Source organism: Marinobacterium sp. xm-m-383, from assembly GCF_013283255.1.
Classification (GTDB): Bacteria; Pseudomonadota; Gammaproteobacteria; order Pseudomonadales; family Balneatricaceae; genus Marinobacterium_E.
In genome coordinates this window covers 1-83,883 of the sequence record NZ_WBYT01000007.1, presented here as the reverse complement: position 1 = coordinate 83,883, position 83,883 = coordinate 1, and the positions used below count along the sequence as shown (strand labels likewise).

The following is an 83,883-nucleotide window of genomic DNA, read 5'->3' as shown; positions in this document are numbered from 1 at the left end:
TTCCGTGACCTGTTTAGTCGCTTCGATTTTGAACTCTTCGGTGTAACGTTTTGCACTCATTGGTGATCACCTCTTGTTAGGCGTTATTGTAACGCTAACAGGTGTCTACAATACTAGGGCCTTGCCACCCCCTTGTTGTTTAGGGTTGATAATAAATAAGCGATTCTTGGGATACCTGTACCTTTGCTCTTCACCATCTCAATCAGTTGGCTTTGATTACCCCTCGGTTGAAACAGCATGAATGATGAGGTCGCCACTCGTTGCAGGTCGTCAACACCGGCATTAATCAGTGCATCCACCACGTCGCGTGTAAGTCCAAAGCGCAAGACCGCCTCTTGCGGATCAATTCGCGCTAATTCTCGTGCTGCGTGTAGGTACGCCAAATTTAATTGATAGAAGTCTTGTTGATTAGTTGTCATTGACGGACCTCCAGTTCATGTAAAATATTGCGATAAATAGAAAGCACTCTTTGCCCATACCAGCGTGCACGCTCTTCGTTCCAACTGTGATAGCGGCCTATGCCAAGCTCTAAATCGTTTGGTGAAGACTTGATTGCTTCGGCCAAAATACTTGAGCCGACGGTAAGGTTGGTGATGGGGTCTAGCAGTTCCGCCGCTGAGCTCACCCGATGTCCGTGCCAATGCAAATTGATTTGCATTAGGCCAATATCGAGCTGGTATTTTTCACTCTCTTGCAGTGCTTGGTTTAACAGTTGCTCCGCTTCTGTCTGAGATTTGGCGTAAGTTGCATTTGAACCATTTCGAATTGCGTATGGCCATGGACTGGTCATGTTGAGACCGCGATGTGAGGCGGACTCAGCCAAGGCAACGGCGTAGAGCATGACTGGATCAATACCAACGCTTTGTGCTGCTTTTTCCCACTGATGGCCCGGAAACGCATAGACTGAAGTGCTTGCGGACATGGCTATCACTAGGGCAATGGTTTTTGCTTTAATCGTTTTCATTTTTGTCCTCTAGTTGATTATCGTTAAGCATTTTTATGACTTTCGGGCATACTGTTTTTAAAGAAACTGCGCTGAAGTCGACGATGCCTCTCGCGTAAACTTGTGCCGCTTTTGACCAGTCACCCACGGCAACTGGAGCTTGTATATCAAATCCTTTTTGCTGGTTCTGATGATCTGCAATACCCTGTAATAGCCTTGGGTATTCACCCACTTCATCACGCAGCAAGTAAGCCTGGTAGCGTGTTAAAAACTCTTTTTGCTTAAAGGGGTATTCCCTGTCATAAACCTTACAGAGTTCAATCCATCCACCCATATCTGAAATCACGCAGTGGATAAGTGCATCGTCAAACATCACGGATATCCAAGCGCCAACCTGACGAACAGCCTTATCAACTTTGCTCCAAGCTACCATGGCTCTTGAACCCGAGTTGCCGTCGATATGCTTGATGACGTCAGCGGGCTTTGGAAAAAATTGCCCAGTATCCGGTGATTGAATATGCCGAGTCAGACCGATTCGCACTTCTTCAATGCTATAAGCACGAAGGGCTTCAAATGCGATGGATAGCAATTGTGGTGATACGCTTTTGCCATACATGGCCCAAGCAGCTCCCCAAACTTCAGCAAACTCGCGTTTATCAACCTCCTGCACTTGAACGAACCTCCCGAATACCTGGTCCGGCCCAGCTTTCAGCAATGCGGCGATTGCTTTCTTCAATGTTCAATTGGTGATTGCTGCCCTTTAGGCTCGTCGATGATTGCTGTACTTCATCAATGCGAACGTACTCGTCTTCCCATTGCCGGTTTAAAAGCCAGTTATGTGGCATAGGGGTCTTAGTCCGATCTTGATACTGCAATCGGTTGTCTCGTTGCTCTTTCCAGCGTGTTAGCACTTCCAAGGCGAGTTCATGGTCTTCATTGAGGCCCATGCGTAGCCATTCTTCTTTGGCTTTCGCTTTTTTTTCTTTGCGTATTTGTACATCCCAGAAGTCTTCAAACTGTATGTGGTCAACAGTTTTAACTGTTGGTTTATTGCTTCTCTCAGAGTCATCCGACCGTTGAGAGTCCCTTACCGGGTTGCCATCAGGCATAAATAATGATGAAAATTCTTCTGGTAGCCGAGCTTGAAAAGCGGCAAGAGATTTCAAAAGCGATGCCATACCAATGAAGTCGGCAGGTACATCTTTAAGCAACCGAAAGGCTGCTTTACCTTGGTTTGGGTTTTCGATTGGGTTGTGCTTCAGAAAGCTCCGAATCAAAGTCCAACCGGATTCCTCGCAACGAATGAGGAACTGATCTTGTTCTAACTCATTTAGAGCCATGGCAACCTGTTGCTCATCCCAGTTCAAGTCAGAAGCAACGTAACCAATCGGCAATCGAAAGCAGCCAAGCAAATTACAATGTGGGCATGTAAGCAAATACAGTCCTAGCAACTTCGCTGAGTCACTCCAGGACAAAACGTTTTGCTTTAGCCAAAAGCGGGTATAGACCTTGCCATAATCACGCATGGAGGAACTCGCTTTTGTGTTTACGTAAAATGCTGACCATTATTTGCCCTTAATCCTACTGGTTACTAGCTTTCAGCTCGCTTGGGCATTCGGGATAGATGTCCGGTCTTAACTGGGATCGGGTTACCTGTCCTTGCGTAGCTTGCTCGATGGATAAAACGAATTCAGCGGGAACACGCCCTGATTTATTCAACCAAAACCAGACGTTTTGCTGTTTTGAGTTGATGGCTCGTGCTAATGCTGATTGCCCGCCTACCAAGTCAATGGCACGGCGGAGATGTTTTTGTGTCGTGTTGAACACTTCCATACCGTCTCCTGTTACAATAATAACTGTTACAAGATTGAATGTTACAGTTTAAACTGTAGATTAGTCAACAGTTAAAATTGTTGAAAGGCTACAGTTTTATTTGTAGAATACGGGCTTATGAAAACTTTATCCGAACGACTAAACCATGCCTTGCAGCTTACTGGGGTGACTCAGTCTGAGTTGGCTCGTCGCATTGGTATCAAACAGCAGTCGATCAGCCAGATTTGCTCTGGTAAATCGGCTAGGTCTCGTTACACCATGCAGATCGCGGAGGCGCTTCGCGTGAATGCTCATTGGCTCGCCACGGGTGATGGCGAGATTGGCTTGGGGGTCGGTAATGTAGAAGTCGGGCCTAATATTAAGGGAAGAATTCCTCTCATTAACTGGGTTCAGGCCGGTGATTGGACTGAAATAGCGGAGGGATTTGCCCATGAGGATGCTGAGGAGTGGCGTGAAGTCACTGGGAAAGCACATGAGGGTTGTTTCGCACTTCGCGTAAAAGGCGACAGTATGGAAAATCCAAGCGGAAAAAAATCCATACCTGAGGGGGCAGTGATAGTTGTTGATCCTGAGTTACCTTACTCTTCAGGCTCATTGGTTGTTGCGCGTTTGGATGATTCGAAAGAAGCAACCTTTAAGCAGTTGGTCATTGATGGTGAACAGAAGTACCTAAAACCTTTGAACCCCCAATACCCTGCAATACCGATCAACGGCAACTGCACCATCATTGGTGTAGTACGACAAGCTATCATCGATTTTTGGTAGCGAAGGAATTTGTGGTTTAGCCACAGTTGTTCATGAGCTGAAGAAGCAACGATTGCAAACAGCTACAACTGAGCATTGGCGCACGCTGAGAGTAAATGGTAACCGATCAGATAACCATTGATTGTTTATAAAGTCAAGATCAGCGAAAATAGCGGCCAATTACGATTAACACGACGGATTTGACAAGCGAAGAACTGAAAAGAGAGTACTTCCAAAAGTGTGTACAAATCCGTGTACAAACTAAAAGAATTTATACATGGCAAACCAAGATTTTCTTAATGAAATCAATAAGCGAAGGACCTTTGCTATCATCTCCCACCCTGATGCGGGTAAAACCACTATGACCGAAAAGCTATTGCTATTAGGTCAGTTGATTCAGGTTGCTGGTACCGTAAAAGGCCGAGGCAGTGATCGTCACGCGACCTCTGACTGGATGTCGATGGAGCAGGAGCGTGGCATCTCGATCACCTCGTCTGTGATGCAATTCCCATTCCGTGACCGTATCGTTAACCTACTGGATACACCGGGGCACGAGGACTTCTCGGAAGATACCTATCGCACATTGACCGCGGTGGATTCTGCTTTGATGGTGGTTGACGGCGCAAAGGGTGTCGAGGACCGTACCATTAAACTGATGGATGTCTGTCGTCTTCGCGATACTCCTATTTTCTCATTTGTGAATAAGTTAGACCGTGAGATACGTGACCCTATTGAGCTCTTGGATGAGATTGAATCGGTACTAAAAATTGAAGCCGCACCGATTAACTGGCCTATCGGTGCCGGTCAGCGTTTTAAAGGGGTCTACAATCTTTACACGGATCAAATTCACCTGTTCACCAAGGGGCAGGGGCATCTGCTTGCTGAACAGAATATCATTCAAGGCTTGGATAGCGACGAAGCTCGTGAGCTGTTGGGTGCCGATTATGAAGAGTTCTGTGACGAGATCGAACTGGTACAAGGGGCTACCCACCAGTGGGACAAGGAGTCCTACCTAGCGGGTACCATGACTCCGGTATTCTTTGGTACGGCATTAGGTAACTTTGGTGTTCGAGAGATGATGCATGATTTTGTTGATTGGGCTCCTGCCCCTTCTAATCGTGCAACAGAGACACGTGAGGTTCAGGCGGATGAAGATAAATTCACAGGCTTTGTCTTTAAGATCCAAGCGAATATGGATCCAAAGCACCGTGACCGGATTGCCTTCATGCGTATCTGTTCTGGCAAATACACTAAAGGGCTCAAGATGAAACATACGCGCATCGGCAAAGATGTTCGTATCGCAGACGCGGTTACCTTTGTTGCGGGTGATCGCGAGGCGGTGGAAGAGGCTTGGTCTGGTGACATCATCGGATTGCACAACCACGGTACTATTCAAATCGGCGACACCTTTACAGAAGGTGAAGAGCTTAAATTTACCGGCATTCCACACTTTGCTCCTGAACTGTTTAAGCGTGTGCGTCCTACTGATCCACTGAAGATGAAGCAGCTTCAGAAAGGGTTGCAGCAGCTGTCCGAAGAGGGTGCGGTGCAGTTGTTTATGCCACTTCGCAACAACGATCTGATTCTCGGCGCGGTCGGTCAGCTTCAGTTTGACGTGGTCATGTATCGCCTTAAAGATGAGTATAAAGTGGACTGTGTCTATGAGGCGATCAGTGTTGCGACGGCTCGTTGGGTTGAGTGTGCTGACGATAAGATGCTCAATGACTTCCGCAAAAAAGGGTATGACAACCTGGCCGAAGATGGTGCAGGTCTAATGACCTACTTGGCACCGACACGAGTGAACTTAAACCTCACCGAAGAGCGTTGGCCGGATATTCAGTTCCGCGCTACTCGCGAGCACTAACATGCTTTTTGATTCCCATTGCCATCTCGACTTTCCCGAGTTTGCAGTGGGAATCAGCTCTCATCTCGATCAAGCACAGGCAAAGGGTGTAACGGATATTCTGGTACCCGGAGTCACGGCTAGCGATTGGCCTAGAGTGATCCATACCTGTCAGCTTAACCATCCCATTCGGCGTCATCTGGCGCTTGGCTTGCACCCCTGTTTTCTAAAACAGCACGATATTGATCAAGATCTTTTGACCCTAGAGACGCTCCTTAAGCAGAGAGATGACGTTGTTGCGATTGGTGAGTGTGGATTAGACCTTTTTATTGAAGATCCACAATTAGATAGGCAGCAGAAACTCTTTGATGCTCAGTTAGAGTTAGCGGCTGCATTTGAATTGCCGGTTGTGCTTCATGTTCGCCGCTCCGTCGATCTGATTACGCAGCGCTTAAAACGCCACCGTTTACGTAGAGGTGGCGTTGCCCATGCATTCTCGGGTAGCCAGCAGCAAGCGGATAATCTTGTTGCCTTGGGATTTTTGATTGGTGTTGGTGGGGCAGTGACCTATGATCGAGCTAATCGACTCAGAAGGGTCGTCTGTTCACTGCCAGTGACAAGCTTGGCGCTTGAGACGGATGCGCCCGATATGCCGTTAAGCGGTCATCAGGGTAAGCCAAATCACCCGTTTAGGGTTGCAGAAGTGGCTGAAGCAGTCGCCGAGTTACGTGGTGAGTCTACTGAATCTATTGCTCAGCAAACTCATCACAATGTGGCTGCTCTTTTGGGGCTTTAGGTTAGATCTTCGTAAGCGTTTGAAACGTCGAAGCTGACTGGCAAAGAGCGACCTGGAACCTTAATTCCAGAATGAGTGATCTCTAAATCTTCACCAGCAAGCACCGCATAGTCATAACGGTAAGTCGGCCGAGTCGTGCCTTTGAGTGCGGCTTGGTTATACTCATGAGCCTGAGCGACTGTCGCTTCTGAGCGTTTCTGCCACTCAAGCATCTCTGCAGCGCCATAACGTTTTTGAAGCAGGTTAATCGTCTCGGTCGGCGAGATGAGTACCGCAGTCGCGTTGTTGCCACCAAAGCCTTTAGAGTTGATCAACGCGTTAGAAATGAATTGATTACCCACTTCTTTATGCTGAAGAGGTAGCTCAAGATGGCTCTGATGAACGTCGCTAGCTACTGCCTGAGTAGTAACTATGCCGGGGATGACTCCCTGTTCCCAAACACCCAGTGTTGAAACCAGTTGGTCACCACCCGCAGTGCCCTGAGAGTGTCCGAGGTAAGTCTTAACCGCAGTGACCGTCCAATCATTGATGTTGAACGCTTTGCCGACCTCGTTTAATACATGTGATTCAGTCACTCGGTTCTGTGGTGTGCTGGTGCCATGCGCTTGAATCATTGAGTGCTGCTGTAGCGCTTCAGAACCGAGTAGCTTCTCAACCAAAGAGGCCGCTTTGCCCAGGGTTAAGTAGTTACCGACACCGGGTGCTGAGATCGATTTTTTATAACCGTCGGCATGAACATAGACATCAGGCACCGAAGCATAGATCTGAGCGCCGGTCTCGATCGCTAGGCGATCACTCATCAGAACAATAAATTGACTCGATTCACCAATGGTGAAACCGCAGTTGTCCCCAAATGGACGGCAGGCTGAACGGTGGTCTACATCAGCAAGTGAAGCGAGCTTATCCAGTGCCTGAAGCTGTTTGTCTTCAGCCAATGCGCCCATGGCGCGGAACCCTTCAATAACCTCTGGAGTGACCGGGGCGTCAGACCCGCCAACCAGAACAAACTCAGCCTTATTGGTGCGAATCGCTTCAACGGCATTACGCAGGTTGTACAGGAAAGTCGCACAGGCACCGAGCGCGCCGCCGGTCGTGCCAAGGTTGCCAAGCATGTAGGCGTTAACGAAATCAGCCGGCATTTGCGCATAACCCAACGGCATCTGCTTAGAGGTTGTGCGCTTACCAATCGCAGGGTATTTATTGAGACCGCCAAAGCCTAAGTCGTCGAGTTGGCCAATTGAGTTAGAGGCAAATACCGCAATTTGATCAGGAGCCAGAGTATCGAGCAGTTTATCGATATCCAGACCTGTGGAGGCCAGTGCATCAGAGGCTGCATAGATCGCCATTTGCAGTGCGCGCGGATGGTTGCGTGATTGGTATAGAGAACCCGGTTCAAATCCTTCAGGCAACATACCGGCGCTCTGAACAGGCAGTACGCGTGTATCGTTGAAGATTAGGTCGAGCGCACCGGTTAGGGTGACTTCGACCTGGCCTGCCTCGGTATCTGCCAATGTCCAGTTGTCGGGGATGTTGGTCGGAAGATCACGTTTGCGCATAGTGAATTTAATGGATTCACCTGCCGGATGGATCTTTGATGCCTTGTTCATCAGGACACGATTTGCGTCAAAGAATGAACTTGGAATTTTACGGATCAGGGTGGCATCAAGCAGTGCCTGCCGCTCATCTGCATTACTGTTGGTGAGAACGGCGAGATCCTGTAACACATCCTGCTGATCTTTATCAGACAAGGTTTCAAAGATGAGGCGTTTGTAGCCTTGGTTGAATGAGGAGCGACCGGCGGGGCTGATGCCACCAAAACCAACGATGACCGGTAAATGAGACACTGCCTTGCTCCCCATAAATGACACAAAAAATATCAGGAAATTGTAACTTGCAGGTCAGGTTCTGGCTAGACGCTGAGGCGGCAAATGTAAAAAAATGTTAACCCACATGCTCGGTTCGACTTTTGAGGCTACACTGAGCATAGAAAAGGATGAATTTAAGAGATGTAAGAGGAATTTGATGAAAGGTTCAATACTCTCGATAGCGGTATGTTGTGCTCTGGTTGGGTGTCAAACAATTGATCCCTATACACAGCAAACTAAAACAGCCAATGCGACTAGCGGTGCCGGTATTGGCGCAGCAGCGGGTGCTGTACTGGGTGCCATTGTATCTAAAGGTAATCGTGCCGAAGGTGCACTGATTGGTGCAGCCCTAGGTGGTGCTGTTGGTTCAGGTGTCGGTTACTACATGGATCAGCAAGAGATGCTACTGCGTCAAGAGCTTGAAGGGACGGGTGTGCGCGTCGAGCGAGTGGGTGATGAGATTCGCCTGGTTATGCCAAGTAATATCACCTTTGCTGTGGACAATGAGCGTTTTGATAACGCCTTTTATCCGGTTTTGGATTCAGTCGCTAAAGTGTTGGCGAAGTTTGAAAAGACCAGCATTAATGTGGATGGTTACACCGACTCGACTGGGTCATTTGAATACAACCAGATGCTCTCTGAAAGACGTGCGGCTGCTGTTTTTAACTATTTAAGACAGGTAGGTGTGGATGCTCTTCGTATCGCGGCTCGCGGTTTTGGTGAGCGCTATCCGCTGGCTTCTAATGAGACAGAAGAGGGGCGTGCACAGAATCGCCGAGTAGAGATCTGGATTCGTGGTACGGAAATGTAAAAAAGAAGATGGTGCTCGGTTGAGCACCTGGATATAAAAAGATTACTTAGCGCCGGTGACTTCGTTGAACTTGCTCAACTGGTCTGCGCTGGCCTCTTTTTGGTACTTCACTTTCCAATCAGCATAAGGTTCGCCGTAGACAAGCTCTCGCGCTTGCTCATAATCAACGCTCTTGCCGCGCTCTTCAGCCGCTGCAACATACCACTTAGAGAGACAGTTTCGGCAGAAAGAGGCTAGGTTCATCAGGTCGATGTTCTGAACCTCTTTGTGGTTGTCTAAATGCTCCACTAGACGGCGAAATACCGCCGCTTCGATTTCTGTTTTAGTCTGTTGTTCCATCTCGGTTCCTTACTGCATATGCTGATCAAGCTCTTTACAGATCTCACTGGTGAGTTGCTCACAGATTTCTGGATCAGTAATCGGCTGATTGTTGGCATTGGTTAAATAGAAAAAATCCTCAACGCGCTCGGCGATGTTGGCGATCTTGGCGTTGTGAACATTGATCTCAAACTGCGCAAAGATACGTCCGATTCGAGAGAGTAGACCAGGGCGGTCCGCTGTGAATACCTCAAGTACGGTCTGTTTCAGATTGGGATCGGTGTGTACTGAAGCACTGGTTTTGATCGGAAACAGTTTAAGCTGCCTCGGTACTCTTCGATGAATGATGTCAGGGAAGTCTGCGGGATCATCCAGTTCATCGACCAACTGCTGTTGAATCTCTTTTTGGTAGTCTGGATTGTCATTCAATGGCTGATTGTTCTCATCCAGCACCATGTAGATGCTGAGCGTGTAGCCGTTATTGGTTGCCATGATGCGGGCATCTTGAACACTGAGATTTTGCTGGTCTAATGAGGCAACCGTTGCGGCGAAGAGGTTGGTCGTATCTTCAGTAAAGATGAAAATCTCCGTCGCACCCTCATGAGAGCGATAGCTGTGTTGGTGCAGCGTCACAACCGGCAATGGCTGGTTGCCATGTTCAAGTATGGCCTGTGTGTGCCGGGCAACGGCTTGACTGTCGATGCGTAAAAAGTAGTCATCCCCAAAGTGTTGCCACAGATTTTTAACGCGCTCCTCTTTGGCTCCCAATCGCTTAAGGGATTGCAGTGCTTCAAACTGAGTCTGTTCAATCAACTCCTCTTTACCCAGAGGGTTCTCTAGTCCGCGTCGAAGAGCACGCCTGGTTTCGGCATAGAGTTGACGAAGCAGGGTTGCCCGCCAGCTGTTCCAAAGTTCATTATTGGTCGCATTGATGTCAGCGACGGTCATCACATAGAGATAGTCCAGGTGTGTCACATCGCCCACGATGCTAGCAAATTCATGAATGACTTCAGGGTCTGAAAGGTCGCGTCGTTGTGCCGTCATCGACATGATCAGGTGTTTATCCACTAGCCAGGCGACCAGTGCGCTGTCCCATTTTCCTAGGTGGTGTCGTTTACAGAACTCCAGTGCATCGACTGCGCCGAGTTCTGAGTGATCACCTCCGCGACCTTTGGCGATGTCGTGGTACAGGCCGGCCGCGTAAAGCAGCTCAATTTTAGGTAGATTGTTCACTACGCGATGAGCGACAGGGAAGGTTTCACGAAACTCTGTGTGCCGGAACTGACGCATCATCTGAATCACTTTGAGCGTGTGTGCATCAACCGTGTAGATATGGAAAAGATCGTGTTGCATCTGGCCAACAATATTACCGAACTCAGGTAGATAGAGGCCTAAAATGCCGTAACGATTCATTCGCTTCAGCTCTGTCGAGACACGTTCAGGTGAACGCAGTAGCTCCATAAAGAGGCTGGTATTTCGGAGGTCAGACCTGAAATCATCATCGATCAGGTGTTTGTGATCTCGAAGTAATCGAATCGTCGAGGCACGAACACCTTTAATTTCAGGATTCTGTGCCATCAGAACAAACAACTCCATGATGGCAAAAGGGTTCTGCTCAAATACCTTGTTGTGTGCGACGGCCAGAAAATTGTCGCGAACGATAAAGCGTGAGTTTAGCTTCTGTATCTGTTGCTCTACATCGGCTCTAAGAATAACTTCGTCAAAGTATTGCAGTAGCATGCCGTTGAATTCTGACATCGCTTTAACAACACGGTAGTAGCGGCTCATGAACTGTTCAACCGCTAACGAACCTTTGTCATCCGAGTATCCAAAGTACTCAGCCAGAGTGCGCTGGTGATCAAACAGCAGTCTATCTTCACGGCGCTTTGAGTGCATATGCAGGGCATAACGAACTGTCCAGAGGTAGAGTTCACCTTTGTTGAGTGTTTCAAGCTCTGACTCCGTTAAAAAGCCGTGATTGACTAAGTCTCTAATATAGGTGGCACCAAAGTGTCTCTTGGCAACCCAGCCGATGGTTTGAAGATCGCGCAGTCCACCTGGGGAGTTTTTGATGTTAGGTTCAAGATTGTATTCGGTGTTGTTGGTGCCTAGATGCCGTGCTGTCTGCTCCTTCATTTTCGCTTTGAAAAATTCAGAGTCTGTCCAGGCGTCATCCTGAGTGACGCGCTCAAACATTTTTAGTTGCAGGGATGGGTCCCCTGTCAGCGGGCGTGACTCGATCAAGTTGGTGGCGATGGTAATGTCATTACGGCACTCTTGATAGCACTCTTCAATGGTGCGCACACTAGAGCCAATATCCAGGTTGATATCCCAAAGAAGTGTCAAAAAGCCGCTAATGGTCTCCTCGAAACTTTCAGCCTCAACACCATCGATCAAAATCAGAATGTCGACATCGGAGTGGGGGTGTAGCTCCCCTCGGCCATAGCCCCCGACTGCGATCAGCGAGACTTTGGATTCGTCTGGCCAATCGAAATGTTGCCAGGCAACTCGTAAGATTTGGTCAATCACCCAGGCACGACCGTAGATCAACTTGCGAATATCCTCTTTCGCTTTGAAGCTCTCATGCATCGTTTCCGTAGCATGTCTAACTGCGCTTTTCAGGGCAGTGGTCAAGTTGCCATCATTGATCTCTTGTTCGAGCCGTTTGATATCTAAAAACTTCTCGATGCCATTGATGGGGACGGGTGTCAGCTTGATAGCTTGGCTCATCAAATTTAGCCTTTCTCTTCACTACGCAGGGTGAGAATTTCATGGCCATCAGCCGTCACTAAAATCGTGTGTTCATACTGAGCAGAGAGACGACGGTCTGCTGTCTCTACAGTCCAGCCGTCACGCTTGTTTAACTTAACCTGGCGTTTGCCGGCGTTAATCATCGGTTCGATGGTTAGGCACATACCCTCTTCAAGGGTTTCACCAGTTCCTGCTTTGCCGTAGTGGAGGACTTGAGGCTCTTCGTGGAACTCTGCACCGATGCCGTGGCCGCAATACTCGCGAACCACCGAGTAGTGGTTTGCTTCGGCATGTTTCTGAATCACAGCGCCGATATCACCGAGTTTCACACCCGGTTTGACCAGCTCAATACCCATGTTCATACACTCTTGAGTGATCTCGCAGAGGCGTTTTGCATGTGGTGCAACATCACCTACAAAGAACATTTTGCTGGTGTCGCCATGGTACCCATCTTTGATCACGGTAATGTCGATGTTGACAATGTCGCCGTTCTTTAAGGCTTTGTCATTGGGGATGCCGTGACAAACGATTGAATTGACTGATGTACAGATGGATTTAGGAAAACCGTGGTAGTTCAAAGGTGCTGGAATCGCTTGCTGCACATCAATAATGTAGTTGTGACAAATTTGGTCAATCTCATTGGTTGTGATGCCAGGCTTTACATGCTCTTCGATCATCTCAAGAACCTCGGCGGCTAAGCGTCCAGCCACTCGCATCTTTTCGATTTCGTCAGCGGTTTTGATCTTGATGGTCATCGGTGAATCCTTTTTAAATCGGTGATTTGCGCTTCGGAAAATTGAAGGCGTTTTTGATACTGCTTATTGTACAGGAGGTAGTGTTTTGGTCTACCGGAGTTTGCTATGTAATTTTGAAAGCGGATGTCAGGCTGAAAGCCAGACGCCCTAGATCTTTAAGTGGTTTTTAATTGGGTGTCTGGCCTTCAGCCTGACATCCGCTTTAAAAGGTAGGTAGGGAGTAAAATTACTTCTCAAACGTTAGTCTTTATGGTATAAACTGCGCTCCCAAAAATCGTGCTTCGGCACTAAAACTAAAACACACACACTTCGTCACGTTTGTCTGGGTGCCCTAAGGGGTTGATAAATGGGGGGTGTGGAGGTTTAAACCCATAGAGGAAATACCAAATGGCACAAGTAAATATGCGCGATCTGCTTAAAGCAGGTGTTCACTTCGGTCACCAGACTCGTTACTGGAACCCAAAAATGTCGAAGTTCATCTTCGGTGCGCGTAACAAAATTCATATCATCAACCTTGAGCACACTCTGCCAGCTATGAACAACGCACTAGACGTTGTTAAAAACATGGCTTCTAACAAAAACAAAATTCTTTTTGTTGGTACTAAACGTGCAGCAGCTAAGGTTGTTAAAGAAGAAGCATCACGTGCGGGCATGCCTTACGTAAACCACCGTTGGTTGGGTGGCATGCTAACTAACTACAAGACAATCCGTCAGTCGATCCGTCGTCTACGTGATCTTGAAGCTCAAGCACAAGATGGTACTTTCGAGAAATTGACTAAGAAAGAAGCGCTAATGCGTAGCCGAGAAATGGCTAAGCTTGAGCTATCTATCGGCGGTATCAAGGATATGGGCGGTCTTCCAGATGCTCTATTCGTTATCGACGTAGATCACGAGCGCATCGCAATCAACGAAGCTAACAAGCTTGGTATCCCTGTCATCGGTGTTGTTGATACTAACAGCAACCCAGACGGTGTTGACTACGTTATCCCAGGTAACGATGACGCACTACGTGCCATTCAGATCTACGCTCAGTCTGTTGCAGACGCGTGCCTAGAAGGTTCTGATGCAACGGGTGGCGCTGCAAGCGAATTCGTTGAAGTTGAAGAGCAAGCGGCTGAGTAATTCAGTCTTAGGTTTGTAACCTTTAACTTACATACTTTCAAAAGGGGGAGCCAGGCTCCCCTTTTTTAGATTTACCTAACTAATTTCTTAAATGAGGATTGCAAAATGGCAAATATCTCTGCGGCAATGGTAAAAGAGCTGCGTGATCGTACTGGCCTAGGCATGATGGAGTGTAAAAAAGCACTTGCTGAGTCTGGTGGTGATGTTGATAAGGCGATTGAAGATCTACGTAAGTCTTCAGGTCTAAAAGCTGCTAAAAAAGCTGGCCGTACTGCTGCTGACGGTGTTGTTGTGGTTCGTGTTGCTGACGACAACAGCTACGGTGTAATCGTTGAAGTTAACTCTGAAACAGACTTTGTTGCTCGTGACGAAGGTTTCCTTGGTTTTGTTAGCCAGGTAGCTGACAAAGCGTTTGCTGATAAGCAGACAGATGTTGCAGCTCTAATGGCTGGTGACCTTGAGTCGGCTCGTGAAGCGCTAGTTCAAAAGATTGGCGAGAACATTACTGTTCGTCGTATCGCTCTTGTTGAAGGTGCAGTCGTTGCTGGATACGTACACAGCAACAACCGTATCGCTTGTCTTGTCTCTCTTGCAGGTGGTGACACTGAAGTGGCTCGTGACGTTGCTATGCACGTTTCTGCAGCTAACCCTCGTGTGTGTAAGCCTGAAGATATGCCACAGGAAGAGCTTGATCGCGAGAAAGAGATCATCATGGCTCAGCCTGACATGGAAGGTAAGCCACAAGAGATCAAAGAGAAAATGGCAATCGGCCGTGTTAAGAAGTTCCTTTCTGAAAACAGCCTTGTTGAACAGGCGTTCGTTAAGAACCCAGAGACAACTGTCGGCAAACTTATCAAAGATGCTGGTACTGACATCAACGGTTTCACCCGCCTAGAAGTTGGTGAAGGCATTGAAGTTGAGAAGAAAGACTTCGCTCAAGAGGTAGCAGAGCAGCTGCAAGGCTAATTCTGTACTAAACTAGCCCTGCCGACTTGCGGGGCTAGTTGTTTTCGATATACCTTTATCACACTTCTTTTAATCGCCTGCCGGGGGTGCCCATGCCTGTAAACAAGCCTAACTCCAAATATAAGCGAATTCTTCTGAAATTAAGCGGTGAAGCTTTAATGGGAGAAGAGAACTTTGGTATCGATCCAAAAGTTCTTCATCGAATGGCTCTGGAGATCGGTCAGTTAGTGGGTATCGGCGTTCAGGTCGGTCTAGTGATTGGTGGTGGTAACCTGTTTCGCGGCGCTGCGCTAAGTGAAGCAGGATTGGATCGAGTGACTGGCGACCATATGGGTATGCTAGCCACTGTGATGAACGCACTTGCAATGCGTGATGCACTCGAACGCTGTAATATTGCGACGCGAGTGATGTCGGCAATTCCGATGAGCGGCGTTGTGGATCACTATGATCGTCGAAATGCGATGCGTTACCTGTCACAAGGTGATGTGGTGATCTTCTCTGCTGGTACCGGTAACCCTTTCTTTACAACCGACTCTGCTGCCTGTCTGCGCGGCATTGAGATCGAAGCCGATGTGGTACTTAAGGCAACTAAGGTTGACGGCGTCTACACTGCGGATCCTATGAAAGATCCAACGGCTGAGCGCTACGACCGTCTAAGTTTTGATGAGGTGCTTGAGCGTCAGCTGGGTGTGATGGATATGACAGCAATCTGTCTGACCCGTGACCACGATATGCCCGTGCGCGTTTTCAATATGAACAAGCATGGTGCTCTTGTTAACCTAGTTGTAGGTGGCGACGAGGGTACATTGATCGATAGCGGCAGCGCTAACGGAGATAAATAATGATTACTGAGATTGTTCAAGACGCTGATCAGCGTATGTCAAAAAGCGTTGATTCTCTTGTAGAGCAGTTTAAAAAAATTCGAACAGGTCGTGCGACCCCTGCCATTCTTGATTCTGTGATGGTCCACTACTACGGTTCTGATATGCCGATTCAGCAGGTTGCTAACGTGACGGTTGAAGATGCGCGTACACTGTCGATCATCCCATGGGAAAAGAACATGGTTCCTGAGATCGAAAAAGCGATCATGAAATCAGATCTTGGTCTTAACCCAGCGACAGCCGGTGATGTTATTCGCGTGCCAATGCCAGCGCTGACCGAGGAGACTCGTAAGGGCTATATTCGTCAGGCACGTGGCGAAGCTGAGAATGCTCGAGTGGCTGTGCGCAATGTGCGTCGTGATGCTAACGGTGATATTAAAGATCTTTTGAAAGAGAAAGAGATAACAGAGGACGATGCGCGTCGTGGCGAAGATCAGGTTCAAAAAGAGACTGATAAGCACGTTGCTGAGATCGACAAGCTGTTGGCTCAAAAAGAGAAGGATTTGATGGAGATTTAATCCATCAAATTCGCGCACAGCGCATTAGGATACGACCTTTAATGGCCGATAATAACGATAACACCGTCAATACACGTCCTGCTCCACGCCATATTGCCGTCATTATGGATGGCAATAACCGTTGGGCCAAAGAGCGTCGCTTGCCGTCTCTCGCCGGTCATAAAGCGGGCGTCGATAGTGTCCGTGATGTCATTCAAGGCTGTATGGAGTCAGGGGTTGAATCTCTGACTCTTTTTGCCTTCAGTTCTGAGAACTGGCGCCGTCCTGAAAAAGAGGTCCGTGGTCTGATGGATCTCTTCAAGTTTGCCCTCGATCGTGAGGTTAAAAAACTCGTCAAAAATAATATTCGTCTTCGTGTCATTGGTGATAAGTCTGGTTTTTCCGAATCACTACAGCAGCGCATCGAAAAAGGCGAACAAGCGACTGCCCACTGTACTGCGCTTAATCTGAATATTGCAGCTAACTACGGTGGTCAGTGGGATATTGCTCATGCGGTTCAGCAGATTGCTGAGCAGGTCAAGCAGGGCGAGCTAGAACCTACCGATATCAATGCAGATCTTATTTCAAAGCATGTCTCACTGGCCGATCAGCCTCTGCCAGATCTCTGCATCAGAACGGCCGGTGAACAGCGAATCTCTAACTTTTTAATCTGGCAATTCGCTTACACAGAGTTCTACTACAGCGATCTCTACTGGCCAGACTTTAACCGCGAAGAGCTTCTCAAAGCGGTTGATAACTTCCAAACGCGTGAGCGTCGATTTGGCCGAACCAGTGAGCAACTGGAGGCCGAAAGTCATGTTTAAACAGCGCGTCATTACCGCTTCAATTTTGGCGCCATTGGCGCTAGGTTCGGTTTTCCTTCTACCTTTGTCTGGGTTTGCTATCGTTATGGCGCTTGTGATGATGATTGGGGCCTGGGAGTGGGGTAATTTCGCGCTCTATTCACGTCGCATGCGAGCGCTCTTTGTGGCGTTAGTGGGAGTGGTAATCGCAGCGATCTACCCATTTGTTACTGCTTTGACGCTCCCTATATTAGTTGTCGCAGCGCTATTTTGGGTGTTTGCGATTACTCGGGTGGTTCGCTACCCAAAGACCCTAGGTATCGATGGGGCTGTGACTAAGTTGATTACCGGTCTGTTGGTGCTAGTCCCTGCTTGGGTGGCGATGGTGGGTCTGAAAACCCATGAGAGCGCGCATCTATTACTACTGCTGCTGTTTTTGTTGGTTTGGGGTGCTGATATAGGCGCCTACTTTGCCGGTAAGCGCTTTGGTCGAGTTAAGCTTTTACCTAAAGTTAGTCCTGGCAAAACGCGTGAAGGGGTTTATGGTGGTTTGTTAGCAGCCATGATGATCGCTCTTGGATTCTCGATTGTCTTAGGTCTCTCTTCTACTTCTATTATTCTGCTGATGGCGCTCTCTGCTTTGGTGGTGGTTGTCTCTGTATTTGGCGATCTGTTTGAGAGCATGTTTAAGCGTGAACGTGGTATCAAAGACAGTGGTGTGATCCTGCCAGGTCATGGTGGCGTACTGGATCGTGTCGACAGTCTTACGGCTGCTGCACCGCTGTTTTTGTTAGGAATTCAACTGCTTCCGATTCTTTAAGGGTAAGTGATGGATTTTATCCAAACGGTTCTCTCTCTTCTTATAACACTTGGCATACTGGTCACAATTCACGAGTGGGGTCACTACTGGGTAGCTCGTCGTTGTGGCGTTAAGGTACTGCGCTTCTCTGTCGGCTTTGGTAAACCTATCTGGATGCGTAAGGGCAAAGATGGCACTGAGTATGCTGTCGCCTCCATCCCTTTAGGTGGCTATGTTCGAATGCTCGATGAGCGTGAAGGACCGGTTCCAGATGAGCTCAAATCTCAAGCGTTCAACAACAAAAGCGTCTATCAGCGAATCGCGATCGTTGCAGCAGGCCCGTTTGTTAATTTGATCTTTGCCCTCTTTGCGTATTGGTTCCTATTCATATGGGGGGTGACGGTTGTAAAACCTGTCGTTGGCGCCGTTGCACCTGACTCGCTTGCAGAGCAAGCTGGTCTTCAGCCCAATTATGAGATCGCTGAGATTGACGGGCGAGAAGTGCTCTCATGGGAGGAGATCAATTTAGCGTTGGCAGCACGAGTGGGTGAGACAGGTGTATTAACTCTTCGTGCAGGTGAACCTAATTCTGGTTGGTTAAGAAACTACTCGGCTGATCTGCAAACTTGGGATGTTGATCTAGAGACCACTTCGCCACTTCGAGCCTTTGGCTTGTCACCCTGGCAGCCAGAAGTGCCTGCCGTTATAGGTCAAATCTCTCCTGATGGCCCAGCTTATAAAGCAGGTCTGCAAGAGGGCGATAGGGTCGTCAGCATTGACGATACGCCTATCGATAACTGGATGGCTTTGGTTGGCAAAGTGCAAGCTTCTTACGATACCGATCTTCGATTTGAAATTGTTCGTGATGAACAGTCCGAAGAGGTGATTGTAAGACCCGGCCTAAGACCCGGCAGTGATGCCTTAGTTGGCTATATCGGTGCCGGCGTTGTCGTCCCTCAGTGGCCAGAGGATATGTTAAGGGATCTCTCTCAGGGGCCGGTGGATGCTCTAGTGAGTGCCTACGAAAAGACCGTTCAGATGATTGGACTGACGCTGGACTCGATCAAGAAGATGATCGTTGGTGTCATTTCAGTGAAAAATCTGAGTGGCCCAATTACGATCGCTAAGGTGGCCGGCGCTTCGGCATCATCAGGGTTGGAATCCTTTATCAGTTTTTTGGCCTATCTCAGCATCAGTTTGGGTGTGCTAAATCTTTTACCAATTCCGATGCTAGATGGCGGTCATTTAGTGTACTATTTTGTAGAACTGATTCGAGGTCGTCCTGTCAGCGAGCGTACCCAAGCTTTCGGAATGAGGTTGGGTATGGCGCTGTTGTTTAGTTTGATGGCCATTGCATTTTTTAACGATTTAGCGCGTCTTTAAGCGTACTAGAGGAATCACTGGATGAAACGCTTCACACTCTTATCACTGTTAGGACTTATCTTCTCGGTCCATGCTATTGCCAGTGATTTTGCCGTCGATGACATTCGTATCGAAGGTTTGCAGCAGGTTGATCCAGCCATTGTATTCCGAAATTTTCCGATTAATCGTGGTGATCTTGTCGATCAACGAGCTCTCAATGATGCGACAAAAGATCTGTTCGAATCCGGTTATTTTGATGATGTAGAGCTACTCAAAGATCAAGGTGTGTTGATTGTTCGAGTTAAAGAGCGCCCGTCCGTTGCGCTGATTCGTCTTGAAGGTAACGATCTGATCAAAGACGAGCAGTTAATGGCTGCCCTCAAACGATCAGGCCTTGAAGAGGGAGACGTGTTTCGTCGTTCAGCTCTTGATCAAATTCGTCTCGATCTGCTTCAAGTATACAACCAGGCAGGTCGCTATACCGCTGAAATCAACACGGATGTTGAGCAGCTAGATGGTAATCGTGTAGCCCTCAATATAAAAGTCACTGAGGGTGAAACTGCGGTAGTACAAAAAATTAATATCATTGGTAATTCGGCTTTCTCTGATGAAGAGCTGTTGGGTCTGTTTGATTTGGGAACAACCAATCTCTTCTCATGGTGGACTGATAATGATAAATACGCTCGAGAGAAGTTAAGTGCTGATATCGAAAGACTTCGTTCCTACTACTTGGATCGCGGTTTCGTTAAGTTTGATATCAACTCATCTGATGTCTCTATTAGCCCTGATCAGAAGCAGGTCTTTGTTACCATCAGTCTGACAGAGGGTCAGCAGTATAAGTACACTGATATCGATGTTGTTGGTGAGTTCGGTGTTGATAAGTCTGAGCTTACTAAACACCTTCAGATGAAAACAGGCGATCTGTTTTCTAGAAAGTTGGTGGTTGAGACAAATAACCTCATTCAAAAAGAGTTGGGTGATTCCGGCTATCTTTTTGCTAAGTCAAACGCCATACCTGAAGTTGATGACCAAGGTGGTGTGGCGCTCAAATTCTATGTTGAGCCGGGTAAGTTGGTAACGGTTCGTCGTATCGAGATTCGTGGTAACGCGATGACGGCTGACGAGGTAATCCGTCGTGAGTTACCGCAGATGGAGGGCAGTGTTGCTAGTGCAGATGCGATTGAACGATCCAAAACCCGCCTTGATCGTTTGGGCTTTTTTAGCAAAGTTGATATTAAAACATTGAGAGTTGCTAGTGCAGATGATCAGGTTGACCTTCAGTTTTCTGTTGAAGAGCAATCACTAGGGCAAATCAACGCTGGCGTTGGCTACTCCAGCGCTGAAGGTATTTTGTTTGATGTCGGCCTTCAACAAGATAACTTCTTGGGAACCGGTACAGAGTTTGGCTTTGCTTTTAATAACTCTCAAATTCTAACTCAGTACACATTCAGCTTTAATGATCCCTACTACACTCTTGATGGGGTAGGGCGTGGCTATGATGTCTATTACCGTACAAGAGATTTCGGTAATGATGATCTCTCTGATTACAATACCAATGAGGTTGGTGCCTCAGTGAATTTTGGTTACCCGATCGATGAAAACCAACGTGTCACCCTTGGTGTCGGTTTGGATTCAACGGATGTAAACATTAATGAGTCTGTTTCAACGCGACCTGACATTATTGACGAGTTTGTTACCTCAGCAGGTTCTTCGTACTTAACTTATAACCTGAACGGCCGTTGGCGCAATAACCACCTGAAAAATGCCTTTTTCCCAACGGATGGTTACCTTCACGATGTTCGATTGGATGTTGCTGTGCCAGGTGGTGACCTTGCTTACTACAAAGCCAGTTACACAGGTCGTTACTATCAACCGCTTAACCGAGATCAAACCTGGGTGTTTGGACTTAAGACTCGTAATGGTTTCGCAGGCTCATTGGACAGTAACCCTTACCCCTTCTTTCAACGCTATTTTGCCGGTGGGTTAAGAACCGTTCGCGGTTTTGCTAATAACTCTTTAGGCCCTAAAGATGGTGATGACCCAATAGGAGGAAACATTCTCCTGTCAGGCTCTGCAGAGCTAATTTTCCCTGCGCCATTTTTAGATGAAGATTCATCGATTCGTACCATTGCCTTCTTGGATGGCGGTAACGTATTTACTACGGATAGCTGCTCTGGCTTGACAGACTGTTCTGACAATATTGATATTGGTGAGGTTCGATTTGCTGCCGGTGTCGGTTTGAGCTGGATTACGGCAATTGGCCCGTTGTCTATCTCTTTTGGTCAGGCACTGAACGCTAGCTCAAATGATACGAAAGAGTCTGTGCAATTCTCATTAGGACAAACCTTCTGATGATTGCTCGTTCTCTGCTTTTTTGGGTGTTTGCCTCTATCTCGCACTCAGCTATTGCTGGTTCAATGGTTGTTCTTGATGTCCAAGCGGCGCTTCAGTCGAGTAATGCTGCAGAAGCCTTTCGCGCAGATTTAGTTAAAAGCACTTCCCAGCAAGAGTCTCAGGTTCGTGATTTAGAAAATCAGGCTAAAAAGATGCAGTCTGATTTTGAGTTTAATAAGGGGCTGCTGACTCAAGAACAGATTCAGCAAAAAGATCTCCAATTCAAGAAAGTGTATGGCGAGTATCAGCGACAGCTGCAAGCGCTTCAGCAGCAGCGAGCGGCTATGGAGAAAGAGTTTTTAGAGGGTATGCGTCCCAAGTTGGATCAGGTCATCAAAGCGCTTATTGATGAAGGCGATATTTCGCTGATTATCAATCGTCAGTCGGCTATCTATGTTGAGCCTAGAATCGACATTACAGGTGAGATTATTAAACGCCTGAATGCCCAGGAGTGACTGGGGTTTGACTGATTTTTCCGAAAAAGCGTCCGATTTAGCTCTTCGCGTTAGTGGAGAGCTTGTTGGTAGTGATTGTCTAATCTCTGGGATGTCTACCCTTGATAAAGCGGGTATCGGTCAGCTCTCTTTTCTATCCAACGCCAAATACCAAAAACAGCTTCCAGACACTCAGGCTGAAGTCGTTCTAGTCAGTGCAGAGTTCGTTGATCTGGTCCCCAATAGCGCTATTGTCGTTGCTAATCCCTACCTAGCCTTTGCAAAGTTATCGCAGCTGTTTGATTGGCGTGGTCCTTTAGTCGCTGGAATTGCGCCGACTGCAACAGTAGACCCTTCTGCCGAGATCGACCCCTCTGCTCAGATTGCGGAGGGTGCAATTGTTGGCGCTCAAGTTAAGGTGGCTGCCCATGCCTATGTGGGTCCCAACGTGGTCATAGGTGAGGGTGTATTGCTCGGTGAGTCAACACGGCTTGAAGCGAATGTAACCCTCTATCCTGGAGTTTCCATCGGTAAGCGATGCATTATTCATTCTGGTGCTGTGATTGGAGCCGATGGGTTCGGTTTTGCTCATGACGGTCAAGGCTGGGTAAAAATCGCCCAAGCCGGTGGTGTGATTTTAGGTGATGATGTTGAGGTCGGTGCAAACACAACGATCGATCGCGGTGCTCTGTCGGATACTTTGATTGCTAATGGTGTGAAATTGGATAATCAAATTCAGATTGCACACAATGTTGAGATCGGAGAGTCAACGGCCATAGCTGGTTGTACTGCAATTGCGGGTAGCACTCGTATCGGCTCTCATTGTACTATTGCAGGTATGAGCGGTGTCACGGGGCATTTAGAGATTGCCGACCGAACCCACATCACGGCGATGACTTTGGTCAGTAAATCAATCAAAGAGTCGGGTGCTTACTCATCGGGTACTGGGGTTGAACCTCACGCTCAATGGAAGCGAAATGTGGTCCGGTTTAAGCAACTTGATGAGTTGTCCCAACGCGTTAAAAATCTAGAAAAGCTTGTAAAAAAGCTTGCTGAATAAGGCTAAAAACTGAATATGATGGATGTAAATGAGATCCGTAAATACCTTCCGCACCGCTACCCTTTTCTATTGGTTGACCGCGTTGTAGAACTAACACCCGGTGAATCCATTGTCGCTTACAAGAATGTGACCGTTAACGAACCTTTCTTTAACGGCCACTTCCCTGATCATCCCGTCATGCCGGGTGTCTTGATTGTTGAAGCGATGGCTCAAGCGGCCGGTATTCTTGGTTTTAAAACCATGGATAAAACACCTCAGGATGGTTCGATCTACTACTTTGTGGGTGCCGATAATCTGCGTTTTAAACGCCCAGTAGTGCCTGGCGACCGCCTTCAGCTTGAAGCGTTGGTATTGTCTGAAAAACGCGGTATCTGGAAGTTCCAAGTTAAAGCGACGGTTGAAGGTGAAACGGTTAGCTCGGCAACCATTCTGTGTGCTGATAGGAAGGTCTGATTTTGATTCACCCGCAAGCTATTATCGATCCCTCTGCTAAGTTGGCAGAGGGTGTTGAGGTTGGACCTTGGAGTTACATCGGACCTGATGTCGAGATCGGTGCAAATACTCGTATCGAATCACATGTTGTCGTCAAAGGCCCGACCAAAATCGGTAGCGGAAATCATATATTTCAATTCGCATCTGTGGGCGAAGATTGCCAAGATAAAAAGTATGCCGGTGAACCCACTGAATTGATCATCGGTGATAACAACGTTATTCGAGAAGGCGTAACGATTCACCGCGGAACAGTTCAGGATAAAAGCCTGACGCAGATTGGCAGTCATAACCTTCTGATGGCCTATGTCCATGTGGCCCATGACTGTGTTGTCGGTGATCATACGATTTTGGCCAATAATGCAGCCTTAGCTGGGCATGTTCATGTTGGTGATCATACGATATTGGGCGGTTTTACAGCTGTTCATCAGTTCTGTCACATTGGTGCACATGTTATGTGTGGTGCCGGTACTGTTGTGCTCCAGGATATCCCCTCTTACACCCTTGCAACCGGTAATCCCGCATCACCACACGGCATTAATGCTGAAGGTCTAAAACGTCGAGGCTTCTCATCTGAGTCGATCCGTGCGCTTAAGAATGCCTATAAAACGATCTACCGTAAAAACCTTACTCTTGCGGATGCGATCGCTCAACTAGAGTCGCTTGAAGCTGGCGAGTCAGCATTGACCCCATTGATTGAGTCGCTACGTAACTCCTCTCGTGGAATCATCCGTTAATTCAACTAGACCCATTAAGATTGCTATTGTTGCTGGAGAAGAGTCCGGTGACATTCTTGGCGCTGGGTTGATCAGTTCGTTAAAGAAGCGCTATCCCAATGCCACATTTGAGGGGGTAGGAGGCCGTCGAATGATTGCTCAGGGCCTTAATTCAGAGTTTCCTATGGAGCGTCTGTCGGTTATGGGTCTGGTGGAGGTCTTAAAACGGCTTCGCGAACTTTTAAAACGGCGCAAGAAGTTAATAGAAAAGTGGTTGCAAACACCCCCCGATCTTTTTATTGGCATTGATGCTCCCGACTTTAATTTAGGTCTTGAGAGAGTCCTAAAAGAGCGTGCCATCCCAACGGTTCACTATGTCAGCCCCTCGGTTTGGGCCTGGCGAGAGAAACGTCTAAAAAAGATTGAACAGTCGGTTGATTTGATGCTCTGCTTTCTCCCTTTTGAAGCGAAGTATTACAAAGATACTCAGGTTAAGGCTCAGTTTATTGGCCATCCATTAGCCACTCAGCTGCCACTCTCTATTAGTCAAAGCCAAGCCAAAACGGCTCTTGGTCTGAGTGATGCGAGTCCCGTATTGGCTCTGATGCCAGGAAGTCGCAGTTCTGAAGTGGGTAAGTTGGCACCCCCGTTCATTGAAACGGCACTCGCGCTTTGCAGTAAGATTCCCAATCTTCAGGTCATCCTTCCAGCCGCTAACGAAGCCCGTTATCAGCAGATAGCCCTGTTAATTCGAGAGGCTCAGGCAGAGAGTAAGATTAAACTTGTTCAAGGCTCCTCGCAGGAGTGTTTGATGGCGGCAGACTCAGTTTTGATTTCGTCCGGTACGGCAACACTGGAAGCGATGCTCTGTTCAACGCCTATGGTGGTGGCCTACAAAATGGCCCCGCTGAGTTATGCGATTATTTCTCGAATGCTAAAAACTCCCTATGTATCCCTGCCTAACCTATTGGCAGGCAGAGCATTGGTTCCCGAGATTTTTCAGTCTGATGTGAGGGTCGAGGTATTAGAGCCTCTGGTTTTACAAAGTCTGACGGATAGCCATTACATTCAATCGCTGCAGCAGGAATTTTCTGATCTGTCTGGGCTAATTCGCCAAGATGCCGATGAGCAAGCGGCAGAAGCTGTATCCACACTATTGGAGTTTAGAAGCTGATGCAGCCTCAAGAATTTAACTTTGCTGAGCACTCTCTCTTTGCCGGTGTGGACGAAGTAGGGCGAGGACCGCTTGTTGGCGATGTGGTTGCAGCAGCAGTGATTCTCGATCCTAACAATCCTATTGAGGGGTTGATGGATTCGAAAAAGCTGTCTGAAAAGCGTCGTGAAGCTTTGTCCATTGAAATTAAAGAGCGAGCGTTGTGCTGGTCAATCGCGGTTGCAACGCCGCAAGAGATTGATGAATTGAATATTTTGCACGCGACAATGCTGGCGATGAAGCGAGCGGTGTTGGGTTTATCCCAAGTGCCTGATCATGTCTATGTGGACGGTAATCGATGCCCCGAGATTCCTTACTCTGTTGAAGCGGTAGTGAAAGGTGACTCAAAAGTCGCAGAGATCAGTGCGGCTTCTATCATTGCTAAGGTACATCGTGATCATCAAATGCTAGAATTGGACGCACAATTTCCGCAGTATCAATTTGCCAAACATAAAGGCTACCCGACGCCGGCTCATCTTCAACTGATACAAGAGCACGGGGTATTACCGGAATATCGTCGTTCATTTGCGCCAGTAAGGCGCCTAATGGAGGGGAATCAGTAGAATGACTGACGCATCGTTCGTCCATCTTCGTGCGCACTCTGAGTTCTCACTCTATGATGGTCTGGTTCGTGTTAAAGAGCTAGTTAAGCATGCTGCACAGGCGCAGATGCCCGCTGTTGCGTTAACCGATCAGACCAACTTCTATGCGTTGGTTAAGTTCTTCAAAGCGGCCACTGCGGCGGGGATTAAACCAATCTGCGGGGTCGATTTTTGGGTGGTAGATGATGCCGATCCGGAGTCGCCACCGACCCAGTTGACGCTGCTCGTTAAAAACGGCTTGGGTTATCGTAATCTCACCGAACTGGTCTCTAGAGCCTATGCCGAAGGTCAGTCACTCGACCCTGAGCGTGCGCTTATCTATAAAAGCTGGATTGCTGAAAAATCTGAGGGTGTGATCGCGCTCTCGGGCGGTCGCCGTGGGGAGATAGGTCAGGCGATCCTATCTGGTCAGGCGGATTTAGAGGCTCGTCTGCAATATTGGATGGATCTTTTTCCAGATGCCTTCTATCTGGAATTGGTTAGAACAGGGCGCTCTGATGAAGAGACGGTCATCCATAAAAGTATCGAGCTTGCCCAGTCGCTGGGTTGTCCTGTCGTTGCAACCAATGAAGTGATGTTTGTCCGCGAGGATGACTTTGATGCTCATGAAGCGCGAGTCTGTATTAACCAGGGGCGCACTTTGGATGATCCTACGCGCCCAAGAGATTACTCTGATCAGCAATATTTCAAATCCTCTGAGGAGATGATTGAGCTCTTCTCTGATATTCCCTCAGCGATCGAAAACAGCGTTGAAATCGCCAAACGATGCAACATCGAGATTGAACTCGGAACTTACTACCTGCCAAGATTCCCAATACCTGAAGGGGTGTTGATGGATGACTACTTCAGGAGAGTGTCTGAAGTCGGTTTAGAAGAGCGCCTCGATTTTCTCTTTGATCGAAACTCAGAAGAGTTTTCTGAGATTCGTAAGGCCTATGATGAGCGGTTGAAGTTTGAGCTGGATATCATCATCCAGATGGGTTTCCCAGGTTACTTCCTGATCGTCATGGACTTCATCAAATGGGCTAAAGAGAATGGTATTCCTGTAGGGCCAGGGCGTGGTTCCGGTGCCGGCTCATTGGTCGCTTATGTCCTTAAAATTACCGACCTTGACCCACTTGAGTACGATCTTCTGTTCGAACGTTTCCTTAACCCGGAGCGTGTTTCGATGCCGGACTTTGATATCGATTTCTGTATGGATAATCGAGATCAGGTCATTGACTACGTCGCTCAAACCTATGGGCGAGATGCCGTTTCGCAAATCATTACCTTCGGTACCATGGCGGCTAAAGCGGTGGTTCGAGATGTGGCGCGTGTTCAAGGTAAACCCTTCGGTCTGGCTGATCGCCTCTCTAAATTGATCCCATTTGAAGTGGGAATGACACTCAATAAAGCTTGGGAGCAGGAAGAAGCGCTTCGCGAGTTCGTTGAAGGCAGTGAAGAGGCTCAAGAGATTATGGAGATGGCCTACAAACTCGAGGGGGTTACTCGAAATGTAGGTAAGCACGCCGGTGGTGTGGTGATCTCTCCAACCAAACTGACCGATTTCTCGGCAACTTACTGTGATGCTGAAGGTCAGGGCTTGGTGACCCAGTTTGATAAGAATGATGTTGAAGAAGCGGGTCTCGTTAAGTTCGACTTCTTGGGTCTTAGAACCCTGACTATCATTGACTGGGCACTTGAGACCATCAATAAACAGAAAGAGATTGAAGGCGAAGAGCCGCTGCGAATTGAAGCGATCGATTTAGAGGATCCTGAGGTCTACGCTCTACTCAAGCGTGCTGAGACAACGGCGGTTTTCCAGCTTGAATCCAGTGGTATGAAAGATTTGATTCGTCGTCTCTTGCCGTCACGTTTCGAAGATATCGTCGCACTGGTGGCGCTGTTCCGTCCAGGTCCTTTGCAATCGGGCATGGTTGATGACTTTATCAACCGTAAGCATGGCCGCGCTGAGATGGCTTGGCCTCACCCTGATTACCAGCTGGATTCTCTTCAACCGGTTTTGGAGCCGACTTACGGCATCATTCTCTACCAAGAGCAGGTCATGCAGATCGCTCAGGTGATGGCGGGTTATACGCTGGGCGGAGCGGATATGCTGCGTCGAGCGATGGGTAAGAAAAAACCAGAGGAGATGGCGAAGCAGCGACATCTTTTCATTGAGGGCTCAAACGCTCAGGGCATTGATGAAAAACTGGCAGGTAATATCTTTGACCTGGTTGAAAAATTCGCGGGTTACGGATTTAACAAATCCCACTCGGCTGCCTATGCATTGGTCTCTTACCAAACAGCTTGGCTAAAAACCTACTATCCAGCGCCATTCATGGCGGCTGTTATGTCCTCTGATATGCAGAACACCGACAAGGTGGTGATCTTCATTGAAGAGTGTCGTCAGATGAAGCTCAAAGTATTGCTTCCCGACGTTAATTTGAGTGAGTTCAAATTTACGGTGGGTCCAAATCAGGAGGTTGTCTACGGGCTTGGAGCGGTTAAAGGCGTAGGTGAGGGTCCTGTTGAAGCGATCATGGAGGCTCGGAAATCGGGAGCGTTTAAAGATCTGTTCGATTTCTGTAAACGAGTAGGGTCTAAAAAACTCAACAAGCGAGTGCTTGAATCCTTAGTACGCTCTGGTGCTGTTGATGCCTTAGGTCCCAATCGAGCGGTGTTGTGGGCCGCTATACCTGCAGCTTTGCAGTCGGCCGATCAAGATGCGCGCAATCAAGATGCGGGAATGTTCGACCTGTTTGGTGAGTCTGAAGAGGTTGTCGATGCCGATCCTTTCGAGCAGTTCATGAATGCTCGCGAGTGGAGCGACAAAGAGCGTCTGAATGGCGAGAAGGATACCCTCGGTCTTTACGTGACGGGTCACCCTATTGATGAGTATGAGTCTGAATTAAAACACTTTGTTTCTCGCAAACTACAAGAGCTTCAACCGGCTAGAGGGCGAGCTCAAAAAATGGCCGGCTTGGTTGTCGACCTGCGTGTTAAAAAGACCAAGCGAGGCGAAAATCTCTGCTTTGTAACCTTGGATGATCGATCTGCTCGTATCGATGTGAGTCTGTTTGGTGAAACCTATGATGAAGCGCGTCGTCTGATTCAAAAAGATCAGGTGATTGTGGTGGAAGGAGAGGTGGCTCAAGACGACTATAACGGTGGCCTCAAGGTGCGTGGGCAGCAGGTATTAAGTGTCGCGGATGCCCGTATTCGTTATGCGAAGTCGTTAACGATTAAGGCCGACGCAAAGGGATTAACTCAACAAAGCTTGAGAATGTTGCAGGACTCTTTGAAAAAAGCACGCGCTTATCAGCAGGGTATGCCTGTTGTGATTGACTATAGCTGTGCTGAGGCGAAGGGTCGGATTGAGCTTGGCTCAGAGTGGATTGTCTCTCCTGATGACGACCTGATGCAATCACTTCGCGAGCAGTTTGGTAATCATAGCGTCTCGCTGATCTACTAGTTTTCCTGACAGTATTTAGCCACCTAGGGTGGCTACTTTTTTGCGTGCGCGGTAGAATTCCACAATCAGTTTTATCTTTTAGAAGCGAATTGTATGAACCCCAACTACCTTGATTTTGAACAGCCAATTGCTGATCTGGAAGCAAAGATCAACGAACTTAAACACGTTGGCGAAGATAATGAGAGTATCAACCTCTCTGACGAGGTATCACGCCTTCGTGAAAAAAGTCACTCTCTGACTCGTTCAATCTTCTCTGACCTGAGTGCTTGGCAGGTTTCGCAATTAGCTCGCCATCCGCAACGCCCATACACTCTGGACTACATCAAATACATCATCGATGAGTTTGAAGAGATTCATGGGGATCGTCATTTTGCTGATGATCAGGCAATTGTGTGTGGTATTGGTCGTTTAGATGGTCAGCCTGTTGCCGTGATTGGTCATCAAAAAGGTCGTGAAGTCAAAGAGAAGGTTCGTCGCAACTTTGGTATGCCTCGTCCAGAAGGTTACCGTAAAGCACTCCGTGTGATGGAGATGGCAGAGCGATTCAATATGCCAATTCTGACCTTTATCGATACTCCAGGGGCTTACCCAGGCATCGATGCTGAAGAGCGTGGTCAATCCGAAGCGATTGCATTTAACCTTGCGAAAATGTCTAAGTTGAAGACGCCTATTATCGCGACAGTGATTGGTGAAGGGGGTTCTGGTGGTGCATTGGCTATCGGTATCTGTGATGAGCTACTAATGCTTCAGTACTCAACTTACTCAGTCATCTCTCCAGAGGGGTGTGCTTCAATTCTATGGAAGAGCGCAGAGCGTGCTTCAGATGCCGCTAAAGCGATGGGTATCACGTCTGAGCGTCTTCACGAACTGGGTCTGGTTGATCAGATTGTTGCTGAGCCGCTAGGTGGTGCGCACCGTGATCCCGCGTTGATGGCCGCTAGTCTTAAGCAGCAGTTGCAAGCCTCACTGCAAAAACTGACTGGCCTAGCTGATCAAGAGTTGCTGGATCAACGTTATCAGCGAATTCTCTCTTACGGCGCAATTGGTCGTTAATGAGCAATAAAACAGCCGCAGATATTCGAGAGAGTCTGCGGCTTTTTTTTCTACAACATCCCCATATTGAGCATTGGGTCGTTGCCTACAGCGGCGGTCTAGACTCAAGCCTGCTTCTTAAGCTCTGCTCTGACATACTCCCTCCTGATCGCTTGTCAGCAATGCATGTTAATCATCAGCTGCAAAGCGGCTCTGATAGCTGGGAGCGATTTTGTGCTGAATCATCATCCGAATGGGGTGTCACTTTTGAATCAGTAAAAGTGACCTGTGACTCCTCGTCTGAAGAGAGCGCAAGGCAGGCGCGTTACTCTGCATTTAACAAGCATTTAAAGCCCAAAGAGGCTTTGCTGCTAGCCCACCACCAAGATGACCAAGCCGAAACGGTCCTCTTTAACCTCTTTAGAGGCTCAGGTGTTAATGGGCTTTCGGGAATTGCTTCAAATAGGACAGTTGGGGGAGGAGAACTTTTCAGACCGCTTCTGAATACGACAAGAGCTGATATCGAGTCAGCGGCTAAAGAGTTGCACATTGCTTGGGTGGATGATCCCAGCAATCTCGATACAAGCTTTACCAGAAACTGGATTCGTAGAGAGTTGTCGGGTGTTTTGAGCGCTCAATGGCCTGACTGGAAATCTAAGCTGGCTAAAACAGCGTCACGCTTGAGCGAAGCGAGTGAATTGCATGAAGCGCTGGCGCAGATGGATCTTGAACGTTGTCAGCTAGAGGAGGGGGTTCTCTCCTTAGCACTCCTGTTGCAGCTCTCACTGGCACGTAAGAAAAATCTTCTCTATCACTGGTTAAGTTCTGCTGGTCAGAAGGTAGGCTCGGAGAAACAGCTGGAATCGATTGCAAAGCTGGATGTTAAGGCAAAGGGTGAGTGGCAATTTTCCACAGTGATTTTGCGCGCCTATGATGAGAAGTTATTTTTATCACCTGATATTGAACGTCAACCCTGTGAGTCCATTGAGTGGGTGGTCTCTGATGAGACAGTGACATTTGGTCCTGGTCAGTTGAGCGCCATTAGATCTGAGGCTGGTCTGCCGGTAGATATGAAACTAACTCTTCGAGCTCGAGAGCCAGGTGAGTCTGTTTACATTGAGTCTCGCGGGGGGCATGTCAGTATTAAAAAGCTGATGAATGAGCATCGAATCCCACCTTGGTTAAGAGAGTGTTGGCCAATTGTCTGTTCGTCGGGTCAGGTGGTGGCGATTCCTGAAATATGGCTGGATGAAAAAGTCTGCGTTAAAGACGGATTTTTACTAAATTGGGTCGTTTGATGTTTGTTACCAAAGCGCTCTTTTGGTAGACTGATTTCCCATCTTGAGTTCGCTAGAACTCCCTACAAACTCTATCTGACAGGTTCTGCATGACGCGCTATATTTTCGTCACCGGTGGTGTTGTTTCCTCATTGGGCAAAGGCATTGCTTCGGCCTCTCTCGCGGCAATTTTGGAAGCGCGTGGTCTTAAAGTCACCATGCTTAAGCTCGATCCATACATTAACGTGGATCCTGGTACTATGAGTCCGTTTCAGCATGGTGAGGTATTTGTCACCGAAGATGGTGCTGAAACCGATTTGGACCTTGGCCACTACGAGCGTTTTATTCGTACGACCATGGGCAAGCGAAACAACTTTACGACAGGCCGTATTTATCAACACGTTCTTCGTAAAGAGCGCCGTGGTGATTACCTAGGCGGAACTGTTCAGGTTATTCCTCACATCACTGATGAGATTAAGCGCCGCGTTATCGAAGGTGCAGGTGATGCTGATATCGCTCTCTGTGAGATTGGCGGTACCGTTGGTGATATTGAGTCCTTGCCGTTCTTGGAGGCTGTTCGTCAGCTGAAAGTGGAGCTGGGCTCAAACCGCGCTATGTTCATGCACCTTACACTTGTGCCTTACATTGCTACGGCCGGTGAGATTAAAACTAAGCCGTCACAGCACTCTGTGAAAGAGCTGCGCTCTATCGGTATTCAGCCTGATATTTTGGTATGCCGCTCTGATTTTGCGCTGCCTGAATCACAAGCTAAAAAACTCTCTATGTTTACCAACGTAGAAGAGCGCGCTGTTATTTCATTGCCTGATGCAAATACCATCTACAAAATCCCTGCGATGTTAGAAGCACAAGGTTTGGATCAGATCGTTGTTGAACGATTTAACCTGGATTGCCCTAAGGCTGATCTAGGTGAGTGGAATGCGGTAGCTGATGCGTTTTTGAATCCAGAGGGTGAAGTGACCATCGCGATGGTCGGTAAATACATGGAACTTCTGGATGCCTACAAGTCTCTTATCGAGGCGATATCACACGCAGGCATCTCACATCGTAAGAAAGTAAAAATCGAATACATCGATTCTGAACGTGTTGAGCGGGAAGGGGTTGAGATCCTTAAGGACTTCAGTGCGATCCTAGTACCTGGTGGATTTGGTGAGCGTGGTGTTGAGGGTAAGATCGAGGCGGTACGTTACGCTCGTGAAAATAAAGTCCCTTACCTTGGTATCTGCCTTGGCATGCAGGTTGCTGTAATTGAGTACGCACGTAATGTTGCTGGCTTGGCGGGTGCGACCTCGTCGGAGTTCAATACAGAAGCTGAGCACCCTGTTATCGGTTTGATTACTGAGTGGACGGATCACACCGGTGAAGTTGAACAGCGTACTGACGATTCAGATCTAGGTGGCACTATGCGTCTAGGTGCTCAGCTATGTCATCTTAAAGCGGGCACGCATGTTGCTGAAGCCTATGGCTCAACTGAGGTCGTTGAGCGTCACCGCCATCGTTATGAAGTGAATAATAATTACGTTGCACAGCTAGAAGCTGCCGGGCTTGTTATCTCAGGTCGTTCAACGGATGGAGAATTAGTCGAGGTTGTGGAGGCACCAGATCATCCGTGGTTTGTGGCTTGTCAGTTCCACCCAGAGTTTACCTCTACGCCACGTGATGGACACGGTCTATTTAAAGGATTTATTGGCGCTGCGCTTGAGTACCAAGCGAACAGCTAATTAGGAGTTAGGGAAATGACTACAATTGCAAACATCAAAGCACGTGAAGTATTGGATTCACGTGGTAACCCAACGGTTGAAGCGGACGTTGTTCTTGAGAACGGCATCATGGGATCTGCTTGTGCGCCATCGGGTGCATCAACCGGTTCACGTGAAGCACTAGAGCTACGTGATGGTGATAAATCTCGCTACCTAGGCAAAGGCGTGCTTAAAGCGGTTGCTGCTGTGAACGGCGAAATCAAAAATGCCCTAGTTGGCATGGATGTGACTGATCAACGCGCTCTGGATAACAAGATGCTTGAGCTTGACGGTACAGAGAATAAGAGCAAATTTGGTGCGAACGCCATTCTTGCTGTTTCACTTGCTGCTGCAAAAGCGGCTGCGCAAGCTAAAAACATTCCACTTTATCAACACATCGCAGAGATCAATGGTACTCCAGGTCGCTACTCTATGCCTGTGCCAATGATGAATATCTTGAACGGTGGTGAGCACGCGGATAACAACGTTGATATCCAAGAGTTCATGGTGCAGCCGGTTGGCGTATCAAGTTTTGCCGAAGCGCTTCGTTGCGGTGCTGAAATTTTCCACGCGTTAAAAGCGGTGCTTAAAGCTAAAGGCCTTAATACAGCGGTTGGTGACGAAGGTGGCTTTGCGCCAAACCTTGCGTCTAATGAAGAGGCACTGGTTGTCATTAAAGAGGCGATCGCTAACGCAGGTTACGAGTTGGGTAAAGATGTCACTCTGGCACTAGACTGTGCCTCCTCTGAGTTCTACAAAGAGGGTATGTACGATCTTGCGGGTGAAGGTAAGAAGTTTGATTCAGAAGGATTCGGTGACTACCTTAAAGCATTGACTGAAAACTACCCAATTGTCTCTATTGAAGATGGCATGGATGAGTCTGATTGGGATGGTTGGGCGAGCCTGACAAGCAAGATCGGCGATAAGGTTCAGCTAGTTGGTGACGATCTATTCGTAACCAACACTAAGATTCTATCTCGTGGTATCGAACAGAGCATCGGTAACTCGATCTTGATTAAGTTCAACCAGATCGGTTCACTGTCTGAAACCTTGGATGCGATTAAAATGGCTCAGGATGCTGGCTTCACGGCAGTTATCTCACACCGTTCTGGCGAAACTGAAGATACAACCATTGCTGACCTTGCAGTGGGAACAGCCGCTGGGCAAATTAAGACCGGTTCACTTTGTCGCTCGGACCGTGTTGCTAAGTACAACCGCCTCATTCGTATCGAAGAGGAGTTGGGTGCTGCAGCAGCATACCGAGGCCTAGTTGAGATTAAAGGCCAGGGTTAATAGAAACATGATATAAAAGGGCCTTAGGCCCTTTTTTTGTGGAGAGAAACAGCTTGCGTTGGTTTTGGTTAATTCTGCTCCTAATGGCAGTGGCGCTTCAGTATCGACTCTGGTTCGGAGAGCCAAGCTTGCCTCAAATTTGGCAGGTACAGAGCGATATTGAAGAGCAGCGCAAGATTAACCAGAGGCTGTTGGAGCGAAACTCAGAGCTGGAAGCTGAAGTGCAAGATCTAAAACGCGGCTTGTCAGCACTCGAAGAGAGAGCCCGATCTGAAATGGGAATGATTGGTAAAGAGGAGACTTTTTATCAGGTGGTTAAGCCTTTGACACCATCGGAGATGGATAGTGACTGAATTTGTTGTAGAGCCTTTCAGCTATGTGAACGGCCAACCCGATGTGAAGGCACAGCTTCGTTCTGCACCAGAGGATTTTCGTGTTGTTGAAGATTTGGGGTATGAACCAGAGGGGGAAGGCGAACATCACTACCTATACATTCAGAAACGCGGTGAAAACACCGATTGGGTGGCGCGTCAGCTAGCTAACTTCTGCCAGGTCAGCCCCAGAGATGTGGCCTACGCAGGTAAAAAAGATCGCCATGCCGTAACTGAGCAGTGGTTCAGTGTCCATCTGCCCGGATCTCGACGTGTGCTTAACTGGGCGTTATTCGGTGGTGATACGATCAATGTTCTCAAGTCGAGTAAACATCGTCGCAAGATTAAACTCGGTCATCTTAAGGGTAACCGATTTGAGATTACCCTCAGAGAGGTCTCTGATGTAAATCGACTTCTGCATAAAGCGACTTCTCTTGAATCAGGGGTTCCTAACTACTTTGGTGAGCAGCGATTTGGTCAGTCGTTCGGTAATCTTCACTCAGGATTGGCTATCCTGTCGGGTGAGTTGGTTGAACGTCAGCGCAACAAACGCAGCATGTACATTTCGGCACTGCGTTCCTATCTATTCAATCGAGTGATCTCCACTCGTATAGATCAAGGCACCTGGGATAGCCCTCTCGATGGGGATGTCTTGATCGAAGACTTCACGCAAAAAGTTCATCGTTACGACGCTAATGATCCTGATCAAAAAGCCCGTTTCGATCAGTGCGATCTGCATTTGACTGCGCCGATGTGGGGTAAAGGCGAATTATACTCCCTGGATAAGGCTCAGATGATAGAAAAGTCGGTCGTCGCGGGGTATCCTCAAATATCTGAGGGGTTGGAAACGCTTGGGCTTAGACAAGAGCGTCGCAGTATGCGATTGGTCCCAAGAGATTTGCATGTGGAAGTGCTAGAAGAGCAGGTCGTAAAACTCAGTTTCTCTCTTCCATCAGGCTCGTTTGCCACGAGTGTTTTGCGTGAGCTGTGTGTCTGGTAACCCTTTCCACTTAGGATTGAGCCAATAATAGATAAGAGATAACTAGATGCATATTTTGGTTTCCAATGATGATGGTGTTTACGCACCGGGGTTGCGGGTTCTTGCTGAACGTCTAAAAGAGGCAGGTCACCGCTGTACGGTTGTAGCACCTGATCGTAATAGAAGCGGTGCTAGTAACTCGTTAACCTTGGATCGTCCTCTTGATGCAATTGTGCATAGTAGTGGTTATTTTGGAGTCGATGGAACGCCAACCGATTGTGTGCATTTAGGGGTTTCTGGGATTTTCTCAGATGGTGATATCCCTGATATCGTCGTTTCCGGTATCAATGCGGGTGCAAACTTGGGTGACGATATTGTCTATTCAGGTACCGTGGCTGCGGCAACCGAAGGTCGTCATTTGACACTACCACCTATAGCAGTATCGACCTGCAATTTTCACCCTAAACACTATGAAACGGCCGCACAGGTAGTGGCTGATCTGGTCGCGAATATTGAATCCTTGAAGGTTGCACCGAGAACCGTCATTAATGTGAATGTTCCTGATCTCCCTATGGATCAATTAAAGGGTGTGCAAATTACCCGTTTGGGCCACCGCAGTGCTGGCGAACCGCCACTACCTACTCAAGACCCACGAGGTCGAACTCGCTATTGGATTGCCGCCGTCGGTGAAGCCAAAGATCGTGTTGAAGGTACCGATTTCTATGCGGTTGAAAATGGCTATGTTGCGGTCACCCCTCTGCAGCTGGATATGACTCGCTACTCTGATCTTGATCAGGTGGCTGATTGGTTGGAGCAGTAATAGTGTCCCAACAGCTTTTACGTGAAGGGATCGGAATGACTTCACGCCGAACAAGAGAGAGGCTTCTCAATCGCTTGCAGGATCAAGGGATCACCGATAAAACGGTATTAGAGACGATCGTTGAAACGCCCCGTCATCTCTTCATTGATGAAGCGCTATCGCATAAAGCCTATGAAGACACCGCGCTGCCAATTGGATATAACCAAACCATCTCTCAACCCTACACTGTCGCTAGAATGAGCGAGTTGCTGTTGGAGTTTGGTGCTAAAGATAAGGTGTTAGAAGTTGGCACGGGATCTGGCTATCAGACAGCAGTTCTTGCTCAGCTCTGTCAGCAGGTTTTCAGTGTAGAAAGAATTCTTCCGTTACAAGAGCGAGCTGCATCTGTACTGGGCTACTTGGGATTGAGTAATGTCTCTCTTTTTCACACTGATGGTGGAATGGGGCTCGAGCATGAGGCACCGTTTGATGCCATTATGGTAACGGCAGCCCCCTCAGTTATTCCTGAATCTTTGAAGAAGCAATTGAAGGTGGGTGGCGTTTTAGTGGCCCCTGTTGGAGATGAAGAGCAAAAACTGGTTCGCATTTTGCGACGCAGTGATTCGCATTTTGAGACCAAAGTGATAGAGCCGGTTAAGTTTGTTCCTCTACTCAATGGGTTGGTAAGTTAATAGACAATGGATCATTTAAATAAGCAGCGCACAGCGTTTCAATATTTTAAGTTGTTATTGAAAGGGATGTTGATGGGTGCGGCTGATGCTGTTCCTGGTGTTTCAGGTGGAACTATTGCCTTCATTACCGGTATCTATGAAGAGCTCATTCACTCGATTCGTCGCTTCGATTTGAAAGCACTGAATGTTCTTTTTAAGAAAGGCTTAGTGGCTGCCTGGAAACAGGTTAACGGAACCTTCTTGTTGGTCCTTGTAGCCGGTATCGCGCTTAGTATCATCTTATTGGCGAAGACGGTTCTGTTTCTCCTAGACGAGTACCCGGTTCTGTTGTGGTCGTTCTTCTTTGGTTTGATTCTTGCGTCAACATGGAGTGTGGCTCGTCATGTTGCAGGTTGGTGCGCCAATCGGATGTCCGTCTTTGTTCTTGGCGCGGTGTTGGCCTATTTGTTGACCTCCATGTCGCCCAGTAGTGTGCCTGATTCGGCGCTGATGGTCTTTTTTGCAGGGATGATTGCCATCTGTGCCATGATTCTTCCAGGTATCTCAGGTAGCTTTATTCTGCTTCTATTAGGGATGTATACGACCATTCTGACAGCGATTAAAGAGTTTGATTTTGCTGTTATCGCACTGTTTGCCGCTGGTGCGGCCTCTGGTTTATTGGCGTTTTCTCGAGTATTGAGTTGGGCTTTCAATCATTATCGCTCAATGACTTTAGCGCTGTTGTCAGGTTTTTTGCTGGGTTCACTCAATAAGGTGTGGCCATGGAAGTACACACTCTCTTACACCATCAACTCTAAAGGGCATCAGGTGCCGCTCGTGGAGCAGAATGTTACCCCAACAGCCTTTACAGATCTTACGGGTGAACCATCTCAACTAGTGTTGGCCATTCTATTGATGCTGTTTGGCTTAGCGGTTGTTCTGTTAATCGATAGACTGCCATCGAGAGGCTAACTGTTTGCGGCTCACTGCTTTACTTGCATTTGCGCTACTTCTCTCTGCTTGTAGCACAGGGTATGCCCCAGTTTCAGATCAGTCACTAGGTCTTCAGCGACCCACCATCGGTGCCGGTGAGTATCGTGTTCGATCGGGTGATACTTTGATTGGTATCGCCTTTAAATTAGGGATCGATCACAGAAGATTGGCAGCAATCAATGGCATTAAAGATAAAGATCTAATATACGCCGGCCAGGTTTTAAAAACTCAAGGCAGCCCTGTTGCTACTCCTTCAAAGCCCCCCTCTAGAGCGGTTGCTAAGCAATCAGTCAACAAAACCCCATCACCTAAAAAGAGAGTTGCGCCAGTCGTGACAAATTTTTCTTGGGGTTGGCCACATTCTGGCAAGATTCTTGCTAGGTATTCAGCTAAAGAGGGTGGCAATAAAGGTTTGGATATCTCTGGCAAACTGGGTGATGCAGTTAAAGCAGCAGCACCTGGGCAGGTGGTATATGCCGGCAGCGGTTTGCTAGGATACGGAAATCTTGTCATTATCAGTCATAGCCAAGAGTTTTTGAGTGCCTATGCGCACAACAGTAAAATTCTGGTTAAAGAGAATCAGCAGGTAAAAGCGGGGCAAGTGATTGCTGAGCTTGGAAGCAGCGGAGCAACGGTTCCCATGCTTCACTTTGAGATTCGAAAAGACGGTAAGCCGGTTGATCCGTTGCGCTATCTACCCAAACGATAGCCCGAACGTTTCAACAAGCCCTCACCCAATAGCTTGATGAAGTGAGTGCAGTATGAATTCAGACAGCAAGATTGAGTTCAATGATGAGTCGTCAGATGATTTAGATCTTTTAGATGGCGAACAGAATAATAATCAAAATGAGCATGAGACAGTCGTCGACTCTCGTCGTGGTAAAGACGGTGTGGCTCATGAAGATTTAATCTCAGCAGGTCAGCTGGACTCGACCCAACTCTACCTCAATGAAATTGGTGCTGCCTCGCTGTTGACGCCCGATGAAGAGAAATCTTTGGGTAGAGCGATCCAACAAGAGGGGTGCATGAAATCCCGTGCGCGAATGATCGAGGCTAATCTGAGGTTGGTGGTTAACATTGCGCGTCGTTACCAAAATCGCGGCTTATCACTGATGGATCTCGTTGAAGAGGGTAATCTTGGACTTATTCGTGCAGTAGAAAAGTTTGACCCTGAAAAAGGCTTTCGTTTTTCCACCTATGCCACTTGGTGGATTCGCCAAGCGGTTGAACGTGGGGTCATGAACCAGACGCGAACCATACGTCTACCCATCCATATTCTTAAAGAGTTGAACAACTATCTTCGCGTTGCACGTGAGCTCTCTCTTACACTGGATCGTGAGCCGACCCCAGAAGATGTGGCTCGTCATCTAGATGAGCCTCTGGAGAATGTTGAAAAGATTATGCGGTTGAATCAACGCGTTGGGTCTTTGGATATTGTGGCAACAGAGGATGGTCGATCGCTAACGGAAGTCATTTCGGATGAAAATGTTAAGTCCCCCGATGACCATAACGCCGATGAAGACCTTCACAAGAATCTAGAATATTGGATAGGCACGCTTCCAGAAAAACATTGCGAGGTTATCTCTCGACGCTTCGGCTTGCGTGGTTTTGATGCTCAGACCCTGGAAATGGTGGGTAATGAAATCGGCCTGACTCGCGAAAGGGTACGACAGATTCAGGTGGAAGGACTCAAAAAGCTTAGAGCGATCTGTTTAGAGAATGGTCTTAACGTCGATTCGCTGTTTAGGCTGTAGCTAACGCTCTAGTAACGCTAGCTTGTCGGTTTTTCCATTCCACTCTTCAGCATCAGAGAGTGGTGCCTTCCGGTAACGGATGTTTGGCCACTGCTCACTCAGTTCGGCATTGAGTTTGTAGTAGATATCCTCCTGTGGGAGAAGGTCATCCTCATGTTTAATAGCTTGAGCAGGGCATTCAGGTTCGCACAGTGCGCAATCGATACACTCATCAGGATGTATCACTAAGAAATTGGGGCCTTCGTAAAAACAATCCACGGGGCACACATCGACACAATCCGTATACTTACACTTGATACAGTTTTCGGTCACGATAAACGTCATGTGTTACCTCCCATCAGCTTTCTATTGAGTATAGATTAAGCGGATCAGTATTTCTCAACTAACTGTTTGAGCTCATAGATTAGGTCCAATGCCTCTCTAGGTGTGAGTGAGTCAGGATCCAATGCTTTTAACTTTAAGTCGCTCTCAGATGGAATAGGAGCGATAAAGAGATCGTTTTGTTGTGGTGATGCCGCTCCAGCTGTTTTGAGGCTGGTTGAAGTAAGAGGTTGAGATTGGCTCCCCTCTTCGAGCTGAATCAGTTTTGATCGGGCACTTTGAATCACTGAGCGAGGTACACCTGCCAATTGAGCAACTTGCAGACCGTAACTCTGGCTTGCAGGCCCCTCTTGGACCTCATGCATAAAGACAATATGGTCGTTATGTTCAACAGCCGTTAAGTGCACATTGACGACGCCGTCAATAAGCTCTGATAGTTGTGTTAGTTCAAAATAGTGGGTTGCGAATAGCGTCAGAGCCTTACACTCTTTAGCTAAATACTCTGCTGCGGACCATGCAAGTGATAGGCCATCAAATGTACTTGTGCCTCTTCCTACCTCATCCATTAGAACTAAAGAGCGCTCTGTTGCGTTATGCAGTATGTTAGCCGTTTCGGTCATCTCAACCATGAAGGTAGAGCGTCCGCCCGCCAGGTCATCGGAGCTACCCATTCGAGTGAAGATTTGATCGACGATGCCAATTTCCGCGCTGCTGGCCGGAACAAAGGAGCCAATCTGAGCCATTAAGGTAATGATGGCTATTTGTCGCATATAGGTGGATTTACCACCCATATTTGGACCGGTCACCATCAGCATCTGTCGTTCTGAATTGAGTTCGGCATTGTTGGCGACAAAGGGCGTGTCTAACACCTGTTCAACAACAGGGTGGCGACCTTCAGTAATCCTTAAACTAGCCGAATTAATCAAAGCTGGGCAGCTGTATTCCAAAGTAGAGGCGCGTTCAGCGAGGTTGCGTAGCAAATCTAACTCTGCCAGTGCCTCGGCTGATGAACGAAGAGGAGTAAGCTGTTCGGCAAGTAGATCGAGCAGCTCATCATAGAGGGCTTTTTCGCGGGCCAATGCACGGCTTTTCGCGCTAAGTGCTTTATCCTCAAACTCTTTAAGTTCCGGTGTTATAAAACGCTCTGCGTTCTTAAGAGTCTGACGGCGTTGATACTCTACTGGAGGTTCAAACTGTTGGGCTTTACCGACCTCAATAAAGTAGCCGTGCACGCGATTGTAGCCAACCTTAAGTGTGGCGATGCCTGTGCGAACTCGTTCACGTTCCTCGAGGTCAATTAGATAGCTACCTGCGTTTTCACTCAGGCCCTGAAGCTCATCAAGCTCAGCATCGTAGCCACTGGCAATGACACCGCCTTCACGAATGACAACGGGAGGATTCACTTTAATAGCTCGGCTCAAAAGCGAGGCTAGATCCGGAAAGGAAGAGACAGCCTGTTTGAGGTGGATGAGTCGATTGCCTTCGCAATCTGTCAGTAATTCTTGGATGTCTGGTAGCGCATTCAGTGCCAATTTGAGACGCTCTAGATCCCTTGGTCGAGCTGAGCGCAGAGCAACACGAGACAGAATTCGCTCTATATCGCCAATTGAGCGCATGACATCGTCAAAGGCTTCAAAACGGAACTGATCCAGCATCCATTGGATGGCTTGCTGTCGTTCTTGTAGAGCAGTGATATTACGAAGGGGTCTGTGCAGCCATCGGCGCAGCATTCTGGCAGCCATAGGTGTCTTAGTTCTATCTAAAACAGAGACCAGGGTTTGCTCGCTACCACCATTGAGGTTGACATCGATCTCAAGATTTTTACGTGTAGCGGCGTCGATATGAACCGCCTCGTTACCCTTATCTACGATTAAACTGTTGATGTGGGGTAGAGCGCTTCGCTGAGTATCTTTAGCGTATTGCATTAAACAGCCAGCCGCCGCAACAGCAAGTGACATGCCTTCACAGCCAAACCCCACTAGGTCTCGAGTTTTGAATTGCTCGTTTAGGATTCGATGTGCGGTCTCAATCTCAAACGCCCAAGGTGGCTGGCGCCTCAGGCCAAGACCACGAAGCGACTGGATCCACTCTTGCTCAGCAAGCTCATCTGAGACAAGCAGCTCTGCAGGCTTTAGTCGCTCGATTTCGGAGTGTGCGAATGCTGAAGTGTCGAGTTCAGAGACATGAAAGCGACCTGCGCTAATGTCCAGTACTGCTAGGCCATATCGATTTTTATGTTCATAAATGGCGGCTAAAAGATTATCACGACGCTCCTCTAGAAACGCCTCGTCTGTCAATGTGCCAGGTGTGATGATTCGAGCAACTTGACGCTCAACCGGCCCCTTGCTGGTGGCTGGATCACCTACTTGCTCGCAGATGACAACGGACTCACCCAGTCTAACCAGCCTGGCGACGTAGCCCTCGGCTGAATGAAAAGGGACTCCGGCCATTGGAATGGGCTCACCGCCCGATTTGCCACGTGCAGTTAGCGAAATGTCCAACAGCTCGGCAGCTCGTTTAGCATCGTCGTAAAAAAGCTCATAAAAATCCCCCATGCGATAGAACAGAAATTCATGTGGGTGATCGGCTTTGATGCGTAAATACTGTTGCATCATTGGCGTGTGCTGGGAAAGATCTTGTGGACTATTGGACATAAAATTTACAATTATTAAAGCGAGCTAAAGATCAGATTCTACTTGAATCTGTTTGATTATCGAGTGACGAGAACAATAAATTTTAATGAAAGCTTTGACTGTGAAGAGTGATGAATAAGCAAATTGATCTGTTGGCTAAAAAGCTGATTGATGCACGATTAATGATGGCGACGGCAGAGTCTTGCACCGGCGGTGGTATTGCTCAGGCGCTCACTGATATATCGGGCTCATCACAGTGGTTTGATAGTGGTCTAGTTACCTACTCCAATGAAGCTAAGCAGCGTTTATTGGGTGTTCCAAACGAATTGATTGATCAGTGGGGTGCAGTAAGTGAGCCCGTTGCTAAGTCGATGGCTGAAGGGGCGGCAAATCAAGAGGGCGTGGATTTGGCGGTCGCTGTGACTGGTATAGCTGGTCCCACTGGTGGTAGTAAAGATAAGCCTGTCGGTACTGTATGGATTGCCTGGAAGATACCTAATAAACAGTCAGAAGCGCGCTGTTTTAAGTTCGATGGAGATCGTTCCGTAATTCGGCAGGCGACCATAAATGCAGCTATTACGGGGCTCTTAGAGCGTTTGTGAAATTATTTTCGTATTCCTGTTTGACATATTTTTTACCTGTGCTTTAATACTGGTTATTAATACAGTAGTTAGCCAGTAGACAGCTCAAGGAATTTCTCATGGATCAGAATCGTAAGAAAGCATTAGACGCAGCACTCTCACAAATAGAACGACAGTTCGGTAAAGGCGCAGTCATGCGCATGGGTGAGCAGCCTCGTGAGGCTATCCCTGCAGTTTCAACTGGCTCACTAGGATTGGATATTGCCCTAGGTATAGGCGGTCTTCCTTACGGACGTGTTGTAGAGATCTACGGTCCAGAGTCCTCTGGTAAAACAACACTAACCCTGCAAGTGATAGCTGAAGCTCAAAAGCAGGGTAAAACTTGTGCATTCGTGGATGCTGAACACGCTTTAGATCCAATTTATGCTGAGAAACTTGGTGTTGATGTCGACTCGCTTCTTGTTTCTCAGCCGGACACAGGTGAACAAGCACTTGAAATTACCGACATGCTAACTCGCTCGGGCGCTGTTGATGTGATCATTGTCGATTCGGTTGCTGCATTGACGCCTAAAGCTGAAATCGAAGGTGATATGGGTGATTCGCACGTCGGTTTGCAAGCACGCTTGATGTCTCAAGCACTTCGTAAACTGACGGGTACCGTTAAACAGTCAGGTTGTTTGCTAGTCTTCATCAACCAGATTCGAATGAAAATCGGTGTCATGTTTGGTAACCCTGAGACGACTACGGGTGGTAATGCGCTTAAGTTTTACTCTTCAGTTCGTTTGGATATTCGCCGAACTGGTGCGGTGAAGCAGGGTGATGAGATTATCGGTAACGAGACTCGTGTAAAAGTTGTTAAAAACAAAGTTGCTCCGCCATTCCGCCAAGCAGAATTCCAGATAATGTACGGCAAAGGTATCTATCACATGGGCGAAGTAATCGACCTAGGTGTGCAGCAAAAGCTGATTGATAAGAGTGGTGCTTGGTACGCATACAATGGCGATAAGATCGGGCAGGGTAAAGCGAATGCAGCCAAGTTCCTGGAAGAAAATCCAGAGATCGCTAACGAAATTGAGTCACAAATTCGTAAAGAGTTGCTATCTGTACCAGCCAAGCCTGAAAAAGGTGATGAAGGTTCTGAAACTAATGCAGAGTTAGAATTTTAATCACAGAATAGAGGGGCTTCGGCCCCTTTTTTATTTCTATGCAAAAACGACAAAAGAGACCTATAGAAACAGAATCCGAGCTAAGGTCCTTTGCCTTCAGTTATTTGGCTAGGCAAGAGTATTCGCAGAGTCAATTACGTGAGCGTCTTGCAAAAAGATGTGAAAAACCTGAACTCATAGAGAGGGTGTTAACTTACCTTGTTGAAGAGGGGTATCAATCTGATAGCCGCTTTGCAGAGAGCTACATTCGAGTGAAATCCGATCAGGGGCAAGGTGGTAAGAAAATAGCTTTCGATCTGAGTCGTAAAGGAATTTCTAAGCAATTAATCGAAGAGTTATTAGATAGTCGCAAAGACGATCCCAAGCAGGTCGCGCTTGAGTATCTAAAACGCAAATTTGGTGAAGAGCCTCCTGAAGATATGAAAGTGAAAGCAAAATGGTTTAGACATATGGCTGGACGTGGTTTCAACTATGGTGAAATCGAATACGCATTTCGTTATCAAAATAGTGATCCCGATTACGACTAATCACCGTTAATTTGGTCAATTCCCCCGCACTACCCCCTACGAGTTTCACTCTAGTTTGTATATACTTATCCGCTATTTTGCCAAGGTTGTACCTGTATCAATTTAGGTACGGCTATTTTGGTGTCAATTTAAGATGATAGAGACTCGGCTGATTCTATGAAAAAGATGACCAGTGCTGAAATTCGAAACGCATTTCTGGACTATTTTGCTAGTCAGGGACATGAGGTGGTTTCTTCAAGCCCACTGATCCCTGGCAACGATGCCACACTGCTTTTCACCAACGCAGGTATGGTTCAGTTTAAAGACGTATTCCTGGGTAGCGATAAACGCAACTACTCTCGAGCAACAACCTCGCAACGTTGTGTTCGTGCCGGTGGTAAACACAATGACCTAGAGAACGTAGGCTACACTGCTCGTCACCACACTTTCTTTGAAATGTTGGGTAACTTCAGCTTTGGCGATTACTTTAAAGAAGATGCCATTCGATTTGCTTGGACCTTCTTAACGGAAACCTTGGGTCTTCCAAAAGAGCGTCTATGGGTAACCGTTCACCACAGTGATGATGAGGCAGAACGTATCTGGAAAGAGACCATGGGTATCGACCCAGAGCGTTTCTCTAAGCTTGATGAAGATAACTTCTGGGCGATGGGTGATACAGGTCCTTGTGGTCCATGTACAGAGATTTTCTTCGATCATGGTCCTGATGTTTGGGGTGGCCCACCAGGAAGCCCAGAGGAAGATGGGGATCGATACATCGAGATCTGGAACGTTGTCTTTATGCAGTACAACCGTTCTGCTGATGGTGAAATGACACCGCTAGAGCGCCCTTCAATTGATACCGGTATGGGTCTTGAACGTATTGCTGCCGTTATGCAGGGCGTTCATTCGAACTACGAAATTGATCTGTTCCAAAACCTACTTGCAGCGACAGCTGAAGTAATTGGTACCAAGGATCGCGATAACAAATCACTTCGCGTAATCGCTGACCATATCCGTTCATGTTCATTCTTAATCACTGATGGCGTGACGCCTTCAAACGAAGGGCGTGGCTATGTTCTTCGTCGTATTATGCGCCGCGCCATTCGTCACGGTAATAAACTCGGTGCTCAAGGAACCTTCTTCTACAAATTGGTTGCGCCCCTAGTTAAAGAGATGGGCGAAGCCTATCCTGAGCTTGCAAAAATGCAGGAGCAGGTTGAGCGAGTGCTTCTTAAAGAGGAGGAGCAGTTTGCTCGTACCCTAGATAAAGGACTGGCACTTCTTGAAGAGGAGATTGCAAATCTTCAGGGTACGGTCGTTCCTGGTTCAGCAGTATTCAAACTCTATGACACTTATGGTTTCCCGGTTGACTTGACCGCCGACGTTGCGCGTGAGCGTGAACTGACCATTGACATGGAAGGTTTTGAAGCAGCGATGGCTGATCAGCGTGAACGTGCTCGTGCATCAGGCTCATTCAATGTGGATTACAACGATAAGCTAGAGATCGATGGCGTTACCGAGTTCTCTGGTTATGAGCTTCTGGAAGATCGTGTTGAGATTGAAGCGATCTTCAAAGAGGGCGAATCAGTCACAGAGCTATCTGCTGGAGAGTCCGGTCTTGTGGTTATGACTCGTACACCTTTCTACGCTGAATCGGGTGGTCAGGTCGGTGATACTGGTCAGCTGGTTTGGGATCGCGGTACGTTTGATGTGGCAAACTGTACAAAAGAGGGTAAGAGCCATGTCCATCACGGCTCTGTGACTGAGGGCGTTTTAAAGCTCGGAGACCAAGTTAACGCACTGGTTAACAAAGCTCGTCGTCAAGCTGCGGCTCTTAACCACTCAGCAACGCACCTTTTACACGAAGCGCTTCGTCGCGTGCTCGGAGAGCATGTGCAACAGAAAGGCTCGCTGTGTAATGATGAACGTCTCCGTTTTGACTTCTCACACTTTGAAGCGGTTACTGACGAAGAGCTCAAAACCGTTGAACAGATGGTCAATGAACAGATTCGTGCAAATACGTCAGTAGAAACCGAAATCATGGCGATTGATGCTGCGAAGGAGCGCGGAGCTCAAGCCCTATTTGGTGAAAAGTACGATGATGAAGTACGTGTTCTATCCATGGGTGGCGACTTCTCAGTAGAGCTTTGTGGTGGTACTCATGCTTCTCGTACGGGTGATATCGGTATGATGAAGATTGTCTCTGAGTCGGGTATTGCATCAGGCGTGCGTCGTATCGAGGCGATTACCGGTCTTGCTGCTCTCAACTGGTTTGAAGAGAGTGAGTCACTACTGGGTGAACTCGGCGCAATGGTTAAAGGTTCTCGAGATTCACTGCTAGAGAAATTCCAAGCATTGAACGAACGTAGCCGTTCCCTTGAGAAAGAGATTGAACGATTGAATGCAAAACTGGCGGCTGCCCAGAGTGGTGAGCTGCTCTCGTCGGCGGTTGAGATCAACGGTATCAAGGTTTTGGCAACAGAAGTTCAAGGTGTTGACCCTAAATCACTTCGCGACATGCTGGATCAGCTTAAGAATAAGTTGGGTAGCGGTGTGGTTGTGCTTGCAGCACACGATGGTGAAAAGGTTAGCCTTGTCGCGGGTGTGACGAAAGATCTTACTGGTCAAGTAAAAGCGGGTGATCTGATTCGTGAGCTTGCCACTCAACTTGGCGGTAAAGGCGGTGGTCGACCCGATATGGCTCAGGGCGGTGGCACCGATATAGCGGCTCTTCCTCAGGCGATTGCTGCGGTACCGGAATTAGTTAGAGCTGCACTTTAATCGTGCAGCGTTAATTGGAAATAGAGATAGATGGCTTTATTTGTACAAAAATATGGCGGTACCTCAGTAGGTTCAGTAGAGCGTATTGAAGCAGTCGCTGACAAAGTAAAACGATTTAAGGATCAGGGTCACGACATTGTCGTGGTTGTCTCTGCAATGAGCGGTGAGACCAATCGTCTTATCGGTCTTGCTAAAGATATCACTGATAATCCAGATCCACGTGAATACGATGTTTTGGTATCAACTGGTGAGCAGGTGACGATTTCACTGCTCTCTATGGCTCTGAAAAAGCGTGGTCTAGGTGCGAAGTCTTACACTGGCGGTCAGGTTCGTATCCATACTGATAGCTCACACACCAAAGCGCGTATCCAAAGCATCGATACCAGCAAAATGCGTTCAGATCTTGATGAAGGTAACGTCATAGTTGTAGCCGGCTTCCAGGGCATGGATGATGACGGCAATATCACGACCCTAGGTCGCGGTGGTTCTGATACAACGGGTGTTGCTCTGGCGGCTGCTTTAAAAGCTGATGAGTGTCAGATCTATACGGATGTCGACGGCGTCTACACGACAGACCCGCGCGTGGTAGAAGGTGCCCGTCGTCTCGATAAAATTACCTTTGAAGAGATGCTAGAGATGGCCAGTCTCGGTTCAAAGGTTTTGCAGATTCGCTCGGTTGAATTTGCAGGTAAATACAATGTTCCATTACGTGTATTGTCTAGCTTCCAAGATGGTGGCGGTACACTTATTACTACAGAGGAAACTGATAGCGTGGAAAATCCAATTATTTCAGGCATCGCGTTTAACCGTGACGAAGCAAAACTGACGGTGTTGGGTGTGCCTGACCTTCCAGGTATTGCATCACGTATCCTAGGTCCTGTCTCGTCTGCCAATATCGAAGTAGATATGATCGTTCAAAACGTAGCAGCCGATCAGACTACCGACTTTACATTCACAGTACACCGTAATGATTACGATAAAGCCTTGGCTATCCTTGAAGAGACGGCTAATGAGCTAGGTGCACGTGAAGTGAAAGGCGACAATAAGATTGCTAAAGTCTCTATCGTGGGTGTGGGTATGCGTTCTCACGCAGGCGTTGCAAGCAATATGTTCACAACCTTGGCGAAAGAGAATATCAATATCCAGATGATCTCAACTTCCGAGATCAAAGTCTCTGTAGTAATCTCAGAGAAGTACATGGAGCTAGCAGTTCGTGCGCTGCACAGTGCGTTTGAACTCGATCAAGCAGACAGCGTCGCTGAATAATCGCTATCTAGCATAATTGGATTCGCACATGGCGATCACTTGGTCGCCTATCTTAAATGGATTTAGGAGAAGCTGATGCTAATACTGACAAGGCGAGTTGGTGAAACTCTAATGATTGGTGACAATATCAGTGTCACTGTTCTTGGTGTCAAAGGTAATCAGGTGCGAATCGGTGTGAATGCACCAAAAGATGTTTCCATTCATCGTGAAGAGATCTACCAAAGGATCTTGGATGAAAAAGAGCAGGAAAATAGCGGAAAGTCGTAAGTTTTTCCCTTTTAGGGTTTAACTTTAGTCACCTCTCTTGTACTATACGCGCCGTTGATCAGGAGCGGTGGCCGAGTGGCTGAAGGCGCACCCCTGCTAAGGGTGTATACGTTTACGCGTATCGAGGGTTCGAATCCCTCTCGCTCCGCCATCAAGATTAAGCGCCCGTAGCTCAGCTGGATAGAGTACCTGGCTACGAACCAGGCGGTCGCACGTTCGAATCGTGCCGGGCGCGCCATATTCAAATAAATGCCACCTTTATGGTGGCATTTTTTTTTGATCTGGACTTGTCCAGCCGAGTCAGCGTGCTCGTTCGACTGAAGCGCAGGGCACCATCTCCACTACCCACCTTAAAACAAATTGAGACTTTCTCATTCTTTAGTCGCAATGAAAGTCATTCCGAAACTAACACTTATACGCCGTTACAGAGTGCGTAAATACTGCAGCTTCATTCGTAAGTTGACTGGTAAGTTAAAAAAACGACCTTTTTTGTAAATTCACTACATACAAAGTGGGCTTGATATGGCTGCGGGGCTATGGGATAACTGTTCCCTATGCTGTTGGGTAGGGGTTACTTTGCGCATAGATCCAAGGATTATGCCAAGCCCTTTGAATTATTTTTATTGGAGTAGAGTAGATGAATAGTCTGATATCAGAAGGCCTCAACCTTATGGTCTATGGTATGGGGTTCGTTTTCGTATTCCTTACGCTGCTGGTCATTGTCACTACATTGATGTCTAAGCTGGTAAACAAGTTTTTGCCAGAACCGATTGTAGAGCCAAAAGCCAAAGCGTCTGCGCCTCAAGCTGCAGGCAACAATGATGAGTTGTTGGCTGTATTGTCGGCAGCGGTTCATAAATACCGTAAGTAATTTTAGGCACTGCCTTTTAACAAGAGAGAACTTAAGTTTATGTCTGATGCAAATAAGCCTCTTGGTATCACGGATGTAGTTTTACGTGATGCGCACCAATCATTGTTTGCGACTCGTCTTCGCCTCGATGACATGCTTCCTATTGCTGAGAAGCTAGATAAGATTGGCTACTGGTCGCTAGAGAGTTGGGGTGGTGCCACTTTTGACTCATGTATTCGTTATCTAGGTGAAGATCCTTGGGATCGTATTCGCCAACTTAAAGCAGCAATGCCAAACACTCGCCAGCAGATGCTACTGCGCGGTCAAAACCTATTAGGTTACCGCCACTACGGTGATGATGTGGTCGAGCGTTTTGTTGAGCGTTCAGCAGAGAGCGGTATCGACGTATTCCGTATCTTCGATGCGATGAATGACCCTCGTAACCTTGAGAAAGCGATTGCGGCCGTTAAAGCGACTGGCAAACACGCTCAGGGTACGATCTCTTACACTACTAGCCCAGTTCACACCATCGACATGTGGGTGGATTACGCTAAGACCCTTGAAGACATGGGTGCTGATTCAATCAACATCAAAGATATGTCAGGCATTTTGACCCCTTACGGTGCGTTTGATCTTGTATCTCGTCTGAAAGCTCAGACGGGGCTTGAAGTTCAGCTGCATGCTCACGCAACGGCAGGTCTGTCTGATATGACCATCCTGAAAGCGGTCGAAGCGGGCATTGATCGTGTTGATACAGCGATCTCTTCAATGTCGATGACCTACGGTCATACAGCAACAGAGTCTGTAGTAGCGGCTCTAGCAGGTACGGATCGTGATACCGGTCTAAACCTAGAAGCACTCGAAGAGATTGCAGCCTACTTCCGTGAAGTTCGTAAGAAGTACGCTAAATTTGAAGGCTCACTGCGTGGTACTGACAGCCGCATTCTAGTGGCTCAGGTTCCTGGTGGTATGTTGACCAACATGGAGAGTCAACTTAAAGAGCAGGGCGCAGCGGATAAGTTTGATGAAGTGTTGGCTGAGATCCCACGAGTACGTGAAGATCTTGGTTACATTCCACTGGTGACACCAACATCACAGATCGTTGGTACTCAAGCGGTTATCAATGTACTCGTTGGCGAGCGTTACAAAACTATATCTAAAGAAGTTCAGGGTATCCTTAAAGGTGAGTACGGTGCAGCTCCTGCGCCATACAATGCTGAGCTTCAGGCCAAAGTTCTTGATGGAGCAGAGGCTATCACTTGCCGTCCAGCTGATCTCATCGAGCCAGAGATGGATAAGCTTGTTGCAGAGCTTAAAGAGATCGCAGTTGAAAAGGGTATTGAGCTAGAAACGGGTGAGCGTGAAATTGATGACGTGCTTACTTACGCTCTGTTCCCTCAGATCGGCCTTAAATTCCTTGAAAATCGCGGTAACCCAGACGCGTTTGAACCAGTACCCACTTTAGAGGATGCGCTAGCTATGTCAGCACCTAAGAAATCAGGACCAGAAGTTTACACAATCACAGTCAATGGCCAGAACTACGTTGTTCAAGTGGCTGAAGGTGGTGACATTACAGCCGTTGCTCCTGCTGCTGCAGCACCTGCCGCTCCAGCCGCTGCGCCTGCAGGTTCAGGTGAGCCTGTGCCAGCTCCACTGGCCGGTAACATCTGGAAAGTTCAGGTCTCTGCTGGTCAAGCGGTTCAAGAGGGCGATGTGCTTGTTATCTTGGAAGCGATGAAGATGGAGACAGAAGTTCGTGCAGCGCGTGCTGGTACAGTGACTTCAGTTGACGTTAAAGAGGGCGATGCCGTTCAGGTTGGCGACTCTCTGGTTACTCTTGCCTAATTTGAGGTGACGGTTTAATGGAAAAGATCCTTCAACTGTGGGAAGCCTCGGGCATCTACAACATCTCAGCCGGTCAGGTAACTATGATCGCTGTTGGTTTGTTGTTGCTCTTTTTGGCAATCCGCAAAAACTTTGAGCCACTGCTGCTTGTGCCAATCGGTTTTGGTGGCATCATGGCGAATATTCCCGAGGCTGGACTCGCGTTTTCTGCAGTAGAGAATGCGGTTCACTTTGCAAAACCTGAAGTGCTTCAGGGTTTGGCTGCTTCATTGAATATTACCAGTGTGGATCCTCACGAGATACTGCATGCTTACCACGGCTCTAATCCGTCTACGCATCATGCAGCCACTATGGTTGCTGCTGACGCGGGTTACAGCAATGGTATGCTCTATAACTTCTACTCTGTAGCCATTGCTTCGGGTGTTGCTCCGCTACTGATCTTTATGGGCGTTGGTGCGATGACTGATTTTGGTCCGCTCCTTGCTAATCCAAAGACTCTATTCTTGGGTGCTGCAGCTCAGTTCGGCATCTTTGCAACGGTATTGGGTGCTGTGGGTCTTTCAGCGATGGGTATCATGGACTTCACAGTTCAAGATGCAGCTGCAATCGGTATCATAGGTGGTGCTGACGGTCCAACAGCTATTTACGTTGCCAGCATGCTTGCCCCTCAATTACTGGGTGCGATCGCTGTAGCTGCCTACTCATACATGGCACTAGTGCCAATGATTCAACCGCCAATCATGCGTGCATTGACGACTGAATCGGAGCGTAAGATCGCAATGCACCAGCTTCGTCATGTCTCTAAGACTGAGAAGATCATGTTCCCGATAGCGCTGTTGATTCTTGTCGCACTGTTGCTTCCGGATGCAGCCCCACTATTGGGTATGTTCTGTTTCGGTAACCTGATGCGTGAATGTGGCGTTGTGGACCGTCTGAGTGATACAGCACAGAATGCTCTAATCAACATCGTGACGATCTTCCTAGGTCTATCGGTTGGCTCTAAGTTGAGCGCTGATAAGTTCCTGGACTTGAACACACTGGGCATTTTGCTCCTTGGTATCGTTGCTTTTGGTATCGGTACAGCTGCAGGTGTCTTGATGGCTAAGCTGATGAATAAGCTTGAGGGTGGTAATGCAATCAACCCACTTATTGGTTCAGCGGGAGTCTCTGCTGTTCCTATGGCTGCTCGTGTCTCCAATAAGATCGGTTTAGAGGCTAACCCTCAAAACTTCTTGCTGATGCATGCCATGGGCCCTAACGTAGCGGGTGTGATTGGCTCTGCGGTTGCTGCAGGTGTCATGATTAAGTTTGTTGGTTAATCTTTGATTAACCATTATAAAAAGCGCCCTCGGGCGCTTTTTTGTTACCTGACAATTGTGAACTTTGAATATTCTCTAACTTTTTTTACAAAAGTGACTTCGTTTTATTTTTTATCGTCTATGCTGTGTATAGAGAAAGAAAATAGACCCGCAGTATAAAGGCAGTATCTGCGCTTTAGGAATTGAAGAATGAAGACGCTCAGTACAGGTGAAATCGCTAAGCTTTGTGACGTTAATTTACGAACCGTCATTCGTTGGATCGAGCGAGGGGCTTTAAAGGGTTTTAAACTTCCAGGTCGAGGGAATAACAGAGTTCGCGTAGAGGACTTCTTAGCCTTTCTGGTTGAGCATGAGATCCCGATTCCTGCTGAACTGCAGGAAGATAGTCGAAAGGTTCTTGTTGTAGATGATGAGCCTGCCATCGCACGTGCATTACAACGAGTGTTACGTAAGCATGGTTTGGTCGCAGAGGTGGCCGCTGATGGTTTTCAAGCGGGTACCAAGCTGATGAAAGATCGCCCAATTCTGGTGACCTTGGATCTCAGTATGCCGGGCCTAAGTGGTTACGATGTACTGAGTTTTGTTCGCGAAACTCCAGAAATAGCTTCAACCAAAATATTGGTCATCTCGGCATTGGGCAGTGAAGCCCTCCAAAAGGCGATCGATTTGGGAGCCGATGCGATTTTGAATAAGCCGTTTGATAATCATGAGTTGGTCGAAGTGATCAATAAGTTGGTTGGAACAGCGGCGAAAGCTGAAGATATTTAACAGCTATTCAGACAGCAAGCCATAAAAAAAGCCCGCTAATGTTTGTTAGCGGGCTTTTTTGTTACTAGGCGTTTAGTCAGCGATTTCTGAGCGATTCTTTCCCTCGGATTTTGCGAATTTCAGCGCTTTTTTCGCTGCTTTATAGAGCTCTTCAGGGTCATCACCGATATCGATTGCCTTGGCTGCTAGAGTGATTTGTATGTCGACTTTCTGGTTTCGCACTAGATAGCTACGTGAGGCCAGTTTCATTCTGACCCGTTCCATAATGCCGTTAATACAGTCCTCGGGAGCATACTGATTCAACATGATGCCAAACTCATCGTCCTCGGTACGAGAAATGATATCGCCTGAGCGAAGATTAAAGCTTAATAGTCTGCCGACCAATTTTAAAACGTCCTCACTGGTTTGAGGCCCGACAGACTCAACAATAGAGCTAAAATTATCTACATCTAAGAGAATTAGGTAGGAGGGTGCAACGCCTGGCAAGGCCGTGCCAACAATCGCTTGAGCCTCTACTTGCTCCATCAGAGCCGTTCTATTGAGTAGACCGGTCAGTGGATCAGTCGCAGTTAGGCTTTTCACTAGCTCATCGTAATTACGTTTCTCATCATCACGTTGTTTTTGAACGAGCTCTTCGTTAATGATCGCAAGCAGTTCACTATTGTCCCAGGGCTTGGACATGTAGCGGTGAATTCTACCTTCATTAATGGCACTCACGGTCATATCAAAATCTGAATAACCAGTCAGTAGAATACGAACCGTATTGGGTGTGATCGACATGGTTTTTGCCAGGAATTCATCACCTCTCATCTCAGGCATTCGCATGTCAGAAACAATCAGATCAACTTCATTGGACTCAAGGTACTTCAGTGCCTCCGGTGCCGATGTGAAACCGATAACTTCGTAGTGGCTTGAACGTAACACCCTGCGAAGCGAGTTAACGACAGACTCCTCATCATCCACGCATAAAATCTTAGCGGCTTCGGTCCGATCAAGGTATCGGCTATTGTCTAAAGAGCTCATCAGTACAACTGTCCTTCGGGTCATTTATGTCATATGACTTAAGGTATAGTTTAGGGTCTGGGATCTGTCAAATTGATCAGTAAAAATAATCTGTTTTTCATTGTGAAAAGAGAGATAGGAGACTGGCACCCCAGAGACGATTCGAACGTCCGACCTACCCCTTAGGAGGGGGTTGCTCTATCCAGCTGAGCTACTGGGGCACTGGCAGTGAATTCTAAAGCCTCATTTCGACTATGCAATAGGATTCTGTTGAATTACTTAGACTAAAGAGTCCTTTTGAACAGACCAATGTCTAATTCTGACTTAGGGTAGCTCAGGTTATAAATATCGCACTTTAATAAATAGAGTGTGGCAATGATTGCCGTACCCAATCAATCTAAGGGAAAGAACTAATGAGCGATAAGATCTACCCAGTATCTGCAGAGTTTGCTGCTAACGCCCATGCTGATGAAGCTAAATACAACGAGATGTACCAGCAGTCAGTTGAGAACCCAGATGCGTTCTGGTCTGAGCAAGCTAAGCGTATCGACTGGATCAAGCCTTTCACTAAGGTTAAGCACACATCGTTTGATACTCATAATGTTGATATCCGTTGGTTCGAAGATGGTACGTTGAACGTTGCAGCAAACTGTTTGGATCGCCACTTAGAGACTCGTGGCGATCAGGTTGCGATTATCTGGGAAGGTGATAACCCAGAAGAAGATGAAAAGATCACTTACCGCGATCTTCACGAGCGTGTATGTAAGTTTGCCAACGTGCTTAAAGCGCAGGGTATTACTAAAGGTGACGTAGTCACTCTTTACCTTCCAATGATCCCTGAAGCCGCTGTTGCTATGCTGGCTTGTGCTCGTGTTGGTGCCGTTCACTCGATTGTATTTGGTGGTTTCTCTCCTGAAGCTCTTGCTGCTCGTATCGAAGGCGCTAACTCTAAACTGGTTGTGACTTCTAACTTCTCACTTCGTGGTGGTAAAGCGGTTCCACTTAAAGCGAACGTTGATGAAGCTCTGACTCACCCTGGTGCATCTAAGTTCTGTGAAAAAGTGGTTGTTGTAAACCGCGTTGATCAAGATGTTGCTTGGCATGAGAGCCGTGATGTTTGGTATGAAGAGGAGATGGCAAAAGCCTCTGCTGATTGCCCACCTGAAGAGATGAATGCTGAAGATCCGCTATTCATCCTATACACCTCTGGTTCAACGGGTGCGCCTAAAGGTCTTAAACACACTACCGGTGGTTACCTTGTTTACGCATCAATGACCCATCAGTATGTCTTTGATTACCAAGAGGGTGATATCTACTGGTGTACAGCCGATGTAGGTTGGGTAACAGGTCACAGCTACATTGTGTACGGCCCACTAGCAAACGGTGCAACGACCCTGATGTTTGAAGGTGTTCCAAGCTACCCAGACATGAGCCGTTTTGGTCGCGTTATCGAAAAACACAAAGTTAACCAGTTCTACACCGCGCCTACGGCCATCCGTGCCTTGATGCAGAAAGGTGAAGATGTTCTAGGCGACTCTGATCTATCCTCTCTTAAACTGCTAGGTTCGGTTGGTGAGCCAATCAACCCTGAAGCTTGGGAGTGGTACAACCGTGTTATGGGTGCTGGTAAGTGCCCAATCGTTGATACTTGGTGGCAGACTGAGACAGGTGGCATCATGATCGTACCTCTACCAGGTGCGACAGCGACAAAACCGGGTTCAGCAACTCGTCCATTCTTTGGCGTTCAGCCAGCGCTACTGGATAACGATGGCAAAGAGATTGAAGGTGCAGGTGAAGGTAACCTGGTCATTAAGGACTCTTGGCCTGGTCAATCTCGCTCAATCTGGGGCGACCACGAACGTTTCGGTCAGACTTACTTCTCTAGCTTCTCTGGCTACTACACAACGGGCGATGGCGCACGTCGTGATGAGGACGGCTACTACTGGATCACTGGTCGTGTAGACGATGTAATCAACGTATCTGGTCACCGTATGGGTACCGCAGAGGTTGAGTCTGCGTTGGTCGCTCACGAAGCGGTTGCTGAAGCTGCGGTGGTAGGTTACCCACACGATCTTAAAGGTCAGGGTATCTACTGTTACGTAACGCTGCAGGAAGGCATGGAAGCTTCTGATGAGCTTAAAGTGACACTGCGTAACTGGGTACGTACAGAGATTGGTCCAATTGCATCACCGGATTTGATTCAGTTCGCACCCGGTCTACCTAAGACACGTTCTGGTAAGATCATGCGTCGTATCCTTCGCAAGATTGCGGAAGACGATTTCGGTGCTCTTGGTGATACCTCTACCTTGGCAGATCCAAGTGTGGTGGATGACCTGATCGAAAACCGCATGAATCGTAAGAGCTAAACACTCTTATTAAAAAACCCACGACTCGTCGTGGGTTTTTTTATTTCCATTTGAACTGGAAACTAATCCATTATTCGATTAACTTATACCCTACAAAAAAGCGCTATACTGCCTTTCTAGGCTTGTCGGAGAATACTATGCAACTGGCTCAAAAAATTATCATTGCGGATGATCACCCACTGTTTCGTGCAGCGCTGAAACAGGCGGTTTCCCAAGCGGTTTCCGGAGTGGAGATTATCGAAGCGGATACTCTTGAGTCTGTTCAGAATGCCGTTGAAGAGCATGGTGATGCTGACTTGGTGCTTTTGGATATCCATATGCCAGGTGCTCAGGGTTTCTCTGGTCTGGTATTCCTTCGTGGTCAACACCCTGGTGTTCCAGTGATTGTCGTCTCAGGCAGTGAAGAGACTCATGTTATGAAGCGTGCGATCGATTACGGCGCGTCAGGCTTTATTCCTAAGTCATCTCCGCTAGAGACCATTTCAGAAGCGATTGTTGCTGTTCTTCAAGGTGATGAGTGGTTGCCAGAGGAGTTAGAAGAGTCAATGGATGACCTTGTTACAGACGAGGATCAGAAGTTTGCTGAAGCGATTGCCTCTTTGACGCCACAACAGTTCCGTGTACTGACGATGCTGACGGAAGGACTATTGAATAAACAGATCGCTTACGATTTAAACGTTTCTGAAGCCACCATCAAAGCTCACGTGACGGCGATTCTTCGTAAGTTGGGTGTCCACAGTCGGACCCAAGCTGTCATCGCTGCACAGCGTCTTGGAGTAGAACCTCCCAAGACAGAGGGTTAACAGCTGCTCATAAGAAAGCCGCTCATACTTGAAGCGGCTTTTTTGTATCTAAAGCTTGTGTTGGCATCTAGGGTCTAACGTAGATATAACCCTGTTGCTGCAGTCGGACGATTTCAGGGAGTCCGGCTTTGACGACGTCCTCTTCACTGACATCGTAAAGTGCGTCGTAGCCTATTTTGTATCCGGTCAGTGAGTTTCCGCAAATCACAAACTCTGTCCCCATAAACTTCAGCGTATCTATGGCGCCCTGTTTAGCGGTATCGTCAACTGCCGACATAAAGTATTCGATCGCTTCACCATGGATAACCGCTTTGATCTCGACACTGTCCTCACCCAATTCATTAATATGATTTGAGATGTTGCTGAAGGTGTGACCAATGCGTGATTCATCCCCATAGTTGATGTGATACACCACCTTTTGCGGCTCATAGTCGTTGGCCATGACTAGGGGGCTGGATAAAAGAGCAAACAGAGCGAAAGTCTTAAACATCTTCAGATACCTTAAATACAAAAAAGCCGGCTACGCGCCGGCTCTTGAAGCGTGTGTAACTCTTAGATTACATCTGCTTCTCAGTTTTTTCACCTGCTACTTCGATGTCGACACGGCGGTCTGGACGAAGACAGGCGATTAGTTGAGCGCCTTTGCCAGTACAGTTCGCTACCGGAGCTGTTTCACCTTTAGCATCCACTCGTAGTTTCCAATCTGTAACGCCAGCGCCTTTAAGCTCTGATGCAACAGCGGTAGCACGATCTAGTGATAGCTTCTGGTTGTAAGCGTCTGAACCGATGCGGTCTGCGTAGCCTACTAGCTTAACGCTCTCAAGGTATGAAAGTGATTTAATAAAATCAATTACGCTGCTAAGCGAGCCCACTTTGGTACTGTTGAAGTCAAAGTAGACAGCAAATTTACGTTTAGCTTCGACTTCGACCATTTTTGGTTCTGCTGGTTTTGCGATCTCCTCTTCTACAGCAGGAGCTGCAGTCATACATTCTGTAGCCGGCTCCATAAGTGTTGAGTTTGGAGTCATGATGCAGTTTCCATTACCGTCACGGACAAACGAACCATCGGTTGCAGAGACTAGGTAGCCAGCATTTTCGCCATGGGCCATTGCTGAACCGCTAGCAATAGCTAGTAACATACTTGTAGCGAGTGCGATCTTTTTCATTATCTAATTCCTATCTTGTTCGACCTGTTGTTAAGTCTTAATGCCTATATTAACTGGGCGAGTCTTAACCCTAATTTAACTGTAGACCAAGATTTGAAAAAATGTGATTTAAGGTAAAACTTTTTTGTACGGCTTTACTTTAACCTCTGCGTAGACATCAGCGGCGACGTAGGGATCCGCATCTGCCCAAGATTTTGCATCTTCCAGAGAGGCAAATTCAGCGATCACTAGGCTGCCTGTGAACCCTGCTTCACCCGGATCTTCAGAATCGATCGCAGGGTGGGGGCCTGCAACCAGAAGTCGACCTTCAGCACTTAATGCTTTAAGTCTCTCTAAGTGCTCAGGGCGAGCAGCCAATCGGCGATCCAGTGAATTAGGTTTATCTTCAGAGATAATAGCGTAGTACATAAACACCTCTATTTTTCGGTGGGTGCTTCAGGCTCTTTTGCATGTTTTGCAATATAGAGGCCCTGAAGAATGATGAAAAGGATGGTTAAACCGAGCATACCGAAGAGTTTGAAATCGACCCAGATCTCTTCACTGAAGTTGTAGGCAACGTAGAGATTGACAATGCCGACTGCAACAAAGAAAACGACCCAAGCAAGATTCAAACGTGACCATACCGCTTTGGGTAACTCCATGCTTGAGCCCATCAGACGCTCAACGACGGTCTTGTCACCAATGAACTGAGTGGCTAAAAAGCCTACCGCAAATAGCCAGTTAACGATGGTCGGCTTCCACTGGATGAACGCTTTGTCTTGAAAGGCGAGTGTTGCACCACCCAGTAGAACCACTAAGACCAGTGTCACAAGCTGCATTTTCTCGATCTTGCCTTGAACTTTCCAAGAGTAGAGCATCTGCAAAAGGGTTGCCGGTATTAGAACAGCGGTCGCCAACAAAATGTCATTGGTGAACTTATAGACCGCAAAAAAGACGATAACTGGAAGAAAATCGAGTAGTATCTTCATATAGAACCTCTGAAAAATTTGCCACAGTATAAAAGCTCAAACGCAAAGTTAAAAATGATGATTCCAGCAATCGGTCAATTTGACCTTCATATGCACAGTAATGTTTCCGATGGCACCTTAAGTCCAACGGAGTTAGTGCAGCGCATCTCCAAAACCGATGTGAAGGTCATGGCATTGACGGATCACGATACCTTAGGTGGATTGGCTGAAGCGAAAGCGGAAGCAGATCGCCTCGGCATCCAGTTTATAAACGGTGTTGAGTTGACCTGTGACTGGCGTGGTCGCGTTATTCATCTGGTGGGACTTGGCTTCGATCCCAGTTCTGACAAGTTTGAAGCTTATATGGATCACTTAATTCAGCTCAGGTACCAGCGTGCAGAGAAGATTGCAGCGCGATTAGAGAAGCGTGGTGTTGCTCGAGGTCTGTTTGATCTGGCTAAACAGTATTCAGGAGAGGGGCAAATTGGTCGCCCCCACTTTGCACAGGCGCTACTAGAGCTCGGTAAAGTCGAGTCGATGCAAGAGGCCTTTGATAAATACTTAGGTCAAGGTTGTGCGGGCGATGTTAAAGCGGAATGGCCTGCCATCGAGCAGAGTATTGCACTGATTAAAGAGGCAGGTGGCGTGGCGATTCTGGCTCACCCCACCAAGTACAAGATGACCTTTACTAAGCTTCGTGAACTGATGGCTGACATGCTTTCAGCGGGGGCTGATGGGTTAGAGGTGAGCTATCCTGGAGTGACACCGGGTCATCAGCATGAACTGATTAAGTTGGCTGATCGAGCAAATTGTTGGGTCTCTGCAGGCAGTGACTTCCACTCCCCCGATCAACGTTGGACGGCGTTAGGTCGTTATCCCCATTTTGATGCACAACGAGTCATCGTTGAGCAGTTATGTGCTTAAGGGCACGGAGTTACTATGAGCCAGTTCTTCTCGATTCACCCCGATAACCCGCAAGCGAGACTGGTGTCGCAGGCCGTTGAGATTTTGAATAAGGGCGGAGTGATTATCTACCCGACGGATTCAGGTTATGCACTAGGCTGTCACCTTGGTGATAAGAACGCCATGGAGCGTATTCAGCGTATTCGCAGGCTCGATGATAAGCATAATTTCACGCTGGTCTGTCGTGACCTCTCAGAGATTGGAACCTACGCAAAGTTGGGTAATAGTATGTTTCGCTTTATTAAGTCACATACTCCGGGTGCTTATACCTTCATTCTCAATGCGACGACGGAAGTGCCTAGACGCTTAATGCATCCTAAGCGCCGTACCATTGGGATTCGCATACCGGATAATAAAATTGCCATGGCCATCGCAGAAACTTTGGGTGAACCTATCATGAGTACGACTCTGATCATGCCTGATGAAGAGATGCCCCTGACCGATCCTTATGACATTCGCGACTTGCTAGAGCATGCGGTTGATCTTGTTATCGATGGTGGATACTGTGGTATGGATCCAACGACGGTGCTAAACCTGACTAATGACGAAGTTGTTATTGTGCGTGAAGGTGCAGGACCTACCGATACATTCTAAATGAGCTCGATACTCTTCTGTTCCTGTGAGGATAGAAATCCCGCTTCAATAATGGCGATTTGATCGACAACAGATTCCAAAGGTACGGGGTTGTCTGCAACACCCTCTATAAAGCCTTTAACCTGCTCAAAAAACTGGGCGTAATTGCCTAGCTCTGTTGTGACCCTCTCATCGCCTTGTTCGTTATGCAGTCTGCCAAAGTTAGCAAACTCCTCTGCGGCCCAACTTGGCGTAGAGAATGCTTTGCCGTTAATCAGCTGCGCCTCTTGGGGATCCATAGCATATTTCACAAATCGACCTTGGGTTCCCTGAACATCGAATCTTAGAGGGCGGCCAAAGCAGAAGGGTGAGCTGTGCAGTTTAACGACTGTGTTTGAGTAGTGAAGCAGTACATCAAAATAGTCATCAACAGAAGCTCCCTCCCTTAACGTCCTGATATCCGCGGTGACGGCTGAGGGTTTACCAAAGAGTTGCAAGGCTTGGTCAACAAGGTGAGGCCCAAGATCAAACCAGATGCCCGCTCCCTCACCGGGAAGTTCGCGCCAGCGAGTTTTAGGGATTGGCCTGGCACGATCAAAGTGCGACTCAAAACGTCTGATTTCACCCAATCGACCTGACCTAAGTAGCTTTTTAAGGGTGAGAAAGTCACCATCCCAGCGTCTGTTTTGAAAGATGCTGACCGAGCCCGATGATTCCTTCTCTAAACGAATTAACTCGTTCAACTGTGAACTCGATGTGCAGGCGGGCTTGTCGAGGATAACCCGCTTTCCGGCTTTAAGCAGAGCCTGAGTGATCTCAAAATGGGAATCGTTTGGAGTGGTGACAATGTAGAGTTCCGCACTGCTCGATTCGAGCATCTCTTGATAGTGGCGATAGGCGATCATCTCAGGCCAGTACTGTTTGGCCTCGGTTGCATTAGATCCGCTAGCTGCAATCAGTTCATAGCCATCAAGTGTTCTTAAAAAAGGCTCGTGAAAGGTTTTAGCTGCAAATCCATAGCCAATGATGGCGGTTTTTATCGTCATTAAATGCTCTATTTCTTAACTCGGGGCTTGGGTCCACTTATTGAAACAGGTTAATCTGTGTCCTTAATTTGAACAAGCTGTTTGATCGGTTTTAGGAGTGGGTTTTGGAGTTGTTAGTCGCGTTAGGTTTCAGTGTTGTTGTCATAGTTGTGGGTTATCTATGGCACCGCTCATCCCTTGCCCATAGACTTTCAGAGGTGGCTCAACAGCAAGTGCAGCTTGAATCTAAGTTGGCGGTGGTCGAGTCTCAACTGACCTATAAAGAGTCCCTGATTGCAGAAAAGGAGTCCCGTCTATCTGAGTTAAAAGGCGAGTTGGAGGTTGAGAGGCAGCAGTCGGCTCAGTTACGAAACCAGCTAATGCAGTTGGGTGAAGAGAAAGCGCGTCGTGACACTGAACTTGAGCAGAAAGAGGTGCATTTCGCTCAGCAGATCAAACAGCTGGAAGAGAGTCGTACCCTTTTAAAAAGGGAGTTCGAAGCGCTGGCGCAAGAGATTCTTGAAGCGAAAGGGAAGAGCTTTCAGGAGCAGAGCCAACAGCGTTTGGACGCTCTGTTAAAACCGATGACGTCTGAGATGAAAGGGTTCAAAGAGCGCATCGAGAAGATACACCAGTTTGATAACGAGCAGCGCTCCAAACTAACCACAGAACTGCAGCAGCTAAAAGATCTCAATGCGAAAATTACTACGGAAGCTGAGCGACTCAGTTCCGCGCTTCAGGGTCAGAAGAAGATGCAGGGTAACTGGGGTGAGCTTATGCTTGAAAATGTCCTCGATTCCAGTGGATTGCGCCGAGGTAAAGACTACAAGCGTGAAGTCAGCATCAATACTGAAGAGGGGAGACAGCGCCCTGATGTTGTGGTCTATCTTCCACAGAACAAGCATTTGATTATTGATGCCAAAACCTCACTGTCTGCTTACACACGCTATGTTAATGCCGAGGATCCCCATGAACGGACTCAGGCGCTGAAAGAGCATGCTGAAGCGATGCAGGCGCGCATTAAAGAGCTATCCGACAAAAGCTATTTCAAGCTCAATGGGCTCAACTCGCCAGAGGTGGTTGTGATGTTTGTGCCGATTGAGTCGGCTTATGTTGAAGCCCTCAAATACAATGAGATGCTATTCCAAGAGGCGATTGAAAAGCAGGTGCTGGTGGCAACGCCAACGACGCTATTAACGGCTTTGAATATCGTTCGTCAGTTATGGCGCTTTGAAGATCAATCCAAACACAGTGCTCAGCTGGCCGACCGTGCAGAAAAAGTCTATAGCAAACTCAGCTCTTTCCTTATGAGTATGCAAGATGTTGGACGTAAGCTCGACAGTGCGCGCACCAGTTATGATAAAGCCTTGGGTCAGCTCTACTCAGGTAAGGGGAACCTCATCAAACAGGCGGCTGAGTTTAAAGAGCTGGGTGTTTCTGTTCAGAAAGAGCTACCGGCGGAGTTGGTTGAAAAAGCCTCGCTTGAATTAGAATCTCCCTATACAGCAGGCGCATCAGACACATCTGACCCAGTAAGAATTGAGCCTCAACAAAACTCTGATTGAACCTCGGTGATCAGGTGCGCTAACGCTTTTACTCCTGGAGTGGATGTTTCTCCATGCGTCAGTATTAGGTAAAGCTCTGCAAAGCGCTCGTTGCCTTCTGCTAAATTGAGGGGTTTTAACGCTCCGCTGGCGAGGTGATTTGCAATCAGCGCTTCGGCGTACCAGGCGAACCCCATACCCTTAATAGCAGCCTCAATAGAGAGATCGGGCGAATCGAGCGTCCAACGCTGATTGGCCCCGAGCCACCCCGCATCAATATTACGAACGCCTGTGTCTCTCACGACGAGTTGTCGGTGCTCTTGAAGCATTTCGAGGGTAATGGGTGTCTCAATTTGATGCAGTGGGTGAGAGGGGGCAGCGGCCGCTACAAATCTAAATCGTCCTAAACTCTGACCGACAAACCCTGGTGGCACGCGACCACCGATGACGATATCGGCATTCCGCTCTAGCAGAGCCTGCTCAGAACCGCTAAGAACAGAGCGTTGATAGTCAATCTTGGTCTGCGGTTGCTGTTTTGAAAAACGTTCTAGCGCCTCGAGAATGATGCTGTTCGGGTAAATTGCCTCAATACGAAGTTTGATACGAGCCTCTGCGCCCAATGCAAACTGACTGGCGAGAGTCTCAATGCGGGTTGCTCGTGCGATCAGCTCGCGGGCATGAACAACTAACTGTTCACCCTCTGTGGTCAAGACCGCACGCCGACCTTGAGTGGTGAAAAGTATTACGCCGGTACTCTGCTCAATCTGTTTGATGGCATAACTTAGTGTTGATTGGCTTTTATTGATTGATTCGGCTGCTTTCGCAAAGGTTTCGCTATCCGCTACAGCAATCAGAGCTTGCCACTGTTCTAAAGATATCATCTCATTCCATCTAATATATCGATCATATAAATCTAAATTTTGCTATTTATCATCGAAATTATAGATGAGATTATCACCTCATCAAACAGATAATTTTTTAAAAGGATATTGAAATGGCGACTCTACTTCATATTAAAACCTCTCTATTTGGTGACAATGGTCAGTCAGCGCAACTGGCGAAAAGCTTTGTTGATAAATGGCTGGATGAAAACAGTGATGGCGTGGTCATCGAGCGTGATCTAGCTAGTGATCCTGTACCTCATTTGGATGCTTACCGAGTAACAGCATTGAATAGTCCGGCTGAAGAGCGTGACGCTGAACAGAGTGCTATCGTTGAGTTTGCTGACGCACTGCTTGCTGAAGTTAAATCGGCTGATACGATTGTTATCGGTTTGCCAATGTACAATTTCAATATTCCAAGTCAGCTTAAATCCTGGTTTGATCATCTAGCGCGTGCTGGCGTTACTTTCCATTACACAGAGGAAGGCCCGGTAGGTCTAATCGAAGATAAACCCGTATACCTAGTAGCAACTCGCGGCGGTCTATACTCAGAGCAGGGGCAAGACTTCCAAGTCGATTTTGTGAAACAGTTCCTAGGTTTCATTGGACTTAAAGATACACGTCTTGTGTTGGCTGAAGGGCTGGCGATGGACACCCATCGAGACCAGTCGCTTAAGCAGGCCCGAGCAGCCTTTGTATAAACGTTAAGAGTCATTATAAAAAAGGAGAAACCTCATGATGAGAGTGATTAAACGTCGAGTACCCGGCGTCGACAGTATGGATGGTGCTGGGGTTCGGATTCGTCGCAGTGTAGGCAAAAGCCAATTCGCACGCATCGATCCATTTCTGATGTTGGATTGCTTCTCGTCAGACGATCCTGATGACTACATTGCCGGTTTTCCTGCCCATCCGCACCGTGGTTTTGAGACAGTCACCTACATGCTCGATGGCTTAATGAAACATCGTGACCATATGGGTAATGAGGGGATCCTGCGTCCAGGGAGTGTGCAGTGGATGACAGCGGGGCGCGGTGTGATTCATGAAGAGATGCCTCAGCAAGAGAACGGCTTAATGCGCGGATTCCAGTTATGGGTCAATCTACCTGCAAGCGAGAAGATGAAGCCGGCGGCTTATCAAAATATTGAACCCGAGGAGATCACCGAGATTCAACTACCTAATGCCTTCATTCGATTGGTGGCGGGTTCGTTTGAGTTTGATGGTCAGCACTACACTGGGCCAGTGTCAGGGATCAGTCGTCAGCCCATTTTTATGGAGGTTCGTTTATCACCGAATGCCGAGCTTGAACTGCCTGTCGCTGAGAACCTGTCAGGTTTTGTCTATCTATTCGAAGGGACGGGTTATCTTGCTGATGATAAGCTAGAGATCCATGAGGCAGCCGAGTTGTCCGACGGTGATGCGATTCAACTGACAGCGGGTGCAGAGGGGGCGAGACTGATGTTGATTGCGGGTGAAGCGATCGGTGAGCCAATTGCACAGTATGGTCCGTTTGTCATGAATACAACGGATGAGATAGAGCAGGCGATTGCCGATTATCGTGCCAACCGTTTGACAGGTTAGAGGTTTTAACGGGGAGGGTGCCTAGAATTTAATCAGTTGACTCAAATATTCGAGGAAAATTGTAATTTTTTCGAAATGAGGGGTTGACGGCTAATAGGGTGCTCCGTATTATTTGCGCCTCCTCACAGAGGAACGCAATACATTAAGTGTTGTCCCATTCGTCTAGTGGCCTAGGACACCGCCCTTTCACGGCGGTAACAGGGGTTCGAACCCCCTATGGGACGCCATCCGCGGGAATAGCTCAGTTGGTAGAGCGCAACCTTGCCAAGGTTGAGGTCGCGAGTTCGAGCCTCGTTTCCCGCTCCAATGTATTGTCTACGACGTCCCATTCGTCTAGTGGCCTAGGACACCGCCCTTTCACGGCGGTAACAGGGGTTCGAACCCCCTATGGGACGCCATTTTTGCGGGAATAGCTCAGTTGGTAGAGCGCAACCTTGCCAAGGTTGAGGTCGCGAGTTCGAGCCTCGTTTCCCGCTCCAATCTCCTCTTCTTAATGTCTCTTATCGTCTAACGGCGTAATCATCATATTTCGTAGCTGAAGATAGTCGATTGTTGCATCTTGTGACTCTTGCTCGAATCGTGCTTCGTCGAGTGCTTGGTACTGTGCAATCTCCTCATCGCCCAGATAGTGAATACAATCACCGCCAAATAGCCAGAGTAAATCGCGAGATAGCAGGGGTAGGTGTTGTGGGAATGCTCCCACGATTCGCGTCATTAGGGTCTGGCCCAGTTCAAACGCGTCCGCTGAGTGCTCTTCGTAGGCAGCGATTGTCTGTTCAAACAGCGCAAGCAGCTCATCGGACTCCGTTGTTAAGGTTTCGTCACTGTTGAAAGGTGGCTGCTTTATAAGGTTGTTATAGCCAAGCTTCAGTAGATTTAGATGAAATTGATGAAAATCGGTCAACGGATAGTCCCTGTTTGTCTGTATAATTTGCGTTTAACTATGAATACGTTACTGAGTTAATTTTCTCAAAGGTTAGCACTGAATGGAACTTGCTCTTCAAATTCGTGGGTTGGAAAAAACCTACGGGAATGGCTTTAAAGCGCTTAAAGGGATCGATCTGGATGTAAAGCAGGGCGATTTTTTCGCTCTGCTAGGTCCCAATGGGGCGGGTAAATCGACCACCTTGGGTATCGTCACATCCTTGGTCAATAAAACGGATGGTAGTGTGTCAGTCTTTGGCCACAATATTGATTCTGACCTGACCCAAGCAAAGCTCTGCATGGGCATTGTCCCTCAGGAGTTTAACTTCAACTTCTTTGAGAAAGTTGAAGACATCGTTGTGACTCAAGCGGGTTACTACGGGATCCCCTCTTCTATCGCCAAAGAGCGTGCAGAGCACTACCTAAAAGCCTTGGGTTTATGGGATAAACGTGACAATCGAGCACGCCAACTCTCAGGTGGTATGAAACGTCGTCTGATGATTGCTCGTGCGTTGGTTCATAACCCTAAATTGCTGATTCTGGATGAGCCGACTGCAGGCGTGGATATTGAGCTACGTCGATCGATGTGGGAGTTTCTTACCAAGATCAACGAAGAGGGCACGACGATCATCCTGACGACTCACTACCTTGAAGAGGCTGAGTCACTCTGTCGCAATATCGCGATCATCGATCAGGGTGAAATTATTCAAAATAGTTCAATGAAATCGTTGTTGGCTAAACTGAATAACGAGACCTTTATTCTAGATCTTGATCGAGATCTTAAGAGTCTCCCCGATCTCGATGGCTTGGAAGCGCGTTTAGTCGATGAGCATACCCTGGAAGTCGATCTGCCTAAGGGGCATGGTCTCAACAGCGTATTCGCGCAGTTAACAGCGCAAAACATCGCCGTGCTTAGTATGCGTAATAAAGCCAACCGTCTTGAAGAGTTGTTTGTCGAACTGGTTGAACACAAGGGGGCTAAATAATGAACGGAAATCTTCTTTGGGTTGCCTTCTCAACAATCGTAGTGAAAGAGGTTCGACGCTTTACTCGAATTTGGGTTCAGACACTGATTCCGCCTGCGATCACCATGACGCTCTACTTTATTATCTTCGGGAATCTGGTTGGCTCTCGGATCGGTGAGATGGATGGATTCGACTACATGCAGTTCATCGTGCCGGGTCTGATTATGATGTCGGTGATTACCAACTCTTACGGAAACGTCGTCTCGTCATTTTTCGGTACTAAATTTCAACGTCACATTGAAGAGCTGCTCGTCGCACCGGTGCCTAACTGGGTGATTTTGGCCGGTTACGTCATCGGTGGTGTTGCTCGTGGTTTAGCCGTTGGATTCATCGTCACTCTATTGTCGCTGTTCTTCACTGATCTGACGTTAGCGCACCCCTTTGTAACGCTCAGCATTCTGTTTTTGACTGCTGTCGTCTTCTCATTGGGTGGCTTCATCAATGCGATCTACGCGAATTCGTTCGATGATATTGCGGTGGTGCCAACCTTTATTCTGACGCCTCTAACCTATTTAGGTGGCGTGTTTTACTCAATCTCACTGTTGCCTGAGTTTTGGCAGGGGGTCTCTCAGCTCAACCCCATTCTCTACATGGTGAATACATTCCGTTATGGAATCTTGGGCGTTAGTGATATTGACGTCACCTTTGCGTTTGGCATGATCATTCTGTTTATTGCAGTGTTAGGTGGCTTTGCGCTGCACCTTCTAAACACAGGTAAGGGGATTCGAAGCTAATGAACGAACCAGAAAAGGTCCTCCACTCACCCCTAGGTAAAGAGACGGTCTACGCCAATCAGTACGATCCCTCACTGCTTTACCCCATAGAGCGAGATATCAATTGGCAAGCGCGCGGCGTTGATCGCTCCACCTTGCCCTTTTTTGGGGAAGATATCTGGAACAGTTATGAGATCAGTTGGTTGAACGCTAAGGGCAAACCGATTGTTGCACTGGCTCAGTTTCATATCCCAGCAACGTCGACGCATATCGTCGAGTCTAAGTCATTTAAGCTCTACCTAAACTCCTACAATCTGAGTCGCTTTGACTCTGCTGATGAGGTGGCTGCTCAGATGGCTAAAGATCTATCAGACGCGGCGGGCGGTCAGGTTCGGGTGACGTTGACCTCTCCTCAAGATGCGGTGCAGATTGAATCCTTTGACGGTCGTTGCATTGATGATCTTGATATCACGGTGGCTCACTACGAACCAGCTCCTGAGCTACTATCAAGTCAAGGTGAAAACGTCACCGAGACACTGATTTCTCACCTGCTTAAATCCAACTGTCCAGTGACAGGTCAGCCCGATTGGGCGAGCGTTCAAATCAGTTATCGTGGACCGAAAATAGATGAGGAAGGTCTGCTAGGCTATCTGATCTCCTACCGTGAACACGGCGATTTCCATGAGCAGTGTGTAGAGACGATCTTTATGGATATTTTAGAGCGTTGTAAGCCTGAAGAGTTGACGGTTTATGCGCGTTACGTGCGCCGAGGCGGTCTGGATATCAACCCTTACCGTAGTACGCTCGATACTTTGCCAAAAAATCCACGATTAAGCCGACAATAAGGAGCCCTGTGATGGATGCGATTGAACTGTTAACCCAGCGTACCTCTTGTGGCATGTTGGAAGCGCCTGCGCCTACAGCAAAGCAGCTGGAGCTGATGTTTCAGGCCGCATCGCGAGCGCCCGATCACGGTCTGCTTCGACCTTACCGCTTCCTAACCATTCAAGGATCTGCGCTTGATCGTTTAGGCCAGCTCTACCTTGATGCATCCTTAGTTAAGAATCCTGATATTGAAGAGGCGCAACGAAATCGCCTACTGAATATGCCTCTTCGAGCACCGATGATCGTGGTCGCGATTGCGGTGATACAACAGCACCCTAAAGTGCCTGAGATTGAGCAGGTAATGACAGCCGCCTGTGCCGCGCAAGCTGTGGTTCAGGCAGCTTACGCACAAGGTGTCGGAGCTATGTGGCGTTCGGGTGATCTGATGTTTGATGCGAATGTGCAGAAGGGATTGGGTCTTAATGACAATGAAGAGATCGTCGGCTTCATCTATTTAGGTCAACCAATGCGAGATCGCCAAGCTCCAGAAATGGATCAGTCCCTATATGTTGCGGAGTGGACGGGTGAGTGATCAGGCGTTTCTTAGTTGGCTGCATCAGGCCATTCCATTAACGGCTGCTATGCAGATTGATGAGATCGATTACACTGGCAATCAACTTCAACTTAGTGCACCGCTAGAACCGAATCTGAACGATAAGGGAACGGGCTTTGCGGGTTCCATAGCCTCCATCGCGACACTGAGCGGTTGGTGTCTGCTGACCTTATGGCTCAGAGAGCGTGGCATTGATGCCGATGTTATGATTGCCAAAAGCGAACAGCGCTATTTAGCCCCTGTCACCGATCGCCTGAAAGCGGTTGCGACACTGCCAGATGACGCTGTCGTTGAGCAGTTCTGGCAGCGTTTTCAAGAGAAACAGCGTGCGCGGCTACCAATCAGCGTCGCCGTGGGTAATGAGCAGACAGTGTTTGAACTGCAGGGTGATTACGCCGCTATACAGCGATAGGAGTGTGTCATGACGATCCATCAATATGCTTTGTCAAAAGTCAGTTGTGCCGGCTGTGTTCGATCAATCGAAAAGGCCTTGAATGCTTCTGATGATATCTCTGATTTTGCGATCAACTTCGCCGATCGAACAGCTACTGTTGAGTCGAATCTTCCAACCACTGAGGTTGAACAACTGATCATCAATGCTGGCTACGGTGCCGCTTTTATAGAGAATGAAGAGGATCTTGCGGCTCGTGATCAACAGAATCAACAAGAGCTAAAACAGACCTTCACTCATGCCTGGGTTGCGATTGGCCTGGGTGCATTTTTGATGGTTCAGATGTTGGCAGGCCTCATGCCGCCGGTGGAGAGTTCAGAGGGTCTGGTGAATGGCCTAATCACGGCTACACTCTCCGCGATGGTGATGTTCCACTCAGGTGGCCATATTTTCCGAGGGGCGCTTCAGAGTTTTAAACGTCTCGATTTTAATATGGATACACTGATTGCCTTGGGCACCGGGGTAGCCTGGCTCTATTCAGCACTTCTGCTGATGTTCATTCAATGGATTCCAGAGTCGATCCCCACGCAAGCCAGACACCTCTACTTTGAAGCCTCAGTTATGATTATTGGCTTCATCCTGCTGGGTCAAGCCTTAGAGGCTAAGGGGCGAAATCAGACCGCAGAAGCCTTGCGTCACCTAATGAATTTACAACCGAAAACAGCGCTAAAAGTGATTGAAGGTGAAGCCAAAGAGGTCTCTATTCAACTCCTGCTGCCTGGTGATCTGGTCCGAGTCCTACCAGGACAGACGATACCGGTTGATGCCCTAGTGGTTGAAGGCAGTAGCTATGTTGACGAATCGATGCTGACCGGTGAGTCTGTTCCAGTTCAACGTCAGTTAGATGACCAAGTGACCGGAGGCACGCTCAATGGTGAGGGCGTTTTACTGGTTCGTGTGACCGAAGTAGGGCAGAAGACTCGCCTCGCTCAAATCCTATCGTCTGTCAGAGAGGCACAAAACAGCAAACCTGCACTGGGTAAGTTGGCGGATAAAATAGCCTCTATCTTTGTACCCGTCGTCATTCTTATTGCACTGCTTGTGTTTGCACTCTGGTGGTTTGTTGGTCCAGAACCGACTTGGTCTTATGCCACTCTAGCCAGCATGACCGTATTAATTGTGGCCTGCCCTTGTGCGTTGGGTCTGGCGACCCCAATGGCAGTGATGGTGGGTGTGGGTCGTGCTGCTAAAATGGGTGTGCTTATTCGAGAGGGCGATGCCCTGCAGCGATCACAAGACCTGACCTGTGTCGTCATGGATAAGACCGGCACATTGACTCAAGGCAAACCCTCACTGACTCATCAGCATGCTGCACCTGAGTATGCAGCAATCGCCAAAACGCTTGCTTCACACTCTGAGCATCCACTCTCTAAAGCCTTAAGTCATTCACTCGAGGGAGGCGCTTGCGAGGTTGATCAATTCAGATCGATCTCTGGTTCTGGTGTGGAAGCGGTCATTGACGATGAAACCTATCGTTTGGGTAGCGGGCAATGGATGGAAACCTTTGATATCGATTCATCCGATTTTGTCTGTGATGCAGAAGCGTGGAGTGAAGAGGGCGCCTCATTGGTCTGGTTGTTTAATAGCAGCCGAGTCTTAGCCCTGTTTGCTTTGAATGATGCCCTTCGTGATGATAGTCAATCTGCCGTCGAGCGTTTCAAAGTGATGGGTCTTCGATTAGTACTACTGTCGGGCGATCACTCAGTGGCGGCTGAAGCGATCGCCAAACAAGCAGGCATTAGTGAAGTCATTGCCGGTGTTCAGCCTGAGCAAAAACTGCAGACAATCGCCCAACTTCAGGCCGAGGGTGAGGTGGTTGCTATGGTTGGGGATGGTATTAATGACGCCCCAGCGCTGGCGCAAGCGGATGTTGGTTATGCAATGGGTGGTGGTACTGATGTGGCGTTAGCTTCTGCTGATGTAGCACTGATGCAGAACTCTTTGCATGCGGTAGCGGATGCGATTCAGTTGTCGCGATTAACGGTCAACAATATCAAACAGAATTTGTTCGGCGCATTTTTCTACAATGTCGCGGCGATTCCTGTTGCTGCGGGTATTCTATATCCCGTGTTTGGTCTTTTACTCAATCCGATGATCGCCGGCGCAGCGATGGCACTGTCGTCAGTGACGGTCGTTGCCAATGCGCGCAGGCTGAACCAAGTGAACCTATCGCGCTAATCGATACGTTCTAGGCTCAAAATTGTGATCGGCTCTCTTGGTACATTCCGGTAGTAACTGACATTGCCGGTTTGTACCGCGGAAATCTTATCGACGACCTCCATCCCTTCTATGACTTTGCCGAACACCGCATATCCAGGGCGATTGGTTCGTCCATCAAGACCTAAGTTATCAACTGTGTTGATATAGAACTGCGCTGTGGCGCTATCAGGTGCTTGGGTTCGGGCCATGGCAATGGAACCTCGAACATTGCTCAGCCCATTCATCGACTCATTCTTAATCGGGCTGCCCGTGTTTCTCTCACGCATCTCGGCATCCATACCACCGCCTTGAATCATGAAGCCTGGAATGACTCGGTGAAAAACCAAACCCTCATAATGATCTTTGTCGACATAGTTCAGAAAGTTTTCGGTAGAGATGGGGGCTTTCTCATCGTTGAGTTCAAATTTGATCTCTCCCATGCTGGTCTGCATCACTACCTTAGGACCAGCAAAAGCCAGCGGAGCGGTTAGAACAAGTGAAGCGATGAACAGATTGTTCTTGAAACGCATCGATTATCTCCAAGTCGTTTTATACTAATTCTTTAGTCTAAGACTACCCAATTTCTTGCCGGCTGAGAACCACTTTTCTCTCGGTGTCGTAATCCAGACTATGAAGTTAATAATTAGACAGTCTGTTTTTGTGATGGGGCTTTTTTTAGCGCCTATCCTGAATGCCTCTCAATTGGTTGGTCAGGCCAAGCTCTACCCAGAAGTCATCACTTACGATGTCTATCGCAAAGGTGAGCCGGTCGGTCATTACACACTTCGTTTCAGTGATGTCACCCACGATCGTGTCGCCGCTGAGATCGAGATGGAGTTAACGGCGAAAGTCTTTGGCTTTTTCAACTATGAGTACCGATATCAGGCTAATGAGGTTTGGCAAAATGATCGACTCATGCAGCTCAACGTGAAAACGGTTAGCAACAAAAAAGAGTCATCGGTCACGGCCGTCCAAAAATCCGATGTTTTAGAGACAGTGGATAAAAAAGGGCGAGTGCATGCCTACCCAGCTGAGTTAATGACGACCCATCACTGGTATCGGCAGATTCTTGATCAGCGGCAGGTATTAAATAGTATCACCGGTAATATGGATGAGATTTCACCAGAGTCTGTGGGCTCTGCGCTCTTAGATGCCCGAGGTGAAACCGTACAATTGGATGGCTATCGCCTTGGCGGTGATCTGGATAGAACGGTCAGTTGGTACGATCGCGATGGGCGATGGCGAGCACTTGAGTTTAAAGCCAAGGATGGGTCTGATATTCAGGTGATATGGAACGGAGGTCAGCTGATTAAAGAGACCTCTCTGGCTCAGAATAGGGAGTAGCGTGGCTAGTCGAATTTGGATAATTGGAGGCAGTACCGGAATTGGCGCTGCGCTCGCTAAGGCTTACCTGGATGAGGGCTATCAAGTCCTAATCAGTGCTCGAAACGAAGAGCGCTTAATAACCTTTGCCGAGTCTATCGGCTGCCAATATATGCCTCTGGATGTGACAGATCGCGATTCCTGTATTAACGCTTGGGCCGAGATTTGCCAAGAGTGCATGCCCGATAAAGTCATCATCAGCTCGGGTACGCACCAAGAGATGCCAGCCACTGAATTTAATGCAGATAACTGTGAATCGCTAATGCAGGTGAACTATTTCGGGGCGGTCTACCTGCTGGAGGCGATACTTCCTACCTATCTTAAATCAGGTGGGCAAATTGGTGTCATCTCCTCTCTAGCAGGCTACCGAGGACTCCCTTATGCATCATCCTACGGTGCTTCTAAAGCTGCGCTGATCAATTTGTGCGAGTCCCTGAGAGTTGAGCTAGAGGATTCAAAGGTCGATATACGGTTGATCAATCCGGGCTTTGTTAAGACACCTCTCACAGACAAGAATCAATTTCAAATGCCCGCGTTGATATCGCCTGAGCAAGCCGCTGCGGAGATTGTGAAAGGGCTGAAAGGGCGTAGTTTTGAGATCCGCTTTCCTAAACTCTTTGCTGCTACACTTGCCTTGTTGCGGCACTTGCCCTACAAACTCTATTTCCCTCTGGTAAAACGAGTCACTAAACGATGAATCAAACATCGGTAAAACAATACGTTGAGCTTTTTGAGAACTTAACACCGGACAGTGTCACTCAGTTTGAATCACTGGTGACTCCAGATGTTCGATTCGCCGATCCGTTTAATGACGTTCGTGGCTTTTCGAAGATGTGTGAAATTCTGACCGATATGTTTGAACGCTCAGAGGATCCATCATTTACCGTCTTTGAATGGTGTGAACAGCCAGAGGCGGCTTATGTTCGGTGGGAGTTCCGTGCAAAGTTGCCTGTATTGGGGGTGTTTACAACAGAGGGGGTCAGTCGTCTCTCTATTAATGAGAGCGGATTGATTACTGAACATTTAGACTATTGGGATAGTGCACCCTTGTACATGAAACTACCCCTTCTAGGACGAATTCTGCGCTCGATCAAAGCGAAAATGGCGCTTCCTTCATAGCATCACCGCGCATAAAGCTTAGGGTGACGGTACCAATCGTGAACCCCCACTTTTTGACATAGGCTCTGTTGATCAGTACTCCGCCTTGTTGCAGCAACATCCAATCATCGAAGGTGACACGCCAGCTGCCATCGCCCACTTTTAAATCGATGTCATACTGCCAGTTCAATGCATTGCCCTGGCTGGTTCCGGTTGCTGAACCAATAACGTCATCTGCGCGGCCTTCATAACGACCTGGGTTGGATGATGTGATCTCCCAAATGCGCTGGTCGCGCTCGCCATCATCATAGAGAAACTGTTCATCTAAGGTGAGCGTTTGGCCATCCCAGTTACCATCAATCTCAACTTGAAATTGACGTCTGATGGTGCCAAAACGATCTTCGAAGATACCCCAAGCATAGACCTTGCCATTGAAGTACTCCTCAATCTTCAATGCTGGCTGCGATTGACTGATTTGATCGATCTGCATCTGTGAACACCCACTCAACATAACCATCAGTAAAACTGCTATCGCTTTTTTCAACGGATGGTCTCCTGAGCTAAACGCTGTTTGATTTTTTTGTGTGTGCTGGCGCTTAACCTAAAATCTCTTACGACCAACACGGCTATGATTTTAAGTACGCTGGGGATAAGTGCGTAGATCAATGCCAAAACTAAGGGTGTTTGGCCAAACAGTTCAAGCAGACCAAAGGCGAGGGTGGCTGAAAGTGCCAGTGCCAGTTTTGTGATCATGTTCCACAATGCAAAGAGCAAATTCGTTTGGGATTGTCCAAATCGCCACTGATGGTAATCAGCGACGTCAGCCTGAATCGCATGGGGTATCGCCAGATCAGCGCCCAACATCGCACCGGTTAATAGACAGATAGGAATGAATAACCAAGCAGTGTCACTACCCAGCATACTGGCGGGTACAAATACGACGGCACTAATCAACATACCCGTTCGCCAAAGATCGATTCGGTCTAGGGTTCGCGTCAGCTTAATCCATACTGGGATTGAGAGGATGCAAGAGAGAAAGTAGATCGCAATGTAGAGTGTTCGGTCACTCTCTGGTAATAAAAGAACCATTGTGATGTAGAGCGGAAACAGCGTCGCAGGAACGCCATTCGCTAAACCATTAAAAAACCAAGAGATTGCCAGTCTCTTTGCTAAGCGATTTCGTTGAATCGGTCGCCATGTGGAGGCTGAATCTGTTTGAGAGTCCTCTTTTCTATTTAAAGGTTTTAAACGAACCTTAGCCATCAATAGTGTCAGTGTGATGGACCCCAGTAGCAGTGCAATCCAAACAATGGCTCTGAGTGCTTCGGTGCTTGAGTAACCAAGATAGACCATCAGTGCAGGTATGAGCGCGGAGAGCAGAAGGCCTATCAACCCCAAAAACTCCCTAAACGAAGCGATCGTTATGCGCTCTTGTGCATCGCTGCTTAGACGTACTAGCCAGCTTAGGTAGGGGATTTGAATCAGCGTCCAGCCAAAAAAGAGACCGATTAATCCCAGACTCAGCGAGATGGCAGTATAGGATTCAGCTGGGTAAATCAGCAGCAGTGCAGACGGGATACAGATCAACCCACCTGCGATGATGACCGATCTTTGAGTTGTGTCTGATAGTCGGTCGTTCAACCTCCCTATAAAGGGATCTACGAGGAGGTCTGACACTCTTGCAAAAAACAGAATCAGTGCAATCAGACCAAGCGATAAGCCCCACTGTTCGTGGTACCAAGTGGGTAGGTTGATATAGAGCGCTAGAGTTGGAAGTGAGAGCGGAAGAGCCGGAAGGGCATAAAATCCTATCTGGCTCTTCGATAGCTTAGTGCTGTACTTTGTAGAGTCCGACATCAATCGAACCCTCTCTAAACCCACCCTCACAGTAAGCTAGATAGTAAACCCACATGCGTCTAAAGCGCTCATCGAACGCTTCGGTCGCCTTGATGCTTGGCCAAGCGTTTAAGAAGTTTCGGCGCCAAATCTCTAGGGTCTTGGCATAATCCAAACCAAACAACTTCTGTTCACAGAGTTTTAGATCCGCTAACAAGATTTCTCCCTCTAGCGCGGTAGGGCTTGGCAGCATGCCGCCAGGGAAAATGTAGCGCTGAATGAAGTCGGCAGAGCTGCGGTACTGTTCAAAACGATCATCGGCAATGCTAATAATCTGCAGGACCGCGCTTCCCCCTTTTTTAAGACGCTTTTTGAGTGTCTCGAAGTAGGTTGGCCAGTGCTCTTCGCCGACCGCTTCAAACATCTCTATTGAGACAATGTGATCGTATTCACCTTGGATGTCACGGTAATCGATAAGCTGTAGGTCCGCCTGATTGTTTAAACCTAAGCGACTCATTCGATCTTTGGCAAATGCGAGCTGCTCTTTTGATAGAGTGATTCCTGTTACCTTGGCGCCAAACTCTTTGGTCGCTACCTCAGCAAAACCACCCCAGCCACATCCGATCTCAAGCACATGCTCACCGGCCTTAAGATCTAACATCTGGCAAATGGTTCGGTACTTGTTGAGTTGTGCCTCTTCCAGTGTCTCATCACTCTCAAACAGAGCTGAGGAGTAGGTGAAGCTTGGGTCTAACCACTGAGCATAGAAGTCGTTGCCTAGGTCGTAGTGGTAAGCAATATTTTTGCGGCTGCCCTTTTTCGTATTCGCACGGCCTAAGTGGCTTAAACGATTGAATAAACGCAGAAGGGGGTGGCCCTTTAGGATGTCATTCACTAAGTTTTCGTTGGCTAGAGCCCAGCGAATAACGCTGACCTCATCGGGTGTTTGCCACTCGCCATCCATAAAGCTCTCTGCAAAGCCGATAGATCCACCTCGGACAAGACGACGCAAGGATTTAAAGCTATTAATCTTAATGATGGCGTGATGTTCATTATCTGTCTGCTGGCCAAAGTCATGAATCATGCCGTTGGGTAGCTCAAGAGTCAGTCGCCCTTTAATCTGTCCATCGAGTGTTTTGTGCAACAGATTCAATGCGCGACGGTTGAACCAACCGAGAGACGACAGCTGCTGGTTGGAAAGGGTCGTAGTGTATTCAGAAGGACGCATCAGAAACCCTCGTTTTATTATCGATTAAAACCACTTGATGAGTCGTACCTTTGACTCGTTTTTGAAGTGGTACGCGTTTAAGCCAGAGTTGGAGCGCTTCCCAATGAATGCCAGCAATCACTTTGAAGGTCATCAAAGGGTATTTAAACAGGACTTTTAGCAGTGTTCTGTTCGTCAGCTCAGTTCGTTTACCAGTAAAGGTGGCGTGCAGAAGGGACCCTTCTGAGTCGGACTGTCGAATGCAGACAGAGACTCGCTGATGGGGTGCCAGCATGCGAAACTGATAGGGCGCCTTCATAGGCATAAATGGAGAGACGTAAAAGCTCTTTTCACTGCTTTGACGAATCTGATCACTCTTACTGTTGGTTGGGATCAGGTAGCTGTGTCGTTCACCGAAGGTGTTGTTTACTTCGTAAAGAATGACACCAAGGTTGCCGTCACAGTCGTAACAGTAGAAGACACTGAGTGGATTAAAGACGTACCCAAACATTCTGGGGTAGCAGAGTAATTTGATACTGTGACCATACTCAGACAGCTCGTATTGCAGCAGCTGCTCTCTCACCTGTTCAGCGAGGTCTCGGTCGCTCCCTTCGCCATGATCACGGTTTTTAAAGCTAAATAGATTCCAACGCTCTTTTGAGAACAGAGTCAGATTAGCGTCGAGGCTATCTAGCTCATCAAGGTCAATCAACATTGAGGCAACTGAGTAGATGAAACGGTGACGCTTAGGCTTGAAGCGGTGATGCATCACCTTGCCTTCATAGAGCGCGGAGCTAAACATTAGGCTGCGCTCTCGGATGTTTGCGTTGTTCTAACGGGCTCTTGAACATGAATACGTCCATTGGGGTTGTCGACGGTCCAAGGTCGCAAAGCGCCTCCGAGCTGTTCCGCAACTGCGAGGCCTGATTGGATACCATCTTCGTGGAAACCATAGCCCATCCAAGCACCGCAGAACCAACTGCGTTGTTGACCTTGAATGGCCCAAATCTCCTTCTGTGCCTCAATGGAACGTTGATCAAACGCAGGGTGGTCGTATAGGAAACTGCCAAGAATCTTATCGGCTTTAGGTTCTTCGATAGGATTGAGTGTGACAAACACATCTTGTTTGGTTTGCAGAGGCTGCAGTGCGTTCATCCAATAGGTCACTGCAAGCTCACCTTCGCCTTGATCGCTTGAGGCCAGATAGTTCCAAGCTGACCAAGCACCTTTACGGACTGGCATCTGGTTAGTGTCAGTGTGTAACAGCGCACGATTGCGTTGGTAAGGAAAGGCGCTCAGAAGTCGCTGCTCTTCCGGTGTTGCGTCAGACAGCATCTCAAGGGTCTGATCAGCATGACATGCAAATACCACCTGGTCGAAGCGACGCTTCTGTCCGTGGTGATCGATCAGAGTAACTCCGTCAGCATCGCGTTCGACACGGTGTACGCGAGCATTCAAGATGACGCCATCACCCAGTTGCTCAGCGATTTTATTAACGTATTGGCGACTACCACCTATCACTGTACGCCACTGTGGGCGGTCCTTCACTTGAACGAGACCATGGTTCATGCAGAAACGCATAAAGGTCTCTGCAGGGTAGTCCAGCATCTTATCCATGGGCGTTGACCAGATTGCAGCGCTCATGGGCAGAAGGTGCTCATTAATGAAGGTTTGACTGTAACCCTCGCGCTCCAAAAGCTGTCCAAGCGTTAATTCGGCCAGACTAGGGTCGTTATGGAGTCGATCAGAATCTTTGTAAAAAGCTAAGATCTCACGAAGTAGACCCCAATGTTTAAAAGAGAGGAGGTTGCGGCGCTGTGCAAAAAAGCCGCCCAAGCCAGAGCCACTATACTCCACTTTGCCTTTCTCTAGTGAGACGCCGAAGGTCATATTGGTATCGGTAGTGTCTACTTCGAGATATTTGAAGAACTCGACCAGATTGGGATAGTTAACGGGGTTGAATACAATAAACCCTGTATCCACCGGAACGTTGCCTTCGGGAGTGTCGATCTCAACGGTATTTGAGTGGCCGCCAAGGCGATCATCTTTTTCAAAAAGTGAAACGTTATGGCGTTTACTTAAAAGCCAGGCGGCGGATAATCCGGAGATACCAGAACCGATAACTGCGATATTCAATGGTTTTAAAGGCCTTACATTCATTATTGAGTCCATGCAAAAACAAGCTTGAATTTCGTTACGAACAGTCTACCTTGATAGATCAAAAGATGTCGGCTATTTTCAAAAAAGTGGCCAACGGTCAATTTTTACTATTTACTGTTCAAAATGTGATCCATTTATAAACCCTCTAACGTAGTGAAAGCGATGACTGATAACAGATCCGAGGAAACTGATGTGACTGCAGCAGTGGCAATAGCGGAGCAAAAAAAGAAGAAGGAGCGGGATGCATGGTCAGACCTGCTCGCGTCGCTTTCTGAAACCCGCAGTAAAGTGGATTTCAGCCGCTTATACGAACATTTTGCACCCAGAGTGAAAGCGTACATTATCCGTTTTGGAATGCCGGTAGCGGCAGCCGAAGAGCTGACACAGGAATCGATGCTGGCCGTATGGCGTAAAGCGCACCTGTACACGCGCAGTAAAGCCAGTGCCAGTACCTGGATTTTCACATTGGCAAGAAACCAATGCATCGATCGCCTTCGCAGAGAGAAAGCGGTTGAATACGAGTTACCTGAAGAAGAGATCGATCCCGATCAACGTCATTACGGCGAGCATGCCGTTCTCGAAGAGAGAATGAGCGGAGCGATCGCCAAGTTGCCTGAAGCTCAGGCACAGGTTCTCTACCTCTCATATTATGAGGGTAAGAGTCATTCAGAAATTTCCGAGCAGTTAGGTATACCGCTCGGCAGCGTTAAATCGAGATTGAGATTGGCATTCAGCAAACTCAAAGCTCATTGGGGAGAAGAAGAGTGAAAATAAGTCATCATCTTGACGATGCTACCCTTATGGCACGTGCCGCCGGCGCGCTGTCTGATGGTATGACACTGTTGGTTGATAGTCATCTTCACTGGTGCAAGACCTGTCAAACTAGAGCTTGGGAAGCAGAGTGTATCGGCGGTGAGTTACTTGCTGACATCCAACCGCAAGCGATGAGCGAAGGCTCTTTAGACTCCATTTTGGGTATGCTCGATGGTAGCGAAGAGGTGGTTGCTGAACGAGCTGTCAAAGTCAAAGGCAGTGCAGAAGTTCCAGAACCTCTGGCGCAAATTGTCGGATCTGACCTGGATGCCATTGAGTGGAAGCGTCTTGGCCCGGGTGTGCAACATTACGATTTTAATTTCCCTGGAGAGGGAGCGTGTCGTCTTCTTAGAATTCAGCCTGGCGTCTCTGTGCCGCACCATACCCACAAGGGTAATGAGCTGACGATGATCCTTCGTGGCTCGTACAGTGACGATGTGGGGCGTTTCTGTCAGGGCGATGTCGCAGATCTTGATGAAGAGATCAAACACCAGCCGATCGTTGATACCGGTTCTGAGTGCATCTGTCTGATCGCAACTGAAGCGCCACTTAAATTTACAGGTATTATGGGTCGTCTGGCTCAGCCATTCATTGGTCTGTAATCACTATTGAAATAAGAAGACCGGTTTTAAAGCCGGTCTTTTTTTTGGGGAAAACATGAATATCGTCTGGTTTCGCAATGACCTTAGAGTAGCCGCAAACCCAGCATTGGAAGCTGCGCAACGTAATGGATTGGCCACGGTGGCCCTTGTCTGTCTGACTCATGAGAGCTGGTCGGAACATAACGAATCGCCTCAACGTATGGGGCTATGGCGAGATCGGTTACTGCAGGTTAAAGGCGAGCTTGAATCTCTCAATGTGCCCTTAAAAGTGATTCAGGCAGGGCACTTTGATCACTGTGCCAGTGCCATTAGAAACCTGGCAACAGAGTTGTCAGCAACTCACTTTTTCTTCAATCACGAGTATCCACTAAATGAGCAGTTGCGCGATGATGCAGTCGTTGCAGCCCTTCAACCTGATGTGAGCTGTCAGGGTTTTCATGGTGAGGTGATCATTCCACCCGGAGAGGTTAAAACTCAAACGGGTACAGACTTTAAAGTCTATACCC

The 83,883-nt window shown here is 47.9% G+C and carries 84 protein-coding genes and 7 tRNA genes; 65 read left to right on the top strand and 26 right to left on the bottom strand.

From position 1 onward, the window contains the following. Window positions 1-113: 113 nt before the first annotated feature. Genes XMM383_RS11240 through XMM383_RS11220 form a run of 5 tightly spaced genes read right to left on the bottom strand, consistent with a single transcriptional unit; the run spans window position 114 to window position 2,776 of the window. The gene (locus tag XMM383_RS11240; protein WP_173494800.1) at window positions 114-419 is read right to left on the bottom strand and encodes a flagellar transcriptional regulator FlhD; all 306 of its coding nucleotides are present in this window, start codon (window positions 417-419) and stop codon (window positions 114-116) included. After that, complete coding sequence (locus XMM383_RS11235) at window positions 416-964, bottom strand: lytic transglycosylase domain-containing protein (RefSeq protein WP_173494801.1); 549 nt, start codon at window positions 962-964, stop codon at window positions 416-418. The genes XMM383_RS11240 and XMM383_RS11235 overlap by 4 nt, the downstream gene beginning before the upstream one ends. Beyond that, complete coding sequence (locus XMM383_RS11230) at window positions 951-1,613, bottom strand: DUF6475 domain-containing protein (RefSeq protein ID WP_371744242.1); 663 nt, start codon at window positions 1,611-1,613, stop codon at window positions 951-953. The genes XMM383_RS11235 and XMM383_RS11230 overlap by 14 nt, the downstream gene beginning before the upstream one ends. After that, a complete protein-coding gene (locus XMM383_RS11225) occupies window positions 1,600-2,469 on the bottom strand; it encodes a hypothetical protein (RefSeq protein WP_021734308.1) in 870 nt (289 codons plus the stop codon). The genes XMM383_RS11230 and XMM383_RS11225 overlap by 14 nt, the downstream gene beginning before the upstream one ends. Before the next feature lie 55 nt (window positions 2,470-2,524). Then, entirely contained in the window at window positions 2,525-2,776 is a 252-nt protein-coding gene (locus XMM383_RS11220) for a helix-turn-helix domain-containing protein (protein WP_173494802.1), read from the bottom strand. A gap of 117 nt (window positions 2,777-2,893) precedes the next feature. Between XMM383_RS11220 and XMM383_RS11215 the strand changes: the two genes are divergently transcribed. From XMM383_RS11215 to XMM383_RS11205, 3 genes are all read left to right on the top strand, one after another. Further along, entirely contained in the window at window positions 2,894-3,541 is a 648-nt protein-coding gene (locus XMM383_RS11215) for a LexA family transcriptional regulator (RefSeq protein WP_173494803.1), read from the top strand. A 256-nt stretch (window positions 3,542-3,797) separates the two neighbouring features. Then, window positions 3,798-5,384 carry a peptide chain release factor 3 gene (locus XMM383_RS11210; protein WP_173494804.1) on the top strand — a complete coding sequence of 529 codons (1,587 nt, stop codon included), beginning with the start codon at window positions 3,798-3,800 and terminating at the stop codon, window positions 5,382-5,384. Between the two features lies 1 nt (window position 5,385). Next, entirely contained in the window at window positions 5,386-6,159 is a 774-nt protein-coding gene (locus XMM383_RS11205; RefSeq protein ID WP_173494805.1) for a TatD family hydrolase, read from the top strand. On the opposite strand, the gene XMM383_RS11200 is transcribed toward XMM383_RS11205, so the two are convergent. Further along, complete coding sequence (locus XMM383_RS11200; protein WP_173494806.1) at window positions 6,156-8,003, bottom strand: beta-ketoacyl synthase; 1,848 nt, start codon at window positions 8,001-8,003, stop codon at window positions 6,156-6,158. The two genes, XMM383_RS11205 and XMM383_RS11200, sit on opposite strands and share 4 nt — an antisense overlap. Window positions 8,004-8,181: 178 nt before the next feature. Here XMM383_RS11200 and XMM383_RS11195 point away from each other — a divergent pair, with 178 nt between their 5' ends. Then, on the top strand, window positions 8,182-8,835 hold the full coding sequence (locus tag XMM383_RS11195; protein WP_173494807.1) for an OmpA family protein: 654 nt from the start codon (window positions 8,182-8,184) through the stop codon (window positions 8,833-8,835). A gap of 42 nt (window positions 8,836-8,877) precedes the next feature. Here XMM383_RS11195 and XMM383_RS11190 read toward each other — a convergent pair whose 3' ends face one another. The 3 genes from XMM383_RS11190 to map are packed head-to-tail and all read right to left on the bottom strand — an operon-like array spanning window position 8,878 to window position 12,659. After that, entirely contained in the window at window positions 8,878-9,174 is a 297-nt protein-coding gene (locus XMM383_RS11190) for a DUF1244 domain-containing protein (protein ID WP_173481459.1), read from the bottom strand. Between the two features lie 9 nt (window positions 9,175-9,183). Beyond that, window positions 9,184-11,883 (bottom strand): [protein-PII] uridylyltransferase, encoded by a 2,700-nt coding sequence (locus tag XMM383_RS11185; RefSeq protein WP_173483423.1) that lies wholly within the window; start codon window positions 11,881-11,883, stop codon window positions 9,184-9,186. Window positions 11,884-11,888: 5 nt separating this feature from the next. Then, window positions 11,889-12,659 (bottom strand): type I methionyl aminopeptidase, encoded by a 771-nt coding sequence (gene map / locus XMM383_RS11180; RefSeq protein WP_173481457.1) that lies wholly within the window; start codon window positions 12,657-12,659, stop codon window positions 11,889-11,891. 387 nt (window positions 12,660-13,046) lie between these two features. Between map and rpsB the strand changes: the two genes are divergently transcribed. The 26 genes from rpsB (at window position 13,047) to rpoS (ending at window position 40,377) form a co-directional block, all read left to right on the top strand. Then, entirely contained in the window at window positions 13,047-13,781 is a 735-nt protein-coding gene (gene rpsB / locus XMM383_RS11175; protein WP_173481456.1) for a 30S ribosomal protein S2, read from the top strand. Between the two features lie 105 nt (window positions 13,782-13,886). After that, entirely contained in the window at window positions 13,887-14,747 is an 861-nt protein-coding gene (gene tsf / locus XMM383_RS11170) for a translation elongation factor Ts (RefSeq protein ID WP_173481455.1), read from the top strand. 92 nt (window positions 14,748-14,839) lie between these two features. Beyond that, entirely contained in the window at window positions 14,840-15,589 is a 750-nt protein-coding gene (gene pyrH / locus XMM383_RS11165) for a UMP kinase (RefSeq protein ID WP_173481454.1), read from the top strand. Then, window positions 15,589-16,146, top strand: coding sequence for a ribosome recycling factor (gene frr, locus XMM383_RS11160; protein WP_173481453.1), 558 nt, complete (start codon window positions 15,589-15,591; stop codon window positions 16,144-16,146). Before pyrH ends, frr begins: the two co-directional genes overlap by 1 nt. Before the next feature lie 41 nt (window positions 16,147-16,187). Continuing rightward, window positions 16,188-16,949: an isoprenyl transferase gene (locus tag XMM383_RS11155; protein WP_173481452.1), complete on the top strand. Its 762-nt coding sequence runs from the start codon at window positions 16,188-16,190 to the stop codon at window positions 16,947-16,949. Beyond that, on the top strand, window positions 16,942-17,748 hold the full coding sequence (locus tag XMM383_RS11150; RefSeq protein WP_173488750.1) for a phosphatidate cytidylyltransferase: 807 nt from the start codon (window positions 16,942-16,944) through the stop codon (window positions 17,746-17,748). Before XMM383_RS11155 ends, XMM383_RS11150 begins: the two co-directional genes overlap by 8 nt. A 9-nt stretch (window positions 17,749-17,757) precedes the next feature. Next, window positions 17,758-19,110, top strand: a complete 1,353-nt coding sequence (gene rseP / locus XMM383_RS11145; protein ID WP_173494808.1) for an RIP metalloprotease RseP — start codon at window positions 17,758-17,760, stop codon at window positions 19,108-19,110. Between the two features lie 21 nt (window positions 19,111-19,131). Beyond that, the gene (bamA, locus tag XMM383_RS11140) at window positions 19,132-21,441 is read left to right on the top strand and encodes an outer membrane protein assembly factor BamA (protein ID WP_173494809.1); all 2,310 of its coding nucleotides are present in this window, start codon (window positions 19,132-19,134) and stop codon (window positions 21,439-21,441) included. Then, on the top strand, window positions 21,441-21,938 hold the full coding sequence (locus XMM383_RS11135) for an OmpH family outer membrane protein (protein ID WP_173494810.1): 498 nt from the start codon (window positions 21,441-21,443) through the stop codon (window positions 21,936-21,938). Before bamA ends, XMM383_RS11135 begins: the two co-directional genes overlap by 1 nt. A gap of 7 nt (window positions 21,939-21,945) precedes the next feature. Further along, window positions 21,946-22,977, top strand: coding sequence for a UDP-3-O-(3-hydroxymyristoyl)glucosamine N-acyltransferase (gene lpxD, locus XMM383_RS11130; RefSeq protein ID WP_254443145.1), 1,032 nt, complete (start codon window positions 21,946-21,948; stop codon window positions 22,975-22,977). A gap of 15 nt (window positions 22,978-22,992) precedes the next feature. Beyond that, window positions 22,993-23,430 carry a 3-hydroxyacyl-ACP dehydratase FabZ gene (fabZ, locus tag XMM383_RS11125; protein WP_173481446.1) on the top strand — a complete coding sequence of 146 codons (438 nt, stop codon included), beginning with the start codon at window positions 22,993-22,995 and terminating at the stop codon, window positions 23,428-23,430. Window positions 23,431-23,432: 2 nt separating this feature from the next. Next, a complete protein-coding gene (gene lpxA, locus XMM383_RS11120) occupies window positions 23,433-24,203 on the top strand; it encodes an acyl-ACP--UDP-N-acetylglucosamine O-acyltransferase (RefSeq protein ID WP_173484531.1) in 771 nt (256 codons plus the stop codon). After that, window positions 24,163-25,356 (top strand): lipid-A-disaccharide synthase, encoded by a 1,194-nt coding sequence (lpxB, locus tag XMM383_RS11115; protein ID WP_217363613.1) that lies wholly within the window; start codon window positions 24,163-24,165, stop codon window positions 25,354-25,356. Before lpxA ends, lpxB begins: the two co-directional genes overlap by 41 nt. Next, complete coding sequence (rnhB, locus tag XMM383_RS11110) at window positions 25,356-25,958, top strand: ribonuclease HII (RefSeq protein WP_173494812.1); 603 nt, start codon at window positions 25,356-25,358, stop codon at window positions 25,956-25,958. Before lpxB ends, rnhB begins: the two co-directional genes overlap by 1 nt. Before the next feature lies 1 nt (window position 25,959). Further along, window positions 25,960-29,451, top strand: coding sequence for a DNA polymerase III subunit alpha (gene dnaE, locus XMM383_RS11105; protein ID WP_173494813.1), 3,492 nt, complete (start codon window positions 25,960-25,962; stop codon window positions 29,449-29,451). 93 nt (window positions 29,452-29,544) lie between these two features. Then, the gene (gene accA / locus XMM383_RS11100) at window positions 29,545-30,504 is read left to right on the top strand and encodes an acetyl-CoA carboxylase carboxyl transferase subunit alpha (protein WP_173488743.1); all 960 of its coding nucleotides are present in this window, start codon (window positions 29,545-29,547) and stop codon (window positions 30,502-30,504) included. After that, on the top strand, window positions 30,504-31,781 hold the full coding sequence (gene tilS, locus XMM383_RS11095; RefSeq protein WP_173488742.1) for a tRNA lysidine(34) synthetase TilS: 1,278 nt from the start codon (window positions 30,504-30,506) through the stop codon (window positions 31,779-31,781). Before accA ends, tilS begins: the two co-directional genes overlap by 1 nt. Window positions 31,782-31,870: 89 nt before the next feature. Further along, window positions 31,871-33,499, top strand: coding sequence for a CTP synthase (locus tag XMM383_RS11090; RefSeq protein ID WP_173484534.1), 1,629 nt, complete (start codon window positions 31,871-31,873; stop codon window positions 33,497-33,499). A gap of 15 nt (window positions 33,500-33,514) precedes the next feature. Next, complete coding sequence (eno, locus tag XMM383_RS11085; protein WP_173481439.1) at window positions 33,515-34,810, top strand: phosphopyruvate hydratase; 1,296 nt, start codon at window positions 33,515-33,517, stop codon at window positions 34,808-34,810. 38 nt (window positions 34,811-34,848) lie between these two features. Further along, window positions 34,849-35,163: a cell division protein FtsB gene (ftsB, locus tag XMM383_RS11080; RefSeq protein ID WP_371744241.1), complete on the top strand. Its 315-nt coding sequence runs from the start codon at window positions 34,849-34,851 to the stop codon at window positions 35,161-35,163. Next, window positions 35,156-36,181 carry a tRNA pseudouridine(13) synthase TruD gene (gene truD / locus XMM383_RS11895; RefSeq protein WP_173483411.1) on the top strand — a complete coding sequence of 342 codons (1,026 nt, stop codon included), beginning with the start codon at window positions 35,156-35,158 and terminating at the stop codon, window positions 36,179-36,181. Before ftsB ends, truD begins: the two co-directional genes overlap by 8 nt. A gap of 46 nt (window positions 36,182-36,227) precedes the next feature. Beyond that, window positions 36,228-36,980: a 5'/3'-nucleotidase SurE gene (gene surE / locus XMM383_RS11070; protein WP_173481436.1), complete on the top strand. Its 753-nt coding sequence runs from the start codon at window positions 36,228-36,230 to the stop codon at window positions 36,978-36,980. A 35-nt stretch (window positions 36,981-37,015) separates the two neighbouring features. After that, window positions 37,016-37,651, top strand: coding sequence for a protein-L-isoaspartate(D-aspartate) O-methyltransferase (locus tag XMM383_RS11065; protein WP_173494920.1), 636 nt, complete (start codon window positions 37,016-37,018; stop codon window positions 37,649-37,651). A gap of 6 nt (window positions 37,652-37,657) precedes the next feature. Beyond that, on the top strand, window positions 37,658-38,602 hold the full coding sequence (locus XMM383_RS11060) for a DUF368 domain-containing protein (protein WP_217362077.1): 945 nt from the start codon (window positions 37,658-37,660) through the stop codon (window positions 38,600-38,602). A 4-nt stretch (window positions 38,603-38,606) separates the two neighbouring features. Beyond that, complete coding sequence (locus XMM383_RS11055) at window positions 38,607-39,332, top strand: peptidoglycan DD-metalloendopeptidase family protein (protein ID WP_217362076.1); 726 nt, start codon at window positions 38,607-38,609, stop codon at window positions 39,330-39,332. Between the two features lie 52 nt (window positions 39,333-39,384). Further along, on the top strand, window positions 39,385-40,377 hold the full coding sequence (rpoS, locus tag XMM383_RS11050; protein ID WP_173494814.1) for an RNA polymerase sigma factor RpoS: 993 nt from the start codon (window positions 39,385-39,387) through the stop codon (window positions 40,375-40,377). On the opposite strand, the gene fdxA is transcribed toward rpoS, so the two are convergent. Further along, window positions 40,378-40,701 carry a ferredoxin FdxA gene (fdxA, locus tag XMM383_RS11045; protein ID WP_173481434.1) on the bottom strand — a complete coding sequence of 108 codons (324 nt, stop codon included), beginning with the start codon at window positions 40,699-40,701 and terminating at the stop codon, window positions 40,378-40,380. It abuts the gene before it with no gap. Window positions 40,702-40,745: 44 nt separating this feature from the next. Then, on the bottom strand, window positions 40,746-43,313 hold the full coding sequence (gene mutS, locus XMM383_RS11040; RefSeq protein WP_254443144.1) for a DNA mismatch repair protein MutS: 2,568 nt from the start codon (window positions 43,311-43,313) through the stop codon (window positions 40,746-40,748). A 149-nt stretch (window positions 43,314-43,462) separates the two neighbouring features. Here mutS and XMM383_RS11035 point away from each other — a divergent pair, with 149 nt between their 5' ends. From XMM383_RS11035 to XMM383_RS10980, 12 genes are all read left to right on the top strand, one after another. Further along, window positions 43,463-43,933, top strand: a complete 471-nt coding sequence (locus tag XMM383_RS11035; RefSeq protein WP_173481432.1) for a CinA family protein — start codon at window positions 43,463-43,465, stop codon at window positions 43,931-43,933. Between the two features lie 98 nt (window positions 43,934-44,031). Further along, window positions 44,032-45,078 (top strand): recombinase RecA, encoded by a 1,047-nt coding sequence (gene recA / locus XMM383_RS11030; protein WP_173483400.1) that lies wholly within the window; start codon window positions 44,032-44,034, stop codon window positions 45,076-45,078. A gap of 38 nt (window positions 45,079-45,116) precedes the next feature. After that, entirely contained in the window at window positions 45,117-45,605 is a 489-nt protein-coding gene (locus XMM383_RS11025) for a regulatory protein RecX (RefSeq protein ID WP_173495280.1), read from the top strand. 165 nt (window positions 45,606-45,770) lie between these two features. After that, the gene (alaS, locus tag XMM383_RS11020; RefSeq protein ID WP_173494921.1) at window positions 45,771-48,365 is read left to right on the top strand and encodes an alanine--tRNA ligase; all 2,595 of its coding nucleotides are present in this window, start codon (window positions 45,771-45,773) and stop codon (window positions 48,363-48,365) included. 30 nt (window positions 48,366-48,395) lie between these two features. Further along, a complete protein-coding gene (locus tag XMM383_RS11015) occupies window positions 48,396-49,631 on the top strand; it encodes an aspartate kinase (protein WP_173494817.1) in 1,236 nt (411 codons plus the stop codon). Window positions 49,632-49,706: 75 nt separating this feature from the next. Further along, window positions 49,707-49,898, top strand: a complete 192-nt coding sequence (gene csrA / locus XMM383_RS11010; RefSeq protein WP_173481412.1) for a carbon storage regulator CsrA — start codon at window positions 49,707-49,709, stop codon at window positions 49,896-49,898. Between the two features lie 61 nt (window positions 49,899-49,959). After that, a tRNA-Ser gene (locus XMM383_RS11005) sits at window positions 49,960-50,049 on the top strand. A gap of 10 nt (window positions 50,050-50,059) precedes the next feature. Further along, window positions 50,060-50,136 (top strand) — tRNA-Arg (locus tag XMM383_RS11000). A 399-nt stretch (window positions 50,137-50,535) separates the two neighbouring features. Then, window positions 50,536-50,769, top strand: a complete 234-nt coding sequence (locus XMM383_RS10995; RefSeq protein WP_173481411.1) for an OadG family protein — start codon at window positions 50,536-50,538, stop codon at window positions 50,767-50,769. Between the two features lie 39 nt (window positions 50,770-50,808). Further along, window positions 50,809-52,593 carry a sodium-extruding oxaloacetate decarboxylase subunit alpha gene (gene oadA / locus XMM383_RS10990; protein WP_173494818.1) on the top strand — a complete coding sequence of 595 codons (1,785 nt, stop codon included), beginning with the start codon at window positions 50,809-50,811 and terminating at the stop codon, window positions 52,591-52,593. Between the two features lie 17 nt (window positions 52,594-52,610). Next, window positions 52,611-53,912, top strand: coding sequence for a sodium ion-translocating decarboxylase subunit beta (locus tag XMM383_RS10985; protein ID WP_173484597.1), 1,302 nt, complete (start codon window positions 52,611-52,613; stop codon window positions 53,910-53,912). 189 nt (window positions 53,913-54,101) lie between these two features. Beyond that, window positions 54,102-54,680 (top strand): response regulator, encoded by a 579-nt coding sequence (locus XMM383_RS10980; RefSeq protein WP_173484598.1) that lies wholly within the window; start codon window positions 54,102-54,104, stop codon window positions 54,678-54,680. Window positions 54,681-54,752: 72 nt separating this feature from the next. Here the strand turns inward: XMM383_RS10980 and XMM383_RS10975 are convergent, their stop codons facing one another. Together XMM383_RS10975 and XMM383_RS10970 are read right to left on the bottom strand one after the other, a co-directional pair. Then, on the bottom strand, window positions 54,753-55,703 hold the full coding sequence (locus XMM383_RS10975; RefSeq protein ID WP_173494819.1) for a diguanylate cyclase domain-containing protein: 951 nt from the start codon (window positions 55,701-55,703) through the stop codon (window positions 54,753-54,755). A 123-nt stretch (window positions 55,704-55,826) separates the two neighbouring features. Continuing rightward, window positions 55,827-55,903, bottom strand: a tRNA-Arg gene (locus XMM383_RS10970). Between the two features lie 192 nt (window positions 55,904-56,095). Here XMM383_RS10970 and acs point away from each other — a divergent pair. Together acs and XMM383_RS10960 are read left to right on the top strand one after the other, a co-directional pair. After that, on the top strand, window positions 56,096-58,048 hold the full coding sequence (gene acs / locus XMM383_RS10965) for an acetate--CoA ligase (protein WP_173494820.1): 1,953 nt from the start codon (window positions 56,096-56,098) through the stop codon (window positions 58,046-58,048). A 137-nt stretch (window positions 58,049-58,185) separates the two neighbouring features. After that, window positions 58,186-58,851: a response regulator transcription factor gene (locus XMM383_RS10960; RefSeq protein ID WP_173481405.1), complete on the top strand. Its 666-nt coding sequence runs from the start codon at window positions 58,186-58,188 to the stop codon at window positions 58,849-58,851. 67 nt (window positions 58,852-58,918) lie between these two features. Here the strand turns inward: XMM383_RS10960 and XMM383_RS10955 are convergent, their stop codons facing one another. The 4 genes from XMM383_RS10955 to XMM383_RS10940 all read right to left on the bottom strand — a co-directional run bounded on the left by XMM383_RS10955 (window position 58,919) and on the right by XMM383_RS10940 (window position 60,985). Beyond that, entirely contained in the window at window positions 58,919-59,341 is a 423-nt protein-coding gene (locus XMM383_RS10955) for a DsrE family protein (protein ID WP_173481404.1), read from the bottom strand. A gap of 67 nt (window positions 59,342-59,408) precedes the next feature. Next, on the bottom strand, window positions 59,409-60,017 hold the full coding sequence (locus XMM383_RS10950; RefSeq protein ID WP_173484601.1) for an OmpA family protein: 609 nt from the start codon (window positions 60,015-60,017) through the stop codon (window positions 59,409-59,411). Window positions 60,018-60,125: 108 nt separating this feature from the next. After that, window positions 60,126-60,425, bottom strand: coding sequence for a YciI family protein (locus XMM383_RS10945; protein ID WP_173481402.1), 300 nt, complete (start codon window positions 60,423-60,425; stop codon window positions 60,126-60,128). Window positions 60,426-60,433: 8 nt separating this feature from the next. After that, window positions 60,434-60,985 (bottom strand): septation protein A, encoded by a 552-nt coding sequence (locus XMM383_RS10940; RefSeq protein ID WP_173481401.1) that lies wholly within the window; start codon window positions 60,983-60,985, stop codon window positions 60,434-60,436. Window positions 60,986-61,039: 54 nt separating this feature from the next. On the opposite strand from XMM383_RS10940, the gene XMM383_RS10935 reads away from it, so the two are divergent. Together XMM383_RS10935 and XMM383_RS10930 are read left to right on the top strand one after the other, a co-directional pair. Beyond that, window positions 61,040-61,888 carry a PHP domain-containing protein gene (locus XMM383_RS10935; protein WP_173494821.1) on the top strand — a complete coding sequence of 283 codons (849 nt, stop codon included), beginning with the start codon at window positions 61,040-61,042 and terminating at the stop codon, window positions 61,886-61,888. 15 nt (window positions 61,889-61,903) lie between these two features. Further along, on the top strand, window positions 61,904-62,521 hold the full coding sequence (locus tag XMM383_RS10930) for an L-threonylcarbamoyladenylate synthase (RefSeq protein ID WP_173494822.1): 618 nt from the start codon (window positions 61,904-61,906) through the stop codon (window positions 62,519-62,521). Here XMM383_RS10930 and XMM383_RS10925 read toward each other — a convergent pair. Beyond that, entirely contained in the window at window positions 62,518-63,546 is a 1,029-nt protein-coding gene (locus XMM383_RS10925; RefSeq protein ID WP_173494823.1) for a Gfo/Idh/MocA family oxidoreductase, read from the bottom strand. The genes XMM383_RS10930 and XMM383_RS10925 overlap by 4 nt on opposite strands. Before the next feature lie 104 nt (window positions 63,547-63,650). Here XMM383_RS10925 and rmuC point away from each other — a divergent pair, with 104 nt between their 5' ends. Further along, complete coding sequence (gene rmuC / locus XMM383_RS10920; RefSeq protein WP_173494824.1) at window positions 63,651-65,090, top strand: DNA recombination protein RmuC; 1,440 nt, start codon at window positions 63,651-63,653, stop codon at window positions 65,088-65,090. Here the strand turns inward: rmuC and XMM383_RS10915 are convergent. Next, entirely contained in the window at window positions 65,072-65,950 is an 879-nt protein-coding gene (locus XMM383_RS10915; protein WP_173481396.1) for a LysR family transcriptional regulator, read from the bottom strand. The genes rmuC and XMM383_RS10915 overlap by 19 nt on opposite strands. Window positions 65,951-66,063: 113 nt before the next feature. On the opposite strand from XMM383_RS10915, the gene XMM383_RS10910 reads away from it, so the two are divergent. The 6 genes from XMM383_RS10910 to XMM383_RS10885 all read left to right on the top strand — a co-directional run bounded on the left by XMM383_RS10910 (window position 66,064) and on the right by XMM383_RS10885 (window position 68,007). Beyond that, window positions 66,064-66,651 (top strand): FMN-dependent NADH-azoreductase, encoded by a 588-nt coding sequence (locus XMM383_RS10910; protein ID WP_173494825.1) that lies wholly within the window; start codon window positions 66,064-66,066, stop codon window positions 66,649-66,651. A gap of 34 nt (window positions 66,652-66,685) precedes the next feature. Further along, window positions 66,686-67,528, top strand: coding sequence for a pirin family protein (locus XMM383_RS10905; protein ID WP_173494826.1), 843 nt, complete (start codon window positions 66,686-66,688; stop codon window positions 67,526-67,528). A gap of 151 nt (window positions 67,529-67,679) precedes the next feature. Next, a tRNA-Glu gene (locus tag XMM383_RS10900) sits at window positions 67,680-67,755 on the top strand. A gap of 3 nt (window positions 67,756-67,758) precedes the next feature. Further along, window positions 67,759-67,834 (top strand) — tRNA-Gly (locus XMM383_RS10895). Window positions 67,835-67,850: 16 nt separating this feature from the next. Continuing rightward, window positions 67,851-67,926: transfer RNA gene (locus XMM383_RS10890), tRNA-Glu, on the top strand. A 5-nt stretch (window positions 67,927-67,931) separates the two neighbouring features. Continuing rightward, window positions 67,932-68,007: transfer RNA gene (locus tag XMM383_RS10885), tRNA-Gly, on the top strand. A gap of 11 nt (window positions 68,008-68,018) precedes the next feature. Here the strand turns inward: XMM383_RS10885 and XMM383_RS10880 are convergent. Continuing rightward, the gene (locus tag XMM383_RS10880) at window positions 68,019-68,432 is read right to left on the bottom strand and encodes a PA2817 family protein (RefSeq protein ID WP_173481393.1); all 414 of its coding nucleotides are present in this window, start codon (window positions 68,430-68,432) and stop codon (window positions 68,019-68,021) included. An 82-nt stretch (window positions 68,433-68,514) separates the two neighbouring features. Here XMM383_RS10880 and XMM383_RS10875 point away from each other — a divergent pair, with 82 nt between their 5' ends. The 6 genes from XMM383_RS10875 to XMM383_RS10850 are packed head-to-tail and all read left to right on the top strand — an operon-like array spanning window position 68,515 to window position 74,257. After that, window positions 68,515-69,438, top strand: coding sequence for an ABC transporter ATP-binding protein (locus tag XMM383_RS10875; RefSeq protein ID WP_173481392.1), 924 nt, complete (start codon window positions 68,515-68,517; stop codon window positions 69,436-69,438). Next, window positions 69,438-70,211, top strand: a complete 774-nt coding sequence (locus XMM383_RS10870) for an ABC transporter permease (RefSeq protein WP_173483389.1) — start codon at window positions 69,438-69,440, stop codon at window positions 70,209-70,211. The genes XMM383_RS10875 and XMM383_RS10870 overlap by 1 nt, the downstream gene beginning before the upstream one ends. After that, window positions 70,211-71,035, top strand: coding sequence for an NADPH-dependent 7-cyano-7-deazaguanine reductase QueF (queF, locus tag XMM383_RS10865; RefSeq protein WP_173494827.1), 825 nt, complete (start codon window positions 70,211-70,213; stop codon window positions 71,033-71,035). The genes XMM383_RS10870 and queF overlap by 1 nt, the downstream gene beginning before the upstream one ends. 11 nt (window positions 71,036-71,046) lie before the next feature. Further along, window positions 71,047-71,607, top strand: coding sequence for a nitroreductase family protein (locus XMM383_RS10860; protein WP_173481389.1), 561 nt, complete (start codon window positions 71,047-71,049; stop codon window positions 71,605-71,607). Further along, entirely contained in the window at window positions 71,600-72,040 is a 441-nt protein-coding gene (locus XMM383_RS10855; protein WP_173481388.1) for a YiiD C-terminal domain-containing protein, read from the top strand. Before XMM383_RS10860 ends, XMM383_RS10855 begins: the two co-directional genes overlap by 8 nt. Window positions 72,041-72,049: 9 nt before the next feature. Then, entirely contained in the window at window positions 72,050-74,257 is a 2,208-nt protein-coding gene (locus XMM383_RS10850) for a heavy metal translocating P-type ATPase (protein ID WP_173483387.1), read from the top strand. Here the strand turns inward: XMM383_RS10850 and XMM383_RS10845 are convergent. Further along, window positions 74,254-74,808, bottom strand: a complete 555-nt coding sequence (locus XMM383_RS10845) for a peptidylprolyl isomerase (RefSeq protein WP_173481386.1) — start codon at window positions 74,806-74,808, stop codon at window positions 74,254-74,256. The genes XMM383_RS10850 and XMM383_RS10845 overlap by 4 nt on opposite strands. A gap of 100 nt (window positions 74,809-74,908) precedes the next feature. Here XMM383_RS10845 and XMM383_RS10840 point away from each other — a divergent pair, with 100 nt between their 5' ends. The 3 genes from XMM383_RS10840 to XMM383_RS10830 are packed head-to-tail and all read left to right on the top strand — an operon-like array spanning window position 74,909 to window position 76,780. Then, entirely contained in the window at window positions 74,909-75,622 is a 714-nt protein-coding gene (locus XMM383_RS10840) for a DUF6134 family protein (RefSeq protein WP_173494828.1), read from the top strand. A gap of 1 nt (window position 75,623) precedes the next feature. Next, window positions 75,624-76,358 (top strand): SDR family NAD(P)-dependent oxidoreductase, encoded by a 735-nt coding sequence (locus XMM383_RS10835; RefSeq protein WP_173481384.1) that lies wholly within the window; start codon window positions 75,624-75,626, stop codon window positions 76,356-76,358. Further along, entirely contained in the window at window positions 76,355-76,780 is a 426-nt protein-coding gene (locus XMM383_RS10830) for a nuclear transport factor 2 family protein (protein WP_173481383.1), read from the top strand. Before XMM383_RS10835 ends, XMM383_RS10830 begins: the two co-directional genes overlap by 4 nt. On the opposite strand, the gene XMM383_RS10825 is transcribed toward XMM383_RS10830, so the two are convergent. Genes XMM383_RS10825 through XMM383_RS10805 form a run of 5 tightly spaced genes read right to left on the bottom strand, consistent with a single transcriptional unit; the run spans window position 76,752 to window position 81,962 of the window. Further along, complete coding sequence (locus XMM383_RS10825; RefSeq protein WP_173481476.1) at window positions 76,752-77,270, bottom strand: DUF3833 domain-containing protein; 519 nt, start codon at window positions 77,268-77,270, stop codon at window positions 76,752-76,754. The genes XMM383_RS10830 and XMM383_RS10825 overlap by 29 nt on opposite strands. A 29-nt stretch (window positions 77,271-77,299) precedes the next feature. Further along, window positions 77,300-78,616 (bottom strand): MFS transporter, encoded by a 1,317-nt coding sequence (locus XMM383_RS10820; protein ID WP_173488733.1) that lies wholly within the window; start codon window positions 78,614-78,616, stop codon window positions 77,300-77,302. Next, window positions 78,588-79,823 carry a cyclopropane-fatty-acyl-phospholipid synthase family protein gene (locus XMM383_RS10815; RefSeq protein ID WP_173481381.1) on the bottom strand — a complete coding sequence of 412 codons (1,236 nt, stop codon included), beginning with the start codon at window positions 79,821-79,823 and terminating at the stop codon, window positions 78,588-78,590. Before XMM383_RS10815 ends, XMM383_RS10820 begins: the two co-directional genes overlap by 29 nt. After that, window positions 79,810-80,604, bottom strand: coding sequence for a DUF1365 domain-containing protein (locus XMM383_RS10810; protein WP_173481380.1), 795 nt, complete (start codon window positions 80,602-80,604; stop codon window positions 79,810-79,812). Before XMM383_RS10810 ends, XMM383_RS10815 begins: the two co-directional genes overlap by 14 nt. After that, window positions 80,604-81,962 carry an NAD(P)/FAD-dependent oxidoreductase gene (locus XMM383_RS10805; protein ID WP_173484610.1) on the bottom strand — a complete coding sequence of 453 codons (1,359 nt, stop codon included), beginning with the start codon at window positions 81,960-81,962 and terminating at the stop codon, window positions 80,604-80,606. Before XMM383_RS10805 ends, XMM383_RS10810 begins: the two co-directional genes overlap by 1 nt. A 162-nt stretch (window positions 81,963-82,124) precedes the next feature. On the opposite strand from XMM383_RS10805, the gene XMM383_RS10800 reads away from it, so the two are divergent. The 3 genes from XMM383_RS10800 to XMM383_RS10790 all read left to right on the top strand — a co-directional run. Then, window positions 82,125-82,730 (top strand): sigma-70 family RNA polymerase sigma factor, encoded by a 606-nt coding sequence (locus tag XMM383_RS10800; RefSeq protein ID WP_173481378.1) that lies wholly within the window; start codon window positions 82,125-82,127, stop codon window positions 82,728-82,730. Next, a complete protein-coding gene (locus tag XMM383_RS10795; protein WP_173494829.1) occupies window positions 82,727-83,377 on the top strand; it encodes a ChrR family anti-sigma-E factor in 651 nt (216 codons plus the stop codon). Before XMM383_RS10800 ends, XMM383_RS10795 begins: the two co-directional genes overlap by 4 nt. Window positions 83,378-83,432: 55 nt before the next feature. Next, on the top strand, window positions 83,433-83,883 hold a 451-nt coding region (locus XMM383_RS10790), incomplete at its 3' end, for a deoxyribodipyrimidine photo-lyase (RefSeq protein ID WP_173506473.1).

What these genes read in the sequence shown, in the direction of transcription:
- XMM383_RS11240 (WP_173494800.1), bottom strand. Translation starts at nt 419, where the DNA reads ATGACAACTAATCAACAAGACTTCTATCAATTAAATTTGGCGTACCTA.
- XMM383_RS11235 (WP_173494801.1), bottom strand. Translation starts at nt 964, where the DNA reads ATGAAAACGATTAAAGCAAAAACCATTGCCCTAGTGATAGCCATGTCC.
- XMM383_RS11225 (WP_021734308.1), bottom strand. Translation starts at nt 2,469, where the DNA reads ATGCGTGATTATGGCAAGGTCTATACCCGCTTTTGGCTAAAGCAAAAC.
- XMM383_RS11220 (WP_173494802.1), bottom strand. Translation starts at nt 2,776, where the DNA reads ATGGAAGTGTTCAACACGACACAAAAACATCTCCGCCGTGCCATTGAC.
- XMM383_RS11215 (WP_173494803.1), top strand. Translation starts at nt 2,894, where the DNA reads ATGAAAACTTTATCCGAACGACTAAACCATGCCTTGCAGCTTACTGGG.
- XMM383_RS11210 (WP_173494804.1), top strand. Translation starts at nt 3,798, where the DNA reads ATGGCAAACCAAGATTTTCTTAATGAAATCAATAAGCGAAGGACCTTT.
- XMM383_RS11205 (WP_173494805.1), top strand. Translation starts at nt 5,386, where the DNA reads ATGCTTTTTGATTCCCATTGCCATCTCGACTTTCCCGAGTTTGCAGTG.
- XMM383_RS11195 (WP_173494807.1), top strand. Translation starts at nt 8,182, where the DNA reads ATGAAAGGTTCAATACTCTCGATAGCGGTATGTTGTGCTCTGGTTGGG.
- XMM383_RS11190 (WP_173481459.1), bottom strand. Translation starts at nt 9,174, where the DNA reads ATGGAACAACAGACTAAAACAGAAATCGAAGCGGCGGTATTTCGCCGT.
- XMM383_RS11185 (WP_173483423.1), bottom strand. Translation starts at nt 11,883, where the DNA reads ATGAGCCAAGCTATCAAGCTGACACCCGTCCCCATCAATGGCATCGAG.
- map (WP_173481457.1), bottom strand. Translation starts at nt 12,659, where the DNA reads ATGACCATCAAGATCAAAACCGCTGACGAAATCGAAAAGATGCGAGTG.
- rpsB (WP_173481456.1), top strand. Translation starts at nt 13,047, where the DNA reads ATGGCACAAGTAAATATGCGCGATCTGCTTAAAGCAGGTGTTCACTTC.
- tsf (WP_173481455.1), top strand. Translation starts at nt 13,887, where the DNA reads ATGGCAAATATCTCTGCGGCAATGGTAAAAGAGCTGCGTGATCGTACT.
- pyrH (WP_173481454.1), top strand. Translation starts at nt 14,840, where the DNA reads ATGCCTGTAAACAAGCCTAACTCCAAATATAAGCGAATTCTTCTGAAA.
- frr (WP_173481453.1), top strand. Translation starts at nt 15,589, where the DNA reads ATGATTACTGAGATTGTTCAAGACGCTGATCAGCGTATGTCAAAAAGC.
- XMM383_RS11155 (WP_173481452.1), top strand. Translation starts at nt 16,188, where the DNA reads ATGGCCGATAATAACGATAACACCGTCAATACACGTCCTGCTCCACGC.
- XMM383_RS11150 (WP_173488750.1), top strand. Translation starts at nt 16,942, where the DNA reads ATGTTTAAACAGCGCGTCATTACCGCTTCAATTTTGGCGCCATTGGCG.
- rseP (WP_173494808.1), top strand. Translation starts at nt 17,758, where the DNA reads ATGGATTTTATCCAAACGGTTCTCTCTCTTCTTATAACACTTGGCATA.
- bamA (WP_173494809.1), top strand. Translation starts at nt 19,132, where the DNA reads ATGAAACGCTTCACACTCTTATCACTGTTAGGACTTATCTTCTCGGTC.
- XMM383_RS11135 (WP_173494810.1), top strand. Translation starts at nt 21,441, where the DNA reads ATGATTGCTCGTTCTCTGCTTTTTTGGGTGTTTGCCTCTATCTCGCAC.
- fabZ (WP_173481446.1), top strand. Translation starts at nt 22,993, where the DNA reads ATGATGGATGTAAATGAGATCCGTAAATACCTTCCGCACCGCTACCCT.
- rnhB (WP_173494812.1), top strand. Translation starts at nt 25,356, where the DNA reads ATGCAGCCTCAAGAATTTAACTTTGCTGAGCACTCTCTCTTTGCCGGT.
- dnaE (WP_173494813.1), top strand. Translation starts at nt 25,960, where the DNA reads ATGACTGACGCATCGTTCGTCCATCTTCGTGCGCACTCTGAGTTCTCA.
- accA (WP_173488743.1), top strand. Translation starts at nt 29,545, where the DNA reads ATGAACCCCAACTACCTTGATTTTGAACAGCCAATTGCTGATCTGGAA.
- tilS (WP_173488742.1), top strand. Translation starts at nt 30,504, where the DNA reads ATGAGCAATAAAACAGCCGCAGATATTCGAGAGAGTCTGCGGCTTTTT.
- XMM383_RS11090 (WP_173484534.1), top strand. Translation starts at nt 31,871, where the DNA reads ATGACGCGCTATATTTTCGTCACCGGTGGTGTTGTTTCCTCATTGGGC.
- eno (WP_173481439.1), top strand. Translation starts at nt 33,515, where the DNA reads ATGACTACAATTGCAAACATCAAAGCACGTGAAGTATTGGATTCACGT.
- surE (WP_173481436.1), top strand. Translation starts at nt 36,228, where the DNA reads ATGCATATTTTGGTTTCCAATGATGATGGTGTTTACGCACCGGGGTTG.
- XMM383_RS11065 (WP_173494920.1), top strand. Translation starts at nt 37,016, where the DNA reads ATGACTTCACGCCGAACAAGAGAGAGGCTTCTCAATCGCTTGCAGGAT.
- XMM383_RS11060 (WP_217362077.1), top strand. Translation starts at nt 37,658, where the DNA reads ATGGATCATTTAAATAAGCAGCGCACAGCGTTTCAATATTTTAAGTTG.
- rpoS (WP_173494814.1), top strand. Translation starts at nt 39,385, where the DNA reads ATGAATTCAGACAGCAAGATTGAGTTCAATGATGAGTCGTCAGATGAT.
- fdxA (WP_173481434.1), bottom strand. Translation starts at nt 40,701, where the DNA reads ATGACGTTTATCGTGACCGAAAACTGTATCAAGTGTAAGTATACGGAT.
- mutS (WP_254443144.1), bottom strand. Translation starts at nt 43,313, where the DNA reads ATGATGCAACAGTATTTACGCATCAAAGCCGATCACCCACATGAATTT.
- XMM383_RS11035 (WP_173481432.1), top strand. Translation starts at nt 43,463, where the DNA reads ATGAATAAGCAAATTGATCTGTTGGCTAAAAAGCTGATTGATGCACGA.
- recA (WP_173483400.1), top strand. Translation starts at nt 44,032, where the DNA reads ATGGATCAGAATCGTAAGAAAGCATTAGACGCAGCACTCTCACAAATA.
- XMM383_RS11025 (WP_173495280.1), top strand. Translation starts at nt 45,117, where the DNA reads ATGCAAAAACGACAAAAGAGACCTATAGAAACAGAATCCGAGCTAAGG.
- alaS (WP_173494921.1), top strand. Translation starts at nt 45,771, where the DNA reads ATGACCAGTGCTGAAATTCGAAACGCATTTCTGGACTATTTTGCTAGT.
- XMM383_RS11015 (WP_173494817.1), top strand. Translation starts at nt 48,396, where the DNA reads ATGGCTTTATTTGTACAAAAATATGGCGGTACCTCAGTAGGTTCAGTA.
- csrA (WP_173481412.1), top strand. Translation starts at nt 49,707, where the DNA reads ATGCTAATACTGACAAGGCGAGTTGGTGAAACTCTAATGATTGGTGAC.
- XMM383_RS10995 (WP_173481411.1), top strand. Translation starts at nt 50,536, where the DNA reads ATGAATAGTCTGATATCAGAAGGCCTCAACCTTATGGTCTATGGTATG.
- oadA (WP_173494818.1), top strand. Translation starts at nt 50,809, where the DNA reads ATGTCTGATGCAAATAAGCCTCTTGGTATCACGGATGTAGTTTTACGT.
- XMM383_RS10985 (WP_173484597.1), top strand. Translation starts at nt 52,611, where the DNA reads ATGGAAAAGATCCTTCAACTGTGGGAAGCCTCGGGCATCTACAACATC.
- XMM383_RS10980 (WP_173484598.1), top strand. Translation starts at nt 54,102, where the DNA reads ATGAAGACGCTCAGTACAGGTGAAATCGCTAAGCTTTGTGACGTTAAT.
- XMM383_RS10975 (WP_173494819.1), bottom strand. Translation starts at nt 55,703, where the DNA reads ATGAGCTCTTTAGACAATAGCCGATACCTTGATCGGACCGAAGCCGCT.
- acs (WP_173494820.1), top strand. Translation starts at nt 56,096, where the DNA reads ATGAGCGATAAGATCTACCCAGTATCTGCAGAGTTTGCTGCTAACGCC.
- XMM383_RS10960 (WP_173481405.1), top strand. Translation starts at nt 58,186, where the DNA reads ATGCAACTGGCTCAAAAAATTATCATTGCGGATGATCACCCACTGTTT.
- XMM383_RS10955 (WP_173481404.1), bottom strand. Translation starts at nt 59,341, where the DNA reads ATGTTTAAGACTTTCGCTCTGTTTGCTCTTTTATCCAGCCCCCTAGTC.
- XMM383_RS10950 (WP_173484601.1), bottom strand. Translation starts at nt 60,017, where the DNA reads ATGAAAAAGATCGCACTCGCTACAAGTATGTTACTAGCTATTGCTAGC.
- XMM383_RS10945 (WP_173481402.1), bottom strand. Translation starts at nt 60,425, where the DNA reads ATGTACTACGCTATTATCTCTGAAGATAAACCTAATTCACTGGATCGC.
- XMM383_RS10940 (WP_173481401.1), bottom strand. Translation starts at nt 60,985, where the DNA reads ATGAAGATACTACTCGATTTTCTTCCAGTTATCGTCTTTTTTGCGGTC.
- XMM383_RS10935 (WP_173494821.1), top strand. Translation starts at nt 61,040, where the DNA reads ATGATGATTCCAGCAATCGGTCAATTTGACCTTCATATGCACAGTAAT.
- XMM383_RS10930 (WP_173494822.1), top strand. Translation starts at nt 61,904, where the DNA reads ATGAGCCAGTTCTTCTCGATTCACCCCGATAACCCGCAAGCGAGACTG.
- XMM383_RS10925 (WP_173494823.1), bottom strand. Translation starts at nt 63,546, where the DNA reads ATGACGATAAAAACCGCCATCATTGGCTATGGATTTGCAGCTAAAACC.
- XMM383_RS10915 (WP_173481396.1), bottom strand. Translation starts at nt 65,950, where the DNA reads ATGATATCTTTAGAACAGTGGCAAGCTCTGATTGCTGTAGCGGATAGC.
- XMM383_RS10910 (WP_173494825.1), top strand. Translation starts at nt 66,064, where the DNA reads ATGGCGACTCTACTTCATATTAAAACCTCTCTATTTGGTGACAATGGT.
- XMM383_RS10905 (WP_173494826.1), top strand. Translation starts at nt 66,686, where the DNA reads ATGATGAGAGTGATTAAACGTCGAGTACCCGGCGTCGACAGTATGGAT.
- XMM383_RS10875 (WP_173481392.1), top strand. Translation starts at nt 68,515, where the DNA reads ATGGAACTTGCTCTTCAAATTCGTGGGTTGGAAAAAACCTACGGGAAT.
- XMM383_RS10870 (WP_173483389.1), top strand. Translation starts at nt 69,438, where the DNA reads ATGAACGGAAATCTTCTTTGGGTTGCCTTCTCAACAATCGTAGTGAAA.
- queF (WP_173494827.1), top strand. Translation starts at nt 70,211, where the DNA reads ATGAACGAACCAGAAAAGGTCCTCCACTCACCCCTAGGTAAAGAGACG.
- XMM383_RS10860 (WP_173481389.1), top strand. Translation starts at nt 71,047, where the DNA reads ATGGATGCGATTGAACTGTTAACCCAGCGTACCTCTTGTGGCATGTTG.
- XMM383_RS10850 (WP_173483387.1), top strand. Translation starts at nt 72,050, where the DNA reads ATGACGATCCATCAATATGCTTTGTCAAAAGTCAGTTGTGCCGGCTGT.
- XMM383_RS10845 (WP_173481386.1), bottom strand. Translation starts at nt 74,808, where the DNA reads ATGCGTTTCAAGAACAATCTGTTCATCGCTTCACTTGTTCTAACCGCT.
- XMM383_RS10840 (WP_173494828.1), top strand. Translation starts at nt 74,909, where the DNA reads ATGAAGTTAATAATTAGACAGTCTGTTTTTGTGATGGGGCTTTTTTTA.
- XMM383_RS10830 (WP_173481383.1), top strand. Translation starts at nt 76,355, where the DNA reads ATGAATCAAACATCGGTAAAACAATACGTTGAGCTTTTTGAGAACTTA.
- XMM383_RS10825 (WP_173481476.1), bottom strand. Translation starts at nt 77,270, where the DNA reads ATGTTGAGTGGGTGTTCACAGATGCAGATCGATCAAATCAGTCAATCG.
- XMM383_RS10820 (WP_173488733.1), bottom strand. Translation starts at nt 78,616, where the DNA reads ATGTCGGACTCTACAAAGTACAGCACTAAGCTATCGAAGAGCCAGATA.
- XMM383_RS10815 (WP_173481381.1), bottom strand. Translation starts at nt 79,823, where the DNA reads ATGCGTCCTTCTGAATACACTACGACCCTTTCCAACCAGCAGCTGTCG.
- XMM383_RS10810 (WP_173481380.1), bottom strand. Translation starts at nt 80,604, where the DNA reads ATGTTTAGCTCCGCGCTCTATGAAGGCAAGGTGATGCATCACCGCTTC.
- XMM383_RS10805 (WP_173484610.1), bottom strand. Translation starts at nt 81,962, where the DNA reads ATGAATGTAAGGCCTTTAAAACCATTGAATATCGCAGTTATCGGTTCT.
- XMM383_RS10800 (WP_173481378.1), top strand. Translation starts at nt 82,125, where the DNA reads ATGACTGATAACAGATCCGAGGAAACTGATGTGACTGCAGCAGTGGCA.